The following is a 113,838-nucleotide window of genomic DNA, read 5'->3' as shown; positions in this document are numbered from 1 at the left end:
TGGATAACGTAAAGCTTTACTGCACCCCCATCGTCAACCTGTTCAAGCATGACGCCCAGCCGATTCGCCTGGATGGCAAACAGGACGAGTATCCGTTGCTGCCGGCCAATTACGACCTGGAGCACTGCTCGGTCTATTCGGTCGAGAGCGTCATTGGCTGGCGCCCCGGCGGCCTGGGGTATCAGGCCTACGTACCGTTCGAGTCGTTTGAGCACGATTGCAGTTTCGACGTCCCTGACAGCCGTCCGTACTACAGCGTCCGGCAACGTCCTTCGTTGTTCAATAGCGGCCTCGATACCCGCCTGGCCTTTGGTCTGCAACACGCCCGGCCCTATGAAACGCTGTCGATCGAACTGACGTGCACCAACCAGGACCTGCCACGCCAACTCAAGCCCGGGGACATCGATCAACCCGGTGAAAAAACCCCGGAATCGCTGGGCTTCCGCAATATCGGCCCCGTTACGCCAAGCTTCGCGCCGCCACTCAATGGCGATTTCCTGTGGAAGTTGATCAGCAACATGTCACTCAACTACCTGTCGCTGGCGGACGTCAATGCACTCAAGGTGATCCTCGAAAGCTACGATTTTCCGCGTTACCACGACGAGCGAACCGAGAAGGTCAGCCAGCGCTTGCTCGACAGCCTCAAGTCAATCCGGCACCAGCCGGTCGATCGGCTGCATCGGGGGCTGCCGGTTCGAGGCTTGCGTACCGAATTGACCGTCGACCCACAAGGTTACATCGGCGAAGGCGATCTATTTGTCTTCGCTTCGGTCCTCAACGAGTTCTTCGCGCTTTATGCCAGCCTCAATTCGTATCACGAGCTACGGGTGAACAGCACACAGGGAGAGGTGTACCAATGGTTACCCCGCATGGGCCAACAGCCGCTTCTATGAGCTTGCTGACACGGGGTATACGCGAATATTCGCTGTTCCAGGCTGTGCTACAGGTCTTGGATCGGCTGCGTGAGGCCCACCCCGGCCTGGATGATGAGGCGCTTTACGATCAACTGGAGTTCCAGGCCAATCCAAGCCTGGGTTTTCCGGCCAGCGATATCGATCGCGTGGAGTTCTTCCAAGAGCATGGAAACCTGCGTGCACGCCTGCGCTTGAATCTTATCTGCCTGGTGGGGGCAGGTTCGCCACTTCCGGCGTTCTATAGCGAGCAAGCCGTGGGGGAAGAGAACGACAATTTGACTCGTCATTTCCTCGACCTGTTCCACCATCGTCTTCAACGACTGATGCTGCCGATCTGGCGCAAGTACCGGTACTGCGCAAGCTTCCAGGGCGGTGCCCGCGACCCGTTTTCCGAGCAACTGTTTGCGCTGATCGGGCTGGGTGGCGAAGAAATTCGCAAGGCCAGCCAGCTGAACTGGAAGCGCCTGTTGCCGTATCTGGGCCTGTTGAGCCTGCGTGCTCACTCGGCGGCGCTGATCGAAGCCGTGCTGCGTTATTACTTCAAGCACGCCGAATTGATCCTGGAGCAATGCGTCGAGCGCCGTGTAGAGATCCTCGACGAGCAGCGCAATCGACTGGGAAGCGCCAATAGCCTGTTGAGCGAAGACTTGGTGCTGGGTCAGCGGGTGCGCGACCGCAGCGGCAAATTCCGTATTCATATCCGCGAGCTGGATTGGCAACGCTTCCACGAATTCCTGCCCATCGGCACCGGGTATCGACCGCTGTGCTCATTGGTGCGATTCACCCTGCGCGACCCTATCGAATATGACATTCGCCTGGTACTGCGCCAGCAGGAAATACGCGCCCTGCGCATTGGCGAGCAGAACCGTTGTCGCCTGGGATGGACCAGTTGGCTGGGGCACGAACGCGCGGACGGCGTGGTGATCCTCGGCAGTAAAACTCACTAGGAATGGATGACATGAACGAGGCAGATCTTCAGCAACTCGACGAACCGGCGGCATGTGCACGTGATGCCCAGCGGCGAGGCCAGCGTGGCGTGGGCGTTCACCCGAGATGAGTGCAATGTTCGAGGGTGTTCCGCAACCGCTTGCCTATGCCCAGGCACTTCTAATGCAGTTCTCCAGCCTTTCGCGCCTGGAAGACGGGCCTGCGCTGGTGGGAAGTTTCATCCAGGGTGCTGCTCGACTCAGCGGGTGTGAACTCGTCCAGTTGTATTTGCTCGATGCCACCCGTACTCATCTGGAGCTGAACACCGAATGCCTGGAAGGTCATGTGCAGTTCCGTGATCGCGCGGACCTTCCTTCCCGCTACAACGATGAGCCACTTCTGCAATTTGTGCTGCGCCAGAACCGCGTCGTATGCCTCGATACGTTGAGCGACAGCCTCCATGCAACCGGATTTCTGCCGGACCGGGCGACAGCGTGGCAATCCATGCTCGGCCTACCCCTCGTCAGCCCCCAAGGGACCGCCGAAGGTTTATTGCTGTGTGCCAGCGACCAGCGCCTCGACCTCCAGGGGTTTGCGCAATCCCTGGGCCATCTCGGAACGTTTGCGCTCGGCCAACTGCGCCTGTTGCAGCGCCTGCACCGGCCTGTCGACGCGCCCCCATCCATCAACCCGAGCCTGCCAAGCGCCAACGACTACGGCCTGATCGGCAAGAGTGCCGCGATGCGCAAGACCTGCTCGATGATCAGCAAGGTCGTGCACAGCCCATTCACCATTTTGTTGCGGGGTGAGACCGGCACCGGCAAGGAGGTGGTGGCCCGCGCCATCCATGACGCCAGCCAGCGCCGGACCAAGGCGCTTGTCGTGCAGAACTGCGCAGCGGTGCCGGAGAACCTGTTGGAAAGTGAGCTTTTCGGTTATCGCAAGGGCGCTTTTACCGGAGCCGATCGTGACCGTGCCGGGCTGTTCGACGCCGCCAACGGGGGCACGTTGTTGCTCGATGAAATCGGCGACATGCCACTGTCCCTCCAGGCAAAGCTGCTGCGGGTGTTGCAGGAAGGTGAAATTCGCCCATTGGGCGCCAATGAAACCCACAACGTCGACGTGCGGATCATTGCCGCGACCCATCGCGACCTGAAGCAACTGATGAAGGAGGGCAAGTTTCGCGAGGACTTGTATTACCGGCTGGCGCAGTTTCCGATCCAGTTGCCTTCACTGCGACAGCGCGACGGGGACGTCATCGAGCTGGCGCGGCATTTCGCCGACAAGGCCTGTGCGCTTTTGCGGCGCGATCCGCTGAGCTGGTCGGATGCGGCGCTTGATCATCTGGCTGCCTACGGTTTCCCGGGAAACGTACGCGAGCTCAAAAGTGTCGTGGAAAGGGCCGTGTTGTTGTGCGAAGGCAGCGAGTTGCTCGTCGAGCACTTCGGATTGCGCATCGAGAGCCCAGTCGAACGCGGCCGCGTAAGCCTGCGAGAACGCATGAAGCAGATCGAACGAAATCTTTTGATCGATGGCTTGCGCGAATCTGGCGGCAATAAGGCCCGCACCGCCCGCGAACTGGGCCTGCCGCTGCGCACACTGCTCTACCGACTTGAACGCCTGAACATCCAGCGCAGTGATTTCGATGACTGACCCCACCCCTGTCTCGACGTATTTCTTGCCGCGTCGCCCATTCGCCTCTGGAGCCATTTCCATGCCTGTTTTTTCCTGGCCCGCAGTCCTGTTGTCCTGCGTCGTGTCATGCAGCCTGGTCGGTTGCAATGGCAATTACAAATTCAACGACAGCGGTTATCGCCCGCTGGGAGATCCGCAGGCGATCACCCGTGGCAAATGACCCCCAGGAGCGTTGATAGATGGAACTTGTTTTCGAGATGCCGGACCCCGGGCAGTCGGGCGCCGTGCGGCAATGCCGGAAAGTGTTCGGCCCGGCGGGCGGTGCCATCGGGCGAGGCGAGGACTGCGACTGGATCATTCCCGATCGCCAGCGCCTGGTGTCCAAGCGCCATGCAGTGGTGAGCTTTCGCGAGGGCGCGTTTTACCTGACCGATATCAGTGCCAACGGTACGATCGATCGCGACAGCGGCCTGGCCCTGCCCAAAGGCCAGCCGACGCGGATCAGGGATGCGAGCGCCTACCTCATGGGCGGGATCGAGGTCCTGGCGCATCTGGTCGGCGGACCTGCGCGCAGCATTGCCGAAGCAGACCACCCGATGTCGGGTGAACGCCTTATCCCCGACGATGCCTTTCTGGATCTGGACCCACTCAAAGCCCTGGATCAACAGGAACGCGCCTGCCTGGACATTGATCGGCTGATAGAGCCTGCCGCCCGAACACGCACAGGCTTCGCAAGCCTGGACCATGCCCTTCTCGCTGGGGAAAACCTGTTGTTGCCGGAGCTGGCCGAGGCCGGTACCGCGTTCAAGCGATCCCCCGCCACCCAACACCCCGATGAAGGCTTCTGGGCGCGCTTCGGCGGCGCGTTGGGCGTGGAACTCGATGACCTGGACCCGGCAGCCCGCGAATCCCTGGCGCTCACAGCTGCGCGATGGTTCAAGCAAACGGCCCAGGCTTATGAAGAACAGGCTCGCCTGATTCTCCCTCCATCTATCGATCGCCACGGATGACGACCATGCCTCGTTTCACAGTGCTTTTTTTCAAGCCCCTTGTAGCTTTCCTCATGACGCTTGGGTTGAGCGGTTGCGCCGCCTGGTCGCCATTCTCGACGATGACCAAACTCCATCTCACGCTGGCCGCGAGTGACCAGCTCAATCCCGATCTCCATGGGCGGCCGTCGCCTGTGGTGGTGCGCCTGTTTGAACTCAGGCACCCGGTTGCATTCGAGAACGCAGACTTCTTCAGCCTCTATGAGCGCGCGAAGGACACCCTGTCGACGGATCTGGTGGCCAGTGAAGAATTGGAATTGCGTCCGGGTGACAGCGTCGAGCTCAGGCTGGGGCTTACCGGCGATGGCCGTTACCTGGGCATGCTCGCGGCGTACCGGGACCTGCCGCACACGCGATGGCGCTACACCTTGGCGGTTGCTCCGGCGCAGTTGACCGAAGCGAGCCTGACCCTCACACAGGACGGGATTGCCAGGGGCAAGGTGGATGACCGATGAATCACGATAAAGTCATCTGGCAGGAAGGTATGCTCCTGCGCCCGCAACACTTGCAACACAACGACCGTTATTTCGATCACCAGTTGAAGGTCCGTACCCGCCTGTTGAGCCGTTATGCGTGGGGATTCCTGGGCCTGGAAATTGATCTGCAGTTTCTTAACATGGGTCAATTGGTGGTCAGCCACGCCAGTGGGATCCTGCCCGATGGCAGCCTGTTCGAACTGGGCGGTAACGCCGAGCCACTGGCCCTGGAAATACCCTCCAACACGCGCAATACGCCGATCTACCTTGCCTTGCCCTTGGTGACGGGCAATCACGTCGAGTCCCGTCGCCCGGAGCAGTACGACGTGCTGGCGCGCTATACCCTCTACGACGCACAAGTGGCCGACTCCAATGCTGGAGAAGTCGGTACGAGCCAAGTCAGCTGTGGCCGTCCGGACCTGCGTTTGTTGTTGGGAGACCAACAGAGTGATGACGCGTTCGTGAAGCTCAAGCTGTGTGAGGTACTCGATACCACGGCCGACGGTGTCATCAGGCTCGATCCGGGCTTCGTGCCGACCTTCCTCCAGGCCGCTTCATCCCCCTACCTGCTGTCTTGCCTGAAGGAGGTCCTCGGCATGCTCGCCCATCGGGGCGACAGCCTCGCCGAGCGAATAGGCGCCAATGGCAAAGCGGGCGGCGCCCAAGTGGGTGATTTCATGATGCTGCAACTGATCAACCGCAGCGAACTGTTGCTACGCCATTACCTGGATCTGGAGCAAGTGCACCCGGAAGCACTGTATCGGACGTTGCTGGCGCTGCTGGGCGACCTGGCGACATTTTCCAGCGACAGCAAACGCCCTGCGCTCAATAACCGCTATCAACACAGCAACCAGGGTGGGTGCTTTCGAAGCCTGATGCAGGCGATCCGCCAGGCGTTGTCGATGGTGCTCGAACAGCATGCAATCGAATTGCAGATGCAGGCGCGTCAATACGGAATCACGGTGTCGCCGGTGCAGGATCTTTCGCTGCTGGACTCGGCCTCGTTCGTACTGGCGGCAAGCGCCAACTGCGACAGCGACGAGTTGCGTCAGCGATTGCCTTCGCACCTCAAGGTCGGTTCGGTGGAGCGCATCCGCCAGCTGGTCAACCTGCATCTGCCAGGCATCAAGCTCCGCCCCCTGCCTGTAGCGCCACGGCAGATTGCGTTCCACGTCAACAAAACCTATTTCATCCTCGAACCCAGCACCGAAGACCTGGCGCAACTGAAACGCTCTGCCGGTTTTGCATTCCATGTCTCCGGTGATTTTTCCGAGCTTGAACTGAATTTTTGGGCCATCAGGAACTGAACGACATGGATAAGGACCCTCCACAAGACGAAGCGACAGTCTTGCTCGACCATCATGGCCAATGCCCTGCCGCGGGCCCCTTGACCGACGCTGTCGCGCCGCCGCGCATGGAGCAATTGCAGGAGCGAATGATCTATGCGGCGCAGCTGCCGCCGTCCCAGGCCTTCAATGCAAGCCTCAACCCGCTGGTGGCAGCGGCTTGCGAGCTGTTGTCGCAAGTGGTGCGGCTCAAGTACGGCCAGGAGCGCGGGGACTTGTTGGCGCTCAAGCGGGAACTGTGCCTGGAGCTGGAGCGGTTCGAGGCCCGTGCCTTGCAGGCGAACGTCGAGAGCACGCAGCTGATCGCCGCCCGCTACGTACTTTGCACGGTGATTGACGAGGCGGTGGTCACCACGCCGTGGGGACAGGGGAGCGACTGGTCAAAGCTGAGCCTGCTCAGCACCTTTCATAACGAAACGTTCGGAGGTGAAAAAGTCTTCCAATTGATCGATCGCTTGTCGAAGAACCCCGTCAAGCACCTGCCCATGCTCGAGCTGATGTACTTGTGCCTGTCCCTCGGTTTTGAGGGCAAATATCGGGTTCAAGCCCGTGGAGTGCTTGAGTTGGAAGGCTTGCGCGACGCCTTGTACCGGCTCATTCGCCAGGTGCGCGGCGACGTCCCTCGGCAATTGTCGCCTCACTGGGAGGGCGTAGGCGCCACGCGTCGTCGTCCAGTGCGCATCGTTCCGGCCTGGGCGGTGGCGGGCTTTACGGTGTTCTGCCTGGGCGTGATGTACGCGAGCTTCGCCTGGGTGCTGGACGAGCAGCGCCGAAGCGTACTGCAACCTTACCAACCGCTGGAGCAGGTCATCGCCCAGCAACTGCCTTGAACAGGGAAGTGTCATGAAACTGCTTTTGCGAAAAGTCGATGCCTGGGTTCGTCAGCGCTGGGCCTGGTCGCTGCTGCTGGTGCTCTGTGCATCACTGCTGGTGTGGTGGGTCGGGCCCTTGCTGGCCGTCAACGACTACAAGTTCTGGGCAAGTCCCACCGCCAGGCTGCTGAGCGTCAGCGCGCTCCTGCTGGGGTGGGGCCTGGGCATGGTGTTCGCCAATGGGCGTGCCGGTTCGCCTGCGACTGTCCAGGAAAACGACACCGATCAACCCGGTGGCCCGCACCGGACGCGGCTCGATCAAGAACAACGCGAAGTCCGTACGCGCTTCAAGGCGGCAATGAGAACGCTAAAGACCGCAAGCTCTTGCCCTGGCCAAGGAAAACGCCGGCGCAACGACCTGCCGTGGTACTTGTTGATAGGGCCACCCGCCAGCGGCAAGACCCACCTCCTGGAAGGCTCGGGCCTGGAGTTTCTGCACAAGTGCGAGCGTACGCCGCTCGACGATCACTCGGGCACCCGGTATTGCGAGTGGTACTTCACCGAACACGCGGTGTTGGTCGACACCGCCGGGCGCTTCCTGACCCAGAGAGACGGCGATATCGACAGCCATGCATGGGGCGTACTCCTTGAATTACTGAGAAAGCGTCGCCGTGGTCGTCCACTGAGCGGTGTACTGTTGACTGTTCCAACCGAGCTCCTGCTGCTGGGCAGCGAGGGGGAAATAGCCGCTCTGGCTCGCCAGGCCCAGGGCCGTCTGCAGGAATTGAAACAACGGCTGCACATCGATGTGCCGATTTACCTGGTGTTGAGCAAAGCGGACTGCGTGCCTGGATTCAATGAGTTTTTCGATTCGTTGACTCGCGAGGAACGCGACCAGGTGCTTGGCGCCAGTTTCAGTCGAGACCCGCGCGCCAGCGCTGTGAGTGAATGGCGCGCCCACTTCGAAGCCCTGCTGCAGAGGCTCAACAGCCAAGTCATCCTGCGCATGCACCAGGAGCGCGATACCCGCCGCCGTAGCCACATTCTTGATTTCCCACATCAGCTGGAACAGCTCGGCGCCAACCTGTGCCTATTGGTCGAGCAAGCATTCGCCGGGAGCGATCGTACCCTGCGTGGCTTCTATTTAACCTGCGCACCGCAACCAGGCCTGGCCATGAAGCCAAGCGTCGGACAAGGCAGTGCCGGGGCTCATACCAACAGTCCCTTTGGCGAGGCCCCTCGGTTCATTCATCACCTGGTCAGCCGGGTCATATTTCCGGAGGCTGACCTGGCCGACCTCGACCAGCGTGAGCGTCGCCTCATCAATTGGGGGCAGCGCACGGTGTACCTTGCGGGATTGGCGATCCTTGGCCTGTTCGGACTGCTGTGGGCGAACGGTTTCTCAACCAATCATGAACGCCTGGAACACTTGCGCACACTGGCGCAGCGCTGGAATCAGCAGCAATCGGCTCCTGTCAAAGGCGACGATTGGATCACGATGCTGCAGTCACTCGATGTCCGCTTCGAGGCCACCCAGGTTTTTCCACCGTTAACGGCGGTGCCCTGGTATGAACGTGTGGGTTTGTATCAGGGAAGGGCCAGTCATGCCGTCGTGACCGACGCGTATGTGCGGGATTTGCAGACGCAACTGTTGCCGAGGATTGCGCTGCGATTGGAAGAGCACATCCGCGACAACTGGAACGACCGTGAGCAATTGCTCAGCAGCCTGCGCGCCTACCTGATGCTCAACAGGCGCGAGCATCGCGATACCGAATGGCTCAAGGACCGGCTGGGCAAGGATGGGTCCCTTCGCCATGCAGGCAACACCGCACTTCAGGAGGGCCTGAACAGCCATTTTGCGCGCCTATTGGAGCAGCCCTTCGTCTTCCCCTTGGACGAGACGCTGGTGGCGCAAGCCAGGGAGGCCCTGCGCAGCGAGTCCATGGCTGTCGTCGTTTACAGGATGCTGTACGAACGGGCCAGCCATCTGCCGCATTACCGGTTAAGCCATCATCTGGGTGCCCAGGGGGCGTCGTTCACCGGCACCGATCATGTGATTCCCGGCCTCTACACCCGCCAGGGTTTCGAGCGGTATTTTTCGGTTCAAGGCACGATCCTGGTCAGCGAGCTGTTGCGAGACAACTGGGTGCTGGGTGATGGCGAAGGCCTGAGCAACATGGACATGCGTCGCCTGATGGCCGAGCTGGAACAGCTGTACTTTCGCGACTACGCCAACCACTGGAGCGAAGCGCTTGGTCGGGTGATGTTGCAACCGGTGACCGGAATCGCGGAGGGGGCCGAGCAACTTGCAGGGCTGGCTTCGGCGCATTCACCCATCCTGCAACTGCTGGTTCAGGTGCGCGAGCACACGCGGATCCAGAGCGTTTCCGAGCGACTCGACGACGCAGCGCCAACATCCGGGAAAAGCGGTTCCATTGGAAAACTCGTCGTGATGGCTGGAAAAGGGGCTGATGCCCTGGCCGAAAATCCACCGGACACCGCGCGAAGAGCCTTGCAACGACGTTTCGACCCGCTGCATCGGCTGCTGGACGCGGACAACGGTCCTACAGCTGATCTGAACCAGGCCTTGCGGGCCCTCGATGATCTGCAATTGCAACTGGCGAGCCTGGCTCGGGCCGGTGCCCCGGAGCACGCCGCGTTCGAGCTGGCCCGAGGCCGCATGGGCGGTCAACGCGATGCGTTGAGCCACCTGCGAAGTGCGTCAGGCCGGCTGCCGCGCCCGGTCAGCGCGTGGTTCAGCGGGCTGGCCGACGACAGTTGGCGCTTGGTGCTCAATGATTCGTACCGCTATCTGAACCAACGCTACCAGAACGAGCTGTACAGCTTTTACGGCAAGGCGATCAACAAACGCTACCCCTTCAGCGCCCACAGCGTCAGTGACGTCGCGCTCGAGGACTTCCGGGCGTTTTTCAGGAATGAGGGCCTTGTCGATCAATTCTTCGAGCGCTACCTGCGGCCCTTCGTCAGCGGTACGCCGGGGCACTACAAGCTGCGCAGTGTCGATGGGCAAAGTTTGCCGATGTCCGAGGCCTACCTCGACCAGATGACGACGGCGCACACCATTCGCCGAAGTTTTTTTGCCCATGACCCGGCCACGCCGCAGGTGCAGTTCACGCTTGAGCCCTACACCCTCGACCCTACGGTGAGCCGTTCTGAATTCCGCTTTGGCGACAAGACGCTTGAATACCGCCATGGACCGATCCTGCCCATGGCCTTCAGCTGGCCAAGCGATGCACAGGCCGGCCGAGCCGCCCTGGTGCTGGAGAAGATGACCGGGCGCGGCGTGGGAATCGAAAAAAATACCGGCCCCTGGTCTCTGTTTCGCCTGTTCGACCTGATGCCGAGCGAGTACCTGAGCGGGCGCGCCGTCACTGTGCTCAAGGCCGATCTGGGCGGGTTGCGCGCCAACTACCTGCTGACAAGCCAGCGCGCACCGAACCCATTCGATATGGAAGCGTTGCGGACATTTCGAATGCCGGTGCAACTCTGATGCCGGTCGACGGCCCTTGGCGCAGTGCCGCGCGCACGGATATCGGTAAGGTCCGGGCGCGTAACGAGGATGCTTTTCTCGAAAGTCCGCGACACGGGTTATGGGCCGTTGCCGATGGAATGGGTGGCTACCGGGGCGGAGACATTGCCAGTCAGTTGATTGTCGCCAACCTGGCGGCGTTACCGATGCGCCAGGACCTCTACGAGCGTGCAAGCGCGGTGCGCCGGTGCTTGCGCTGGAGCAATCGGCGGTTGAGCCAGGAGCTGACGGTCACCGAGGGTCATCCGGGTATTACGGGTAGCACGGTCGTGGTGCTGCTATTGGAAGGCAATCGGGGCATCTGCATCTGGGCCGGCGACAGCCGCTGCTACCTGTGGCGCGGTCGCCGGTTGTATCAATTGTCCAAGGACCACTCCCTGCAACAACACCTCATCGACACGCGCCGCATCAGCCGCGCCGAGGCCTGTGCGCATCCTGCGGGCAAGGCACTGACCCGCGCGGTCGGCGCCGAGCTGGAGCTGAAGTTGGAGGTGCTGGAATTGGCGGTGTATCCCGGCGATACGTTCTTGCTGTGCAGTGACGGCCTGTACCAAGGCCTTGGCGGGGAGGCCATGGGCAGCGCGTTGGGGTTGGCTTCGCCGCGCCTGGCGCTGGAGCGCTTGTTCGACGGCGCATTGCGCGGCCCCGCGGGGGATAACCTCACGGCGGTGGTGGTTCGTCGGTGAGTGTCGAGGGTCGCCAACCCACCTATTTCGCCTTTGTCGATGCGCCGCTCGTGGCATCCACCGGACGCAAGGCCCGTGAAGCACCGCAGGTGCTTGCCGGGCGCTTTCGCCTGGAGCGTCTGCTGGGAGCGGGCGGCATGGGACTCGTGTATCGCGCCCGGGATCTGCTGCACGAACAATTCGGTGACCCCGAGCCCTACATTGCACTGAAGATGCTCAGTGAGCCCTTCAGCACATCGCCCGACGCCAGCGCGCTGCTGTACAGCGAATTTGCCCTGACCCGGCATTTGCACCATCCGAACGTGCTGCGCCCGTTCAGTTTTGAAGTGGATGCAACCCACCGGCAGGCCTTCATCACCATGGAGCTGATGCGCGGCCAGACCCTCGACCAACTGCTCTGCGAGCACCCGCGAGGCATGTCCTGGCAGGCGCTGCAAGTGATCGCCGTGCCCCTGCTCGATGCCTTGGCGTATGCCCACGGTCGAGGCGTGCTGCACGGTGACGTAAAGCCCAGCAACGTCATGCGCGGGGAAGAACAGGTGCGTCTGTTCGATTTCGGTTTGGGCCAGGCCGAACAGGGCCCGCTGAAGCGCCTGGCCAACCTCGATCGCAAACGCCTCAACGCCTGGACACCCGCCTATGCCGCGCCGGAACTGCTGGAAGGCTCGGCCCTGTCGGCGGCTGCCGACATCTATGGCGCGGCTTGCCTGTTGTATGAACTGGCCAGCGGCACCCATCCCTTTCGCCGCTTGCCCTCGACCCAGGCTCGCGCTGCGCGATTGGAACGACAGCTCAAGGCGCCGCGCAACCTGCCCAGGCGCTGTTGGTCGGCATTGCGTCTGGCCCTGGCATTCGATCCGGGGCGACGGGGTATCAGCGCGGCTCAATTGCGGGACGTGTTCAGCAGGGGGGCGTCCTGGTGGTGAGCGGGGCGACCTGCGCTCTGTGATCGCTATCGCGAGCCTGCTCGCTGCAAATGCCCTACAACGCCAACTGTCGGCGCAACTCCGCCAGCACGGGCGCGGTGTCGGGGCGCACGCCACGCCACAGGTAGAAAGCTTCACCAGCCTGTTCGGCCAGCATGCCCAAGCCATCCATCGCCACCGCTGCGCCGTGTTCGCTGGCCCACCGGCAGAACGAGGTGGGTGCCTTGCTGTACATCATGTCGTAGCAAAACGTCTTGCCTGGTTCGATCAAGCTTCCGGCGATCGGCGGTACATCCCCTGACAGGCTCGCCGACGTGGCGTTGATGATCAGGTCCACCGGTTCCCGCAGCCAGTCGAAGCCACTGGCGGACACCGGGCCCAGGTCGGCGAACGACTCGGCCAGCCGCTCAGCCTTTTCTACCGTGCGATTGGCGATGATCACCGAGGCCGGCGCTTCGGCCAGCAACGGCTCCAGGGCACCGCGCACCGCGCCGCCGGCCCCCAGCAACAGGATGCGCTTGCCCTTGAGGCTGAACCCGGCGTTGACGGTCAAGTCCCGCACCAGCCCGGCACCGTCGGTGTTGTCCCCCAACAAGCGGCCATCGGCCAGCTTGCTCAACGTGTTGACGGCCCCGGCGCGCTGCGCCCGTTCGGTGAGGCTGTCGGCCAGGCGAAAGGCGTCTTCCTTGAACGGAACGGTGACATTGGCCCCACGGCCTTCGCGGAAAAACGCCCGCGCGCACGCGGAAAAATCCTCCAGGGGCGCCAGCAGCGTGGTGTAGTCCAATACCTGGCCGGTCTGTTCGGCGAACAAACGGTGAATCAGCGGCGACTTGCTGTGGCCGATCGGGTTACCCATTACAACGTAGCGGTCCATGAGCGTTCCTCGTTCAGGCTGTTGCCAGCCAATCGCGATCCTGCAGGAAATAGTCGGTCAGGCGGGCCTCTTCGCTGCCCGGTTCCGCTTTCCAGTCGTAGCCCCAGCGCACTTGCGGTGGCAAGGACATCAGGATCGACTCGGTCCGTCCGCCCGATTGCAGCCCGAACAGGGTGCCGCGGTCGTAGACCAGGTTGAATTCCACATAGCGTCCGCGGCGGTATTCCTGGAATTCGCGCTGCTTGGCGGTGAACGCATCGTGCTTGCGGCGGCGCATGATCGGCAGGTAGGCGTCGATGTAGGCATCGCCGATGGCCCGCATGAAGGCGAAGCTGGTGTCGAAATCCCATTCGTTCAGGTCGTCGAAGAACAGGCCGCCGATGCCCCGCGGCTCGTTGCGATGCTTGAGGTGGAAATAGCTGTCGCACCAGGCCTTGTAGCGCGGATACACCTGCGGGCCGAACGGTGCGCAGGCCCGCTCGGCAATGCGGTGCCAGTGCACGCAATCTTCTTCCACGCCGTAGTAGGGGGTCAGGTCGAAGCCGCCGCCGAACCACCAGACCGGCTCTTCGCCTTCCTTTTCCGCGATGAAAAAGCGCACGTTGGCGTGGGACGTCGGCACGTGGGGGTTGTGCGGATGCATCACCAGCGACACGCCCAGGGCCTCGAAACCGCGCCCGGCCAGTTCCGGCCGGTGGGCGCTGGCCGACGGTGGGAGACCGCTGCCAAAGACGTGGGAAAAGTTGACGCCGCCTTTTTCGATCACCGTGCCGTTTTCGATCACCCGGGTGCGACCGCCACCGCCGGCCGGCCGGGACCAGGCGTCTTCGACGAAGCGAGTGCCACCGTCCTCGGTTTCCAGGGCGGCGCAGATACGGTCTTGCAGGTCGAGCAGGTAGGCTTTCACGGCCTCGGTGCGAGTGGACATGACATCACCTTGATCAGGGCTACGCTACGCGGCGTAACGTGCCGGCGGCAAAAAGGGCGCACAGGATACCACCGCGCTTGCCCACGCCACAGTTGACGAAGGTCAAGCTTAGGAGTCCGATAGCAGGCTTGGTAAAAAGTCCCGCGACAAGGAGAAAGTGAAGATGGCCAAACGCATCCAGTTCCGTTCCCATGGCGGCCCCGAAGTGCTCGAGTACCTGGACTACCAGCCCGCCGAGCCGGGCCCGCAGCAGGTACGTGTCAGCAACAAGGCGATCGGTTTGAATTTCATCGACACCTACTACCGCAGCGGCCTGTATCCGCCACCGGCGCTGCCTTCGGGCCTTGGCGCCGAAGGGGCGGGCGTGGTCGAGGCGATCGGGCCTGGCGTCACGCGGTTCAAAGTCGGTGACCGGGTGGCGTACGGCAGCGGTCCGCTGGGCGCCTACAGCGATGTGCATGTATTGCCCGAGGCCAACCTGGTGCACCTGCCGGAATCCATCAGCTTCGAACAGGCGGCCGGGGTGATGCTCAAGGGCCTGACCGTGCAGTACTTGCTGCGCCAGACCTATGAACTCAAGGGCGGCGAAACCATCCTGTTCCATGCGGCCGCCGGCGGCGTGGGTTCCCTGGCCTGCCAATGGGCCAAGGCCCTGGGCGTTAAGCTGATCGGCACTGTCAGTTCAGCCGAGAAAGCCGCCGTCGCCAAAGCCCACGGCGCTTGGGAAACCATCGACTACAGCAAGGAAAACGTCGCACAACGCGTGCTGGAATTGACTGACGGCAAGAAGGTGCCCGTGGTGTACGACGGCGTCGGCAAGGACACCTGGCTGACCTCCCTGGACTGCGTGGCCCCTCGCGGCTTGCTGGTGAGCTTCGGCAATGCTTCCGGCGCGGTGGACGGCGTGAACCTGGGGATCCTTTCGGCCAAGGGCTCGCTGTATGTCACCCGCCCGACCCTGGCGACCTACGCCAACAACGCACAAAACCTGCAACGCATGGCCGACGAGCTGTTCGGCATGATCAGCAGCGGCAAGCTCACGGTGGACATTAACCAGCGCTACCCACTGGCGGAAGCGGCCAAGGCCCAGGCCGAGCTGTCGGCGCGACGCACGACCGGGTCGACCATACTTCTGCCCTAAGCAGAGTAAGACCTGTGGGAGCGGGCTTGCCCGCGAAAGCGGCGGGTCAGCTTGCATCGATGTTGGATGTGCTGGCGTCTTCGCGGGCAAGCCCGCTCCCACACTCGTTTTGCGTCGAACATGGCATTCATGTTCGCGCTCAGTCCGGCCGCACCACCTTGCCGGTGGCCAGGTCGCGGATCACGCTGGGGTTCTTGCGCCCGCCCAGGTTGCCACCCAGCACCAGGTCGACCTGGCCGCGGAAATACTGCTCGACACGAATCCGCGTGCGCGCCGCCGGGCGGCCCTGGGGGTTGGCCGAGGTGGACACCAACGGCCCGACCAGGGAACACAGGTCGCGCACGGTGGGGTGATCGCTGACCCGTAGCGCGACGGTGTCGTGCACACCGGTGATCCATTCCGGCAGCAAGTTCTGGTGCGGCACCAGCCAGGTATTGGGGCCTGGCCAGGTGCTGGCCATGCGGTCCATCCACGTTTCAGGGAAGTCTTCGAAGAGGAAATCGAACTGGTGGATGTTGTCCGCCACCAGGATCAGGCCTTTGTCGGGCAGACGCGACTTGATCGCCAGCAGGCGCTCCACCGCTTCTTCGTTCCACGGGTCGCACCCCAGGCCCCAGACCGCTTCGGTTGGATAGGCAATCACCGCCCCGGCGCGAATTTCTCGCGCGGCTTGTTGCACACGCCAACTGTTGACCATGAAAGATTCTCCGCAACACAAGATAAGGCTGTGCGCAGTTTACCGATCTTCCCCATAAAACCTAGCGGGCAAACCAGCGCCCGCTGTCGCAGATGGCGCGGCCCTCCATTTCCAGCTCTGTCAACGCCGCCAACACCTTGGACAGGCCCCAGCCACTGGCATCGGCCAGCGCCTCGCTGGTCAGCGGCGCGGCATGGAGCAGACGCAACAGCGGATGGGTCACCGGTGCGGGTTCCGCCCCCAAGGGCAACCGCTGCCAACCGCGTAACGCTTCGAGGATGTGCTCGACCGTCTCGACCAACGCGGCACCGTCACGGATCAGCTGGTGGCAGCCACGTGCGCCAGGGTGGTGGATCGAGCCAGGGATCGCGTAGACCTCGCGGCCCTGTTCCGCTGCCAGGCGCGCGGTGATCAGCGATCCGCTGGCGACGCTGGCCTCCACCACCAGCACGCCGAGGGACAAGCCGCTGATGATCCGGTTGCGCCGCGGAAAGTTGCTGGCATGGGGCGGGGCGTCCAGTGGAAACTCCGACACCACGGCGCTGCCCTGTTCGATCATCGCCTCCGCCAGGCGGCGATTGCGCTGTGGATAAAAATTTTCCAGGCCGGTGCCCAGCACGCCCACGGTACGCCCGCCAACCTCCAGTGCCGCCTGATGCGCCGCCGCGTCGATGCCCAGGGCCAGGCCACTGGTGATGACAAAACCGGCCCCGGCCAGGCTTCGGGAAAACGCCGCCGCAGTGTCCATTCCCGGTCGCGAAGCCCGGCGGCTGCCGACCATCGCCAACTGCGGTTTTTCCAGTATCGAGGCGTCGCCGGCGACGAACAGCAGCGGCGGCGCGTCGCTGATCTGTGCCAGCAGGGCCGGGTAGTCGGCTTGGTCCCACATCAGCAAATGCTGGCCCGGACGCTCTAGCCAGGCCAACGCGTGGGCGGCGCCATCGCGCACTTCAGGGTTGCGCCGGGCTTCGGCACACGCCACGGGCAGGCCCAGCGCGCGCCAGGCACTGGCCGGCGCGCTGAGGGCTTTGGACGCCGAGCCAAAGGCTTGCAGCAGGGTCATGAAACGTTTGGGTCCCAGCTCCGGCAAGCGGTGCAGGCGTAGCCGGGCCTCCAGTTCCGCTGGGGAAACCGGAGCAGGTTCAGGCAATGACATCGGATCATCCTTGATCGTATTAAGCCCCGCGCAAACTGGAACAAGCTGTGGATAACTCTGTTGGTAACTTGTGAGACACGTTATGGGTTACGGACCTTGTCGAGCACCGCCAACGACCGCGAGGCGTACAGCACCAGGCCATAGCTGAGCTTGTCGTAGGTGCGGAATACCATCAGCAGGCCGGCCTGTTCGTCGGGGATTTTCACCGGTTGACCGGTGATACGGTCGCGCACGGTTTCGCCGGTCTTCATCACGGCCAGCACGTTGCCCTCGACGAGCCCGTCGCGACGGCCCTTGTTCAGGGTCACCACATCCAGCGCGCCGATCTGGGTGACGCCCCGGGGCACGTCGAGGATGACCCCGTTGACGGGCGATTTCGGTGCGCTGGGCATGAAGGTCGAGTTGATCGAGCGGCCCTCGCCGCTGAACAGGCGGTCACCCAGGCGCACTTCCTGGGTGGTGCGCTGAAGCACGAGGGTGGTGACGTCGCCCTCGCTGGCCACCACCTCGCCGCCACCGATGTCATCGGCGTTGATGCCCAGGAATGCCTTGGTCTCGGGGTCGGTGTAGACCTTGCCCTGGCGGAAGATGCCATACGCCGTCTCGTTCGGGTCGAAGGTGCCGCGGGCGAAGACCCGGTCGCCGGCGCCGCTGAGGACCCGTTCGGCATTGCCGGCGACGATGTAGGGCGCCTTGTCGAAGTCCTCGACCCGATCGACGATGCGGTTGCTCAGCAGGAAACTGTTGATGGCTTGCAGGGGAATGCTCGGGATGGCATCGGCCACCGGCGAGCTGCGCACCCGCGGCGACAGCTTGATGGTGCCCCGCGAAGCGCCGCGGCTGAGGGTCAGGCGCGGCTGGCCGTCGACGTAGATCAGCGACAGCGTGTCGCCAGGATAGATCAGGTTGGGGTTCTCGACCTGGGGATTGGCCTGCCAGAGCTCTGGCCACTGCCACGGCTCGCGCAGGTATTTGCCGGAAATGTCCCACAGCGTGTCCCCCGCCACCACCGTGTATTGCTGGGGAAAACCTTCCCTAAGTTGCACTTGCCCGTGCGCGATACCGGCCGAGGCCAGGAGCAGCAGGGCGAGTAGTGATTTCCTCATGCAGTGAATCCCTTTATTATGTGCGTTCGCGTAAAACGCCAGAGCCCCCGTGGCTCGTTCCGTCAGGCGCCTGCTTCAAGCGGCAGCGTTCAGGAACAACGTTTTACAACGGTAGCCTGCATCCCAAGACACGCCAGGCCAGCCACCCGACTTTACCTCACACGTGCATTTATCAAGCTTATGGCCATTCTGAACATTCTCGAATTCCCGGACCCGCGCCTGCGCACTATCGCCAAACCGGTGGCCGTAGTGGACGACGAAGTGCGTCAGTTGGTCGATGACATGTTTGAAACAATGTATGAGGCGCCCGGCATCGGCCTCGCCGCGACCCAGGTCAACGTGCACAAGCGTATCGTCGTGATGGACCTCTCCGAAGACCGTAGCGAGCCACGGGTGTTCATCAACCCCGAGTTCGAGACCCTGACCGACGAGATGGAGCAATACCAGGAAGGCTGCCTCTCGGTGCCGGGTTTCTACGAGAACGTCGATCGCCCGCAGAAGGTCAAGATCAAGGCCCTGGACCGCGACGGCCAACCCTACGAGCTGATCGCCGAAGGCTTGCTGGCGGTGTGCATCCAGCACGAGTGTGACCACCTCAACGGCAAGTTGTTCGTCGATTACCTGTCGACCCTCAAGCGCGACCGGATCAAGAAAAAACTGGAAAAACTTCATCGCCAGAATGCTTGATGCCCTCCTTCAAAGGCTTGCCACGGCAAGCCTTTTTCTTTATGCGACTGCTTTGTAACCGAGAGCCTCCCATGACTGAGCCACTGCGCATCGTCTTTGCCGGCACCCCCGAATTTGCCGCCGAACACCTCAAGGCCCTGCTGGCCAGCCCGCATGAAATCGTCGCGGTCTACACCCAGCCGGATCGCCCGGCCGGTCGCGGGCAGAAACTGATGCCCAGCCCGGTCAAGCAGTTGGCCGTGGAGAACGGCATCCAGGTCTTGCAGCCGCCGACCCTGCGCGACGGGCAAGCCCAGGCCGAACTGGCCGCGCTCAAGCCCGACCTGATGGTGGTGGTCGCCTACGGCCTGATCCTGCCCCAAGTGGTGCTGGACATCCCGCGCCTGGGTTGCATCAACAGCCATGCGTCGCTGCTGCCGCGCTGGCGCGGAGCCGCGCCGATCCAGCGCGCCGTGGAGGCAGGTGACGCAGAAAGTGGCGTGACCGTGATGCGCATGGAAGCCGGCCTGGACACCGGGCCGATGCTGCTCAAGGCCAGCACCCCCATCAGCGCCGAAGACACCGGCGGCAGCCTGCACGACCGCCTCGCGCTGATCGGCCCGCCGGCCGTGGTCCAGGCCATTGCCGGCCTGGCCGCCGGCACGCTGGAAGGCGAGGTGCAGGACGACAGCCTGGCCACCTACGCGCACAAACTGAACAAGGACGAAGCTCGCATCGACTGGAGCCGCCCAGCCGTCGAGCTGGAGCGCCTGGTGCGCGCCTTCAACCCTTGGCCGATCTGCCACAGCACCTTGAACGGCGAAGCCCTGAAGGTGCTGGCGGCCAGTTACGCCGAAGGGAAGGGCGCACCGGGTGAGATCCTCAGTGCCAGCAAGGACGGCCTCATCGTAGCCTGCGGCGAGCAGGCGCTGTGCCTGACGCGCCTGCAATTGCCCGGAGGCAAGGCATTGAATTTCAGCGACCTGTTCAACAGCCGCCGTGAGAAATTTGCCGTCGGCACGGTCCTGGGCCAAGCGGCGGACGCCTCATGAACCCGCGCCTGGCCGCCGCCAAGGCGCTCGCCGCCGTGCTCAGCGGGAAAGCTTCGCTCAACAGTTCCCTGCCGACCCAGTTGGACAAGGTCGAAGAACGTGACCGCGGCTTCACCCAGGACCTGGCCTTCGGCACCGCCCGCTGGCAGCCGCGGCTGTCGGCCCTGGCGGCCAAGCTGTTGCAGAAACCGTTCAAGGGTGCCGACGTGGACGTCGAGGCGCTGTTGCTGGTGGGCCTGTATCAACTGCTCTACAGCCGCGTTCCCGCCCACGCCGCCATCGGCGAAACCGTGGGCTGCGCCGACAAGCTGAAAAAGCCCTGGGCCAAGGCCCTGCTCAATGCCGTGTTGCGCCGCGCCCAACGGGAAAGCGAAACCCTGCTGGCCGAGCTGGAGCATGACCCGGTGGTGCGCACCGCTCACCCGCGCTGGTTACAGAAATCCCTCAAAGCGTTCTGGCCCGAGCAATGGGAAGCCATCTGCGCCGCCAACAATGCTCACCCGCCGATGATCCTGCGGGTCAACCGCCGTCACCATACCCGCGATGCCTACCTGGCGTTGCTGGGCGAGGCGGGCATCCCGGCCATCCCGTGCCAGTACAGCCGCGACGGCATCGTCCTGGAAACCCCGGGCGATGTGCGCACCCTGCCGGGCTTCTCCGAGGGCTGGATCAGCGTCCAGGACGAAGCCGCCCAACTGGCCGCCGACCTGCTGGAGCTGGCGCCCGGTCAACGGGTGCTCGACGCCTGCTGTGCGCCGGGCGGCAAGACCTGCCATATCCTCGAGGCCGAGCCGAAGCTGGCCGGCGTGGTGGCCGTCGACCTGGAAGCCAAGCGCCTGGTGCGGGTGAAGGAAAACCTCGAGCGCCTGGGCCTGGCCGCCCAACTCATTGCCGCCGATGGGCGCGACACCGGCGCCTGGTGGGACGGCAAGCCGTTCCAGCGCATCCTGCTGGACGCGCCGTGCTCGGCCACCGGAGTGATCCGCCGCCACCCGGACATCAAGCTCACCCGCCAGGCGGACGACATCGCCGCCCTGGCGTCGCTGCAAGGCGAACTGCTCGATGCCCTGTGGCCAACCCTCGACGTCGGCGGCATCCTGCTGTACGCCACCTGCTCGACGTTGCCGACCGAGAACACCGAAGTGATCGACGCCTTCCTCGCCCGCACCTCGGGCGCCCGGGAGCTGGACATTGCCACCCAGGCCGGCCTGAAGCAGCCCCACGGCCGCCAGTTGCTGGCCCAGGAGGGCGGTCACGACGGGTTCTACTACGCCAAGCTGATCAAGATCGCCGCCGCGCGCGGTTAAGACCGATTCGAAAGGAGTGAGCGGATGAAAATCATCATCCTCGGCGCAGGGCAGGTCGGCGGTTCGCTGGCGGAACACTTGGCCAGCGAGGCCAATGACATCACCGTGGTGGACACCGACGGCGAGCGCCTGCGGGACCTGGGCGACCGCCTCGACATCCGCACGGTGCAGGGCCGCGGTTCGTTGCCGACGGTATTGCGCCAGGCCGGTGCCGACGATGCCGACATGCTCGTGGCCGTCACCAACAGCGATGAAACCAACATGGTCGCCTGCCAGGTCGCCCACACCTTGTTCCACACCCCGACCAAGATCGCCCGGGTGCGCGAAGCGGCCTACCTGACCCGCGCCGACCTGTTCGACAACGAGGCGATCCCGGTGGATGTGCTGATCAGCCCCGAGCAGGTGGTGACCAACTACATCAAGCGCCTGATCGAGCACCCGGGGGCGCTGCAGGTGATCGACTTCGCCGAAGGCAAGGCGCAACTGGTGGCGGTGAAGGCCTACTATGGCGGCCCGCTGGTGGGCCAGCAATTGCGCCAGTTGCGCGAGCACATGCCGAATGTGGAGACACGGGTGGCGGCGATCTTCCGCCGCGACCGGCCGATCCTGCCCCAGGGCGACACGGTGATCGAAGCGGACGACGAGGTGTTCTTCATCGCGGCCAAGGCGAATATTCGCGCGGTGATGAGCGAAATGCGCCGCCTCGACGAGCGCAACAAGCGCATCGTGATCGCCGGCGGCGGGCAGATCGGCGAGCGCCTGGCCGAGGCCATCGAGAGCCGATACCAGGTCAAGATCATCGAGATGAGCCCGGCCCGCTGCCGCTACCTGTCGGACACCCTCGACAGCACCGTGGTGCTGCAGGGCAGTGCGTCGGATCGCGACCTGCTGCTGGAAGAGAACATCGCCGAAGCCGACATCTTCCTGGCACTGACCAACGACGACGAAGCCAACATCATGTCGTCCCTGTTGGCCAAGCGCCTGGGGGCGAAGAAGGTGATGACCATCATCAACAACCCGGCCTATGTCGACCTGATCCAGGGCGGCGACATCGACATTGCCATCAGCCCGCAGTTGGCGACCATCGGCACTTTGCTGGCGCACGTGCGGCGCGGCGACATCGTCAGCGTGCACTCCCTGCGCCGGGGCGCGGCCGAAGCCATCGAGGCGATCGCCCATGGCGATGCCAAGTCCAGCAAAGTGATCGGCAAGGCCATCCGCGACATCGGCCTGCCGCCGGGCACCACCATTGGCGCCATCATCCGTGACGAAGAAGTGCTGATCGCCCATGACGATCTGTGCATCCAGACCGGCGACCATGTGATCCTGTTCCTGGTGGACAAGAAACACATTCGCGATGTGGAGAAGCTGTTCCATGTGGGGTTGAGCTTTTTCTGATCCCGCATGGGTAATGACAGGATTGTCCCTCTTCGCGGGCAGGCTCGCTCCCACAGAGATCTCCATCGAGTGTGGGAGCGAGCCTGCTCGCGATAACCCTCTCACATTCAATAGGCCAGCCACTGGAACAGCCAAAAAGGACATGCCCCATGCTCGAATCCCTGGAAAAAATGCTCGCCAAGGGTGTGGATAACCCGCTGCTGCGCTTCGGCCTTGGCAAAGGCTACCTGGACCTCGGCGAGTTTTCCCGTGCCGCCGGGCACCTGCAACGCTGCGTCGAGCTCGACCCCCGGTACTCGGCCGCCTGGAAGCTGTTGGGCAAGGCGCATCAGGGCCAGGGCGACTTCGCGGCGGCGCGCAAGGCTTGGGAACAGGGGCTGGACGCCGCCCGGGGCCATGGCGACAAGCAGGCCGAGAAGGAAATGACCGTGTTCCTCAAGAAGCTCGATCGCCAGCCCTGACCGCTGGCGCGGTTCGCCCTACAGCGAGGCCAGGCACCCCGCCAGGTCATTGCCGAGTTTTTCCAGCAATTGCTCATACCCTTGCGCCGTTGCCGGGGTGTAGCCACCCAGCGCGTCCAGTTCCGCCAGCTTCACCGGCAGCCCGGCCACCAGGGTTTCGGCCAGGCGCGGGCGCAGGGGCGGCTCGCTGAAGACGCACGTCTTGCCCACCGCCTGCAAGCGCGAGCGCATGGCCGCCACGTGCTGCGCGCCGGGCTGGACCTCGGCCGCCACGGCGAACACCCCGGCGTGCTTGAGGCCATAGTGGTCTTCGAAATAGTCGAACGCTTCGTGGAAGACGAAATACGGCTTGCCCGCGACCCCGGCCAAACGGGCCTTGAGGCGCGTGTCCAGCGCGTCGAGACGTTGGTTGAAACCGGCGAGGTTGCTTTGGTAACGGGCCGCGTTGGCTGGATCGGCCGCGCTGAGGTCAGCGGCCATTTTTGCGGCGATCACCCGGGCATTGAGTGGCGAAAGCCACAAATGGGCGTCGATCGTGCCAGGGCGATGATCATGGTCGTGCTCATCGCCGTCTTCGTCGGTATGGGAATGGCTGTCCTCGGCGAAATGCCGCAGCTTGAGCCCGGGCAGGTCTTGCAGCGCAACGGAAGGCAGCGTACGACCGTTCAACACCCGCGGCAGGAAACCTTCCATGTCGGGGCCAATCCAGTAGAGCAGGTCCACCGATTGCACCTTGCGCACATCGGACGGCCGCAGTGCGTAGTGATGGGGCGAAGCGCCCGGCGGCAACAGCACCTCGGGCACGCCCACGCCGTCCTGCACGGCAGCGGCAATCAACTGCAACGGCTTGATGCTGGTGAGGACCTTGACCTCGGCCTGGGCCGGGGCGATCAGCAGGGCACTGGCGAAAAAAGCGACAAAGAGCAAAAAAAATCGGGACACGATGACCACTCGAAGAGGCGAGAACGGGTAACATAATAACGTCTCTCACTGAACTCGTCGCTGCCCATGCCTATTACACCCCTTGCCAGTCGTCCCCACGATCACTCCCATTGCGTGCACAGCGCGCTGTCCGAGGCCGATGCCCTCTGCGCGCGCCAGGGGTTGCGCCTGACGGCGTTGCGTCGCCGGGTGCTGGAGTTGGTCTGGCAAAGCCACAAGCCTCTGGGCGCCTACGACATCCTGGCGGTGCTCAGTGAACAGGACGGCCGCCGCGCCGCCCCGCCCACCGTTTATCGGGCGCTGGATTTCCTGCTGGAGAACGGCCTGGTGCACCGCATTTCCTCGCTGAACGCGTTCGTCGGCTGCAACCACCCGGAGCACGCCCACCAGGGCCAGTTCCTGATCTGCCGCGAATGCCACGCCGCCATCGAGCTGGAGCAGAAGTCCATCAGCGATGCGATCATCGCCAGCGCCCGGGACGTAGGCTTCGTGGTCGACACCCAGACCGTCGAAGTGGTCGGCCTCTGCTCCGGTTGCCAGGGGGCCTGATGAGCAACGCGTTGATCCGCCTCGAACAGGTGGCCGTGAAATTCGCCGGGCAGAACGTGCTGGATGACATCCACCTGAGCGTCGAGCCCGGGCAGATCGTGACCCTGATCGGCCCCAACGGCGCCGGCAAGACGACCCTGGTGCGCGCCGTGCTGGGCTTGCTCAAGCCCGACAGCGGCAGCGTCTGGCGCAAGCCGAAGCTGCGGATCGGCTACATGCCGCAGAAACTCCACGTCGATCCGACGTTGCCGTTGTCGGTCCTGCGTTTCCTGCGCCTGGTGCCCGGCGTGGACCGCGAGCGCGCCTTGGCGGCGCTCGCCGAAGTCGGCGCCGAACAGGTCATCGACAGCCCGGTGCAAAGCGTGTCCGGCGGCGAGATGCAACGGGTGCTGCTGGCCCGGGCGCTGTTGCGCGAACCGGAGCTGCTGGTACTCGACGAGCCGGTCCAGGGGGTCGACGTGGCAGGGCAGGCCGAGCTGTACAGCCTGATCACCCGCCTGCGCGACCGCCACGGTTGCGGCGTGCTGATGGTGTCCCATGACCTGCACCTGGTGATGAGCACCACCGACCAGGTGGTCTGCCTCAATCGCCACGTCTGCTGCTCCGGCCACCCCGAGCAGGTCAGCGGCGACCCGGCTTTCGTCGAGCTGTTCGGAAAGAACGCACAAAGCCTGGCGATTTATCACCACCACCATGACCACGCCCACGACCTGCACGGCTCGGTGGTGATTGGCGCCCCGGTTACCCCCCATGTCCATGGAGATGGCTGCAAGCATGGCTGATTTTCTGTTGTACGCCCTGCTTGCAGGCCTGGCCCTCGCGCTAGTGGCCGGGCCCCTGGGCTCATTCGTGGTCTGGCGGCGCATGGCCTATTTTGGCGACACCTTGTCCCACGCGGCGTTGCTCGGCGTGGCCTTGGGCTTTCTACTGGACGTCAGCCCGGCAGTGGCGGTGACCGTTGGCTGCCTGCTGCTGGCGGTGGTGCTGGTGACCCTGCAACAGCGCCAGCCCCTGGCGTCCGACACGCTGCTGGGCATCCTGGCGCCGAGCACCTTGTCCCTCGGGCTGGTGGTCCTGAGCTTCATGCACGATGTGCGCATCGACCTGATGGCCTATCTGTTCGGCGACCTGCTGGCCATCAGTCCGACGGACCTGTCGTGGATCCTGGGGGGCAGCGCGGCGGTGCTGGCGCTGCTGGTTGGGCTCTGGCGACCGTTGCTGGCCGTCACCGTGCACGAGGAACTGGCCCGGGTCGAAGGCCTGCCCGTGACCGGGTTGCGCCTGGCGCTGATGCTGCTGATTGCGGTGGTCATCGCCGTGGCCATGAAGATCGTCGGTGTGTTGCTGATCACTTCATTGCTGATCATTCCGGCGGCTGCGGCACAACGTCACGCCCGCTCCCCGGAGCAGATGGCCCTGGGCGCGAGCCTGCTGGGCATGCTCGCGGTCTGCGGCGGGCTGGCCCTTTCCTGGTTCAAGGACACCCCGGCCGGCCCGTCGATCGTGGTCAGCGCGGCGGCGTTGTTTCTGCTGAGTTTTGTCCTGCCCCGTCGAGGGGTGTAGACTTGCTCGCTTTTTGCGCAAATAGAGAGTCGCAGGAATGAAGCCGTTCGCCTCCCGTTATCTGCTCCTTGTCGCATTTTCAGTGCTGCTGGGTGCCTGCCAGAGTACGCCACCGGTCACCGAGGCCCCCGATACCCGGGGCCCGGCCATCGCGCAGCTGGAACAAAGCCTGGCCGCCAATGAACTGGCCACCGCTGAAGATCAATTGGCCGCCTTGCAGGCCCAATCGCCGGAAGACGCGTCGCTGGAACCCTTCCAGCGCCAGTTGGCCGAGGCCTATCTGCGCCGTAGCCAGATCGACCTGCAAAAAGGTGACGTCAACGCTGCCACCACCGCCCTGAGCCGTGCCCGTGCCTTGATGCCCAAGGCGCCAGCGCTGACCGGCGAGGTCAACAGCGCGATTGCCGAAGCGCGCAAGGCCGACCTGGACAAAGCGGAGGCTGCCCTCAAGGCCGCCGAAGCCAAGCCGGTCGCCAAGTTGATCGACCCCAGCGCGCCAAGCACCACCATTGCGCTCAACATCGCCGATATCCAGCAAATGCGTCGGCAATTGGATGCTATCGCTGCGGATGTGGTGAATTACCAGTGCGATGTCAGCATCCAGGCGCCGCGCACCGAGGATTATCCCTGGTTGGCGAACTTGCTGACCAAGCGGGTCAAGAAACTCGACCCGGGGTTTGACTTGAAGCTGCGCAAGCAGATCCTGCGCAGCGTGCCGGCGCAGGTGGTCCTGACGCCTCGAAAACCCTAAAAGCATCGCGGGCAAGCCTTGCTCCCACAGGTCAATGTGTTCCCCTGAAAGCTGGCCTGTGAGAGCTGACCTGTGGGAGCTGGCTTGTGGGAGCAAGGCTTGCCCGCGATAGCGTCCTATCTAGCAACCAATCTTTTTCAGATACCGCTCAAGCCGGAACCCCCTTGGCCTTGGCCTCCCGTCCCCAAACCCGGTGCTGGGCAATGGCGGCAAAAAACCGCGGAAAATTGCTCGCATCCACATCCTCGATCAACCCCGCATCGACCCCCAGCTTCAATTCCACCAGCAACTGCCGGGCCTCGCCATGAAGCGCAATGGCCTTCAGGTGCTTGTAGGCCTCCAGCACGTAATGCAATGCCACGCCGTCCCGACTCAAGGCCTTGATCGATTCCGCCCCACCCGGAACGAACACCGCGTCAAAGGCAATCGACGGCATCCCTTCCATGGAGGCATCCACCGGCAGCGTTTGCCCGTCGGCGGTGGTGACCGGCGCGGAGGTCGGCCCCAATACCTTGGCGTGGGCGCCCTCGGCTTTCAGTGCCTGCTTCAGCGCATCGATGATTGCGCCATCGACACCGTCGGCCACCAGCACCGCGACCTTGCGGGTCTTGATGTCCCCGGAGAGCAGGTTCGCCTGGCTCAAGGCCGGGGATTTCTCCAGCGAAGGCGTCGGGACGTCCACGGTGCCAGCGGTGGGCGCCGGCAAGCCCAGGTTCTTCGCCACTCGCCCGGCCAGTTCCAGGTCGATGTTGGCCAGGATCTCGTTGACCTGCCGCGCCCGGATGAACTCGCGCTCCACCTTGCCCAGCTCGAAGCTGTAGGCGGCGATGATGTGCTCCTGTTCGTGGGGGCTCATGCTCTTGTAGAACAGCCGCGCCTGGGAGAAGTGGTCGCTGAACGAATCGCTGCGCTGGCGGATCTTGTGGGCATCGATGCGCTCCGGATAGCTTTCGAAGCCACCGTCCTGCGGGCCGGGCGGGGTTTCCTTCGGCCAGCCGCCGTCGATGGAGTTCGGCTCGTAGGAGGCGCGCCCCTTGTCGATGGTGGTGCGGTGCATGGCGTCACGCTGACCGTTGTGCACCGGGGTGATCGCCCGGTTGATCGGCAGCTCGTGAAAGTTCGGCCCGCCCAGTCGGCTGATTTGCGTGTCGGTGTAGGAAAACAGCCGGCCTTGCAGCAAAGGGTCGTTGGAAAAGTCGATGCCCGGCACGATGTGCCCAGGGCAGAACGCAACCTGTTCCACTTCGGCGAAGAAGTTATCCGGGTTGCGGTTCAGCACCATCTTGCCCAGTGGCGTAATGGGCACGAGTTCTTCCGGGATGATCTTGGTGGGGTCGAGCAGGTCGAAATCGAACTTGTGCTCGTCCTCCTCGGCAACGATTTGCACGCCGAATTCCCACTCGGGGTAGTCGCCCATCTCGATCGCTTCCCACAGGTCGCGACGGTGGTAGTCGGTGTCTTTACCGGCCAGCTTCTGGGCTTCGTCCCACACCAGGGAACAGGTGCCGACCTTGGGCCGCCAGTGGAACTTGACGAAGCTGCTGCGGCCTTCGGCGTTGATCATGCGGAAGGTGTGCACGCCGAAGCCCTGCATGCTGCGCAGGCTTTTCGGAATGGCCCGGTCGGACATCGCCCAAATCACCATGTGGGCCGATTCCGGCACCAGCGAGACGAAATCCCAGAAGGTGTCGTGGGCCGAGCCCCCGGTAGGGATTTCGTTGTGCGGCTCGGGTTTTACCGCATGGACGAAGTCCGGAAACTTGATCGCGTCCTGGATGAAGAACACCGGCATGTTGTTGCCCACCAGGTCGAAGTTGCCTTCGTCGGTGAAGAACTTCACCGCAAAGCCACGCACGTCCCGCACCGTGTCACCGGAACCCCGTGGGCCCTGTACGGTGGAAAAGCGCACGAACACCGGTGTTTTCTTGCTCGGGTCCTGTAGGAAACCGGCTTTGGTCAGTGCCGAATGCGCTTCATAGCACTGGAAGTAACCGTGGGCACCGGTGCCGCGGGCATGGACGATACGCTCCGGAATGCGCTCATGGTCAAAATGCGTGATTTTTTCACGCATGATGAAATCTTCCAGCAACGACGGCCCGCGGGCTCCGACGCGCAAGGTGTTCTGGTTGTCGGCGATCTTCACGCCCTGATTGGTGCGCAACGCCTGTTCGGTGGCGTCGGAGCGAAAGGCTTCCAGGCTGTCGAGCTTGGCGTTGGTATTACCGCGATCCAGGGTGTCGGTCCCGGCCAATTGGCTCTTGTCGACCGGGGGGTTGTTGGTGCTCATCAGGCGTCACTCCTCTTTGCGATCTGTGGCTGCTTTAGCAGTGACCCACACCGTCAAGCGGTGTTCCTTTTTTGTGCCTTTGATCGTGTTATTGCCAAATGACTGGTCGGATCGCAAATAAATGCTAAGAACCTCTATACGGACAGGCTAAAATGCGCGCCCGGCTAACCGCTGATCCCATTCCAACGCGCCCCACAAGGTTCGCTACGTGATCGAGTTTCAAAACGTCCATAAAACCTACCGGGTGTCCGGTAAGGATATTCCCGCCCTGCATCCGACCAATCTGGCGATTGAGAACGGTCAGGTCTTCGGCCTGATTGGCCATTCCGGTGCGGGAAAAAGTACCCTGCTTCGCCTGATCAATCGCCTGGAAGACGCCAGCGGCGGCAAGATCATCGTCGACGGCGAAGAAGTCACCGCGCTGGACGCCAACGGCCTGCGCCGCTTCCGCCAACAGGTCGGGATGATCTTCCAGCACTTCAACCTGCTGGCGTCCAAGACCGTAGCCGACAACGTGGCGCTGCCGCTGACGCTGGCGGGCGAACTGTCCCGCAGCGACATCGACGTCCGCGTCGCCGAATTGCTCGCCCGCGTTGGCTTGTCCGACCACGCCCGCAAGTACCCGGCGCAATTGTCCGGCGGCCAGAAACAGCGCGTCGGCATCGCCCGCGCCCTGGCGACCAAGCCCAAGATCCTGCTGTGCGACGAGGCCACCAGCGCCCTCGACCCGCAAACCACCGCCTCGGTGCTGCAACTGCTGGCCGAGATCAACCGCGAACTGAAGCTCACCATCGTGCTGATCACCCATGAAATGGACGTGATCCGCCGCGTTTGCGACCAGGTGGCGGTGATGGATGCCGGTGTGATCGTCGAGCAAGGCCCGGTGGCCGAGGTGTTCCTGCACCCCAAGCATCCGACCACCAAGCGTTTCGTCCAGGAAGACGAGCAAATCGACGAAAGCGAACAGCGCGACGACTTTGCCCATGTCCCAGGGCGCATCGTGCGGCTGACCTTCCAGGGCGATTCCACCTACGCGCCATTGCTCGGCACCGTCGCCCGGGAAACCGGCGTGGACTACAGCATCCTGGCCGGCCGCATCGACCGCATCAAAGACACCCCCTACGGGCAACTGACCCTCGCCATCACCGGCGGTGACATGGAAGCGGCCTTCGCCCGCTTCACCGCCGCCGACGTCCACATGGAGGTCCTGCGCTGATGGATTTTTTTGCAAACATCGACTGGCTGGAAATCTGGCTGGCCACCGGCGACACCTTCCTGATGCTGTTCGGCTCGTTGCTGTTCACCGTCCTGCTGGGCCTGCCCCTGGGCGTGCTGCTGTTCCTGTGCAGCCCGCGCCAGTTGCTCGAAGCCCGCGGCGTGTACGCGCTGCTGTCGCTGGTCGTCAACATCCTGCGTTCGCTGCCGTTCATCATCCTGTTGATCGTGATGATCCCGTTCACGGTGTTGATCACCGGCACCTCCCTCGGCGTGGCCGGCGCGATCCCGCCGCTGGTGGTCGGCGCCACACCGTTCTTCGCCCGCCTGGTGGAAACCGCCCTGCGTGAAGTCGACCGCGGCATCATCGAAGCGACCCAGGCCATGGGCGCAACCACGCGGCAAATCATCGTCAACGCCTTGCTGCCAGAAGCCCGCCCGGGCATCTTTGCAGCGATTACGGTGACAGCGATTACGCTGGTGTCCTACACGGCAATGGCCGGTGTCGTCGGCGCCGGCGGCCTGGGCGACCTGGCGATCCGCTTCGGTTACCAACGCTTCCAGACCGACGTCATGGTGGTCACGGTGGTGTTGCTGCTGGTGCTGGTGCAAGTGCTGCAAACCGTGGGCGACAAACTGGTTGTGCATTTTTCTAGAAAATAAGGGCCTCGCGCCAACAAACCATGAGCCAGCCATTCGCTGGCAGGCGCCGAGAACGGGCGCCGCAAGCGGACACTCACAAGGAGTTAGCTGAATGAAAAGACTACTGGTTGCCTTCGCTGCCGTTGCAGCTTTTTCCGCCCACGCCGCCGATCCCGTGGTCCTGACCGTGGCCGCCACACCGGTGCCCCACGCGCAAATCCTCGAATTCGTCAAACCCGCGCTGGCCAAGGAAGGCGTGGACCTCCAGGTCAAGGTCTTCACCGACTACATCCAGCCCAACGTGCAAGTGGCGGAAAAACGCCTGGACGCCAACTTCTTCCAACACCAGCCGTACCTGGATGAATTCAACAAAGCCAAGGGCACCCACCTGGTGAGCGTGGCCGGCGTGCACCTGGAACCCCTGGGCGCGTACTCCAGCAAGTACAAGACGCTTGCAGAAGTCCCCGGCGGTGCCAACGTGGTCATCCCCAACGACGCCACCAACGGCGGCCGTGCACTGTTGCTGCTGGCGAAGAACGGCGTGATCAAGCTGAAGGACGCGAACAACATCCTGTCGACCACCAAGGACATCGTCGAGAACCCCAAGGACCTGAAATTCCGCGAACTGGAAGCCGCGACCATTCCACGGGTACTGACCCAGGTGGATCTGGCGCTGATCAATACCAACTATGCGTTGGAAGCCAAGTTGGATCCTTCCAAGGATGCACTGGTGATTGAAGGCAGCGACTCGCCTTATGTGAACATCCTGGTGGCGCGTGAGGATGACAAGGACAGTGAGGCGATGAAGGAGCTGGTGGCGGCGCTGCATAGCCCGGAGGTTAAGGCTTTTATTCTTGAGAAGTACAAAGGGGCGGTATTGCCGGCGTTTTGAGCTGATTAGGTGGTAAAAACGGGGCTGCGTGGGAATGCAGGCCCGTTTTTTTTTGCTCGTCACGATAAGCTGTTCTATAGATTAAAAGTAATCTATCCAGCTTTCAGCTACGGGAACACTGTCCATTTGAGACAAGAGCTTAAACGGTGTTCATGGACGAGGCCGGTGTTGCACAATGCGCGCCACAATGGCAATCTGACACCATCAATTCTTGCCTCAGTCGCTGAGGCGGCATTCAAGGATGAACTATGATCGTCGGATTGCTGGTTAGAAACTTTAAAACCTACCAAGCGATTAATTACGTTAAACTTTCAAATGGTAAATATTTCAGCGCCTTAGTTGGCGAGAACGGTGCTGGCAAAAGCTCTGTTCTAGAAGCATTAAATAGCTTCTTTAATGGTGCCGATTGGAACTATCATCATTCGCTAACCAAAGGTTATACAGAGCGGGAACCGTTTATATGTCCAATATTTTTAATAAAGAAAGATATTCTTCCCAGTCTGGGTGAGTACCAGTGGTTTGTAGAAAAAGTAAGCGAACTAACATGGTCAGCAAACGTCAGCGATTTCAATCCCGCTCACAAAGCCCACGCAGAATTATTCTGCGCACATAGAGAAGCATTAACGGGGGAGGGCTACAATAGCAGCAGCTATTACCTGATTCCATTCGGAATAAAAAAAGATCAGAAATATGCTATTCCGACTGTTTTTTTCTCTATGTTTGAAACGCTACCTGCCTATAACTCATTAATAAAAAACTATATTAGCTCGGGTGGAGCCATAACACTCCTGCATCAAAGAATCGTAGAATGCTACAAGTATATATATTTACCTGCCGACATTGACTTTAAAGAATACACCAAAATCGAAGGCAAGACTATTCAAGCCTTATTAGGGCAAAAACTGGATACTATTGTTAGGGGCTTTATTAAACGAGAAGATGTTCGAACAATCAATGTGCAACTTAATGAGTTCCTCGGCTCCATATCAGAAAAATTAGGTATATATGAATATAGAAAGCCCGCACAGAAGCAAAATCTTGTTAATCAGTCTCATCTGACTGAAAAAGTCATCGAAGCATTTTTTGAATCTAAAGTTCTCAATCGAAAAGACGGCAGAGAGCGCACACCGGTTAGTGACCTAAGTTCCGGTGAAAAGCGTCAAGCACTCGTTGATGTCGCTAAAGCATTTCTGTTGGCAAATGCCGCACCAACTCATCAGCAAATAATATTAGCGGTCGACGAGCCTGAGTTATCGTTGCATGTATCGTCTTGCTTTGACCAGTTTGAAAAACTAAGAGAAATTGCTGAATCAAAAATTCAGGTACTCATTACTACCCATTGGTATGGGTTTATGCCTATCATTTCCAACGGAGTTGCTGTCTACTGCCCTAAAAGTGACCAAGCGCCTCTTCTGTTCGATTTACGATGCTTTAGAGAGGAAATCAAAAAGTTAAAAACAGATACCAAAGGGGAGCTCCCTATCGAGCTGGAGTTAAAGGGTATCAATGATTTAGTTCAATCTATTATTGCATCAATTACAAGCTCTGATTATAAATGGCTCATTTGCGAAGGCTCTGCGGACAGCATATATCTAAATCATTACATAAAAAATCCTAAACTATTCGTTGTTCCAGTCGGCGGCTCTCCAACGGTAAAAAAAATCTTCAACTATCTATACCTCGCTCTTGAGGATTCTAGGGATGACGTAAGAGGGAAAGTTTTCTGCTTAATCGATACCGACAAAAAATTTGAGTCTTTTGACGGCAAGGAATTTTTGGCGGGAATACAAATACGCAGATTGAAAAACAACGAAGACAGCTGTCGCACGGAACTATTAAAGACCAGCGACAATAATGCATCGCCCTCGACGGTGATAGAAGACACATTGAATGCTAGGAGCTTTATTTCCGCTATTGAAAGCTTTAAGTCACATGAAATTTATGGACCATTAATAGCACGACTTTCGATACCATTGTCCTCGGAAAATGACGAATGGCCTTCTAGCCTTTCGCTGAATCTAAATTTTACGGACCGTAAAGCGATGGAGCAGCTATTTGAGACGGAAGGATTTAAAGTCAAGTTTGCACTTAGATATGTTGAGTTAGATACTCTATCGAAGAAGCCAGAATGGGTGACCGCCATTGAAACATTTCTTTTGCCTCCTAAGCCTAAGGCCGTAAAAACCGTCCGCCGAGTTGCAAGGGGCTCAGGAGGAAACTAAGTAATCAGCCTTGGCTAGAGGTGTTGTTTAGCCGTAGCGACAAATGGAAGCGGCACGAGCAAATATTACGACTGTAACAGTTGAAAGGGAACTTCATGAGAAGCATTAATATTTTATCTTTGACACAAGCAAGTATCTCTTTAGCAGTAGAGAGCTTTAGTGAGTTCTTAAAATTTCATGGCATCGCGATAAAAAAAGCAGAGATTGAAGATTTAAAAGCTCTCGTGAAAGTTCTGTATGCCGCAACGGACAACATAGGTATTTTTGACACATTTTATGTTGGCTATAAAATATCACAGATAGGTAAAGAGTTTGACTTGTTGCGATTCGGCACAAAAGACATTATCAACATAGAATTAAAAAAAACTTGCACAGAAATAAAAATAAAAAATCAATTACACAGAAATAAATATTATCTGAACTATCTTAAAAGACAAGTATACAGTTTTACCTTTGTTTCGGACGTTGAGACGCTATATTTTATTGCTAGCGACGGAAGCTTAGAGGAAATTGAGCCCTCATTTCTAACCGGGCTATTAACTAGTCAAACGATTGATCGCACAGAAGTCATCGATAATTTATTTACTCCATCAGACTACTTAGTATCACCTTTCAATTCAACGCATAAATTTCTCAACGGTGAATATTTTTTGACCCACCAACAGGAAGATATAAAAAACCAAATCATACAATCCTTGGACCTAGCAAGGGCAGCTACGTTTACTTCTGTTACAGGTAGTGCAGGCACTGGAAAAACCTTATTAATATATGATATCGCCAAAGAACTAATGGCAAACAAAAAGAAATCCTTGATTATTCATTGCGGACAGCTAAACGACGGACAGATAGAACTAAACAATCATGGCTGGAAAATAATCCCAATAAACAATTATGCCAATATAGAATTATCCACTTATAGTTTAATAATTATCGATGAGGCTCAGCGCATCTACCCTAAGCAATTAAAAGATATAACGGATAAGATTATAGCTTTCGGTGGAAAATGCATATTTTCATATGATAAAGTCCAGACTCTGGCGAGTTGGGAAGAAGCAAGAAATATAGATAAGCAAATAAACTCCATTCAAGCAATCTCTACCTACAAACTGTCGGAAAAAATAAGAACAAACAAAGAAATTGCCGCAGTTATAAAAATGCTATTCAACAACAAAAGACAATTAAACTTGTCGAGCATATTCAATATTGAGCTAAACTATTTCAAAAATCTAGATGATGCAAAAAACTACCTAGGGACATTAAGCGAAGCTCAATGGGAAATTATCAAATTTACCCCATCACAATATAACAATGAGCATCATGAAAAATACTCTGAGTCAGCTAAAAAGACCTCACACCAAGTAATTGGACAAGAATTCGATAACGTAGCTGTAATGATCGATCAGTATTTTTCTTACAACGCAGGTGGTGACTTAGTTTATAGAGGAAGAGCATACTATGACCCCACTAAAATGCTATTTCAAAACATAACTCGCACCAGAAAAAAATTAAACTTAGTAATCTTAGATAATGAAGAATTATTGAATAGATGCGTCTCTATTTTACAGTAATTTTCTGCAAACTTAATTAGAGCCAACTGCATATCCGTGGATAAACCCGACGCATAGTGTCGGGTTTATCATGGCAGCCGTTCTACCTACTGCCCAGATCAAAATTATCCAATGCCCGGACCGCCAACAACGAACTCAACTCAATCAATTGCTGAATACCAAGGGCAACGTGCCGTCGTGGGCCTTCCAGATCAAAAGCCAGGTCGCTGACCATTGCGTCGGCTGAGGCCAGAATTTCGGTGAGGTTGGCGAGTAGGCATTCGTTGTCGGCGGTTTTTGCGACGATGAAGAGTTGCCCTGGTTGGGAGGCGTCTTCTGATTTTTCAGGTTTTGGTAGCAGGTAGTAATCCAAGACGCGATTGGTGGCTTCGTCGTGTTTCTTGGTTTTGGATTTGGTTTGCGAGGAAGCTTGGTCCGCCTCTGGCGGGTTCGGTGTAGGTTTGAACATATGCTGATTACTCCATGGTTAAGTCGCAACCTCTTCCCTACTAAAAGAAGGGTGGCGGCTGTACGCAGGTTAGTAGACCGGGGAGATCAGCATTGCCGGCGCGCCGAAGCGCCCTGCGCACAGCCACCATCAAGCACAGGATAGGAACCTGCTCGGATGGAGAGCTCATGCATCTTACTGACACAACCGCGGGCTACTAAACCCGACCACTGATGGGCAGTGGCAGGAAAACGATAGAGCCCAGGAGCAAGGCGCACAAGCGGGCGGATTCTGGCGCAGTTGTAGGTAAAGGCGCAAGGTTGGGTAGCCTGGCGGACGGTTCGCGGCGGGAGGATAAACAGGGCTTGGTTTGAACCTGTAAATTGGGGATAGGCGGGTTTACGGTTCGGGTTTGAGGTGGCTGCCGCAGCCTTTGTCTGTAAGAGTTTTCCGGAGTGAGTGGGGCTGCTTTGCAGCCCAGCGGAAGCAAGCTCCCTCGTCACGAATGTTTGACTGGCTTGGGGGTGTTTGGGGATGCTGGGCAGACTTCTTTCTCTCCGAATGCACTCATGAATTCATTACGCGAAGACAATCGAAAGCGCTTGATTCGACTCATCGAGCAGATCCCTGTCAATGAGAACCCCGAGGGCTGGACGCATGTGGCTTCGATAGCCGTCGGCGGGCTGCTATCGGTCGGGTTTTCGCAAAAAGGTCCCTACTTGTTGGTGGTCTCAAGTTCGGGTCGGAGTGTGGTGCATTGCGACACGGGGCAGAAGATTGAGCGCGACTACGAGGAATATGCGGGCTTGAGCGAACTCGGGCTGCATGGCCGGGGCATTGGCGTGATCGCCGATGAGGTCATTGCGTTGTGCGGCATCCATGGTGGCGGCCTGCCGACCTGTAACGTCGCCGGGGAAGGGCTAGAGCTGGTGTCCCCGGATTGGCCCGAGAACATACTCATCCTGAGCAAACCCTACAAGCATGCGCTGATTGAGGGGCACCAGGCGGATTGCACGGTGATCTACACGGACCACGTGAGGGCGTTCGGATTCTCCTGGTGCGGCAACTACATCGTTGCGGCGTGCGGCAGTGATCTCGATCTCTGGTCGAGAAATGCCAGGCTGTAGCGACTGGCCGTCGCGGTTGATGGGGGGCCATGAAAAACAGGAGCGATCCCCAGGATCCGCTTCATTGTTCAACGACCCTCATGATAAATTCCCCGCCGCAACCTCTAATCAATAGAGGGCATTCAGGGAGAGAAGTGAGTGATCAAGTCTTTGTTGGTTGGGACGTTGTTGGCAATGGCATCCGCCTCGGCATTTGCGATGAGTTGCGATAACCCTAGGAACGCCTATGACAGGACCTATTGCGCTTCGCTGAAAATGGTTCAGTCGGATCAGGAAATCAACGAACAGTACAAGAAGACGATGAGTGCCCTGAACCCGGATCAGAAGAAAAAGGTGAAAGCCGCTCAGATCCAGTGGATCAAGAATCGTGACAGCGCCTGTTCCAACGACGGCCTGCTCTACCTGGACTGCGCCAACGAGAAGACCGAGGCGCGTATCGTCATACTCAAGGCTGTCGAGCGCGAGTGCCGCGCTGCCGGTTGTGACGACGCCAAGTTGTCGCAGGTCGAGTAAACCGTAGGCTCATGGGTTGGGGCTGCTTGCAGCCCAGCGGGAGCAAGCTCCCTCGCCACGGGTTGTGGTTTGAGCTTTGGGGTTGCTGTGCAACCCGGCGGGGATGAATCCCCTCGCCACAATTGACCTCGTTGGGCTCGCTGTTGCTGGAAGGGGCAGGTGACGTCTGCACTTGCCCCTTTTTCATGCCAGGCATTCACAGCCTTACGCAGCGCCACCCTCGACCATGGCACGCCATGTCTGCACGCTGGGTCGCTCCTGCATCCTGGCGTGCCAGCCGCGCAATGCTGCACATTCCTCCGGAACGGGGAGTTGCACCAGCGAGGCGAAGATCATCCCGCCCAGCACGGCAATGTCAGCCATCGAAAACGCGCCGCCCGCCACGAAGGGTTGGTCTTTGAGCAGGTTGTCGAAGTAACGCATGCCGCGGATCGCCTTGTCGCGCATCCGGTTTCCCCATTCCGCGTTCTGATACAGCTCGACCTCCGGGCCGAGGCCCGGCGTCGCGTGGTGGAAGTAGGTACTGACGGCATCGAGGAATTCGAGCTCGGCCCGTTTGGTCATCATGTGGATGGTGCCTTGTTCGAGAGGCGTCTTGCCCGTCAGGGTCGGGGCACCGTCCAAACCGTCCAGGTACTGGGTAATCGCCGTGCACTCGGCGAGGCGCGTCCCATCGTCCAGCTCCAGCACGGGCAACGTTCCGGAGTAGTTGATGGCCAGGAACTCGGGCTTCTTGTGCTCGCCGGCCCAGAGATTGATCGAGACGAACTCGACGTAGGGCAGCAAGCCCTTTTCCGCCAGCGCGATGCGCACCCGGGCGGGGTAGGGGCCGTTGAACCAATCGTAGATTTTCAGCTTGGGGGCCTGTGGATAAGTGTCCGTGCTGGGCTGTGGAGAAGTCATGTTCGAATGCCTGCCTGTCAGTTGGTAGGCAAAGACTGAACCGGATTACCGACGTCGTCAATCCCCTACCTGACAATTGGCAGGTATCCTTTCTGCGCGTAGAATCCGGACGCTCGATGAACTTGAATCCCGAAGCGAGGGGGCAACGTGAACGAAAATGCTCGAGAGGCCATATTGGCGGCGGCGAAGTCCGCAGCCCAATTGCACGGTTACAGCGGGATCAATTTCCGCAGCATTGCCGACGAAGTCGGGATCAAGAACGCCAGCATCTACTATCACTTCCCGAGCAAGGCCGGCCTGGGCGCTGCGGTCGCGCAGCGCTACTGGCAGGATGTGTCGCGGGCGCTGGACGCGATACGGGCCGACAACGCCGACCCACAGCGGTGCTTGCAGCGCTACCCGTCCATTTTTCGCACCTCCCTCCAGAACGGCAACAGACTGTGCCTGTCCAGCTTCATGGCGGCCGAATACCAGGACCTGCCCGAAGAGGTGATGCGCGAGGTCAAGGCGTTCGCGGACGTCAACGTGGCGTGGCTGGCCCAGGTATTGGCCGACGCCGGAGTCGGCGGCTCGCAGGCCTGTGAGCGTCGAGCGCTGGCCATCTACACCGCCGTCGCGGGTGCTCAGTTGATCGCCCGGACCCGGATGGACATCGGCCTGTTCGACGACCTGATAGCCAGCTACCAGGAAACGGGATTGATCCCAGCCTGACTGCCCGCGTCCCTCGCCCCGGGTCGTTTTGCAACGGTGCGATCGGCACAACGACCCGCGCGTAATTGAGTTGTTCGGGTTGCTGGCGAGGTGCCACAATCGTTCTTTTCTTGCGTCAGGCTCAGGTGACTCACATGGATAGCCTAGGATCTCGGAGTGGCCAGGATCTGTTAATCGCCGAGCAGGTGCAGACTGATCGCTTGCAGCAGCTGTTTCGCCAGTCGGTTTCCGCGGTGTTCGGCAGCTACCTTGCTGCGATCATGCTGTGTGGGCTGGGCTGGGATTGCTTTGACCACGACGCCGTCCTCGGGTGGCTGGCCCTGTTGACCGGGTCGACGCTGCTGCGCATTTCCATGTTCGTCGTCTACTTTCGCAGTGACAAAAGCGAGCGCACGCCGCAACGCTGGGAGCGCCGGTATTGGATCACGCTGGTGTTGTCCGCGAGCATCTGGGGCGGCGGGGCACTGGTGGTGATGCCGGCCGACGATCTTCTGTCCCAGGCACTGGTCATGCTCTTTACGGTGGGGATGACCGTCAGTGCGGTGTCGTGTTATTCGGCCTATCGCAACATGACCTTGGTTTCCATCGGCCTGGTCCTACTGCCAAGCACTGCCTGGCTGCTGTTCCAACCCTCGCGGATCCAGGTTGGCCTGGCGCTGTCGATCCTGGTGTTCGCGGCCTTCGCGGCCCGGGCGACGCGAAAAATGGCCAAGGCCCTGGAGACCGCTTTCCGACTCAGCCGCGAAATGGAACAGGCCAACAGCATCTCGACCCATGCGGCCCAGACCGATGAGCTGACGGGCCTGAAGAGTCGGCGGGCTTTCTTCGAGCACGCCCAAGCGCTTTACAACCAATGCCGAGCCGACCGCTCCGGGCTGTGCGCGGTGATGCTGGACATGGATCATTTCAAGCACATCAACGACACCTACGGCCATCAGGTCGGGGACCAGGTCTTGCGGCAAATGGGCCAAGTCATCAGTTCGTCGTTTCGCGCGACGGACATCCACGGTCGACTCGGCGGCGAAGAGTTCGCCATTTTGCTCCCGAACACCTCCCTGGACGCCGCCATCAAGATTGCGGAAGAACTCGTGCTGACGATTGCCGAGCTGATGGTCGAGCCGGTTCACCGCATAACGGCCAGCCTCGGCGTGGCCTCGACGGAGGCGGGCCACAAGGACCTCCATAGCTTGATGAACAATGCGGATAAGGCCCTGTATCGAGCGAAGGCGTTGGGGCGTAACCAGGTGGCGGTCGCTCAGTAGGCGGTCGCCGTCGGACACCACCCCGCCGCTGCACCTTGGCTACCCTCTTGGCCATCGCCGCTTCTGAAAAATAAATTCCCTTTCTAATCAAATAGTTAATTCATTTCGGAAAATTTTTCGAAAATATAACTTGCGCGCAAACTATTTGAGCGATAACTTTATCGCAACTGGTTATCGCACAAACATTTAGCGAAGACCTGAACACCTACCCCATCAAGCAAGCGAGGCAATCATGAACGTTCTCTATACCGCAGTTGCAACCTCCACCGGTGGCCGTGATGGCCGTGCCGTTTCCAGCGACAAAATCCTCGACGTGAAACTGGCCACCCCCAAGGCCCTGGGCGGCGCCGGCGGTGAGGCCACCAACCCTGAGCAACTGTTCGCAGCCGGTTACTCGGCTTGCTTCATCGGCGCACTGAAGTTCGTCGCCAGCCAGAGCAAACGCAGCATCCCTGCCGATGCCTCGATCACCGCCCACGTTGGCATCGGCCAGATCCCTGGCGGTTTCGGCCTGGACATCGACCTGCACATCAACCTGCCGGGCCTGGACCAAGCCGATGCCCAAGCGCTGGTCGACGCAGCCCACCAGGTCTGCCCGTACTCCAACGCGACCCGCGGCAACGTCGACGTCCGTTTGCACGTCACCGTCTAACTCAATCATCGGCTAATCAATAAAAGGATCAGGACATGAACACTTTCAGCAAAACGCTCATTGGCTCGCTTCTGGCACTGTCGCTTGGCAATGCGTTCGCAACTTCTTTGGCTCAACCCACGGTCGCCGAGGGCGGTTCGGACCGGTTGATCGAACAACGGGTCGCCGAAGGGGGCTCGGATCGGTTGATTGAAAACCGCGTGGCCGAGGGGGGCTCGGACCGGTTGATCGAGAACCGCGTGGCCGAAGGGGGTTCTGATCGGTTGATTGAAAACCGCGTGGCTGAAGGGGGTTCGGACCGGTTGATCGAGAACCGCGTGGCTGAAGGGGGTTCGGACCGGTTGATCGAGAACCGCGTGGCCGAAGGGGGTTCTGATCGGTTGATTGAAAACCGCGTGGCTGAAGGGGGCTCGGACCGGCTGCTGGGCAACAGGACGGCCTGATCACATCCCCCTCACCGCCCTGAAGCCCCATTCGGAATAACCAGATGTCGCTTCCAGAAAAAACGCCGCTTGCCTCGAAGGAGCAAGCGGCGTTTTGTCGTGGGGTCAAAGGCTAGTGGCCTGTACGGTTGATTCGGGTACTCAATTCTGGCGCCGAGTTGAGTACCCGAATCAGCCACACAGGCCACTAGATGATGCTGTCGACCACGCCCCCATCAACCCGCAGCGCCGCGCCGGTGGTGGCCGAGGCCTGCTCGGAGCTGGCGTAGATGATCATGTTGGCCACCTCCTCGACCCGCGCCGCGCGCTGGATGATCGAGGTGCTGCGGTGCTGATTGACGAAATCCGCCGCCACTTTCTCCAAGCTTTCCCCGGTGCGCTCGACATCGCCCTGAAGCATCTGGGCAACGCCTTCGGACAGGGTCGGCCCGGGCAACACCGAATTCACCGTCACACCGGTGCCGGCGAGGCGCTTGGCCAGGCCGCGAGCGATGGAAAGCTGGGCGGTCTTGGTGAAGCCGTAGTGGATCATGTCGGCGGGAATGTTCACGCCGGATTCCGACGAAACAAACACAATCCGCCCCCAACCGCGCTCGACCATGCCCTGGGCGTAGGCCCGGGAAACCCGCACGCCCGACATCACATTGGTTTCGAAGAAGCGCTGCCATTCGCTGTCCGGCGTTTCGAAGAAATCTTCCAACTTGAAAATGCCCAGGTTGTTGATGACCACATCGAAGCGCGGGTACTTGGCGACCAACGCCCGGCAGCCTGCCTCGTTACTGAGGTCGCCAACGAAGCCTTCGGCTTTGGAAGCAAGGCTGCCCAAGCGCTGCAAAGCGTCCTTCACGCTGCCGTCGCTGCGACCGTTGAGAACCACATGGGCGCCGGCTTCCAGAAAGCCTTTGGCTGTGGCGAAACCGATGCCGCTGGTGGAACCGGTGACTAATACGTAACGGCCGGTGAAATCGATTTTCATGGGAGGGACTCCTTGATTAATGAATCAGCGGGACTGGGCGATATTCTGTAGAGCGATAGTTTCGACGGGCTTCGCGGTAACTTTTCGAATATGCGGAATCATTATTCGCCTGTTGCCCGCGATATCGCAGGCACTAATCATGGACACGATTGAGGCTTTGCGCCTCCCTCGGCTCCTTATTCGTCTCTGGAAATCAATCCGTACTTTTCCCGATAGCTGCTGCCAGGAGGCCAATCCATGTTCCTGAACCGTTGGGGCTACACATTTTTAGCGTATCTGCTGCCTCAATTGTGCATGGCCACCACGTTGCACATAGACCCCCGTGGTGAAAACCTCTATCAACAGGCTGTTCCATACCTGCTACAGGCGAACAATAAGTTCGAGGCCGTGACAGCCGACACGCCTACTGCAAGCACAGAGGAGAAGGAGCGTTCCTTGGCCTTGGCGGCGGAAGGGGGTTCTCTGCTCAAGCCAGCGATTGCTCTGCTTGAACAAGCAGCGGCCCTTGATCATCCCATTGCTCAATATCGTCTCGGGCTGCTCTATGTGCTGCTATATCCGAACGAAGTGATCAAGGAGAAGGCTTGCCCTTTGTTTGAGCGAAGTCTGGCCCAAGGCTTTGCGCCGCCGGCACTGAATATTTCATATTGGTGCCTGGCATTTACCGACACGCCCGAATATCAGAAAGCGCTGCAGGCTATAGAGGCAAGCATGCCTCTCTACGAAAAATACTTTCCACAACCGGCCGTCAGGCTTGAGTGCAGGCCTGAAGAACCTGTAGGCCTTGCCATGCAATGGGGCGGCAGTCGCGACTACCAGGCGGAAATCTATCGGCTACAGGGCGAGAGCAATCGTGCGCAGCGCGCGGAATATTTCCAAAAGGCGATTGATGTTAACGACTGCTACAAGGCCAAAAGGCGCATGGCAATCATGAGCGCTCGTTGACCGATGGATGAGTTTATCTGGACGATTGATAGGGCTGCTGCGCAGCCCAGCGGGAGCAAGCTCCCTGGCCACTGGGGTGCGGGTCAGTGAGTTGGGCGGCAGCCGTAAGGGCGCTATCGCGAGCAAGCTCGCTCCCACAGGCATTGAGGATGGAGGCAATACCTGTAAACACATCCGAAAAAACTGTGGGAGCTGAGCTTGCTCGCGATAGCGGTGGGTCTGCTTGCATCGATGTTGAGTGTGCCGCCGTCATCGCGAACAAGCTCGGCTCCCACAGGGGTTCTACACCCAGGCAACAGGCTTTCAGTACCACCGCGCCTCGCCCGGCGGGCGTTTCTTGAAGCGCTTCATGCTCCACATGTATTGGCTGGGGTAGGCCCGCACGTAGCGTTCCACCACCTGGCTCATGGCGGCGCAGGCGGTTTCGGTGTCGGTGCTGTACATGGCCTCGGGCGCGGCTTCGAGGATGACTTTGTAGCCGGAGCCGTCCGGCAGGCGCAGGGCGTGGAGGAAGACGCCCACGGCCTTGCCGCCGGCGAGCATGTTCGGCACGAACTTGCTGGTCAGGGCCTGGGTGGCGAAGAAGGGCACGAAGATGCCAGCGGATTCGGCCGGTTCCGGGTCGGCGGGGATGCCCACCTGGCCGCCCTTGCGCACTTCCTTGATGACGCTGAGGATGCCTTCCTTGGTGGAGGCGGCGACCTTGTTGCCCAGTTGCACCCGCTGCTTCTGCAGCAGTTCATCCACCGCCTTGAGCTTGGGCGGGCGGTAGAAAATGATCGGTTTGCACTGGCTGCAATAGAAGTGATTGAGCACTTCCCAGTTGCCCAGGTGGCTGGTGATGCCGACCACGCCTTTGCCGGAGGCCAGGGCTTCTTTCAGCACCTCCAGGCCCTCGACTTCGCGCACCAGCTCGATGGAGCGCTGGGCTGGCCAGATCCAGGCGCAGGCGCTTTCGGTCAGGGATTTGCCGATGTCCTTGAGGCTCTGGCCCACCAGGCGTTCGCGCGCGGCCGGGTCCATCTCGGGGAAGCACTTGGCGAGGTTGATCCGCACCACGTCGCGGGAGCGGTTGGGCAGTTTCCACATCAGCCAGCCGATGGCCGACCCCACCGCTTGCACCGCCCGCCAGGGCAGCAGCGCAAACAACCGCAGAGCGCCGACCAGCAAGGCGCCTTTCAACTTATCCACAGGTCACTCCTGAATTCATGGGCCGTGTCGCGAGCCGGCTATTCTAACCGCCGTTTGCCAGCTCGGCGTAGCGGTCGCAGTCCTGGGTGTGGTCCATGACCATGCCCGAGGCCTGCATCAAGGCGTAGCAAATGGTCGGTCCGACGAAGGTGAAGCCGGCTTTTTTCAAGCCCTTGCTCATCGCCACGGCCTCGGGGGTAATGGCCGGGACTTCGGCGCGGTCCTTGAAATGATTGATGATGGGTTTGTCGCCGACGAACGACCAGAGAAACGCCACCGGGTCTTCCAGGGCCAGCCAGGCCTGGGCATTGCGCCGGGCGGCCTTGAGCTTGAGGCGGTTGCGGATGATCCCGGGATCCTGCATCAGGTCCTCGATCTCGGCGTCGCTCATCTGCGCCACCCGCTGTACATCGAAGTTGTACAGCACCTCGCGATAATGCGCGCGCTTGCGCAGCACGGTGATCCAGGAGAGCCCGGCCTGGAACCCTTCGAGCAAAAGCAACTCGAACAAACCCTGCGCATCGCGCAGCGGCGTCCCCCACTCCTGATCGTGATAGGCCATGTACAACGGATCGTCAGAACACCAAAAGCAGCGTGGCATAAGGCTCCAGGGGGCGTGCGCACGAACGAATCGGGTATACTCCCGCTCTTTAAATCGCAGCCCAAGAAACAGGTGAATTTCGTGAGCCAGCCTACGCCAGCCGTGCGTACCTTCCAAGACTTGATCCTCGCCCTCCAGCAATACTGGGCCGAGCAAGGTTGCGTGGTACTTCAGCCCTACGATATGGAAGTAGGCGCCGGCACTTTCCACACTGCCACGTTTCTGCGTGCCATCGGCCCGGAAACCTGGAACGCCGCCTATGTGCAGCCCAGCCGCCGCCCGACTGACGGCCGCTACGGCGAAAACCCGAACCGCCTGCAGCATTACTACCAGTTCCAGGTGGTCCTGAAGCCGAACCCGGAAAATTTCCAGGAGCTGTACCTGGGCTCCCTCAAGCACGTGGGCCTCGACCCGCTGGTGCATGACATCCGTTTCGTCGAAGACAACTGGGAATCGCCGACCCTCGGCGCCTGGGGCCTGGGCTGGGAAGTCTGGCTCAACGGCATGGAAGTGACCCAGTTCACCTACTTCCAGCAAGCGGGCGGCATCGAGTGCTACCCGGTCACCGGCGAGATCACCTATGGCCTGGAACGCCTGGCGATGTACCTGCAAGGCGTGGATTCGGTCTACGACCTGGTCTGGGCCGACGGCCCGTTCGGCAAGGTGACCTATGGCGACGTGTTCCACCAGAACGAAGTGGAGCAGTCGACCTACAACTTCGAACACGCCAACGTCGACAAGCTGTTCGAACTGTTCGATTTCTATGAAAGCGAAGCCAAGCGCCTGATCGAACTGGACCAGCCGCTGCCGTTGCCGAGCTACGAAATGGTGTTGAAGGCGTCCCATACCTTCAACCTGCTGGACGCACGCCGGGCGATTTCCGTGACTGCGCGCCAGCAATACATCCTGCGTGTGCGCACCCTGGCGCGTTCCGTCGCGCAAGCCTACCTGCTGGCCCGTGCCAAGCTGGGCTTCCCGATGGCGACCCCGGACCTGCGTGATGAAGTGTTGGCTAAGCTGGAGGCTGCACAATGAGTGCTCAAGATTTCCTGGTTGAATTGGGCACCGAAGAACTGCCACCCAAAGCCCTGAACACCCTGGCCGATGCGTTCCTGGCCGGTATCGACAAGGGCCTGCAAGCCGCCGGCCTGAGCTACGAAGCCAAGCACGTCTACGCCGCGCCGCGCCGCCTGGCCGTGTTGATCACCGCCCTGGCGACCCAACAGCCGGACCGCAGCATCAACCTCGACGGCCCGCCACGCCAGGCCGCGTTCGATGCCGACGGCAACCCGACCCAGGCCGCCCTGGGCTTCGCCAAGAAGTGCGGCGTGGACCTGAGCGAAATCGACCAGAGCGGCCCGAAGCTGCGCTACAGCCAGAGCATCAAGGGCAAGCCGACCGCCAGCCTGTTGCCGACCATCGTCGAAGACTCCCTCAATGACTTGCCGATTCCCAAGCGCATGCGCTGGGCCGCGCGCAAGGAAGAGTTCGTGCGCCCGACCCAATGGCTGGTGATGCTGCTGGGTGACCAGGTCATCGATTGCACGATCCTGGCCCAGAAGGCCGGTCGCGACTCCCGCGGCCACCGCTTCCACCATCCACAGAGCGTGCGCATCACCTCGCCGGCCAACTACCTGGCCGACCTGCGCGCCGCCTACGTGCTGGCCGACGCCAACGAGCGTCGCGAACTGATCAGCAAGCGCACCGAAGAGCTGGCCACCCGCCAGGAAGGCACCGCCATCGTGCCGCCGAGCCTGCTGGATGAAGTGACCGCGCTGGTGGAATGGCCGGTGCCGCTGGTGTGCTCGTTCGAGGAACGTTTCCTGGAAGTGCCGCAGGAAGCGCTGATCACCACCATGCAGGACAACCAGAAGTACTTCTGCCTGCTGGACGCCGAAGGCAAGTTGCTGCCGCGCTTCATCACGGTCGCCAACATCGAGAGCAAGGACCCGGCACAGATCATCGCCGGCAACGAGAAAGTCGTTCGCCCGCGCCTGACCGACGCCGAGTTCTTCTTCAAGCAAGACAAGAAACAACCGCTGGAAAGCTTCAACGAGCGCCTGCGCAACGTGGTCTTCCAGGAAAAACTCGGCAGCGTCTACGACAAGGCCGAGCGCGTGTCGAAGCTGGCGGCGTTCATTGCCCCGCGCATCGGCGGCGACGCCCAGCGCGCAGCCCGCGCCGGCATCCTGTCCAAGTGCGACCTGTCCACCGAGATGGTCGGTGAGTTCCCGGAGATGCAAGGCATCGCCGGTTACTACTATGCCCTCAACGACGGCGAACCACAGGACGTGGCCCTGGCCCTGAACGAGCAGTACATGCCCCGCGGTGCCGGCGCTGAATTGCCGAGCACCCTGACCGGTGCGGCCGTGGCAATCGCCGACAAGCTCGACACCCTGGTCGGCATCTTCGGCATCGGCATGCTACCCACCGGCAGCAAGGACCCGTATGCCCTGCGTCGTGCGGCGCTGGGCGTGTTGCGGATCCTGATCGACAAGCAATTGGACCTGGACCTGAACGACGCCGTGGCCTTCGCCGTCAACGCGTTCGGCAGCAAGGTCAAGGCCGCCGGCTTGGCCGATGCGGTGCTGGAATTCATCTTCGACCGCCTGCGCGCGCGCTACGAAGACGAAGGCGTCGATGTCGCCACCTACCTGTCGGTACGCGCCCTGAAGCCGGGCTCGGCCCTGGACTTCGACCAGCGCGTGCAAGCGGTGCAGGCGTTCCGCAAGTTGCCGGAAGCGGCAGCATTGGCGGCGGTGAACAAGCGCGTGTCCAACCTCCTGGGCAAGGCCGAAGGCAGCATCGCGGCCACCGTCGAGGCCAAGTACTTCGACAACGCCAACGAGTTCTCCCTGTATTCGGCGATCCAGCAGGCTGACCAGGCGGTCCAGCCGATGGCGGCGGCACGCCAGTACAGCGAAACCCTGGCGCGCCTGGCGGCACTGCGCGAACCGGTGGATGCGTTTTTCGAGGCAGTGATGGTCAATGCCGAAGACGCCAATGTGCGGGCCAACCGCTACGCGCTGCTGGCGCGCCTGCGTGGCCTGTTCCTGGGCGTTGCCGACATTTCGTTGCTGGGGTAAACCTTGAAACTGCTGATTCTCGATCGGGACGGGGTGATCAATCATGACTCCGACGCTTACATCAAATCGGTGCAGGAGTGGTTGCCGCTCCCCGGCTCGATCGAAGCCATCGCGCAGTTGAGCAAGGCCGGCTGGACGGTCGCGGTCGCCACCAACCAGTCGGGCATCGCCCGCGGCTACTACGACCTCGCCGTCCTGGAGGCCATGCACGAGCGCTTGCGCGCATTGGTGGCCGAGCAGGGCGGGGAGGTCGGGCTGATCGTCTATTGCCCTCACGGCCCGGACGAAGGTTGCGATTGCCGCAAGCCCAAGCCGGGCATGCTGAAGGCCATTGCCGAGCATTATGCGACGCCGCTGGCGGGCGTGTGGTTCGTCGGCGACAGCCTCGGTGACCTGGAGGCAGCCAAGGCCGTCGATTGTCAGCCAGTTTTGGTAAAGACCGGGAAAGGCGAGAAGACTCTGGGCAAGACCCTACCGGTGGGCACCTTGATTTTTGACGACCTGGCGGCGGTTGCCGCTGAACTTATCCACAATTAGGGCTCCCTCGACATCCTGACAAGGAATGTCCGGGAAGCGCTTGAACAGGCGGGCATTGCCCGCAACGGTAACCGTCGCCATGTCGATATTGCAGGCCATCAGAACCTTTCTCTTTTACCTGCTGCTGGGCACCAGTTCCTTGCTGTGGTGCACCTTGAGTTTTTTTATCGCGCCTTTCCTGCCATTCAAGGCGCGCTACCGCTTCATCAACGTGTACTGGTGCCGTTGCGCACTGTGGCTGAGCAAAGTGTTCCTGGGCATTCGCTACGAAGTGAAGGGTGCCGAGAACGTGCCTGACCGGCCCTGCGTGATCCAGTCCAACCACCAGAGCACCTGGGAAACCTTCTTCCTGTCGGCGTATTTCGAGCCCTTGAGCCAGGTGCTCAAGCGTGAGCTGCTGTTCGTGCCGTTTTTCGGCTGGGCCATGGCGATGCTGCGACCGATTGCCATCGACCGCGACAACCCCAAGGCCGCGCTCAAGCAAGTGGCGCAAAAGGGCGACGAACTACTCAAGGACAACGTCTGGGTGTTGATCTTTCCGGAAGGCACCCGCGTCCCCTATGGCACTGTCGGCAAGTTTTCCCGCAGCGGTTCCGCCTTGGCGGTGAACGCCGACCTGCCGGTGCTGCCGATTGCACACAATGCCGGCAAATTCTGGCCCAAGGCGGGCTGGGTTCGGACGCCAGGCGTCATCACCGTGGTCATCGGTGCGCCGATGTATGCCGAAGGCACCGGGCCTCGCGCGATAGCCAACTTGAACGACCGGGTCCAGGCCTGGAACGAACAGACCCAACGGGAAATGGGCTCGCTGCCTTCCACCCCCGCAGCACCGGCGGCCACGGACAAGATCGCTGTCTGATTTCTGTGGATAACCTGTGTACCGTTTTTTTGAAATTCGTCGCTTTTATTGTTTAAGTCTTTGTTTTTAATACATATTTCATAAACACATAAAACCCGTCGGTAGGTGCATAAGTTTTTTATAGATCGAAACGATCGTAGCCTCGGCTGCGATCTCTCAATCCTCCAGCAGGGGGAAACCGAGGCTGAACGTCGTGCCTTGGCCCACCACGCTGCGACATTCGATTTTCCCACCGTGGCGATCCACCACCGCCTTGACCATCGACAACCCCAAGCCAACCCCATCCACGCCGTGCGCTGAGGAAAACCGTCGATACTGGCTGAACAGATCCGGTAGCTCCTGGGCGCCGATGCCTTTGCCCTGATCCACCATCTCGCAGGTCAAGTGCCCCTGGTTGCAGTGGACGCGCAGAGTGATGCGGGTGTCGGGCGCGCTGTACTTGATGGCGTTTTCCAACAGGTTGAACAGCGCCCGCGTCAGCAAGGCCTGGTCGGCCCGCACCATGGCGTCTTCATCCTCCATCTCGTGGACCAGTTGAATGCGCTTGGCCTGGGCCAGCGGCAAGGCCTGGTCGACCACATCCAACACCAGCATGGCGAACAGCGTCGGTTGGAATTGGTAGGCTTCGGACTCGGCCTTGGCCAGTTGCACGAAGCCGTCCGTCAGCTCCAGGGCGCGGCGCACCTGCCGCTCGATTTGGTCGAACAGCGGTGTGTTCTCGCCCAGTTGATGCCGTTGGACATCGAGCAACGCCAGGATGGCCGAATGCGGCGCACGCAGGTCATGGGAGAGGAAACGCAGCATGACGCCGCGCTGCTCCTCGGCTTCACGTTCCACGCTGAGGTCCGTGAGGCTGAGCAACCAACCAATCGGCGCATCGCCATCGACCGGCAGCAACGCAGCCCTTTCCAGGCGCAAGCTGCGCTCGCGGACATCGCGAAACTCCAGCAACGGTAATGTGGATAACCGATGGCGCGCGCCGTGCTCGAGGCCCGGATAACCCAGCTCGGCGAGATGCTCCAGCACATCGCCACCCGCCAGGCCGTGACCGAACAGATCGCGGGCCTTGCGGTTGCCGAGCAGCAGTTTGCCTTGGGGGTCGCTGATCATCGTCGCCACCGGCAGGTACTCGAGGCCGTCGGCAATGAAGCGGCGCGTGTCGCGGGTTCGGCTCAGCGCCTGTTCCAAGGCCATGATCTGGCCCTGCAAACGGTCGCTGCCGGCGTAGGGCGCGCGACGCCGTTCGGGGAATACCTTGGGTTCCGAATCCAGGCGCGCCAGCTCCCAGCCGAAATAGGCCAGTACCACGCTCAGGCGCCGCCAGTTCCAGATCAGATAACCCAACAGGATGCCCAACACACTGGCCATCGGCGACCACCACCAACCGCGCACAGCCAATACCGCACTGGTCAACAGCGCCAGGCTCATGCCCCCCACCGTCGCCCACAACGCCAGGCGCGGGCGCCACAACAGCAAGCCCAGTACCCCCGCCACCAGGCCAACCGAAAGCAGGGCGGCGAAGGGCTCGTTGCGCAGCGACTGGCCGCTGAAGGACACCAAGGCGGTAAGGGGCAGCAGCAACAAACTTATCCACAGCCATTCGCGCATCAACTGGCGAAACAGACGCTGGACCTGGGTGGGCTCTCGACTTTCACGGCGCCGATGATGGCTCATGGGCGACCTGTCCAAACACAACGGCTGGGGATATCTTGCATGGCTACCTGTCAGACCCAAGGCGGGAAAGCCCGTGACTATAGCGGACTCGATGGGTGACGCGCTGCTGCCTTTCCCTGCGTGCCGAGAGTGGTTATTGTCTTGCAGCCAGCGACAGGGCCGGCTGGTCCTGCTGCCGAGCCCCTGATGATGTCCGCTACCCGAAATCAAGGAATCGCGCCCCATGCGTGTCGCCATACTGGATGACGAACCGGCCGAACTGCGCCGGGTGGAACAGACACTGCAACAAATCCCCGGCAGGGGCGAGCAGGCGTGGGCCCTGCACAGCTTCAAGCGCGGCGAAGACCTGCTGCGGCAACTGCGCCGGGAAACCTTCGACCTGTTGATCCTGGACTGGCAAGTGCCCGACCTCAGCGGGCTGTCGCTGCTGCGCTGGACCCGCGAGCACATGGACTCGCCCCCGGCGGCGATCATGCTCACCAGCCGCGACGGCGAGCACGACATCGTCCAGGCGCTCAACGCCGGGGCCGACGATTACGTGAGCAAGCCCTTCAGGCCCAATGAACTCAAGGCCAGGGTCACCGCCGTGCTGCGCCGGCATAATCTGCAACGGGTGCCCGCCAGCGAGGTGCTGGTGTTCAATGACCTGGCGTTCGATGACGCCGAACTCACCGTCACCCGCGCCGGCATCCCCATCAGCCTGACCGAGCGGGAATTCCGCCTGGCTCGCTGCCTGTTCGTCAACCTGGGCCGTCCATTGTCCCGGGAATATTTCTACGAGCGTTTCTGGACCCACGAGGAAATGACCTCGTCCCGCCCACTCGATACCCACATCTACCGCCTGCGCAACAAGCTCGGGCTGACGGCCGACCGCGGCTGGCAGCTGCTGACGATCTATGGGTATGGCTATCGGTTGGAGAGCGTGACGGCGGGAAGCGAAGCGTCGGTGGCGAGTTAGGGATCAGTTCAGGACATCATGGCGAGGGAGCTTGCTCCCTCGCCACGATAAGTATCACCCGATCGTCTGTACCAGGCTTCCTGCTTTTGCGCCCCGACGGCGCTGCAGCAGCAGGCCGCAAGCCACCACCAGCAGGCTCAGCAGGCCGGTGGCGAGGATCTCCACGCGATGGGCCTCCTGGAACAGCATGATGGTCAGGGCGCCGATGATGAAAACGATCACCGCGTAGGTCAGCCCAGGGAACAACCACATGCTGAAGTCGATTTTTTCACCGCGAGCGCTGCGCTGCTTGCGCATGCGCAATTGCGAAAACGCGATCACCAGGTACACCAGCAAGGCGATGGCACCTGAGCTGGCCAACAGGAACTCGAAGACCGCCGCCGGTGCCACGTAGTTGGCGAACACCGCCAGGAAGGCGGCTGCCGTCGACAACATGACCGCCCAGTAAGGCGTGCCACTCTGGTTGGTGCGCTTGGCGACGGCCGGTGCATCACCGCGCTTGCCCAGGGAGAACATCATCCGCGAAGCGGTATACAGCGCCGAGTTCAGGCAACTGGTCACTGCCACCAGGACCACGATATCGACGATCAGCTTGGCATTCGCAATGCCCATGCGCTCCAGCACGGTCTGGTAGGAACCCACGCTGGCCAACGACGGATCGTTCCAGGGCACCAGGGCAACGACGATGAAGATGGACACCAGGTAGAACAGGCCGATCCGCCAGATCACCGAGTTGGTCGCCTTGGAGATCTGCTGCCCAGGGTTCTTCGATTCAGCGGCGGCGATGGTCACGATCTCGGTGCCCATGAACGAGAACATGGTCGTCAGGATCGCGCCCAGTACCGCGCCCATGCCATTGGGCAAAAAGCCCTGGGTATCGAACAGATGGGAAACGCCGCTCACCTGGCTGGTGGGCAGCCAGCCAAGGATCGCCAGGATCCCCAGACCGACAAAACCCACGATCGCCACGACCTTGATCAAGGCGAACCAGAACTCGAACTCCCCATAATTCTTCACGCTGAACAGGTTGGTGACCGTCAGCAGCAGGGTAATGACCAGGGTGAAGACCCAGATGGCCACGTTCGGGAACCAGGCATGCAGGATGGTCGCGGCGGCGTTGGCCTCCAATGGAATCACCAGGACCCAGAACCACCAGTAGAGCCAACCGATGGTGAAACCGGCCCAATGACCGATCGCGCGGTCGGCATAAGTCGAGAAAGACCCGGTGTCCGGCGACGCCACGGCCATTTCCCCCAGCATACGCATCACCAACACCACCAGGGCACCGGCGGCGGCATAGGCCAGCAGCACGGCCGGCCCGGCCGCTGCAATCGCATGCCCGGAGCCGACGAAAAGACCGGCGCCAATCACGCCGGCAATGGACAGCATCGTCACATGCCGTGGTTTGAGCCCTTGCTCCAGAGTATCGGAAGTTTGCGTACCGCTCATTGAGACTACCTTTGGTATTTAGATTTGTTCGATCCACCTCAACCCATCGTTTTTGTAAAAATAAAAAAACGATGTGTAAGTTATTTAAGACGCAAGAATTGCGCCAGTATTTACTCCGCTCCCGTATTACGGGCACTTGCGCCGCTTCGCAAGTCATTGAGCATCAAGGCTTTTGTGTCACGTGTTACTGGGCTACCCGTTTTTCGACCGGTAGGTCGGGGTAGGCACGCGCTGAATGGCGAACATAAAAAAAGGGCCAACGCATGTGCGCTGGCCCTTTTTTGGTGCGAGTTGCGGCGATTGGATCAGAAATCCAGGTTGGACACCGCCAGTGCGTTGCTCTCGATGAAGTCACGACGTGGCTCGACCGCATCACCCATCAGGGTGTTGAAGATCTGGTCCGCGCCAATGGCGTCTTCGATGGTCACTTTCAGCATGCGGCGCGAGCCCGGGTCCATGGTGGTTTCCCACAGCTGATCCGGGTTCATTTCACCCAGCCCTTTGTATCGCTGGATGGTGTGGCGCTTGGTGCTTTCGGCCATCAACCACTCGAGGGCTTCCTTGAACTCGGTCACCGACTTCTTGCGCTCGCCGCGCTGGATGTAGGCGCCTTCGTCCAGCAGGGTGCTCAGTTGCGCGCCCAGGGAAACGACGGTCTTGTAGTCGTTGCTGCCGAAGAAGTCGCGGTTGAAGGTCACGTAGTTCGACAGGCCGTGGGAGATCAGTTCGACCTCCGGCAGCCAGACGTTACGCTCGCGGTCTTCGCGCAGGCTGGCCTTGTAGACCAGGCCGGACTTCTCGACGGTGCGCAGGCGCGCTTCGTACTGGGCCAGCCAGTCCTGCATCGCGGCGTGATCGGACAGCTGCTCCAGGCTGACGGCCGGCAGGTAGATGAAATGCTCGGTCAGCTCCTGTGGGTACAGGCGCGACAGGCGCTTGAGGGTCTTCATCACCAGGCGGAAATCGTTGACCAGGCGTTCGAGGGCTTCACCGGAAATCCCCGGCGCGTCTTCGTTCAGGTGCAGGCTCGCGTCTTCCAGGGCCGACTGCGTCATGTACTCTTCCATGGCGTCGTCGTCCTTGATGTACTGCTCCTGCTTGCCTTTCTTGACCTTGTACAGCGGCGGCTGTGCGATGTAGATGTAGCCGCGCTCGATCAGCTCCGGCAACTGACGGAAGAAGAAGGTCAGCAGCAGGGTACGGATGTGCGAACCGTCGACGTCGGCGTCGGTCATGATGATGATGTTGTGATAGCGCAGCTTGTCGATGTTGTACTCTTCGCGACCGATGCCGCAGCCCAGCGCAGTGATCAAGGTGCCGACTTCCTGGGAGGAAATCATCTTGTCGAAGCGCGCTTTCTCGACGTTCAGGATCTTGCCCTTGAGCGGCAGGATGGCCTGGGTGCGACGGTTGCGTCCCTGCTTGGCGGAGCCGCCAGCAGAGTCACCTTCCACGAGGTACAGTTCGGACAGGGCAGGGTCCTTTTCCTGGCAGTCCGCCAGTTTGCCCGGCAGGCCTGCGATGTCCAGCGCGCCCTTGCGGCGGGTCATCTCACGGGCCTTGCGCGCCGCTTCACGGGCACGGGCGGCGTCGATCATCTTGCCGACCACCAGCTTGGCTTCGTTCGGGTTCTCCAGCAGGAAGTCGGAGAAGTACTTGCCCATTTCCTGCTCGACCGCGGTCTTCACTTCGGAAGACACCAGCTTGTCCTTGGTCTGGGAACTGAACTTCGGATCCGGCACCTTCACCGAAATGATCGCCGTCAGGCCTTCGCGGGCATCGTCACCGGTGGTGGCGACTTTATGCTTCTTCGCCAGGCCTTCCTGTTCGATGTAGTTGTTCAGGTTACGCGTCAGCGCCGAACGGAAGCCCACCAGGTGGGTGCCGCCGTCGCGCTGGGGAATGTTGTTGGTGAAGCACAACAGGTTCTCGTTGAAGCTGTCGTTCCACTGCAGGGCGATCTCCACGCCGATGCCGTCTTCGCGCTGGATGTTGAAGTGGAACACCTGGTTGACCGCGGTCTTGTTGGTGTTCAGGTATTCAACGAATGCACGCAAACCACCTTCGTACTTGAACAGCTCTTCCTTGCCGCTGCGCTCGTCCTTGAGGACGATGCCGACGCCGGAGTTGAGGAAGGACAGCTCACGAATCCGCTTGGCCAGGATGTCCCAGCTGAAGTGGATGTTCTTGAAGGTCTCGCTGGAAGCCTTGAAGTGGATCTGGGTGCCAGTGGTTTCGCTGTCGCCAACGATCGCCATTGGAGCTTGTGGTACGCCGTGGACGTAGGTCTGTTCCCAGATCTTGCCGCTGCGGCGCACGGTGAGCACCAGCTCTTCGGACAGGGCGTTCACGACCGACACGCCTACGCCGTGGAGGCCGCCGGAGACCTTGTAGGAGTTATCGTCGAATTTACCGCCGGCGTGGAGGACGGTCATGATGACCTCGGCGGCGGAAACGCCTTCCTCCTTGTGCACGTCTACCGGGATGCCACGACCGTTGTCGCGAACGGTGATGGACTCATCCGGGTGAATGGTGATGCTGATGTCGTCGCAGTAACCGGCGAGGGCTTCGTCGATGGAGTTGTCGACCACCTCGAACACCATGTGGTGCAGGCCGCTACCGTCATCGGTGTCGCCAATGTACATACCGGGACGTTTGCGTACGGCATCCAGGCCTTTCAGCACTTTAATGCTCGTTGAGTCGTACGTATTTTCTTCGCTCAATGCCTTCACTCCCGATGGTCGTGGGTCTGGGTGATACGGCCCTGTTCCACGTGGAACAGGGCGACTGGCGTTTCCGTCTGCCAGCCTTCCCTCAATAATTCGTGGTCTACACAGGTGATGAACACCTGGCAGCGTAAGTCTTCCAGCAAGCGGCAAAGCGCGCGACGGTGGGCTTCGTCCAGTTCGGACGGCAAGTCATCCACCAGATAAATACACTGACCGCGGCGGGCCTGGCTGACCAGATGCCCCTGGGCGATCCGCAAGGCGCACACCACCAACTTCTGCTGACCCCGGGACAAGATGTCCGCGGCATTGTGTGCGCCCAATCGGAGACGCAAGTCAGCCCGTTGTGGTCCGGCCTGGGTATGGCCCATCTGCTGGTCACGTTGCAGCGAGCCAGCCAGCACGGCACTCAATTCCCGGTCCTTGTCCCAGCCTCGGTAATAGCTGAGCGTCAGGCCCTCGAGCTCAACCAGTTCGCTCAAGGTCTGCTCAAAGACCGGTTTCAAGGCTTTGATGTAAGCGCGGCGATATTCATCTATTTCAGCGCTGGCCTGGCACAGTTCCCTGTCCCAAACCGCTTGCGAAACGGCGTCAAGTGTACCATGCCGCAGCCAAGAGTTTCGCTGGCGCAGCGCCTTCTGCAGGCGTTGCCAAGTCGCCATGAAGCGCGGTTCCACGTGGAACACCCCCCAATCGAGAAACTGCCGGCGAATCTTCGGCGCGCCCTCCAGCAGGCGGAAGCTGTCCGGGTTGATCAGCTGCAATGGCAGGATCTCCGCCAGTTGCGCAGCGCTACGGGCGTTCTGCCCATCGATCCGAATCTGGAACTCACCCTGCCGGTCCCGCGAAATGCCCAGGGCGCTGTGGCCCCCCTCGGCCAGTTCCACCTGCCCAAACACCGTACACGCCAGTTGATCGTATTGGATGACCGGTAACAGGCGGGTGCTGCGAAACGAACGGGCAAGCCCCAGCAGGTGCACGGCTTCCAGGACGCTGGTTTTGCCGCTGCCGTTGGCGCCGTAAAGGATATTGATTCGGGGGGAGGGGGAGAAGGTCACCGGGTGCAGATTGCGCACCGCGGTGACCGAGACGCGACTTAAGGACATCTAGCTTCTGCTGGGCATGATTACAGACGCATCGGCATGACAACGTAAGCCGAATCGTCGTTGTCGGACTCTTGCACCAGCGCGCTGCTGTTGGAGTCGGACAGGATCAGGCGCACCTGCTCGGTGGTCATCACACCCAGCACGTCCAGCAGGTAGCTGACGTTGAAGCCGATTTCCAGGGAGCCGCCGTTGTAGTCCACGCCCACTTCTTCTTCGGCTTCTTCCTGCTCCGGGTTGTTGGCCTGGATCTTCAGCTGACCATTGGCCAGTTGCAGGCGAATGCCACGATATTTCTCGTTGGAGAGGATCGCCGTACGGCTGAAGGCTTCACGCAGCGCCTGGCGATCGCCCAGTACCAGCTTGTCCCCCCCCTTGGGCAGCACGCGCTCGTAGTCAGGGAACTTGCCGTCCACCAGCTTCGAGGTGAAGGTGAACTCGCCGGTGGTGGCACGGATGTGGTGCTGGCCCAATACGATGCTGACGTTGCCGTCCGGCTCGGTCAGCAGGCGCGCCAGTTCCAGGATACCCTTGCGAGGCACGATCACCTGGTGACGATCCGGTTGACCGATATCCGCCTGCATCGAGCACATCGCCAGGCGATGGCCATCGGTGGCTACGGCGCGGATAACGCCGGCGGACACTTCCAGCAGCATGCCGTTGAGGTAGTAGCGCACGTCCTGCTGGGCCATGGCGAAGCTGGTGCGCTCGATCAGGCGACGCAGCTTGCTTTGTTCGAGGCTGCAGGTCAGCGAGCCCGGGCCTTCTTCCACCGTCGGGAAATCGTTGGCTGGCAAGGTCGACAGGGTGAAACGACTGCGACCGGCCTTGACCACGAGCTTCTGCTCATCGACCTTGATGTCGATCAGGGCGTCGTTGGGCAGGCTCTTGCAGATGTCCATCAGCTTGCGCGCCGGCACGGTGATGGAGCCCGGATCGGCCGGCTCTTCAAGTTGCACACGACCCACCAGCTCGACTTCCAGGTCGGTACCGGTCAGCGACAGCTGCTGGCCTTCGACAACCAACAGCACGTTGGAAAGTACCGGCAAGGTCTGGCGGCGTTCGACGACGCCGGCGACCAGTTGCAGGGGTTTCAACAGGGCTTCGCGTTGAATGGTGAAATGCATGGTCTAGTCCCTTGCCTTAATAAGCTGCGCTGGTCATCAAGTGGTCAGTGTACGCAGCAGGTTCTTGTAGTCCTCGCGGATGTCCGCGTCGGATTCCTTAAGTTCGTTGATCTTGCGGCAGGCGTGCAGCACGGTGGTATGGTCGCGCCCGCCAAACACATCGCCGATTTCCGGCAGGCTGTGGTTGGTCAGTTCCTTGGACAACGCCATGGCCACCTGGCGCGGACGAGCCACCGAACGCGAACGGCGCTTGGACAGCAGGTCGGAAATCTTGATCTTGTAGTATTCAGCCACCGTGCGCTGAATGTTATCCACAGAGACCAGCTTGTCCTGCAATGCCAGCAGGTCCTTAAGGGATTCGCGAATCAGCTCGATGGTGATGTCGCGGCCCATGAAGTGGGAATGGGCGATCACCCGCTTGAGGGCGCCTTCCAGTTCCCGTACGTTCGAGCGGATCCGCTGGGCGATGAAGAAGGCTGCGTCGTGAGGCAGCTCGACCTTGGCCTGGTCGGCTTTCTTCATCAGGATCGCGACGCGGGTCTCCAGCTCGGGAGGCTCGACGGCAACCGTCAGGCCCCAGCCGAAACGCGACTTGAGGCGTTCTTCCAGGCCTTCGATTTCCTTCGGGTAGCGGTCACTGGTGAGAATGACCTGCTGGCCCCCTTCAAGCAATGCGTTGAAGGTGTGGAAAAACTCTTCCTGGGACCGTTCCTTGCGGGCGAAGAACTGGATGTCGTCGATCAGCAACGCGTCCACCGAGCGGTAGAACCGCTTGAACTCGTTGATCGCGTTCAACTGCAACGCCTTGACCATGTCGGCCACGAAACGCTCGGAATGCAGGTACACGACCTTGGCATTCGGGTTCTTCTTTAATAGATGGTTGCCCACCGCATGCATCAAGTGGGTCTTACCCAGACCCACGCCGCCGTAGAGGAAGAGCGGGTTGTAGCCGTGCTTGGGGTTGTCCGCCACTTGCCAGGCGGCCGCCCGGGCCAGTTGGTTGGACTTGCCTTCGACGAAGTTCTCGAAGGTGAAGGTCCGGTTCAGGTAGCTGGTGTGCTTGAGCGCACCTTCGACCTGGACGTTACGCTGCTCGGCGCGTACCGGGGCCTGCTGCGAGCTGGCGCCGGCCATGGGGTCGAAGCTGTCCCGGGATGGCTCTTCGCTGACTTCAGCCACTTTCTGCGCATTGCGTTTGCTCGGGGCTGGCGCGGGGGCCGGGGCGGCATGGTTGACTGGCGCCACGGCGGCCTGGGCCTGGGAGGCTGCCGCCGCCAGCGGCGCATTGGGGGCCGCACGGGGGGCCGAACTGCGTTTGCTGCCTATTAACAAGGACAACGCAGGTGCCAGGCCATTGCCATGCTCATCGAGCAGTTCGAGGACCCGGCCCAGGTACTTTTCGTTGACCCAGTCGAGAACGAAACGGTTCGGCGCGTAGACACGCAACTCGTCGCCTTCGGCTTCGACCTGTAGTGGACGGATCCAAGTGTTGAATTGTTGGGCAGGCAGCTCATCGCGCAAAAGCTCCACGCATTGCTGCCAAAGTTCCACTGACACGGACATCCCCTAAGTTGAAAGCCGGTGAGGCAAAAACAAGCGGCCATTGTAGCGGTCAGGCGCGCACTTATCCACATGCAGGTTGCTGTTCGCCCATGATTTATCAATGCCTTAACAGCAGGAAAGGCGACCGGCGGTCAGTGGATAAGCTCTGTGGATAACCAGCCATGAGGTCGTGGGACAAGTGGGGGTTGAAGTCGGTGGATAAGCCAGCTGTGGATAACTACCCCTTCCACACACAGCTTATCCGACAGCGCAGCACAGCCTGAACACCGGTTTCCCGTGTAGTTGTCATTCCCTGTACATGGCGTGCTAAAAGGCCTTGGGCGGGTTATCCACAGATGAAGGCGGTCCTAGCTTTTACAAGCTTTACAGAAAAGCTTTAAATAATTCCCTTCTTTATTTTTATGTATGGCAGCGAAGGATCACGCCCCTGAACCACTGGAGATCTATTTAAAGGAAACGTTGGTTGGAAATTGACCTAGAGGCTTGCTTTCTCTAGAATCCCCGGTCTCTTAAAACGGGGGCCATTCCGGCCCGTTGTGGACGAACCAGGTAACACGACATGAAACGTACTTTCCAACCAAGCACTATCAAACGCGCTCGTACCCACGGTTTCCGTGCTCGCATGGCTACCAAGAACGGTCGTGCCGTCCTGTCGCGTCGTCGCGCCAAAGGTCGTGCGCGTCTGGCAGTTTGATAATCCGGCACTGGAGGTGAGTCAGGACTTCAGTCGGGAAAAGCGTCTGCTTACCCCCCGGCATTTCAAGGCAGTCTTTGACTCCCCTACCGGCAAGGTTCCGGGGAAGAATCTCCTGCTCCTTGCGCGCGGCAACGATCTCGATCACCCCCGACTTGGGCTGGTTATCGGGAAAAAGAGCGTCAAGCTCTCCGTTCAGCGCAATCGCCTCAAACGTCTGATGCGCGAATCGTTCCGCCTGAACCAGGATTCACTGGTCGGATGGGACATTGTTATCGTCGCGCGCAAAGGTTTGGGTGACGTAGAAAACCCCGAATTGATTCAGCATTTCGGCAAGCTCTGGAAGCGCCTGGCCCGTAACAAGCCGGTACCAGCAGCCGACACCGAAACTGTAGGGGTAGACAGTCCAGATGCGTAAACTGGCACTCGTTCCGATCCAGTTTTACCGCTACGCCATTAGTCCCTTGATGGCCAACCACTGTCGTTTCTACCCCAGTTGTTCCTGCTACGCGTATGAAGCCATAGAAAATCATGGCCTTCTGCGCGGTGGCTGGCTGACCTTTCGTCGTTTAGGTCGCTGTCATCCGTGGAATCCCGGCGGTTATGACCCGGTTCCGCCTATCCCTACCTCCCGTTCTTCTTCGATGGCCGAGTAATCATGGATATCAAACGCACGATCCTGATCGTCGCCCTGGCAATCGTGTCCTACGTCATGGTCCTTAAATGGAACCAGGACTATGGCCAGGCTGCCCTGCCGACTCAGAATGTTGCAGCCAGCAATACCGCACCGAGCCTGCCGGATGCTCCTGTTGGCAACACCGCTGCCAGCAATGACGACATCCCGCGCGCGGCAAGCGATGCCAGCGCACCTGCCGAAGCCCCGGTGGCTGCCAGCAAGGATCTCATCCAGGTCAAGACGGACGTGCTCGAGCTGGCAATCGACCCACAGGGTGGTGACATCGCCCAGTTGAAGTTGCCGCTGTATCCCCGTCGCCAGGACCACCCGGAAATTCCGTTCCAGTTGTTCGACAACGGCAACGAGCGGACCTACCTGGCCCAGAGCGGCCTGATCGGCAGCAATGGCCCGGATGCAAACCCGGCCGGTCGCCCGATCTACGCTGCCGAGAAGAAGACCTATCAACTGGCTGACGGCCAGGACCAATTGGTCGTGGACCTGAAGTTCAGCAAGGATGGCGTCAACTACATCAAGCGTTTCACCCTGAAACGTGGCCTGTACGACGTGACCGTCTCCTACCTGATCGACAACCAGAGCGCCCAGCCATGGTCCGGCGCGATGTTCGCGCAGCTCAAGCGTGACGCCAGTTCCGATCCTTCCTCCAGCACCGCCACCGGCACCGCGACCTACCTGGGCGCCGCCCTGTGGACAAGTTCGGAGCCATACAAGAAAGTGTCCATGAAGGACATGGACAAGGCGCAGCTCAAGGAAACCGTCCAGGGCGGTTGGGTTGCCTGGCTGCAGCACTACTTCGTGACCGCGTGGATCCCGCAGAAGGGCGAAAGCAACGTCGTCCAGACGCGCAAGGACAGCAAAGGCAACTACATCATCGGCTACACCGGCCCAGCCCTGACCGCTGCGCCAGGTGCCAAGGCCGAAACCAGCGCCATCCTGTACGCCGGCCCGAAGAGCCAGGCGGTGTTGAAACAGTTGTCCCCAGGCCTGGAATTGACCGTGGACTACGGTTTCCTGTGGTTCATTGCCCAGCCGATCTTCTGGCTGCTGCAACATATCCACAGCATCGTCGGTAACTGGGGCTGGTCGATCATCTTCCTGACCATGTTGATCAAGGGGCTTTTCTTCCCCTTGTCGGCTGCCAGCTACAAATCCATGGCTCGCATGCGTGCAGTGGCGCCGAAACTGGCGGCACTGAAAGAACAGCATGGCGATGACCGGCAGAAAATGTCCCAGGCCATGATGGAGCTGTACAAGAAAGAGAAGATCAACCCGCTGGGTGGATGCTTGCCGATTCTCGTGCAGATGCCGGTGTTCCTGTCGCTGTACTGGGTACTGCTCGAAAGCGTGGAAATGCGTCAGGCGCCGTTCATGCTGTGGATTACCGACCTGTCGATCAAGGACCCGTTCTTCATCCTGCCGATCATCATGGGCGCGACCATGTTCATCCAGCAGCAGTTGAACCCGACTCCTCCGGATCCGATGCAGGCGAAGGTCATGAAAATGATGCCAATCATCTTCACCTTCTTCTTCCTGTGGTTCCCGGCCGGTCTTGTGCTGTACTGGGTTGTGAACAACGTGTTGTCGATCACCCAGCAGTGGTACATCACGCGTAAGATCGAAGCGGCGACGAAAAAAGCCGAGGCGTAACTTGCTCTGTGGATAACCACACTAAACGCCCCCCAGTGGGGCGTTTTGCTATCTGCCACTTTTGTCTGGATTCCGGTTTATGAGCGCACCGCGTGAAACCATCGCTGCCGTTGCCACCGCCCAAGGCCGTGGCGGTGTCGGCATCGTCCGTATTTCAGGACCGTTGGCCAGCACCGCGGCCAAGGCAATCAGTGGGCGTGAGCTCAAGCCGCGGTTTGCGCACTACGGTCCGTTCTTCAGTGAAGACCAGCAGGTGCTGGATGAAGGCCTGGCCCTGTATTTCCCGGGTCCGAATTCGTTCACCGGCGAAGATGTGCTGGAACTGCAAGGTCACGGCGGCCCGATCGTGCTGGACATGCTGCTCAAGCGTTGCCTGGAGCTGGGCTGTCGCTTGGCCCGCCCGGGCGAATTCAGCGAGCGCGCCTTCCTCAACGACAAACTCGACCTGGCCCAGGCCGAAGCCATTGCCGACCTGATCGAGGCCAGTTCCGCACAGGCCGCGCGCAATGCATTGCGTTCCTTGCAGGGCGCCTTCTCCCAACGTGTGCATAACCTGACCGAGCAGTTGATCGGCCTGCGCATCTACGTCGAGGCGGCGATCGACTTTCCGGAAGAGGAAATCGATTTCCTCGCCGACGGCCATGTGCTGGCGATGCTCGACAAGGTTCGCGATGAGTTATCCACAGTACTGCGCGAAGCCGGGCAGGGCGCCTTGTTGCGCGACGGCATGACCGTGGTGATCGCCGGTCGCCCAAACGCAGGCAAATCCAGCCTGTTGAACGCCCTGGCCGGCCGTGAGGCGGCGATTGTCACGGACATCGCCGGCACCACTCGGGACATCCTGCGCGAACATATCCACATCGACGGCATGCCCCTGCATGTGGTGGATACCGCAGGGCTGCGCGATACCGACGACCAGGTGGAAAAGATCGGCGTCGAGCGGGCACTGAAGGCCATCGGCGAAGCGGATCGCGTGTTGTTGGTGGTAGATGCCACTGCGCCGGAAGCGGACGATCCGTTTGCCTTGTGGCCTGAGTTCCTGGAAGTGCGACCGGACCCGGCGAAAGTCACGCTGATCCGCAACAAGGCCGACCTGACGGGGGAAGCGATCGCACTGGAAGTCAGCGAGGATGGCCACGTGACCATCAGCCTGAGCGCGAAATCGGCAGGGGACGGCCTTGAGCTGCTTCGCGAACACCTCAAGGCCTGCATGGGCTACGAGCAAACCTCGGAAAGCAGCTTCAGCGCCCGGCGCCGGCATCTGGAAGCCTTGCGCCACGCCAGCGCCGCCCTGGAGCACGGTCGCTCCCAACTGACCCTGGCCGGTGCCGGTGAACTGCTCGCCGAGGATTTGCGCCAGGCCCAGCATTCGCTGGGGGAAATCACCGGGGCTTTCAGTTCCGACGACCTATTGGGGCGGATCTTTTCCAGCTTTTGCATCGGCAAATGAAAAAGGGCTGTGGACAATTTATCCACAGCCCCTTTTTTTAACCTACCAGTTGTACGAAACGGTGCCCAGTAGCGTCCGGTCTTCGCCCCAGTAGCAACGTCCCGCATCGTTGCAGCCCGACACATACTCCTTGTCGAACAGGTTCTTGGCGTTCAGGTCGACACTCCAATGCGTATCCACCTGGTAGCCGATGGCAGCGTCCACCAAGGTGACGTCGCCAGCATCGAGCTTTCCGTACAAGGTGGGCGAGGTGTAGGCGAATGCACTGTCGAAATAGCGCACACCGCCTGCCACATACAAACCTTTCAGGTCGCTTTCCAGGAAACGATATTTGGCCCAGAAAGACGCCTGATTACGAGGCACGCCAGTCATCTGGTGCCCTTTTACCAGGGAAGTCGCCGCATCCTCGGTCACCCGGGCGTCGGTGTAGGTGTAGGACGCCGTGACATTCAGGGCCGGCGTCAGGTTGCTGTTGAGCTCCAGTTCCACGCCTTTGGCACGGCTTTCACCCACCTGGCGATAGGTGGACGTGGTGGCATCGAAGTAGGTGTCGTCCTTCTTGCGCAAGTCGTAGAGGGAAGCGGTAAAAGCGCTATCCCAGCCAATGGGCTCGTACTTGAGGCCGATTTCGTACTGGCTGCTGGTGATCGGTTCAAGCGGGGTACCGGCATTGGAAATCTGCTGCACGGGTACGAAGGCCGTGGAGTAGCTGACATAGGGCGTCATGCCGTTGTCGAACTGGTACATCAGCCCACCCTGATAGGTGAACTTCTTGTCCTTCGAGCTGATATTCCCGGCGCTGGCGACCTTGTCGCGAAAATCGCTGTCGATCCAATCCTGGCGACCGCCCAGCAGGAACAACCAGTGGTCATACTTGCTCTGCAGCTGTGTATAAACCCCTTTCATCTGCTGTTCGAGCAACGTGTTCTGCACCGCGATCGGCGTTTTCGGATCGCCTGTGTATACCGGGTCATAGATATCCACAGGGCCGACGAAACCAGCATTCCAATCCTGATTGAAAGAGGTCCGGTCATAGCTGGCACCAAACAGCAGGGTATTTTCCAGGCCGCCGACCTTGAACTTGCCTTCCAGCTGGTTATCCAGGGAATACACCATTGATTTGTTGAACCGGTCATAGGCAGTGACGTTCACCCGGCGCCCAAAACCGCCATTGTTCAAATTGCCCGGCCAGGTTTCGTGGCGGGTGATGCGCGACTGCAGGTAGCGCGAGTTCTGGCGCAGCTGCCAGTCGTCGTTAAAGCGATGGCTGTATTCGTAGCCGGTGCTCCAGGTTTCCCGCTCGAAGGTGTTCCAGTCCGGATCGCCGAGCATGGCGTCCTTGTCCAATTGGCCGTTCGGGTTGCTCAGCAGCGTCCCGGCGGCCGGTAGCCCGAGCTCCATGTTGGTGTGATCTTTCTGATAGCTGGCCAGCAGGGTCAGCGTGTTGAAATCATCGAAATTCAGGGTCAACGACGGCGCTATATAGAGACGGTCATCCGGAACATGGTCGGTTTGGGTATCGGCATTACGGCCCAACATCACGATTCGACCGAGGATGTTGTCGTTGTCGGCAAGGGGCCCGGAAACATCCACACCGATCTGGCGCCGGTTGTGGGTCCCATAGCCCAGTTGCACCTCACCCTGGGGCACAGCGGTCGGGCGCTTGCTGACCAGATTGACCAGGCCCCCCGGCGCATTCTCACCGTACAGCAGCGATGAAGGCCCCCGGAACACCTCGACGCGCTCCAGGCCATAGGGTTCGGAGCTGGTGTCATAGCGGTTGCCTTGCACCCGCAAGCCATCGCGGAGCAGGCCATAGCCGTAGTCCGTGGCGTTGAAGCCGCGAATGTAGAACAGGTCGCCGGCCAGGCTGTCGCCCGCCGCGAACGGTGGGGCAAAGATGCCCGGGACGTAACCCAGGACTTCGGTCAGGGTCTGGGATTTCTGGTCTTTCATGCGCTGGCCGGTCACCACGGACACCGAGCGCGGCGTTTCAGACAACGGTGTGCTGGTTTTCGTACCGATCCGACTGTTTTGCGCCTTGTAGCCCACGTCGGCGGCGTAATCCAGGTCCATGGGGTTGGCCGCCTGTGCATTGATGCTCGTGGGGGCCAGTTCCATGGATTGCTCTGTCGGCAGTACGTACAAGGTGTAGCTGCCGGGTGCCTGCGCCACGGCCTGGAGCCCCGAGCCCTGCAACAACTGCACGAATCCCTGCTCGACCGAGTAATCACCGCTCAACCCCGGGCTGTGTCGCTGGCCGGTTTGTTGTGGAGAGAACGAAAGAATGACATTGGCCTTGGCGGCGAACTGGCTCAGGACGCTATCCAGCGAGCCGGACGCAATGGCGTAATGCTGTGTGGCGGTATTGGCGAAGGCGTTGGAGGCTACCAGCAGACCGCTCGCGGCAGTGGTCATCAATAGGCTGTAGGCGATGCAATGCGGGAAAAAACGTTGGCGGAATGTAGGAAGACGCATGTGTGGATAAGCCCTGGAGGTGATCGCAATTACCTGAAGGGCCGTTTCAGCGCAAAAAAAGATAACCCTGTCGTGTGATTTATTTCTCCGCTTCCCGGATCAGGCCTGGTCAACCCGCGTGATCGACACCCAATAGCGGGTGAAGTAGCGGACCTGGATGGGCAGCGCTGCCTGGAGGTTGGCCAGCACGGCATCCGTGGCATCCAGGCGCAACGTACCGGACACCCGCAACGACCGGGCGCGCTCCTGACAGTGCAGGACACCGGGTCGATATCGGCCCAGTTCTTCGATGACGTCCCCCAAGGGCGCATCGAGGACGATGAGCTGGCCGTTTACCCAGGCCGCTTGCAAGGCGGAATAAGCATGGACAGCGCCCATGCCCTGGCCGTTGAAGTCCGCCTGCTCGCCGGCGCTGAGGATGCCGGCGCCGCCCAGGGATCCATCCGGGGCCACCCTCACCCGATCTTCCAGCACGCCCACTCGGGTCCGGCCCGCCAATTGGCGTACGGTGAATCGCGTGCCCAGCGCCTCGATACGGCCATCGCCTGTCTCGACAAAAAAGGGTCGTGCGTCCTTGAGCTTGCCGGTCTGGACCAGGATTTCGCCGCTGAACAGCCGGATCAGGCGCCGGTGAGCATCGAACGACACGTCGATGGCGGTCTCGGTATTGAGATGGACCCGGCTTCCATCCGCCAGGTCGATGATGCGGCGCTGTCCCACGGCCGTCTTGTAGTCGGCCCAGAACGAGGCCAATGGCCTGTGTTCCTGGAGGTTCCATCCCACATAACCGGTGCCGCCCAGTAGCAACAGCAGCTTGAGCACTTGGCGCCGATGCTGCCCGGTGCCCCATGCGCGACGCGAAAGGTCCGGGGGCAGCGCACCCAGGTGCCGCTGCAGTTGTTCGATCTGGTGCCACGCGGCCTGGTGGGCGGGATCGCTGTCGAGCCAGTCCTGCCAAGCCTTGTGTTCGGCATGGGAGGGCGGCTGGTCCTGGAACTGCACGTACCAACTAGCGGCTCGTTCAACCGTTTTGCGATCTGGACGGGCAGGCATCAGTGTTCGGCCATGACCAGTGCGCATTCGGTGAGGGCGCGCACCATGTGCTTTTTCACGGTCGTCAGGGACACCTTCAGGTTCACGGCGATCTGTTGATAAGTCAGCCCGTCGATCTGCGACAACATGAAGATCCGTTGAGTGCGTGCGCCCAGGCCCGCCAAGGCTTTATCCACAGCGACGAGGGTCTCGATGACCAGTGCCTTGTCTTCTTCGCTGATCGCCGTGGCTTCAGGTCGCGTTGCCAGGGATTCCAGGTAGGCCGCTTCGATGGCGTTTCTTCTATAGCGATCAATCACCAGGCCCCGGGCCACCGTGGCCAGGTAATCCCGCGGTTCGCGGATCTGCGCGCCATGGCGGGCACCAAGGAGGCGCACGAAGGTGTCATGGGCGACGTCCGCAGCATCGCAGGCGTTATGCAACTTGCCCTTGAGCCACCCGTACAGCCACGAGTGATGTTGCTCGTAGATTTGCTCGATCGCCGCATTGTGGGAAGACGGGGGCATAGGACAGGGGTCGCTAATGATAATGGCTATTATTAGCTTCTGTTACGACTTCTCACAATAGCCCTATGGCGCCCGCCCCAAGCTTTTCACTGGCAATCCCTTTTCCACAGACGGTCGAAAGACCGAATGAGCCCTGTGAATAACTGGTCTTGAGGTCCGTTGATAAACCGCCTCCAAAGCTGAAGATAACCGCCTCTGTGGATAACCACCTGATCCATCCACAGGCTTACACCGGTTATCCCAACCCCTCATGGCGACCTGGGCACAGGGTTTTGAATCTCTGTACATCAGGATAATTAAGGCTTTCAGAGGTTTATCCACAGATAGGGCGGTGCCTAAGAATAAACATAAAAACAAAGATTTTATAAATTTCTTTCTTTTTAATTTTTTTAACCGCGAGTTCTCCACAGCTGGTTAAATTTTGTGCAAAGGGTTCTTTAGAAAGGGCGAAGTCCCTATACTTGCCGACCTGGCTCGAAAAACGCCCATGGGCCAGAGTCGACAACCTAATTTCCGAATTACCTGAATTAAGCAGGCACGAGGTGCGTGGTGGATTTCCCTTCCCGTTTTGAAGTGATCGTCATCGGCGGCGGTCATGCCGGTACCGAGGCAGCACTGGCCTCAGCACGCATGGGGGCCAAGACCCTGCTGCTGACGCATAACGTGGAAACCCTCGGTGCCATGAGCTGCAACCCTGCCATTGGTGGCATTGGCAAAAGCCATCTGGTCAAGGAAATCGACGCCCTCGGCGGCGCGATGGCCATGGCCACCGATAAAGGCGGTATCCAGTTTCGTGTATTGAACAGCCGCAAGGGCCCCGCGGTCCGCGCCACGCGTGCCCAGGCCGACCGCGTCCTGTACAAGGCCGCCGTGCGTGAAATCCTCGAGAACCAGCCGAACCTGTGGATATTTCAGCAAGCGGCCGATGACCTGATCGTCGAACAGGACCAGGTACGCGGTGTCGTGACCCAGATGGGCCTGCGGTTCTTCGCCGAATCGGTCGTGTTGACCACCGGGACCTTTCTCGGCGGACTTATCCACATCGGCATGCAGAATTATTCCGGAGGGCGCGCCGGCGATCCGCCGTCCATCGCCCTGGCCCAGCGCCTGCGTGAGCTGCCCCTGCGGGTGGGACGCCTGAAAACCGGGACGCCCCCACGCATCGACGGCCGGTCCGTGGATTTTTCGGTGATGACCGAGCAACCGGGCGATACGCCGATTCCGGTGATGTCGTTCATGGGGTCGAAAGAACAACACCCGCGGCAGGTGAGTTGCTGGATCACCCACACCAATGCCCGGACCCACGAGATCATTGCCGCCAACCTGGATCGTTCGCCGATGTATTCCGGCGTGATCGAAGGCATCGGCCCGCGCTATTGCCCGTCGATCGAGGACAAGATCCATCGGTTCGCCGACAAGGAAAGCCACCAGGTCTTCATCGAGCCCGAAGGCCTGACCACCCACGAGCTGTACCCGAACGGGATTTCCACGTCGCTGCCGTTCGATGTGCAATTGCAGATCGTGCAATCGATTCGCGGCATGGAAAACGCCCACATCGTTCGCCCGGGCTACGCCATCGAATACGATTACTTCGATCCGCGTGACCTGAAGTACAGCCTGGAAACCAAAGTCATCGGCGGATTGTTCTTTGCCGGGCAGATCAACGGCACCACCGGTTACGAAGAAGCCGGCGCCCAAGGTTTGCTGGCCGGCGCCAACGCCGCGTTGCGTGCCCAGGGCAAGGACAGCTGGTGCCCGCGTCGTGATGAAGCGTACATCGGGGTGCTGGTGGACGACCTGATTACCCTGGGCACCCAGGAACCGTACCGGATGTTCACTTCCCGGGCCGAATATCGCCTGATCCTGCGCGAGGACAACGCCGACCTGCGCCTGACCGAGAAAGGTCGTGAGCTGGGCTTGGTCGATGATGTGCGCTGGGCCGCGTTCTGCCAGAAACGCGAAGGCATCGAGCTGGAAGAACAACGCCTGAAAAGCACCTGGGTTCGTCCCGGCACCGAACAGGGCGATGCCATTGCGGCGAAATTCGGCACACCGCTGACCCACGAGTACAACTTGCTCAACCTGCTGAGCCGTCCGGAGATCGATTACGCCGGGCTGGTGGAGGTGACCGGCCAGGGCGCTGAGGATCCACAGGTGGCCGAACAGGTCGAGATCAGGACCAAATACGCCGGCTATATCGACCGCCAGCAGGACGAAATCGCCCGTCTGCGTGCCAGCGAAGACACCAAACTGCCTGTGGATATCGATTACACGAGCATTTCCGGCCTGTCGAAGGAGATCCAGAGCAAGCTCGGTGCGACCCGTCCGGAAACCCTGGGCCAGGCCTCGCGCATCCCCGGCGTGACCCCGGCGGCCATTTCCCTGTTGATGATTCATTTGAAAAAACGCGGCGCGGGCCGCCAGTTGGAGCAAAGCGCTTGAGTTCGATGGTCACCTCGCAACACGCCGAAGAGTTATCCACAGGTGCCCGGCAGCTTGGCGTCAGCCTGACCGAAGCCCAGCACGCCCAGTTGCTGGGCTACCTGGCGCTGTTGATCAAGTGGAACAAGGCCTACAACCTGACCGCCGTGCGCGATCCGGATGAAATGGTCTCGCGCCATCTGCTCGACAGCCTCAGCGTCATGTCCTTCATCGAAAACGGTCGTTGGCTGGATGTCGGCAGCGGCGGCGGCATGCCGGGCATTCCGCTGGCGATCCTGTTTCCCGACTCGCAAGTGACCTGCCTGGACAGCAACGGCAAGAAAACCCGCTTCCTGACCCAGGTCAAACTCGAACTCAAGCTGGATAACCTGCAAGTTATCCACAGTCGCGTCGAGGCGTTCCAGCCTGCGGAGCCGTTCAACGGGATCATTTCCCGGGCGTTCAGCAGCATGGAGAACTTCAGCAACTGGACGCGCCACCTGGGCGACGCCAATACGCGCTGGCTGGCAATGAAGGGCGTTCATCCGGCCGATGAGCTGGTAGCATTGCCGGCAGACTTCCACCTCGATAGCGAACACGCCCTGGCCGTACCCGGTTGCCAAGGCCAACGCCATCTGCTGATACTGCGCCGCACGGCATGATTGGGAACACAAGCAAGAATGGCTAAGGTATTCGCGATAGCGAACCAGAAAGGTGGCGTGGGCAAGACCACCACCTGCATCAACCTCGCAGCATCCCTGGTCGCGACCAAGCGCCGGGTGCTGCTGATCGATCTCGATCCACAGGGCAACGCCACCATGGGTAGCGGTGTGGATAAACATGGCCTGGAAAACTCCATCTACGACGTACTGATCGGTGAATGCGACCTGGGCCAGGCCATGCACTTTTCCGAGCACGGCGGTTACCAGCTGCTGCCGGCCAACCGCGACCTGACGGCGGCCGAAGTGGTCCTGCTGGAAATGCAGATGAAGGAGAGCCGCCTGCGCAGCGCGCTGGCGCCGATCCGGGAGAACTACGACTACATCCTGATCGACTGCCCGCCGTCGCTGTCGATGCTGACGCTCAACGCCCTGGTGGCGGCCGATGGGGTCATTATCCCCATGCAGTGCGAATACTTCGCCTTGGAAGGGTTGAGCGACCTTGTGGATAACATCAAGCGCATCGCCGAGCTGCTGAACCCCGAGCTGAAGGTCGAAGGCCTGCTGCGGACCATGTACGACCCGCGCCTGAGCCTGATGAACGATGTCTCGGCCCAGCTCAAGGAACACTTCGGCGAGCAGCTCTACGACACCGTCATCCCGCGTAACATCCGCCTGGCCGAAGCGCCGAGCTACGGCATGCCGGCGCTGGCCTACGACAAACAATCCCGTGGTGCGCTGGCCTACCTGGCCCTGGCCGGCGAGATGGTTCGCCGCCAGCGCCGCAACCCACGCACCGCTGCAGCCCAGCCAACTTAAGGAACCCCCATGGCCGTCAAGAAACGAGGTCTCGGACGTGGACTGGATGCACTGCTCAGCGGTCCCACGGTCAGTTCGCTGGAAGAACAGGCCGTGCAGGCGGATCAGCGCGAGTTGCAACACTTGCCGCTGGACCTGATCCAGCGCGGCAAATACCAGCCGCGCCGGGACATGGACCCGCAGGCGCTGGAAGAACTGGCCCAGTCGATCAAGAGCCAGGGCGTGATGCAGCCGATCGTGGTGCGCCCGATCGCCAATGGCCGTTTCGAGATCATCGCCGGTGAGCGCCGCTGGCGCGCCAGCCAGCAGGCCGGCCAGGAGACCATTCCGGCCATGGTCCGCGACGTGCCCGATGAAGCCGCCATCGCCATGGCGCTGATCGAGAACATCCAGCGTGAAGACCTCAACCCGGTCGAAGAAGCGGTGGCCTTGCAGCGCCTGCAACAGGAATTCCAGTTGACCCAGCAACAGGTGGCCGAGGCGGTGGGCAAGTCCCGCGTGACCGTGGCCAACCTGCTGCGCCTGATCGCATTGCCTGAGGTCATCAAGACCATGTTGTCCCACGGCGATCTGGAGATGGGGCATGCCCGGGCATTGCTCGGTTTGCCGGAAAATCAACAGGTTGAAGGGGCGCGACACGTTGTCGCACGGGGTCTGACCGTGCGCCAGACCGAGGCCCTCGTCCGCCAGTGGCTCAGCGGCAAGCCGGCCGCTGTCGAGCCCCCCAAACCCGACCCGGATATCGCCCGCCTCGAACAGCGCCTGGCCGAGCGCCTGGGCTCTGCGGTGCAGATTCGCCACGGCAAGAAGGGCAAGGGGCAGTTGGTGATTGGCTACAACTCCCTCGATGAGCTGCAAGGTGTCCTTGCACACATTCGCTGAAACAATTGCCTTTGTAGCGCGCAGTCGGAAATCACTACCCGGCAGTTGAATAGGGGCAGAACCGCCCCTATACTCTGCGCGCATTTTGTCGGCACAAATTATGCCAAGTTATTGAATCATGGCGGCCGACTCTTGGAGAGCAAAAGCGATGGAAACCCGCACGCCAAACCGCTTGCCGTTCCATCGTCTGGCAGTTTTCCCGGTATTGATGACCCAGTTTGTCGTTGTACTGATCGCCACATTGGCGCTCTGGCAATGCAAAGGTGTCGTCGCCGGATACTCGGGTCTTTGCGGAGGCCTGATAGCCTTGCTCCCCAATATTTACTTTGCTCACAGGGCCTTTCGGTTTTCCGGCGCCCGAGCAGCCCAGGCTATCGTCCGGTCTTTTTATGCCGGCGAAGCGGGGAAACTGATTTTGACGGCAGTGCTGTTTGCATTGACGTTCGCAGGTGTGAAGCCATTGGCGCCGCTGGCTGTATTCGGCGTCTTCGTGCTGACCCAACTGGTCAGCTGGTTCGCTCCCCTGCTGATGAGAACAAGACTTTCGAGACCTTAGGGCGTTTGAGGCAACCATGGCAGAGACAACCGCTTCGGGCTATATCCAGCACCACTTGCAGAACCTGACCTTCGGTCAGCTACCCAACGGCGGCTGGGGCTTTGCCCACTCCGCTGCAGAAGCCAAGGAAATGGGCTTCTGGGCTTTCCACGTCGATACCCTCGGCTGGTCGGTCGCATTGGGCCTGATCTTCGTTTTCCTTTTCCGCATGGCGGCAAAGAAGGCGACTTCCGGACAGCCTGGTGCACTGCAGAACTTCGTTGAAGTACTGGTCGAATTCGTCGATGGCAGCGTGAAGGACAGCTTCCATGGCCGTAGCCCGGTGATCGCACCGCTGGCACTGACCATCTTCGTCTGGGTGTTCCTGATGAACGCCGTCGACCTGGTACCGGTCGACTGGATTCCTCAACTGGCCATCCTGATCTCCGGCGACCACCACATCCCGTTCCGCGCCGTGTCGACCACCGACCCGAACGCAACCCTGGGCATGGCGTTCTCGGTTTTCGCACTGATCATTTTCTACAGCATCAAGGTCAAGGGCATCGGCGGCTTCATCGGCGAACTGACCCTGCACCCGTTCGGCAGCAAGAACATCCTGGTTCAAGCCCTGCTGATCCCGGTGAACTTCCTCCTGGAATTCGTGACCCTGATCGCCAAGCCGATTTCCCTGGCACTGCGTCTGTTCGGCAACATGTACGCCGGCGAACTGGTGTTCATCCTGATCGCCGTGATGTTCGGCAGCGGCCTGTTGTGGCTCAGCGGCCTGGGCGTCGTCCTGCAGTGGGCGTGGGCTGTGTTCCACATCCTGATCATCACCCTGCAGGCCTTCATCTTCATGATGCTGACCATCGTCTACCTGTCGATGGCGCACGAAGAAAACCATTAAGGCCAGTCTCGACTAGTCTGATGTCCTTCCCGGTCAAACGGGAAGGAGCCCGAACCGGGCTGAAACGATTTGTTTTACCGCTTTAATCTAAAAAACCTAAACCATACGACGTAAAAGTCGGGAGGAAAGATGGAAACTGTAGTTGGTCTAACCGCTATCGCTGTTGCACTGTTGATCGGCCTGGGCGCACTGGGTACCGCAATTGGTTTCGGCCTGCTGGGCGGCAAGTTCCTGGAAGGCGCTGCGCGTCAGCCAGAAATGGTTCCAATGCTGCAAGTCAAAATGTTCATCGTGGCCGGTCTGCTCGACGCCGTGACCATGATCGGTGTTGGTATCGCTCTGTTCTTCACCTTTGCGAACCCGTTCGTTGGTCAGATCGCTGGCTAATTACTCGGAGTCTTCGAGTAGTTTGATGTGATGGACAACGTAACTGCGAGGTGTTGGCGTGAACATTAATGCGACCCTGATTGGCCAGTCCGTTGCGTTCCTGATTTTTGTACTGTTCTGCATGAAGTTCGTATGGCCTCCGGTCATTGCGGCATTGCACGAACGTCAAAAGAAGATCGCTGATGGTCTGGACGCTGCCAGCCGTGCAGCTCGCGACCTGGAGTTGGCCCATGAGAAAGTGGGTCAGCAACTGCGCGAAGCGAAAGCTCAGGCAGCTGAAATCATCGAGCAAGCCAAGAAACGCGGTACCCAGATTGTCGACGAAGCCCGTGAACAGGCTCGCGTCGAAGCTGACCGTGTGAAGGCTCAGGCTCAAGCCGAGATCGAACAGGAACTCAACAGTGTCAAAGACGCGCTGCGTGCCCAAGTGGGTAGCCTGGCCGTTGGCGGTGCTTCGAAGATCCTGGGTGCCACAATCGATCAAAACGCGCACGCAGAGCTGGTTAACCAACTGGCTGCTGAAATCTAAGCGAGGGCGATCATGGCAGAACTGACCACGTTGGCCCGACCTTACGCTAAGGCGGCCTTCGAGCACGCTCAGGCCCACCAGCAACTGGCCAATTGGTCAGCCATGCTCGGCCTGGCTGCAGCGGTGTCGCAAGACGACACCATGCAGCGCGTGCTCAAGGCCCCGCGACTGACGAGCGCAGAAAAGGCCGCCACGTTCATTGACGTGTGCGGCGACAAGTTCGATGCCAAGGCACAGAATTTCATTCACGTCGTTGCCGAAAACGACCGTCTCCCGCTTCTGCCGGAGATCGCCGCTCTTTTCGACCTGTACAAGGCCGAGCAGGAGAAGTCGGTAGACGTGGAAGTGACCAGTGCTTTTGCATTGAACCAAGAACAGCAAGACAAACTCGCCAAGGTTCTCAGTGCACGACTCAACCGGGAAGTGCGCCTGCAAGTCGAGGAAGACAAGTCCCTGATTGGGGGCGTTGTCATCCGCGCCGGCGACCTGGTTATCGATGGCTCGATTCGCGGCAAAATCGCGAAACTTGCCGAAGCATTGAAATCTTGAGTTTGAAGGGGCAGCAGAGCAATGCAGCAACTCAATCCTTCCGAAATAAGTGAAATTATCAAGGGCCGCATCGAAAAGCTCGATGTGACCTCCCAAGCCCGTAACGAAGGCACTGTCGTCAGCGTATCTGACGGCATCGTGCGGATTCACGGTCTGGCCGACGTCATGTACGGCGAAATGATCGAGTTTCCGGGCGGCGTCTACGGTATGGCCCTCAACCTGGAGCAAGACTCTGTAGGTGCCGTGGTACTGGGCGCCTACACGACTCTGGCTGAAGGCATGAGCGCCAAGTGCACCGGCCGCATCCTCGAAGTTCCGGTAGGCAAGGAACTGCTGGGTCGCGTGGTCGACGCACTGGGTAACCCTGTTGACGGCAAAGGTCCACTGGGCAACACCGAGACCGACGCGGTCGAGAAAGTTGCTCCAGGCGTGATCTGGCGTAAGTCGGTAGACCAGCCTGTACAGACTGGCTACAAGGCTGTCGATGCCATGATCCCTGTCGGCCGTGGCCAGCGTGAGCTGATCATCGGTGACCGTCAGATCGGTAAGACTGCCCTGGCGATCGACGCGATCATCAACCAGAAAAACAGCGGCATCTTCTGCGTCTACGTGGCAATCGGTCAGAAGCAATCGACCATCGCCAACGTGGTTCGCAAGCTGGAAGAAAACGGCGCCCTGGCCAACACCATCATCGTGGCGGCCAGTGCTTCGGAATCGGCCGCACTGCAATTCCTGGCACCGTACTCCGGTTGCACCATGGGCGAATACTTCCGCGACCGCGGTGAAGACGCGCTGATCGTCTATGACGATCTGTCCAAGCAGGCAGTGGCTTACCGCCAGATCTCCCTGCTGCTGCGCCGTCCACCAGGCCGTGAAGCCTACCCAGGCGACGTGTTCTATCTCCACTCCCGCCTGCTGGAGCGCGCATCCCGCGTTTCGGAAGAGTACGTAGAGAAGTTCACCAACGGCGCAGTGACTGGCAAGACCGGTTCCCTGACCGCCCTGCCGATCATCGAAACCCAGGCTGGCGACGTTTCCGCGTTCGTTCCGACCAACGTGATCTCCATCACCGACGGTCAGATCTTCCTGGAATCGGCCATGTTCAACTCGGGCATCCGTCCTGCTGTGAACGCCGGTGTTTCGGTATCCCGTGTAGGTGGTGCCGCTCAGACCAAGATCATCAAGAAGCTGTCCGGTGGTATCCGTACCGCCCTGGCCCAGTACCGTGAACTGGCGGCATTCGCCCAGTTCGCTTCTGACCTGGACGAAGCGACCCGCAAGCAACTTGAGCATGGTCAGCGCGTTACCGAGCTGATGAAGCAGAAGCAATACGCACCGATGTCGATCGCTGACATGGCGCTGTCGCTGTATGCCGCTGAGCGTGGGTTCCTGACCGACATTGAAATCGCCAAGATCGGCAGCTTCGAACAAGCGCTGATTGCTTTCTTCAACCGCGATCACGCCGATTTGATGGCCAAGATCAACGTGAAGGGTGACTTCAATGACGAAATCGACGCTGGCCTGAAGGCTGGTATCGAGAAGTTCAAGGCCACCCAAACCTGGTAAGCCGCAGCGGGAGCCGCAAGGCTCCCGCTTGCTAACCTGATAGGTGTTACATGGCAGGCGCAAAAGAGATTCGCAGTAAGATTGCGAGCATCAAAAGCACGCAAAAGATTACCAGCGCCATGGAAAAAGTGGCGGTCAGCAAAATGCGCAAGGCACAAATGCGCATGGCTGCTAGCCGTCCTTATGCGGAGCGCATCCGCCAGGTGATTGGTCATCTGGCCAACGCCAACCCGGAATACCGCCACCCGTTCATGATCGACCGCGCCGTCAAGCGCGTCGGTTACGTCGTGGTGAGCAGTGACCGTGGTCTGTGCGGTGGCTTGAACACCAACCTGTTCAAGGCCCTGGTCAAGGACATGGCGGTAAACCGCGAACAAGGCGTCGAGATCGATCTGTGCGTGGTCGGTAGCAAGGGTGCGGCTTTCTTCCGCAACTTCGGCGGCAACGTCGTCGCAGCTATCAGCCACCTGGGTGAAGAGCCGTCGATCAATGACCTGATCGGCAGCGTCAAGGTGATGCTGGATGCTTACCTGGAAGGCCGGATCGACCGCCTGTCCGTGGTATCCAACAAGTTCATCAACACCATGACGCAACAGCCGACCGTGGAGCAGTTGATTCCACTGGTGGCGACCCCGGAACAGGAACTCAAGCACCACTGGGACTATCTCTACGAACCGGATGCCAAGGAGCTGCTCGACGGCTTGATGGTCCGCTACGTGGAGTCGCAGGTCTACCAGGCGGTGGTCGAGAACAACGCAGCTGAACAAGCCGCGCGGATGATCGCGATGAAGAACGCTACCGACAACGCCGGTGATTTGATCAGCGATTTGCAGCTGATCTACAACAAGGCGCGTCAGGCTGCGATCACCCAAGAGATCTCGGAAATCGTCGGCGGCGCTGCCGCGGTTTAACGGTTCAAATATTCAGAGGATCCAGCTATGAGTAGCGGACGTATCGTTCAAATCATCGGCGCCGTTATCGACGTGGAATTCCCACGCGACAGCGTACCGAGCATCTACGACGCCTTGAAGGTTCAAGGCGCCGAAACCACCCTGGAAGTCCAGCAGCAGCTGGGCGACGGCGTGGTTCGTACCATTGCGATGGGCTCCACCGAAGGCTTGAAGCGCGGTCTGGACGTCAACAACACTGGCGCAGCCATCTCCGTACCGGTCGGTAAAGCGACCCTGGGCCGGATCATGGACGTACTGGGCAACCCGATCGACGAAGCTGGCCCGATCGGTGAAGAAGAGCGCTGGGGCATCCACCGTCCTGCGCCATCCTTCGCTGAACAAGCTGGTGGCAACGACCTGCTGGAAACCGGCATCAAGGTTATCGACCTGGTCTGCCCGTTCGCCAAGGGCGGTAAAGTCGGTCTGTTCGGTGGTGCCGGTGTGGGCAAGACCGTAAACATGATGGAACTGATCCGTAACATCGCCATCGAGCACAGCGGTTATTCCGTGTTCGCCGGTGTGGGTGAGCGTACTCGTGAGGGTAACGACTTCTACCACGAGATGAAGGATTCCAACGTTCTGGACAAAGTGGCACTGGTCTACGGCCAGATGAACGAGCCGCCGGGAAACCGTCTGCGCGTAGCCCTGACCGGCCTGACCATGGCCGAGAAGTTCCGTGACGAAGGTAACGACGTTCTGCTGTTCGTCGACAACATCTACCGTTACACCCTGGCCGGTACCGAAGTGTCCGCACTGCTGGGCCGTATGCCTTCGGCAGTAGGCTACCAGCCGACCCTGGCTGAAGAGATGGGCGTGCTGCAAGAGCGCATCACTTCGACCAAGCAAGGCTCGATCACCTCGATCCAGGCGGTATACGTACCAGCGGACGACTTGACCGACCCGTCGCCAGCGACCACCTTCGCCCACTTGGACGCCACCGTCGTTCTGTCCCGTGACATCGCTTCCCTGGGTATCTACCCAGCGGTAGACCCACTGGACTCGACCTCCCGCCAGCTGGATCCGAACGTGATCGGCACCGAGCACTACGAGACCGCTCGTGGCGTTCAGTACGTGCTGCAGCGCTACAAAGAGCTGAAGGACATCATCGCGATCCTGGGTATGGACGAGCTGTCGGAAACCGACAAGCAGTTGGTAGCCCGTGCTCGTAAGATCCAGCGCTTCTTGTCGCAGCCGTTCTTCGTGGCTGAAGTCTTCACCGGTGCCTCGGGTAAATACGTTTCCCTGAAAGACACCATTGCTGGCTTCAAAGGCATCCTCAACGGTGACTACGACCACCTGCCAGAACAAGCGTTCTACATGGTCGGCGGCATCGAAGAAGCGATCGAGAAAGCCAAGAAACTGTAATCCCGGCGCCCGGCAACGGGCGCTAATTTAGGTTGAGGCAATCAGATGGCTATGACAGTCCATTGCGATATCGTCAGTGCGGAAGGGGAAATCTTCTCCGGTCTGGTCGAGTTTGTGGTTGCGCACGGTGAGCTGGGGGATCTTGGTATCGCCCTGGGTCACGCACCGCTGATCACCAGCTTGAAGCCAGGTCCGATTACTCTGACCAAGCAGGGCGGGGAACGGGAGGTGTTCTACATCTCCGGTGGTTTCCTCGAGGTCCAGCCGAACATGGTCAAGGTCCTTGCCGACACCGTGCAACGTGCTGCCGACCTGGACGAAGCCTCCGCTCAGGAAGCCGTCAAGGCTGCCGAGAAGGCCCTGCACGAAAAAGGCGCAGACTTCGACTACGGTTCTGCTGCTGCACGTCTGGCCGAGGCCGCAGCCCAGCTGCGTACCGTCCAGCAGATCCGCAAGAAGTTCGGCGGCTAAGCCGTCCGCTTCATGCGTGATTGATTAAAAAGGGTAGCCTCGGCTACCCTTTTTTCTTTTCGCGACCCGGGTCATCAGGTCGCAATCGTTGACCCTCCAGGATTGGTAGCCCGTCATGTCTCTCGAAATCGTTATCCTCGCGGCCGGTCAAGGCACCCGCATGCGCTCGGCGCTGCCCAAGGTACTGCACCCGGTGGCGGGGCGCTCCATGCTTGGCCATGTTATCCACAGCGCTCGGCAACTTGATCCACAGCGCATCCACGTCGTGATCGGCCACGGCGCCGATGCCGTTCGTGAACGCCTGGCCGCCGATGACCTGAATTTCGTCTTGCAGGACAAGCAACTGGGTACCGGCCACGCCGTCGCCCAGGCCGTGCCGTTCATCACCGCCGATACCGTGCTGATCCTCTACGGCGATGTCCCGTTGATCGAAGTCGAGACCTTGCAGCGCCTGCTTACCCATGTCGCTCCACGGCAATTGGGCCTGTTGACCGTCGAGCTGGATGACCCCACGGGGTACGGGCGCATCGTGCGCAACGCCGACGGACAGGTCACCGCCATCGTCGAGCAGAAGGACGCTAACCAAGCCCAGCGCGCCATCACCGAGGGCAACACCGGGATCCTGGCCGTGCCGGCTGAACGCCTGGGCGACTGGATGAGCCGCCTGTCGAACAACAATGCCCAGGGCGAGTACTACCTGACGGACGTGATCGCCATGGCGGTCGCGGACGGGCTGGTGGTGGCCACCGAACAACCGCTGGATGCCATGGAAGTGCAGGGCGCCAACGACCGTCGGCAACTGGCCGAGCTGGAGCGTCATTATCAACTGCGCGCCGCGCGCCGCTTGATGGCCCAGGGCGTGACCCTGCGCGATCCGGCTCGTTTCGACGTGCGCGGCGACGTCAGCGTGGGCCGCGATGTGGTCATCGACATCAACGTTATCCTGGAAGGCAACGTCGTGATCGAAGACGACGTGGTCATCGGCCCGAACTGCGTGATCAAGGACAGCACCTTGCGCAAAGGCGTGGTGATCAAGGCCAACAGTCACCTGGACGGCGCGGTGATGGGCGAGGGCAGCGACGCCGGTCCGTTTGCGCGCCTGCGCCCGGGCAGCGTCCTGGAAGCCCGCGCCCATGTGGGTAACTTCGTCGAGCTCAAGAACGCCCACCTGGGCGAAGGTGCCAAGGCCGGTCACCTGACCTACCTGGGCGACGCCGAGGTCGGCGCCCGCACCAACATTGGCGCCGGCACCATCACCTGTAACTACGATGGCGCGAACAAGTGGAAAACCGTGCTGGGCGAGGATGTGTTCATCGGCTCCAACAACTCGCTGGTGGCACCTGTGGATATCTCCCACGGTGCAACCACCGCCGCGGGCTCGACCATCACCCAGAATGTGGATAACGCGCAGTTGGCGGTCGGACGGGCTCGCCAGCGCAATATCGACAACTGGAAGCGCCCGGAAAAAATCAAGAAGCCTTAAAAGTTATCCACAATCCCTGTGGGAGCGAGCTTGCTCGCGATAGCGGTCTATCAGGTAAAACAATACTGCCTGACCTGGCCCCTTCGCGAGCAAGCCCGCTCCCACTTTCGTTTGTGATTTCTGAATTTTTCTTCTCCCACCTTGACGGCATCCCTCCGATAGGTTTTGATTGCTTACGTTTTCTTTCGAATCGAAACTTATCCCGCCATGTCGAAACGCAACACGCCACAGCGACGCCACAATATCCTCGCCTTGCTCCAGGAGCAGGGCGAGGTCAGTGTGGATGAGCTGGCCAGACGCTTCGAAACCTCGGAGGTTACGATTCGCAAGGATCTCGCCGCCCTGGAGACCAATGGCCTGCTGTTGCGCCGTTACGGTGGCGCGGTGCCGATGCCGCAGGAGCTGGTGGCCGACAATGGGAAAACCGTTTCCAGCTACAAGCAGGCGATTGCTCGGGCTGCCGTGAAGCGGATCCGCGAACATGCGCGAATCATCATCGACAGCGGTAGCACCACGGCGGCAATGATCCCTCACCTCGGCCAACAGCCGGGGCTGGTGGTGATGACCAACTCCCTGCACGTCGCCAGGGCGCTGAACGAGCTGGAACACGAGCCGGTGCTGTTGATGACCGGGGGCACCTGGGACCCGCATTCCGAGTCATTCCAGGGCCAGGTCGCCGAGCAGGTGCTGCGTTCCTACGACTTCGACCAGTTGTTCATCGGTGCCGATGGCATCGATTTGCTCCGTGGCACCACCACCTTCAACGAACTGCTGGGCCTGAGCCGTGTGATGGCTGAGGTTGCCCGCGAAGTGATCGTGATGGTGGAGGCCGACAAGATCGGCCGCAAGATCCCCAACCTGGAACTGCCGTGGAGCAGCGTCCATACCCTCATTACCGATGATCGCCTGCCCGTAGAGGCCCGCGATCAGATCCAGGCCCGCGGCATCCAGGTGATCTGCGCGTCTGTCAGCCAGGAGAAATAGCATGTGTGGAATTGTCGGCGCCGTTGCTGAACGCAACATCACTGCAATTTTGATCGAAGGCCTCAAGCGCCTGGAATACCGCGGCTACGACAGCGCCGGCGTGGCGGTCTTCACCCACGACGAAAGGCTCGAGCGGATGCGCCGTCCGGGCAAGGTCAGCGAACTGGAGCAGGCGCTGGACGCCGAGCCGCTGATCGGTCGCCTCGGCATCGCGCACACCCGTTGGGCCACCCACGGCGCGCCATGCGAGCGTAACGCCCATCCGCATTTCTCCGGCGACCTGGCGGTGGTGCACAACGGCATCATCGAAAACCACGAGGCCCTGCGTGAGCAGCTCAAGGCCCTCGGCTATGTGTTCACCTCGGACACCGACACCGAAGTCATCGCCCACCTGCTCAACCACAAGCTCAAGGACCTGCCGGACCTGACCGCCGCCCTCAAGGCAACCGTCAAGGAACTGCACGGTGCCTATGGCCTGGCGGTGATCAGCGCGAAGCAACCGGATCGCCTGGTGGCGGCCCGCAGCGGCAGCCCATTGGTGATCGGCCTGGGCCTGGGGGAAAACTTCCTGGCGTCCGATCAGTTGGCCCTGCGCCAGGTGACCGACCGTTTCATGTACCTGGAAGAGGGCGACATCGCCGAGATCCGTCGCGAGAGCGTGCAGATCTGGAACATTGAGGGCGCTGCCGTCGAACGTGAAACCGTCCAGTATCGCGATGGCGCCGAAGCCGCCGACAAGGGCGAGTTCCGCCACTTCATGCTCAAGGAAATCCACGAGCAACCGGCCGTGGTGCAACGCACTCTGGAAGGGCGCATGAGCCAGACCCAGGTGCTGGTCCAGGCCTTCGGTCCACAGGCGGCCGAGCTGTTCGCCAAGGTTCGCAACGTACAGATCGTCGCTTGCGGCACCAGTTATCACGCCGGCATGGTCGCCCGTTACTGGCTGGAGGAGTTGGCCGGCATTCCATGCCAGGTCGAAGTGGCCAGCGAGTTCCGCTACCGCAAGGTGGTGGTGCAACCCGATTCGCTGTTCGTCACCATCTCCCAGTCCGGCGAAACCGCCGACACCCTGGCTGCCCTGCGCAACGCCAAGGAACTGGGCTTCCTCGCCAGCCTGGCGATCTGCAACGTGGGCATCAGCTCCCTGGTGCGTGAATCCGACCTGACCCTGCTGACCCAGGCCGGTCGCGAAATCGGCGTGGCGTCAACCAAGGCCTTCACCACCCAATTGGTCGGTCTGTTGCTGTTGACCCTGTCGCTGGGTCAGGTGCGCGGCACGTTGGCCGAGGGGGTCGAAGCCAAGCTGGTGGAAGAACTGCGCCGCCTGCCGGCCCGCCTGGGCGAGGCCCTGGCCATGGACAGCACCGTGGAAAAAATCGCCGAGCTGTTCGCCGAGAAAAACCACACCCTGTTCCTGGGCCGTGGCGCGCAATTCCCCGTGGCGATGGAGGGTGCCCTGAAGCTCAAGGAAATCTCCTACATCCACGCCGAAGCCTACCCGGCCGGTGAACTCAAGCACGGCCCGCTGGCCCTGGTGGACAACGACATGCCGGTGGTCACCGTGGCGCCGAACAACGAGCTGCTGGAAAAGCTCAAGTCCAACCTGCAGGAAGTACGCGCCCGTGGCGGCCAGTTGATCGTCTTCGCCGACGAAAAGGCCGGCATGACCAACGGCGAAGGCACCCACGTGGTGCACATGCCGCACATCCACGACATCCTCTCACCGATCCTCTACACCCTCCCGCTGCAACTGCTGTCGTACTACGTGGCCGTGCTCAAGGGCACGGACGTGGACCAGCCGCGCAATCTGGCGAAGTCTGTGACGGTGGAGTGAGTCGTCCGCCAAGAATCAGACTTCTTGGCGACCCTACGTAATCAATCTGTTCGGGTTTAGCGCTGCTAAACCCGATCATTCCTCCAAGCCGTATCGTTCCCTACGCATGGCTGGCACCTGAAGGTATTTCTCGATTTCTCTCGAAAAAATGAAAAATACTTTCATATTTTCTTCTAGGAAGGGGCGCTCCTACGTTGAGGCGTTTCAGCGAAAGAACATATTTCTACATCGCCAGCTATCTGCTGACGACGTCAGACAAACCATCGAGCGATTTCAGGGCGTCGTCAGGAAATGGCCCAAGGTCGCGCGCTATTTGGGAATTTCCGCTAACGAGCAAGAACGGATAGCACCCGCATTTGCGCTTGCCCGCTAAGCGCTACTCCAGAAAGCACCTATCAAAGAGGTAAACGCTTCCCGGCTTGAGGTTTTCCAGCGTGCGCTGCGGGCGGCCGCCGTCGCCGCTTTTCTTGCGACCGGTTTCTTGCAGGTAGCCTGCCTCGGTCATCTTCAGCAGGCGCTGGCGCATGCTGGTCTTGAGCACCGGGCGTTCGAGCACCACGGAGAAGATGCCCACGGCTTCCGGCGCACTGAACTCGTTGCCGAGGAACATCAGCGGCAGGCTGCTGTAGAGGGCTTTGGACAACAGCCGTTCCTGTACGGCGGCCACCAGGCTGTTGTGATCGAAGGGCAGTTTTATCGACGCATCCGCAACGTCCTTGAGCGGGAAGAAACCCTGGTGTTCGGCCAGCTCCACCGCATCACTGGCAATCGCCAGGTAGAACGTCGACGACGACCAGCAACGCGGATCGCGGAAGGCATCGCCGACGGTGCCGACCTGCTCGATCCAGGCCAGTGGCATGCCCACCTTGTTCGAGTGGCGCAGGCGCTCCACGGCGTCGTTCAGCGTGAGATCCTCGACCCCGCCATTGACCACGATCCCGGGCAGCGCCCAATGGCCGGCGAACGGTTCGGCTTCCCTGCGGTTCAGCAGGATCTCGATGGCCTGGGCTTGCCGATTGAAGCGCAGCACGCAGAGGTCGATGGTGTGCAGGTAATCGCGCGCGGGGGCTGGGCTATTCGGCATGTCGGTTTCCGTAGGTCGCATAAAGGTCATAGTTTAACGGGTCCATGCCGGGTGCCATCCAGTGGCTGGGCAACGGTTCGCCCAACGCCAGGCGTTCGCGAAGCAACGTGCTGCGCACGTGGAGCGTTTCCTCCACGCGGAGGATGGAAAAACGCTCCAGCAGTGCCTGGCCGCGATAGAAGTTCGGCAGTTGGTCTGCCACGTCCTCGCCCACCACCAGGGCGATCCGCTTGCCGTCCAGCGCCAGGCTGTCGGCGAGGTGGGCGAGCAGGGTGTAGCTGTAGATGGCGCCTTCGACGCCACGGGCCACGATCTGCTCCACGCGGCTGGCGCGTACTTCGGCGTGGCACAGCGGCTGGATGTTCTCGACGATCGCTTCCAGCCAGTCCAGGCGAACCTCATAGTCGACCATTCGCTTGCCGCAAGGGTGCCTGTAGCTGGGCGCTACCAGCACGCGCCTCGCCTGGCGGGAGGCTTCGATCATCACGTGGGCATGGCCGGCATGCGGGGGATTGAAGGCACCGCCATACAGCGCAATCTCGAACATGATTTATCCTCATTTGGTACGTGACGTGTACTCTAGCATCAAAAATCTTTAACGGCACATTCACGTTTTCCCTAATTATCTGGATAAGATCGGGAAAAATATTTTGCAAACGAGGCTTGTCGTGAAAGTACATGATGTGTACTGTAGCGACCATGAAGAGGAGAGACCCAGCATGAACAGCCTGACCCGGAAAACCGCTTCCTTCGATGTCGACGCGCAAAAGAGCTTTACCCCGCTGTGCCCTGATGAGCTGCCGGTCCCCGGCGGCGATCAGATCGGCGGTGAGTTGAACTTCATCGCGACCCTGGCCAGCCTGCGCATCGGCAGCAAGGACGCCCACACGCCCCAGGCGCCCTGGGTGGTTGCCGAGCCCGCGCAGATGCTCAAGCCGACCGGGCTTGTGCACGCCGACGTGACCTGGGTCAGCCACTGTGTACCCGGCACCGAAGGGTTCACCTTGCTGGACGAATTGCCGACGCCCTACGACTACGACTATTTCGTCTGGAAAGGCGTCGAGCCGGACCTGCACCCGTACGGCGCCTGCTACCACGACCTGCACGGCAAGCTCTCCACCGGGGTGATCGAGTACCTGAAGGGCCAACGGGTCGAGCAGGTCATCGTGGGTGGGCTGGCGCTGGATTTCTGCGTCAAGACCACCGCGCTGCAACTGGCTGCCGCCGGCTTCAGGGTGGTCATCCACCTGCCGGCCTGCCGTGCCATCAGCGAGGAGGGCGCCCTCCAGGCCGTGCGGGACATGCGGCAAGCGGGCATCGCGGTGGCCGCGACTCGCGAAGAAACCATTCAACTGGCAAGTGTGTAAGGAAGCCCCATGGACAGCGCATTCGATTCGAGCACCGGCACCATCCAGAGCCTTCTGGATACGGACTACTACACCTTCACCATGATGCAGGCGGTCTTGCACCAGCACCCCAACGTGGAAGTGGAATACCAGTTCATCGTGCGTTCCAGGGAGCGGCTCGGCCACCTGATCCCGCAGATCCGGGACGAGCTGGAGAAACTGGCCGGGCTGCAACTGCGCGAGGGTGAGCAGCGATTCCTGTTCAACAAGCGTTTTCGCGAGTACCTGACAGCGGACTTCGAACAGTTCCTCGGGCTGTTTCGCTTCAACCTGCGCTACATCCATGTGTCGGAAGTCGATGGCCAGCTCAATATCCGCGTTCGTGGCCCGATGCTGCACTGCATCATGTTCGAGCAGCCAGTGCTGGCCATGGTCAGCGAGTTGCGCAACCGCGAGAAATACCCCGATGTCGAACTGGCCGACGTCACCCGCAAGCTGTACCAGAAGTTCGAGTGGTTGGAGAAGAACGCCAGCCGCGAAGAGCTCGCCGAGTTTCGTGTGTCGGATTTTTCCACCCGCCGCCGGTTATCGTTCAGGGCCCAGCGTGAAGTGGTGAATGTCATGCGCAGCGATTTCCCCGGGGTCTTTGTCGGCACCAGCAACGCGCACCTGGCCTATGAATTCGACCTTCCCCTGATCGGCACGATGGCCCACCAATGGCTGATGGTGCACCAGCAACTGGGACGGTTGCGCGAGAGTCAGAACGCTGCGTTGGAGAACTGGGTGCGCGAGTACCGTGGCCGCCTGGGGATCGCCCTCACGGACTGCATCAGCACCGATTTCTTCCTCAAGGATTTCGACCTGTACTTCGCCAAGCTCTACGACGGCCTGCGCCAGGATTCCGGTGACCCCATCGCCTGGGCCGACAAGGTGCTGGGACGTTATCAGGAACTGGGCGTCGATCCGCACACCAAGGACCTGATGTTTTCCGACGGCCTGAATTTCGAAAAATGCCTGCCGATCCTGCGGCACGTCCGTGGCAAGGCCAAGTTCGGCTTTGGCATGGGCACCAGCCTGGCGTGCGATGTGGACGGTGTCGAACCGCTGAGCATCGTCATGAAGCTGGTGCGGGTCCACGGCGAGCCGGTCGTGAAGTTCTCCGACGATCCGGTGAAGAACGTCTGTGAAGACGTTTCGTTCCTGCGGTACGCCGCCCAAGTGTTCAACGTCAACCTGATCAACCCACAACTGGGAGCCTGACATGACTTCGCTTCAGCAAGAGACCATTGCCCGGGAACTGGGCATCGATCGCCAACTCAAACCAGGCGGCGAAGCGGCCGAGATTGCCCGTCGCGTCGAGTTCATCAAGCAGGTTCTGCGCGAGTCGGGTTGCAAGGCCCTGGTGCTGGGCATCAGCGGCGGCGTCGATTCGCTCACGGCCGGCCTGCTCTGCCAGTTGGCGGTGAAGCAATTGCGCGATGAAGGCCATGAAGCGCGCTTCATCGCCGTCCGCCTGCCCTACAAGACCCAGGCCGACGAACACGACGCCCAGGCGGCCCTGGACTTCATTCGGCCGGATGTGCTCACCACGTGCAACATCGCCGCATGCGTGGACGGGCTGATGGGTCAGATCGCCATCGACGGCTTGCAGCCCTCGGCGGCACTCATGGACTTCGCCAAGGGCAATGCCAAGGCCCGGGCGCGGATGCTGGCACAGTACGCCATTGCCAACCTGAGCCAGGGCCTGGTGGTGGGCACCGATCACGGTGCGGAAGCGGTGATGGGCTTTTTCACCAAGTACGGCGACGGCGCGTGCGACCTGGCGCCATTGTCCGGGCTGACGAAGACCCAGGTACGTGGGTTGGCCGATGCCCTGGGCGCCCCCGCGCACCTGGTGCGCAAGGCGCCGACCGCCGACCTGGAAGACTTGGCCCCCGGCAAGTTGGATGAAGACGCGTATGGTTGCCGTTACGAGGACATCGATGCGTACCTGATGGGCGAAACGGTATCGCCCGAGGCGCAGCGGATCATCGAGCGCGCCTATGCCAATACGGCCCACAAACGCGCGTTGCCCCGGGTTCCGGCCGTTCCGTGAGCGGCGCCGAGGCAGCGCGGACAGGTGTTCAATGGGACACGGATCCCGAATGGAGCAAATGAATGACCCAGGCAACCCCCATAAAGGATCGCGTACGGATCAAGCAGGTCGAGATCCTCTCGGACAACTGGTACGTATTGCGCAAGACCACCTACGATTACTTCGGACGCAATGGCCAGTGGCAGGAGTTGGCGCGCGAGACCTATGACCGTGGCAACGGCGCCACCATCCTGCTGTACAGCAAGGCCAAGCAGACCGTGGTCCTGACCCGGCAATTCCGCTTCCCGGCCTTCGTCAACGGCCACGATGACCTGCTGATCGAAACCTGTGCCGGCCTGCTCGACAACGACGACCCGCACACCTGCATCCGCAAGGAAACCCAGGAGGAAACCGGCTACGTCATCCAGGACGTGCGCAAGGTCTTCGAAGCCTTCATGAGCCCGGGGTCGGTAACCGAACGGCTGCATTTTTTCGTCGGCGAGTATTTCGACGAGGACAAGCAGCACGAGGGCGGCGGCCTGGAGGAAGAGGGCGAGGAGATCGAGGTGCTGGAGATGTCGCTCGACCAGGCCCTGGGCATGATCGAGACGGGGGAGATCTGCGACGCCAAGACCATCATGCTGTTGCAGTACGCGAAGCTGCATCGCTTGCTGGATTGACCCGGCCCTATCAGGCCCCGTGGCGCGCAGCCCGGACCAGGGCTGCGCGTTGTCTGTTCAGCTGGATTGGACGTCGCTGTCGTCCTGCCCGTCGTCCAGGTATTGCGGTTGCTCCGGCTGGCCCGGCAGTTCGGTCACGACGCTGAAGTCGCTGATCTCGATGGCGCCCACCCCATGGCCGAGCAGGTGGAAGGAAAAGGCCTTGCGCTGGTGCGGGTTGTCGAAACTGATGTCCATTACCAGCGGCTGCTCCGGGGTCACCGCCACGTCGGTCGGCAGGTCCATGGCGACGTCCTGCTCGAACTCCTTGGCCTTCAGGGAAATGTAGGCGGCATGGTCTGCCTCCAAGGCGCGGATGGTCAGGCTGACACGGGTCTGGGAACCCTTGGGCATCTCCAGGTACTGGGCGCCGATCAGGTTGTCGGTCCAGTCGTTGGACACCTGGGCCGGCAGCGGGATCTTTTCCGCGCTGCCGAACTGATAGCGCTGGTTGAGGGGCGTGGGCAGCAGGGTCTGGCCCAGGGCAGTGGCCCGGGCACTGATCAGCCGCGCGCGCTGGCCGCTGTATTGCCCGCCGTAGAGGGCCCGGTCGGCGATGAAGCCGGGGCTGGCGTAGTACCGGCAACGCTGCAGGAAATCACACTCGGTGAACGTGCCGTTGCCGTCGTGATGGCGCAGCTTGCCGTTGGTGAAGGACATGATTTCCCGGCCCGTCGTGTAGTCCCTGAGCATCGAACGGCCGGACAATGCCGGGGGCACCGCGAAGCCGAAGTAATCGAGGATCGATGCGGTCAAGTCCACATGGCCGTAGACCCCCGATTTGATCCTCGGCAACGGCTCCGGCGCCAGCATCAGGTTGAAGCCCCAGGAGGACGCCAGGCGCACATCGTCGATGCCATGGGATTCATCCGAGGTAATCACCACCAGGGTGTTGTCCAGCACGCCCTGGCGCTCCAGGCCGGCCAGGAAGCCGTCCAGGGCGTCGTCCAGGTAACCGACCGCGGCCTGCTTGGCAGAGTCGTAGCGTTGCAGGTAATCATCCGGTGCGGAGTAGGGCTGGTGCGTGCCGACGGTGAGCAGGGTGAGCATCCACGGTCGGTCGGCCTGTTGCAGTTGCCCGACATAGTCCAGCGCCCCCTCGAAGAAGGTCTTGTCGTCCTTGCCCCAGGGGAATTCCAGGTAGGCGGGCTGGGTGAACCATTCCACGCCCAGCGCCGTGTCGAAGCCGATGTGCGGCATGATCCGGTCCTTGGCCATGAACCGCAGCCCCGCGGCTTGCAGGAAGTGGGTGGAGAAACCGTTCTGGCGCAGTTGGGCGGGCAGGCAGGCCTGGTTGCGCTGGGTCTGGTTGAGCATTTCGACGCCCTTGGGCGTGCCGTCGTCGAGTTTGTCGTAGTCGCCACACAACATGGCGTACAGGCCCCGGATGGTCTGGTGGCTATGCAGGACGTAGTCGGGGGTGTTCATGCCGCGTTCGGCCCAGGCGCTGAGGTGCGGCATCAGGTTGTCTTGATAGGCGCTGTTCAGTGCCTCGCGGTTGGCCCTCACGTAGGCCCCGGGAATGCCTTCCAGGGCGATGACCAGCACGTTGCGCGCGCGTCCCGGCGCGGCCAGCAAGGGCTGACCGTCGAGGTCCAGCCGGGTGAGCCCGGCCATGGGCGGGGCGGGATCCGGTGCATTGCCCTCGAGCCATTGCTGGGCGCGTTCCTGGCCGTCGGCGATCGCGGCGGTGGCCAATTGGTGGGGCAGGTTGAACAGGTTCCATTGGTCCGCCTCGCTGGGCCGCCAGGATTGCACTGCGCCGTGGACCAGCAGCACCAGCAGCGGCAACACCCACGTGTGGCGCGGCAAGCGCGGAGCCGTACGCGCGTGACCGAGCCATTGCACCAGCAGCCAGAACCCCAGCGCCGCTCCTTGGGTCGCGGCCAGCCACGGGTGGGCGAAGCCGCCGCTGGTGGAGTTCTCGACGAATTGCGGGTCGACCAGGTAATGCAGGTCCGAAGGGTTGGGCATGCGCCCGACGGCGCTGACCAGTTCGATGCTGGCCAGCGTCAACGCGCTCCAGGCCAGCAGTACGGGGAGCGCCAGCCACACAGGGCGACGGTGGAGCAAGGCGATCAGCAAGCCGCCGACGCCCAGGTCCGAAAGATAGCCCAGCGGGTCGGACCAGCCGAGCGCCAGGCGCAGGCCCATTGGGGTCAGCAGCACGCAGCCGATCAAGGCGAGAAGGGGCGCATGGGGATGGGACAAGCGGGGGTAGGAGATTTTCACGACAGCGGGCCTTTGGGTTGAAGCCATCCATTGAACAGTAAACAGGCGGGAGGGAGCCGGCTGGCGTTGGCGTTGTGTTGATCCGGCGCCATAGGGAGCCGGCTCGCTCCCACAGGGTTTTCCTTCGTCATCAAATTGTCACACGGCGCGATGGTACCAAGCCTGCCGGCCAACGACCGGCCCAATGTCCCGGTGTCCGGCTGCGCTACGCTGTGGTTCACTGGCCCGGGCCTCTACACTCGCCGCGTAGCGCGGTTTGGGGCTGGCTGGAAAACTTGTATCAGGATTTCTCATCGGGGGACGGGATGGACAGGTTTCAGGAAATGCAGGTGTTTGTCGCCGTGGCGCTGGAGTCAGGGTTTTCCGCAGCCTCGCGCCGGCTCGGCCTGTCGGCGGCCAGTGTCACCCGTGCGGTGGCGGCGTTGGAGCAGCGCATCGGCACGCCGCTGTTGGTACGCACCACCCGCAATGTCTACCTGAGCGAAGCGGGCCTGCGCTTCCTGGAAGACTGCCGGCGGATCCTGAACGATCTGCAGGAAGCCGAAGATTCGGCGGCGGGGAGTCACGTCCAGCCTCGCGGGCAACTGACGATCACCGCGCCGGTGTTGTTCGGCCAGTCGTTCGTCACGCCGTTGCTGGTCGATTACCTGCAACAGTTTCCCGAGGTCTGCATCAACGCCTTGCTGCTGGATCGCAACGTCAACATGGTCGAGGAGGGCATCGACGTTGCGGTGCGCATCGGTGAGTTGCCGGACAGCAACCAGCACGCCGTCCGCGTGGGCGAGGTGCGACGGGTGGTGTGCGGTTCGCCGGATTTTTTCGCCCGCCATGGTCGTCCCGGGCACCCAGACGAGCTGGAGCGGATGCCGGTCGTGTCGTCCTCGGCCATCAACCAGAACCGCAGCTGGACCTTCGTCGATGCCGACCAGCCGTTGGTCGTCCGGCTGGCGCCGCGACTGGTGGTGACGGCCAACCAGGCCGCGATCAATGCGGCGTGCCTGGGCCTGGGGATGACCCGGGTCCTGTCTTACCAGGTCGCCGACCTTGTGGCGGCCGGTGAGTTGGAGATTGTCCTGGCTGATTTCGAACTGCCCCCGCTGCCGATCCATGTGGTGTACCAGGGCGGGCGCAACGCGCCGGCGCGGGTGCGCAGTTTTGTCGACTTCACCGTCAGTGCATTGCGCCAACGCCCAGCCTTGGGCGGCTGAGGCATTATTTCCACAGCTGAAATAATGGATTGCGTTTGCGGGTGATTCCCTGGTTTTCGATTGAAGCGCAGGATGACCCCATCGACGCCGTTCCGATGATGGCGTCCACCTCAGCGGAGTCGACCATGAAACCCATCAAGCACTACCACTTCCCGCTTTCCGGCCATTCCCACCGCGTTCAACTGATGTTGTCGTTGCTTGAGCTGCCCGTCGAGGTGGTGTTCGTCGATCTGGCCAAGGGAGCGCACAAGAAGCCCGAATTCCTCGCGATCAACTCGTTTGGCCAGGTGCCGGTCATCGACGATGACGGTGTGGTGCTGGCGGACTCCAACGCCATCCTGGTGTACCTGGCGCACAAGTACGGCCAGGGCCGCTGGATGCCGACCGACCCGATTGGCGCCGCGCGGGTACAGCGCTGGCTGTCGGCGGCGGCTGGCCCGATCCATGCCGGGCCGGCCACGGCACGGTTGATCACGGTGTTCGGTGCGGCCTACAACGCCGAGGACGTGATTGCCCGTTCCCACAACCTGCTCAAGGTCGTGGACCAGGAACTGGGCCAGAGCCCCTATCTGGCCGGGGACGCCCCGACCGTCGCCGACATCGCCGGCTACACCTACATCGCCCATGCGCCGGAAGGCAACGTGTCGCTGGAGGATTATCCCAACGTGCGGGCGTGGCTGGCGCGGATCGAGGCGTTGCCCGGGTTCGTGGGCATGCCGCGTACGGTTGTCGGGTTGCAAAAGCATCCCTGAAGCGGAACCCGATGGCGAGGTGGGGTTATCTTCACTGTGGGAGCAAGGCTTGCCCGCGATGAAGGCACTGCGGTCTTTCAAAGATCGAGGCGTCTGTTTCGCGAGCAAGCTTTGCTCCCACACAGCAGAGATAGATCCTCCACCACAGCGAATGCATCGTTCCAGTAGTAGGCCTATGCATAAGAAAGCGCCTTTTCCTCCAGCAGTTCCTCATATAGCCGCACCCACTTGCGGCCCATCTCTTCAGACGTGAACAACTGTCGGTAACGGGTTTCGGCCCTGGCCCCCATTGCCTGGGCTTGTGCCGGGTTTTCCCAGAGGGTGCGCATTGCCTCGCGAAAAGCTTCGGGGTTGCTCGGGGGCACCACCAGACCGGTTTCCTGGTGGACATTGATGTAGCTGGTGCCGGTGCCGATTTCACTGGAGATCATCGGCTTGCCGAACATCGCGCCTTCGAGCAGGGAGATACCGAAGGCTTCGGAGCGCAGGTGCGAGGGGAACACGATGGCATAGCTCAGTTCCAGCAGCGCGACTTTGTCCTCGTCCCCCAGGCGCCCGAGAAAATGCAGGTTGCGCAGGCCCAACGCCGCAGCCTGGGCATGCAGCGCTTTTTCCAGCGGGCCGGCCCCCATGATCACCACGGGATAATCCACGCCCTTGAGGGCGTCTAGCAGGATGTGCAGGCCCTTGTAATAGCGCATCACCCCGACGAACAGGAAGAAGCGCTCGCCCAGCCTGGCCCTCCAGCCTGCCATGCGTCCGGCATCAGGTTGTGGATAACTGCTCTTGTTGAGGCCATAGGTGATGACCCGGGTTTTGTCCGGGTAGTCCTTGAGCACGTCGCTGGTATGCACGTAGTTCGGCGACGCCGCGACGATGCGGTCGGCGCCGTCCAGGAAACGTTGCATCAGCGGCTTGTAGAGCTTGAGCAGGTGGCGCTGGCGGACGATGTCGGAGTGGTAGGTGACGACATAGGGTTTTTTCACGGCGCTGAAGAAATGCACCAGGTCCATGAACGGCCAGGGGAAGTGGTAATTGATCACGTCCGCTTCAGCGGCGAGTTCGCGAAATTTCTTGAAGACACTGTAGGAAAAACCGGTGGAAGCCAGTTGGAAATCCAGTCGGGCCTGATGAACGTCATGTTGTCGGATCCGGATGGGCTCGGGGGCGGGCTCCCTGCTCAGGGACAGCACGGTGTTGTTGATGCCGAGCCGGTCGGTGCTGTCGCACAGTTGGAAAATGACCTGTTCGATGCCACCCATGGATTCAGGCAGATAGGTTTTGTAAAAGTGCAGGACTCGCATTCAACCTCCCAGGACCTGGCGATACGCGCCCGCGGTCACCTTGGCGCAGCGCTCCCAGGAAAACAGCGCCGCTTGTTGCAATCCCGCTGTCCGGCAGGCTTGCCAGTGCTGCCGGTCTTCCATCAACCGGAGCATGGCTTCGCGCACACCCTGGTGGTCGTCCGGTTCGCAATAGTTGCCGGCCGGCCCGGCCACCTCGGGCATCGCCGAGCAGCGGGTGGTAATCACCGGGGTACCACTGGCCATCGCCTCGAGCACTGGCAAGCCAAAGCCCTCGTAGAGGGAAGGGAAGATCAGTGCGCGTGCACCGGCCAGCAGTTGGGCGACCTGCTCGTCCGGCAGGTACCCGGTCAGACAAACATGCCCGTCAGCCAGGGCCTTGCGCAACTCTTCGTTGAGCTGCGCCTGTTGCCATCCGCCCATTCCTACAATCAGCAGAGGAAAGGCCTGACGGATAGACTCGGGCAATCCGGCGTGAGCGCGAAGGGCCAGTGACAGGTTCTTGCGGGGCTCCAGGGTGCCGACACAGAGAAAATACCGACCCGCTTCCACGCCATGGGCCTTGAGCACTTCGTCGAGGGCTTCGGGCTCGCGCGGATGGAAACGCGTCGCTGCCCCCAGCGGCGCGACTCGCAGGCGTTCGGCAGGCAGGCCGAAGTGCCGTTGGGCTTCATCGGCGGTGAACTGCGACACGGTCATGATCAGTTGCGACTGTTCCACCGCCCGCGCCAACCGTCGTTCGATTTCTTTCAGGCGCGCCGCCGGTTGCGTCTCGGGGTAGCGCAGGTGGGCGAAGTCATGCAGGGTCATCACGGTCGGACCGTCGAAGGACAACGGCCACACGCTGGGTTCGTGATACAGGTCGATGGCCTGGGAGCGGCCCCGATCGAAGCGTTTCTGTTCCAGCCAGCGCCGTGCCTGATAGGCGCCCGGCACCTGCCGCAGCCAGGGGCTCAGGCGCGAATAGCCCGGCATGGCCGCCTCAGGCAACCGCGGGCTCCAGCCCCAGCCGTGGAACAACGACAATTGCACGTCCGGCTCCCGGGCCAGGGCGGTGGCCAGCTCCGCCACGTAGTGGCCGATGCCGGTGCGTGGCGCCTGGAGGATCCGGGCGTTGAGGGCTATCCGCATACGGCTTCCCGGTCCGGGGCCTTGGCCCCGACGTGCTGCCCGATGCGCTCCACCAGTTGCTCGCTGGCCTGGCGCCAGCTCAGCCATTGCCATTGGTCGAGGGGTCGCCTGGCCGGGAACTGCCCGCTGCGTTCCAGGCCGGTGACCAGGTCCGCCAGGCTTTGCGGGTCGCCAAGGTCGAAATAGGCCATGAACTCGCCACCGATTTCGCGGAACACCTCGATGTCGCTGCCCATGGCCGGTAAACCGCGCTGCATGGCCTCCACCAAGGGCAGGCCGAAACCCTCCACGTGGGACGGGAACACGAGCGCCGTGGCGTGTCGGTAGGCGTGCTCCAGGCTTTGGTCCGAGAGGCTGTTGAACATGAACAGGCGCTTGCCCAGTTGCGGGTGGCGCTCGATGCGCTCGATCAGCGCCTCGCATTTCCAGCCGATTTTCCCGACGATGCATAACCGCGCCCCTGAACCGGCCGCCCAGGCGCGCTCGAAGGCATCGAGCAGGTAGGTGTGGTTTTTCCGTGGTTCGATGGTGCTGACCATCAGGAACACGGGTTCGGGCTGCTTGAACATCTGCAGCAGACCCCGATCGATGGCGCGGTTCGGATCGGCCAGGTCCAGCTCGCTGCCCAGGTAGAAATAGTCGAACCAGCGCGCGCTGACCTGCTGTTCGCCCACGCGCCGGACCATTTCCTGGCGAACCTGGTCGCGGATGGTGCTGGAGATGGTGATGTAGCCGTCGGCGGTCCGGGCGATCCAGTCGAACCAGTGGTTGAACACCTTGACCAGCCCGGCATCGCAGAACTGGGGGTGGGTCAGCGGGATCAGGTCGTAGATGACCGACACGATGCCCACGCCTTCGCGCTTGAGCTGTTCGGCCAGGGGGAAGATGTCCGAATGCCAGGAGGAATCGAGCAACACCAGTTGATCGCCGGGCCGGTGCTCCAGCGGCACACAACGCTGTGGCAGTTCCGTGCCCTTGAGGGCGCGGTCGAGCAAGCGGATCGGAATGCTCAGGCAGCCGAAGGCGAACAGTCGACAGCCTACATACAGGAGCCGATGCGCCCATACCGATCGTTTGAAGGGCCACTGCCGTGCCAACGTCCGGTGCCAGAACCAGAACCGGTTGGCCATTTGCTCCCAGCGGATGCGCAGGCTGGCCAGGTCCAATTTTTTCGTCGACAGCGGCGCCAGGCTTTTCACTTCGTACAGCTTGCCTTGCACCATGACCACGGGAATGCATTCACGCTCGCCATCGCGGGCCGGCAGCTCGCGGATGACATTGCGCACCACTCGCTGGATGCCCGAATTGACTTCCGGGTGCTCGAACACATAGGTGCATTCCACCAGCAGGCGGGTCATGGCAACTCCTTTTGCTTGTGCGCCAACGCTTCGACGGCCGGTTGGCCCGAGCGCTGGATGCTGGTCCGGGCCTGGAGCCAGGAGCAGCCGACGAAGTCTTCCTGGCGGTTATTGATCACGTGGAACACCAACCCGTAGTCGCGCCATTCGAAATTGCGGTCCAGGTGCGAATCCAGCCGCGACAGGCTCAGCGCGACGGAGTAGTTCCCCTTGCCCAGGCGCATGTCGAAAGCGAAGCGGAAGGTGATCTGTTCGCCGGCCTTGAGGTCGGTCACGGCCTTGTCCTGGCGGTGGGTGTTGATCCCGTACATGGGTTGGCCGAGGCGATCCTTGATCAGAAAGCCCAGCACCAGGCGCTCGATGTCCTGGCGAATCTCGACCCGGACCTGCAGCACCATCGGCTGGCCGATCTCGGCCACTTCGACCGGCTGGCCCTGGCTATCGAGCAGTTGCACATCGAGGATGCCGGCCTCGCCGGTGCCGGAAATGGTCCGCACCTGGCCGTTGGCGAGCATTTCCTGGCGCACCACCTGGCCTTCGCGCTGGGCCAGCATGGCGTTGTAGTAGTCCATCACTTCTTCGGGCTTGCCGTGCATGGCCATGCGCCCGTGTTCGAGCAGGATGGCGCTGTCGCAGATCGACTGGATCGCCGAGCGGTCATGGGACACGATCAGCAGCGTGGTGCCGGCCTTGCGGAAGTTGCGGATGCGCTCGAAGCTCTTGTGCTGGAAATAGGCATCGCCCACCGACAGCGCCTCGTCGACGATCAGGATGTCCGGGCGCCGGGCCGTCGCGACGCTGAAGGCCAGGCGCATCTGCATGCCGCTGGAATAGGTGCGCACCGGTTGATCGATGGCCTCGCCGATTTCGGCGAACCCTTCGATCTCGGGCATCAGTGCCTGGATCTCCTCGACCTGCATGCCCAGCAACTGGCCGGCCATGAATGCGTTCTGGCGGCCGGTGAAGTCCGGGTGGAAGCCCATGCCCAGCTCCAGCAACGCGGCGACGCGGCCGCGCAGCTGTACCTGGCCGCAGGTGGGCTGGGTGGTGCCGGTGATCATCTTCAGCAACGTGCTTTTACCGGCCCCATTGACCCCGACGATGCCGACGGCCTCGCCGGGCTGGATCTCGAAGTCCACCCCTTGCAGGATCCAGTGCAACTGATGGCGCTGGCGCGAGAAGGGGACCAGCCATTCGAACAGCCGGCTCCAGCGATTCGGATAGTGCTTGTAGGCCTTGCCCAGGCCACTGACGCGTAGATGTCCCATCAGAGTTCGTCCACCATTTCACCGCCGCGCGTACGAAACAGGCGCAAGCCGGTGGCGCACAACAGCAGGCCGACGACCAGCAACGGCAGCAGCGAACCCCAGTCCGGCCACTGGTTGTAGAGGAACAGGTTCTGGTAGCTCTGCATCAGGGCGGTCATGGGGTTGAGGGCCAGCCAGGGCTGGACCGACGGCGGCAGGATGGTGATCGGGTAGACAATCGGCGTGAGCCAGAACCAGAACTGCAGGCAGATGCCGAACAGTTGCCCGACATCACGGAAAAACACGTTGAGAATCCCCAGGAGCATGCCCAGCCCCGCGGCAAACATCACCTGCAGGGCCAGCAACGGTATCAGCGCCAGCAAGCTCAGGCCTGGCCAGCGCCCGGTGATCAGCAGGAACCCGAGGAACAGCCCGAGGATGATCGCGAAGTTGATCCCGGCGTTGAACAGCACGATCACCGGGAGGCAGATCCGGGGGAAGCTGATTTTCTTCAACAGATTGGCGTTTTCCAGGAACATGCCCTGGCTGCGGGTGGTGATCTCGGCGAAGAACCCCCAGGTCAGCAACCCCGCGCAGAGGTAAACGCTGTAGGCCATGCCATCTTCCACCCCCGGCAGGCGGGCGCGCATGATGTGGGAAAAAATCACCGTGTAGACCAGGATCATCGACAACGGATTGAGCACCGTCCACAGCGCGCCGAACAGCGAGTTGCGATAGCGCGCCTGGAACTCGCGCTTGACGCTGCCCAGGACGAAGCCGCGGTAGCTCCACAGGGTGCGTTGCAGGGTCAGTAACATCAGCCGGCCCTGCCGTAGTGATCCTCGAAGCGCACGATGTCATCTTCTCCCAGGTATTCGCCGCTCTGCACTTCGATGATGACCAGGTCGATGACGCCGGGGTTTTCCAGGCGATGCTTGTGGCCGGCGGGAATGAAGGTCGATTCGTTCTTGGCCACCAGGTGCGAACCGGAGCCGTTGTTGGTGACCTTGGCCATGCCTTCGACCACCACCCAGTGTTCGTTGCGGTGATGGTGCATCTGCAGCGACAGCGACGCGCCCGGCTTGACCACGATGCGCTTGATCTTGAAGCGCGGGCCTTCCTCGAGCACGGTGTAGCTGCCCCAGGGCCGGCTGACGGTTCGGTGCAGGCGATAGGCTTCGTGGGCCTTGTCCTTGAGCTGCCGGGCCACACGCCGCACATCCTGGGCGCGGTCGGCATGGGCCACCAGCACGGCGTCGGCGGTGTCGATGATGATCAGGTCTTCCACGCCCAGGGCGGCCACCAACCGCCCGTCGCTCTGGACGAAGTTGCGCTGGCTGTCCATGAACAGGGCCTCGCCCGTGGCGCGATTGTCCTGCGCATCGGCCGGTACCAGGCCGGCGACGGCGGTCCAGGAACCGATGTCGCTCCAATCGAAGGCCGCCGGGATCACCACCACGTTGGCGGAGCGCTCCATGAGGGCGTAGTCGATGGAGATGTCCGGCATGGTGGCGAACTGTTCGGCGGACAATTCGTGTTGCACGCACCCCGAGGTCTCCACGGCCGTGCTCGCGGCGATGCAGGCGCGGGCCTGCTCCAGCAGCTCGGGGGCGTGGGTGTGCAACTCCGCCAGCAGGGTCTTGGCCGAAAAGCAGAACATGCCCGAATTCCACAGGAACCGGCCGCTTTCCAGGTAGTGGGTGGCGGTCTGCAAGTCGGGCTTTTCGACGAAGCGCATGACCTTGGCGGCGCCCCGGGTGTCCAGCGGTTTGCCCCGTTCGATGTAGCCGAAGCCGGTCTCCGGGGTGGTCGGCAGTACGCCGAAGGTCACCAGGTGGCCGCGCTTGGCCAGCTCCACCGCGTGTTCCACGGACGCCTTGAAGGCGGCCTCGTTCTGGATCAGGTGGTCGGCGGGCATCACCACCAGGATCGCCTCGTCACCGTGCAGGGCCTGCACGGCGAGGGCGGCGGCGGCGATCGCCGGTGCGGTGTTGCGGCCCGTCGGTTCAAGGACGAAATGACCGCGATGACGCTCCAGGTGGGCGTTCTGGTAATGGTCGCGGCTCTGGAAGTAATACTCGCGATTGGTGACGGTGACGATGTCGCCCCGGCCATCGAACAATCCCGCGGCGCGGCGGTAGGTCTTGCCCAGCAACGACTGGCCGTCGGGCAAGGCCATGAAGGGTTTCGGATGGCCCTCGCGGGACACCGGCCACAACCTCGTCCCGGCACCGCCGGAGAGAATCACGGGAATGAGCATGGCCTACTCCTTGGCGACGCGTTTCATGTCCGCATCCATCATCATGCGGATCAGGGTGTCGAGGTCGGTCCTGGGCTTCCAGCCCAGCACTCTCTGGGCCTTGGCCGGGTTGCCGAGCAACACTTCGACTTCGGCCGGACGGAAAAATGCCGGGTCGATCTTCACGAAGTCCCGGTAGTCCAGGTCGACGTGCTCGAAGGCGATCCTGCACATTTCCCGCACGGTGGTGGTCACGCCGGTGGCCACCACGTAGTCGTCCGGCTTGTCTTGCTGCAGCATCAGCCACATGGCCTCGACGTAGTCGCCGGCGAAGCCCCAGTCACGCTTGGCGTCGATATTGCCCAGGCGCAGCTCCTGCTGCTTGCCCTGCTTGATGCGGGCCGCGGCGTCGGTGACCTTGCGGGTCACGAACTCGATACCGCGCAGGGGCGATTCGTGGTTGAAGAGGATCCCGCTGCTGGCGTGCAGGCCGAAGCTCTCACGGTAGTTGACGGTGATCCAGTGGCCGTACAGCTTCGCCACGCCATAGGGGCTGCGGGGGTAGAACGGCGTGTGTTCATCCTGTTGCTCGGCCTGGATCAGGCCGAACATCTCGCTGGTGGAGGCCTGGTAGAAACGGGTATGGGGGCTGAACTGGCGAATGGCTTCGAGCAGGTGGGTCACCCCCAGCCCGTCGACGATACCGGTGGTCACCGGCTGGTCCCAGGAGGCCGCGACGAAACTTTGCGCGGCGAGGTTGTACACCTCGTCCGGCGCCGACTTGATCACGGCCCGCTGCACCGAGCAGGCATCGGCCATGTCGCCGTCCAGGTAAACGATGTCCTGTTCGATGCCGGTCTCGCGCAGTCGCCAGCGCGAATCGCTGCTTCGCCGTGCCACCAGCCCGTGGACCCTGTAACCCTTGTCGAGCAGCAACTTGGCCAGATACGCGCCATCCTGGCCGGTGATCCCTGTGATCAATGCACTTTTCATTCTTCTCGTACCCGTCCCTCCCAGTCGGACAGGATCGCCCGCAGGGATTGTTGTGTTGTTGTTTCAGGCGTCCATCCAGTGGCCTGGTGCAGCTTGGCGGGGCTGCCACAGACCCGACGCTGTTCTGCACGGCGCATGCGCGCGGGGTCCTGGATCAGTTGCACGTCGATTTGGGCGATGTCGGCCAATTGCTCAATGAGGCTGCGGATGCTCTGCTCGCGCCCCGAGCAGATGTTGTAGACCTGCCCGGGCACGCCGCTGTCGAGCAAGGCCAGGTAGGCCGAGATCACATCGCCGACGTCGAGGAAGTCGCGGGTCACGTCGATGTCGCCGACTTGCAGCCGGGCCGGTTGCAGCCCCTGCTTGATCCGGCTGATCTGGCGGGCGGCGCTGGCGATGACGAAGCTGTCCTTCTGGCCGGGGCCGATGTGATTGAACGGCCGGGCCACCAGCACCGGCCAGCCTTCGCTCATGCCCCACTGCAAGCTCAGCAGCTCGGCCGACAATTTGCTCACGGCGTAAGGGTTGCGCGGGGCGGCGGCTTGCAGCTCGCTGATGGGCAACTGGTTTTCGCTGACCTGGCCATACACGTCGCCGGAGCTGACATACAGGAACGTCCCGGTGAACCCCCGGGCCTTGAGGGCCTGGAGAAGATTCAAGGTGCCCAGCAGGTTGATCTGCAGGGTGCGCGCCGGGTCACGAAAGGCTTCGGGGACGAACGTCTGTCCCGCCAGGTGGATCACCGCGTCGGGGATCTCGGGCCAGAGGCCTTCCAGGGTCTTGCTGTCGGTCAGGTCGTAACGGGCGGCCACGGGCATGACGTGCCAGGCCGAATCGGGGGCGTCCAGGCGTAATTTGATATGACGTCCCACGAAACCGCTGAGGCCCGTGACGAACAGACGTTTTTTCAAGCACCAACCCCCTTTGATGGATGCTTCGTTCCTGGGCGAATCGAGTAGGAAATCTCCGTAAGATCGGGGAAACGTCCTTTAACAATCGGCCAAGAGAAGCGTTTGTTGTAGTTGTTTGGTATCAATTTGTGCCAATTTCTCGGCAATTTCAACAACGCAAACCGTGACCGGTCAGTTCTCGTATTTATAGCGGGTTTATTCGCGCCGGGCGGTTCACGAACCCTTGGCGGATGTGTTTAGAATGCCCCTCGACACCCCTTGCGGTGCAGGTTCGCAGATCGAACCGCCGGGCGAGGGTCACTAAAAACAAGAACGACACGGGTAGCGAGGGTCTCGAAGAACACGGCATCGGCCGGTTCGCTGCGAGGCTCGACCGTCATGAAAAGAGGTAGCCAGGAGGGCGACCTCCCTTTGGGGTGCCATGAACTTCATTCTTTACTCGGACGTAAACGACCACTCCATCAGCCAGAGCCTCGGCCGCCCGGAGTACAGCTACTACTTCGTGCTCAAGGCCTATCGTCCCGTGCTTGAAAGCCTGGGGACGGTGCACGTGGTGGCCTCGGTCGCCGAGGTCGACCCGCTGTATCGGGCCCTGCACGAGGCCGGGCAGGATTGCCTGTTCCTTTCCTTTTCACCCCCGCACAAGGCGCCCGTCGACCTGCTTTGCCCGATGGTCTGCGTCGTTGCCTGGGAGTTCGATTCGATCCCGGCCGAGCATTGGGATGACGACCTTCGGCATGACTGGAGCCGCACGCTGGCGCGCCATGGCCGGGTGATTACCTTGTCCAGCCACACGGCCGCGGCCGTTCGTCGGACGCTGGGCGAAGACTTTCCGGTGCTGGTCCTGCCGACGCCGCTGTGGGAGCGTTTCGCAGCGGTTCGCGAGCAGTACCCGAGCACGCCCGTGAACCCAGGCAGCACCTTGCAGATCAAGGGCTGCATCATCGACAGCCAGGTCCTCGGGCTGTCGGCCGATGGCTTGATCGCACCGATTACCGAAGCAGACGATGCGCCGCTGCCCGAGCCGCCGGTGGTCGAGCCCGAGCCGCTGGTGCAAGTGCCGGCCATTGAACCACCGCCCCTGACATGGCGCCGCCGGGCATTCATCTCCCGTCATTACCTGCGCGAAGTCTTGCGTATCTTCACCCACAGGCGCGAGCAGGGGCCGGTGTGGCAGCTCAAGCACAACCTGCTTTGCTGGTATCGCGAAGCGGCCCGTGACCTGGTGCCGGTGCCGGTCCGCGTTGCGATCAACCGGATCCTGAGGGGGCCGCCCGGGCCACCGGTGCCCGTGGCAGAGGAGCCGGTGCCTGAGCCGATACCCGCGCCGCCACCCCCGGAGCACCCCCAGGCCCTGCTGCCGGACATTAGCCAGACCGTTGAGACCCACGTCAGCGGCGTGGTGTATGCCAGCGTGTTCAATCCCGATGACGGCCGCAAGAACTGGCATCACCTGATCACCGCCTTCTGCTGGGCCCTGCGCGATGCCGAGGACGCGACGCTGGTGCTGAAGATGACCCAGAACGACCTGTCGACCTACTACGTGGAGTTGCTGACGCTGCTGTCCCAGTTGTCGCCGTTCAGTTGCCGCGTGGTGGTGATGCACGGTTACCTGGAGGACGAGCAGTTCGCCCGCTTGTACGGCGCGGCGAGCTTCTACGTCAACGCTTCGCGCTGCGAAGGCTTGTGCCTGCCGCTGATGGAGTTCATGTCCTGTGGGCGTCCAGCCATCGCGCCGGATCACACGGCGATGCGCGACTACATCGACCCGGGGGTCGCCTTTGTCGTCGAGTCCAGCCGCGAACCCACCATCTGGCCGGAAGATTCACGCATCTTGTATCGCACCCTGCGCCATCGACCCGACTGGGGTTCGTTGAAACTCGCCTACCAGCAGAGCTACGCCATGGCGCGCAATGACCCGCAGGCCTACCAGGCCATGGCCGTTGCCGCCAACGAGCGGATGCGTCGCTATTGCGGCTTCGCCCCGGTGCGCCAACGCCTGGTGGATTTCCTGGCGGTGGCCGATGACGACGCCAGGCTGCCGCTCGCGGTGCAGGCGGGAGGCGCGGCATGCTGATCATCATTTATTCGGAAACCAACCAGAGCAACATCCTGGAGAACCTCGGCAAGCCCGAGTACAGCTATTACTTCGTGCTCAAGGAGTTCCGCCCGGTGCTGGAGCGGTTGGGGCGAGTGATCGAAGTGACCCGGCCGGACGAGGAAGTCGATGCGCTGTACGCCGATTGCCTGCTTCGCGGCGAAGACTGCGTGTTCCTGTCGTTTTCACCGCCCCATCGCACCGCAGCCCACTATGCCTGCCCGACGGTGCCGGTGTTCGCCTGGGAATTCAGCACCATCCCCACCGAGAGTTGGCAGGGTGAACCCCGCCACGATTGGCGGGTGGTGCTGGGGGCGACCGGCATGGCGATCACCCATTCCAGCTTCACCGTCAACGCCGTGCGCGAGGTGATGGGCGCGGATTACCCGATCGCCGCCATCGCGGCCCCGGTGTGGGACCGTTTTGCCGCACGTGGCGCGGTGCTGGCCCAGCGGCCGACGGTCGATCACATGCGCCTGCAACTGCGGGGCTTGTTGATCGACAGCCGGACCACCGACCTGCGGCCCTATGGCCCGCCGGCCCATCAGACCGGAACCCCGCTGGTGCTGGACGGCCCGCCCCGGGACTGCGAGTTGTTGCTGGACGGGGTGATCTACACCTCGGTGTTCAACCCCTACGACGGTCGCAAGAACTGGAAGGACATGATCAGCGCCTTCTGCACCACGTTCCGCGACGTTGCCGATGCGACCCTCGTGCTCAAGCTGACCCATCACGACGTCACCGCGGCGCTGACCGACATGCTGCACCATGTGTACAAGAACCAGTCGTACCGCTGCCGCATCGTGCTGATCCACGGCTACCTGGCCGACGCTGACTACGAGCGGCTGGTGGAAGCCACCCGGTATGTGGTCAACAGTTCCTACGGCGAAGGGCAGTGCCTGCCGTTGATGGAGTTCATGTCCTGCGGGCGGCCCGCGATCGCGCCGCTGAACACGGCGATGGCCGACTACATCGATCACGACAACGCCTTCGTCGTGAAGTCGACCGAAGAACTGACCGCCTGGCCCCATGATCCGCGTGCCGCCTACCGGACCCTGCGCTACGTCACCGATTGGGATTCGCTGTGCTCGGCCTTTCGCGCCAGCTATGACGTGGCCCGCAATGACCCCGAGCGTTATCGCCGGATGTCGGCCCACGCCGTGCGCAGCCTGGAAACATTTTGCAGCCAAGCCAACGCCGAACAGCGTTTGGCGGCATTTTTACAACAGGCTGCGCAGCGGCAGCGGAGCGCAGGGCAGCCATGATCCAGCGCATGCTTGCCTGGCTCAGGCCGCCGGTCGAAGCCCCGTCGCCACCTCCACAGGCCGTTTCGCCCCGTGATGCGGGCCTGTACGACGCGATGCTCGATGGCTGGTTTCGCCCCGAAACCGGCGAGTTGCTCCAGGGCTTCCCCATCGGGGCCGGCGACACCTTGCTGGATGTGGGCTGCGGCGAAGGCGTGGCGACGCTGTTCGCGATGCGCCAGGGGGCGTCGGTGATCTTTACCGACAGCGAGCAGGACAAGGTGCGCGAGCTGGCGCGACAGGTCGAGGCGCAAGCGACTGCGCCATTCCTCGGGCTGGTCAGCAACAGCTTGCCATTACCCCTGGCCGACGGCTGTGCGAACAAGATCGTGTGCATGGAAGTGCTCGAACACATCGAGCAGCCGGAGCCGTTCATGGCTGAGTTGGTGCGCATGGGCCGGCCGGGGGCGCAGTACCTGCTCAGCGTACCGGCCCCGGTGGGCGAGCAGTTGCAGCGGGGGATCGCGCCGGCCGCCTATTTCCAGGCGCCCAACCATGTCCAGGTGTTCAGCGCCGAACGCTTTGCCGCGTTGGTGGAAGACGCTGGCCTGGTGATCGAGCACCGCCAGGCCAGCGGATTCTTCTGGGTCATGGGCATGATTTTCTTCTGGGCCAGCGAGCAGGCAGCGGGCCGCCACCTCGAAGGGGCCGTGCGTGATCGTATCCAGGCGCCGTACCCCGCGCTGATGGAACGCTGGGCGGGCGTCTGGCAGGGCTTGCTGGCACAGCCCGATGGCCTGGCGATCAAGCAGGTGCTGGACCGGTTCATGCCCAAGAGCCAGGTCATCATCGCCCGCAAGCCAGATCTTTTGCCGGGGAGTGCCACATGAGCAGCAAGCGGATCATGGACATCGAGTTGCTGCGCGCCGTCGCGGTGATGGGCGTGCTGTTTCACCACTTGCAGGGCATGCCGTTTCCCGGCGGATGGCCGCGCCTGGCGGCCCTGGCCGACAGCTTCCAATTGTGGTGGGGGGTGGACCTGTTCTTTGCAATCTCGGGGTTCGTCATCGGTCGCAGCCTGATTCCACAGTTGCGCCGCTGCGAGGGGCCCCGGCAATTCTGGGCCGCCACCCGGGACTTCTGGATCCGCCGGGCCTTTCGCCTGCTGCCGTCGGCCTGGCTCTGGCTGCTGTTGATCCTGCTGGCGACATTTTTCCTGAACCGTTCCGGCGCCTTCGGCAGCGTGCAGGCCAACCTGCAAGCGACCCTGGCCGGTTTCCTGCAATTTGCCAACTTGCGTTTTGCCGACGCGTTCATGCGTTACGAATATGGGGCTAGCTTCGTGTACTGGACGCTCTCGCTGGAGGAGCAGTTCTATCTGGTGTTGCCGCTGTTGGTGTTCGTCTCGCGCCGGTACCTGGTCTGGGTCCTGCTGGCGGTCGTAGTGGTGCAGTTCTTCACCTGGCGGGCGCTGTGGCTGTCGGTGATCCGTACCGATGCCCTCGCGCTTGGCGTGTTGTTGTCGATCTGGAGCCTGCAACCCAGCTACTGGCGCTTCGAACCCAAAGGGTTGCGCTGGCCCGGCTTGGGTGTGCTGCTGATCGTGGGCCTGGGCGGCGTGATGGCCTGGGTGGCGACCGAGCATTTCAATCTGTCGTTCTACCGTCTAGGGGTCATCGCGGTGTGCAGTGCCGTGCTGGTGTGGGTGGCTTCCTACGACCGGGATTACCTGCTGCCCCGCAGCCGGCTGAAAACCGCGCTGACCTGGGTGGGCAGCCGTTCCTACGGCATCTATCTGATCCATATCCCGGTGTTCTTCCTGCTGCGTGAACTTTGGTTTCGCTTCGCCCCGTTGGGTTCGCCGGACCCGGCCAGCCATCCGTGGCTGGCCCTGGCCTGCGCCTTGCTGCTGATCGGGTTGTTGAGCGAACTCAATTACCGGCTGGTCGAAATGCCCATGCGTAACCGCGGTGCGCGCCTGGTCGACCGCCTGTCCACCGCCCGAACCGTCCTGCCTGCCTCTGGAGCCCCGTCATGCTGAGCCTTTTGAAGAAACTCACCACGGGCACACCCGCGCCCGCGGCGCCTGCGGCCGACAAGGTCGACCCGTACATGCTCGGGCTGCACGATGCGATGCTCAGTGGCTGGTTCAACCAGCAGACGGGCGAGCTGTTCACGGGCTTTCCCGTCACCGCCGAGGACACCCTGCTGGATGTCGGCTGTGGTGATGGCGGCAATGTGCATTTCTGCGCGATGCGCGGGGCGAAGATCATCATCGCCGACATCGACGCCGCCAAGGTGGAGGCCACCCGCCAGCGCCTGGGTGACACGCCCGCGCGTGGCATCGAGTGCCATGTGACCGACTGCAACCCGTTGCCCATCGCCGACGCCACGGCCACGCGGGTGGTCTCCACCGAAGTCATCGAGCACGTTGACGACCCGGCGCAGTTCCTCGCCGAACTGGTACGGGTCGGCCAGCCCGGCGCCTTGTACCTGTTGAGCGTGCCGCACCCCAGCTCCGAAGACCTGCAGAAAGACATCGCCGCGCCGGAGTATTTCCAGAAGCCCAACCACATTCGCATCATCAGTGAAGCGCAATTCAAGGCGATGGTCAGCGAGGCCGGGCTGGAGGTGTTGAGCCACAGCCAATACGGTTTCTACTGGTCGTTATGGATGTTGTTGTTCTGGGAGGCCAAGGTCGATTTCAGCAACGCCGATCATCCGCTGCTCAACCATTGGGCCGACACTTGGCAGGCGGTGCTGAATTCGCCCCGGGGGGCGCAGATCAAGCAGGCGCTGGACGCGGTGGTGGCCAAGAGTCAGGTGATCATTGCGCGCAAGCCTTGATGGCGCCAAACCCTGTAGGTAGGTTTAGGCGCGCTCCCACAACCCCTGTACGTGTCTTTTCCGGACCGATAAGGCTTCATGATTTCTCTTTTCCGGTTCTCCCTGGCCCTCGGCGTGTTGCTCCTGGGTGGCTGCGACCAGTCCCCGCGCCCGGCTCTCGACCAACAGCTGTATATCTGGCAACGCCAATGGACGCCCGCCCACGCGCCGGCGCTGAGTCAAAGCCGAGGCGACTTTTCCACCCTGCGGGTGCTGGCGTTGCAGGCGTTTCCCGGGGCCGGTTGGAGCCGGGCGCGGATCGACCCGGCCTTGCTCAAGGCGGACGGCCGTCCGTTGATCGCGGTGATTCGCCTGGACGGCCAGCTCAAATCCCTGGACCAGGACGATGTGATCGCGCAGATCCAGCAGGTGCTCAGTGACTGGCAGGCCCAGGGACTCGCGCCCGTGGGGGTGGAGATCGACCACGACGCCGGCAATGCACGGCTGCCGGCCTACGGGCAATTCCTTGGCCGATTGCGGCACCGTTTGCCCGCCAGCCTGCGGTTGAGCATCACTGCGCTGCCGGCCTGGCTCGACAGCCCTTCGCTGGCGGGTGTGTTGGAAGCGGTGGAGAGCAGCGTGCTGCAGGTTCATGCGGTGAGCGATCCGCGCCAAGGACTGTTCGACCCGGACCAGGCGCGGCGCTGGGCCGAGCGCTGGAGTGCCGTCACCACGCGCCCGTTCTACCTGGCCCTGCCGGCCTACGGCGTGGCCTTGCTCAGCGGCGAAAGCGGTGCGCCGGTGGTGGAAAGCGAGGTGCCGATCGACCGTGGCGGTGAGTGGCGCGAGTTGTTGGCCGACCCCCAACAAGTCGCCGGGCTGGCGGCCGGCCTGCGCTCCGACCCACCGAAACACCTGGCCGGGTTAATCTGGTTCCGCCTGCCGCTGGCGGGCGATCGTCGCGCCTGGAGCCTGACCACGCTGGGGGCCGTCGCTCGGGGCGATGCCCTGGACAGCCGACTGGCCGTGCAACTGGCGGAGCGGGGCGGCCTGTACGATATCGCGCTGGTCAACCAGGGCAATCTCGACAGCCCCTGGCCCCAGCGCCTGACGTTGGCGGCGGAGGGGTGTGACGGCGTCGATGCCTTGGCCGGTTACACGTTGCAACAAAGTCCGGGACTGCTTACCTTCACCCGCATTCGGGAAGGCCGCTTGGCCGCCGGTGCCCAGCGTGCGATTGGCTGGGCACGCTGCACAAAAATGGATCAAGGAGGTTTCAATGTTTACCCGTAAGTGGCCCCGTCGCCTGCTGTGCCTGAGCCTCAGCTTGCCGTTGGGCCAGGCGCTGGCTTGCGGGCCGGAGTTCCCCATGCGCCTGTTGGATAACCGCGCCCAGTCACTGGCCGAATTGCCTGAAGGCAGCTTTCGCTTCGAGGTCAGCCGTCTCGGCCAGGCGATTGCCGGGCTCCAGCCGGCCACGGAGGCGACCCGCAACCCGGATTACAGCTATGACGACGTGTCTTCCTACGTTGAACAGCGCAACCAGGCCGAACGGATTGGCCTGACACCACCGCAACAAGCGGTGGTCGAGCGCCTGCGGGCGCTCAGCGATGTCGAACAGATCGCCAGCGAAGCCGCGAACCTGCCAGCCGAGCTGCGGTTATACGCCATTGGCGCGGCGGCGTTCGGCGCCGGCGAACATCAACGCGCGGCCGAGGCGTTCCAGCAATTGTTGGCGTTGCCGGCTGACCAGCGCTCCCTGCGCAGCACTTGGGCGGCGTACTCCCTGGGACGCGCCTTGTTCGCCCTGAGCACCGAAGCGGGCAGCGGCGAACCGGCCGTCTTGCAAGACCAGGCCCGGGCGGCCTTCCGCCAGGCCCGGGAGATGAGCGTTGCCGGCTTCAGCGATCCGCTGGAACTGGGTATCGCCAGCCTGGGTGAAGAGGCCCGGGTGGCCTACACCGCTGGCGACTGGGAGAGTGCCATCGGGTTGTATGCGAGCCAGTCCTTGCAAGGTTCGCCAGTGGGCTACAGCTCCTTGTTGCAATTGGCAGGCGATCTTTACGTGCAGCCGGACGAGCAACTGGCGGCGTTGCTCAAGGGCCGCGGGGTGCAGCGCCTGGCTGCCGCGTACCTGCTCAGCCGCGTCGGCTGGTGGGACGGCGAGGAACCCTCGGGTGAGATGCGCTTGGTCAAACTGCTGCAAGCCAACGCCCGGGACAACCTGGAAGATGCCGACCGTTTGGCCGCGGTGAGTTACCAGCACGGCGATTACGCCAGCGCCAAGGCCTTTGTGGAGAAGGCCACCGACACCGGGCTGGCCTGGTGGGTGCGGGCCAAGCTCGCGCTGCGCGACGGCGACAAGGTGGCTGCGGCGTCGGCCTATGCCAAAGCGGCCCAGGCCTTTCCGAAGGACGAATCGTGGGGTAACCGCCGGACGCCGGATTGGGACTACGAAACCGTGCAGCCCAAGTGCCGGGTCGAAGGTGAAAGCGCAATCCTTGCCTTGCAGCGCGGCGATTACCTGCAAGCCTTCGACCAGCTCTACCGCGGCCAGGGCAATTACTGGTACGACGCCGCCGCCGTCGCCGAACGGGTGCTGACGGTGGATGAGCTCAAGCAGTACGTCGACGGGCAAGTCCCGGCGCCGCCGGCATTGAGCCAACAGGATCGCGACAACTACGTGCCCTTGCCGGTCGCCGCCAGCCTGCGCAACCTGCTGGGACGACGCTTGTTGCGCGAAGGGCGCTACGACGAAGCACCCGCGTATTTCGACAATGCCGATCTCCAGGACAAGGCCCGGGCCTACGGACAGGCGCGCCAGGACGCGGAGTCCAAATGGTGGCCGACCCGGCAGGCCGAGGCTTACTACAATGCCTCCAGAATCGCGCGCCAATGGGGCATGGAGCTGCTCGGGTACGAGATGGCGCCGGATTACGCCAGTCTTGGCGGCAGCTACAGCCTGGAGCCCGTGGAGCTGAAAGTCGGGCCGCTGGTGGCCGAGGGCGAGGTGCAGCGCCAGCAAGCCAGCGCCGCGCAACCGGACGTGCGCTACCACTATCGCTTTGTCGCCACGGCGCTGGCGAGCCAGGCGGCCGATCACCTGCCCCATACCAGCCAGGCGTTCGCGGCGGTGTTGTGCAAGGCGGTCGGCTACAACTCGAGCCTCGAAGAGCAGAGTGCGCTGTACCAGCGCTACGTGAAGGACGGTCCGTACGTGGAGTGGGCGGCGAATTTCGGCTACCAATGCCCGGAGCCGGAATTCCACAACGCCAACAAGCGCTACGTCACCCAGGCCCTGGAGCCGATCCGTTCGGCACTGCGCCCGTACAAGCGTTGGCTGCAAGTGGGCGGCGCGGTGCTGGTGGTGGCGGCGGTGCTGGGCTTGGTCCGTCGGCGTCGACGCGCCCGGCCAGCCTGACCGAACCCCCCTTGTGGGGGGGGGGGGGGGGGGGGGGGGGGGGGGTGGGTGGGGGGGGGGGGGGGGGGGGGGGGGGGGGGGGGGGGGGGGGGGGGGGGGGGGGGGGGGGGGGTGGGGGGGGGGGGGGGGGGGGGGGGGGGGGGGGGGGGGGGGGGGGGGGGGGGGGGGGGGGGGGGGGGGGGGGGGGGGGGGGGGGGGGGGGGGGGGGGGGGGG

The 113,838-nt window shown here is 61.4% G+C and carries 104 protein-coding genes (1 of these 104 only partly in view); 72 read left to right on the top strand and 32 right to left on the bottom strand.

Annotation, left to right across the window (positions count from 1 at the left end; all coding sequences use genetic code 11):
• The 11 genes from tssF to Q6A48_RS06985 form a co-directional block, all read left to right on the top strand.
• Positions 1-893: the 3' end of a type VI secretion system baseplate subunit TssF gene (gene tssF / locus Q6A48_RS07035; protein WP_304552923.1), read on the top strand. Its footprint begins 895 nt before the window's first position; the window shows 893 of its 1,788 coding nt (coding positions 896-1,788); its start codon lies off the left edge, out of view; its stop codon occupies positions 891-893.
• The gene (gene tssG, locus Q6A48_RS07030; protein WP_304552922.1) at positions 857-1,861 is read left to right on the top strand and encodes a type VI secretion system baseplate subunit TssG; all 1,005 of its coding nucleotides are present in this window, start codon (positions 857-859) and stop codon (positions 1,859-1,861) included. Before tssF ends, tssG begins: the two co-directional genes overlap by 37 nt.
• A gap of 115 nt (positions 1,862-1,976) precedes the next feature.
• Entirely contained in the window at positions 1,977-3,494 is a 1,518-nt protein-coding gene (locus Q6A48_RS07025) for a sigma-54 interaction domain-containing protein (protein WP_304552920.1), read from the top strand.
• A 61-nt stretch (positions 3,495-3,555) separates the two neighbouring features.
• Positions 3,556-3,696, top strand: a complete 141-nt coding sequence (locus Q6A48_RS07020; RefSeq protein ID WP_304552919.1) for a type VI secretion protein — start codon at positions 3,556-3,558, stop codon at positions 3,694-3,696.
• 19 nt (positions 3,697-3,715) lie between these two features.
• Entirely contained in the window at positions 3,716-4,486 is a 771-nt protein-coding gene (gene tagH / locus Q6A48_RS07015; protein WP_304552917.1) for a type VI secretion system-associated FHA domain protein TagH, read from the top strand.
• A gap of 5 nt (positions 4,487-4,491) precedes the next feature.
• Positions 4,492-4,980 (top strand): type VI secretion system lipoprotein TssJ, encoded by a 489-nt coding sequence (gene tssJ, locus Q6A48_RS07010; protein ID WP_304552916.1) that lies wholly within the window; start codon positions 4,492-4,494, stop codon positions 4,978-4,980.
• A complete protein-coding gene (tssK, locus tag Q6A48_RS07005) occupies positions 4,977-6,308 on the top strand; it encodes a type VI secretion system baseplate subunit TssK (protein ID WP_304552915.1) in 1,332 nt (443 codons plus the stop codon). Before tssJ ends, tssK begins: the two co-directional genes overlap by 4 nt.
• 5 nt (positions 6,309-6,313) lie before the next feature.
• Positions 6,314-7,177: a type IVB secretion system protein IcmH/DotU gene (icmH, locus tag Q6A48_RS07000; RefSeq protein ID WP_304552914.1), complete on the top strand. Its 864-nt coding sequence runs from the start codon at positions 6,314-6,316 to the stop codon at positions 7,175-7,177.
• Positions 7,178-7,190: 13 nt separating this feature from the next.
• Positions 7,191-10,670, top strand: coding sequence for a type VI secretion system membrane subunit TssM (gene tssM / locus Q6A48_RS06995; RefSeq protein WP_304552913.1), 3,480 nt, complete (start codon positions 7,191-7,193; stop codon positions 10,668-10,670).
• Entirely contained in the window at positions 10,670-11,395 is a 726-nt protein-coding gene (locus Q6A48_RS06990; protein ID WP_304552910.1) for a PP2C family protein-serine/threonine phosphatase, read from the top strand. The genes tssM and Q6A48_RS06990 overlap by 1 nt, the downstream gene beginning before the upstream one ends.
• The gene (locus Q6A48_RS06985; protein WP_369811670.1) at positions 11,392-12,321 is read left to right on the top strand and encodes a serine/threonine-protein kinase; all 930 of its coding nucleotides are present in this window, start codon (positions 11,392-11,394) and stop codon (positions 12,319-12,321) included. Before Q6A48_RS06990 ends, Q6A48_RS06985 begins: the two co-directional genes overlap by 4 nt.
• Before the next feature lie 55 nt (positions 12,322-12,376).
• On the opposite strand, the gene aroE is transcribed toward Q6A48_RS06985, so the two are convergent.
• Both aroE and hemF read right to left on the bottom strand, forming a co-directional pair.
• Positions 12,377-13,198: a shikimate dehydrogenase gene (gene aroE / locus Q6A48_RS06980; protein ID WP_304552908.1), complete on the bottom strand. Its 822-nt coding sequence runs from the start codon at positions 13,196-13,198 to the stop codon at positions 12,377-12,379.
• 13 nt (positions 13,199-13,211) lie between these two features.
• Positions 13,212-14,126: an oxygen-dependent coproporphyrinogen oxidase gene (hemF, locus tag Q6A48_RS06975; RefSeq protein WP_304552907.1), complete on the bottom strand. Its 915-nt coding sequence runs from the start codon at positions 14,124-14,126 to the stop codon at positions 13,212-13,214.
• A gap of 163 nt (positions 14,127-14,289) precedes the next feature.
• Between hemF and Q6A48_RS06970 the strand changes: the two genes are divergently transcribed.
• Positions 14,290-15,267 carry an NADPH:quinone reductase gene (locus Q6A48_RS06970; protein WP_304552905.1) on the top strand — a complete coding sequence of 326 codons (978 nt, stop codon included), beginning with the start codon at positions 14,290-14,292 and terminating at the stop codon, positions 15,265-15,267.
• A gap of 139 nt (positions 15,268-15,406) precedes the next feature.
• Here Q6A48_RS06970 and tsaC read toward each other — a convergent pair whose 3' ends face one another.
• From tsaC to Q6A48_RS06955, 3 genes are all read right to left on the bottom strand, one after another.
• Complete coding sequence (gene tsaC, locus Q6A48_RS06965) at positions 15,407-15,964, bottom strand: L-threonylcarbamoyladenylate synthase type 1 TsaC (protein WP_304552903.1); 558 nt, start codon at positions 15,962-15,964, stop codon at positions 15,407-15,409.
• Positions 15,965-16,025: 61 nt separating this feature from the next.
• Complete coding sequence (gene dprA / locus Q6A48_RS06960) at positions 16,026-17,120, bottom strand: DNA-processing protein DprA (protein ID WP_304552902.1); 1,095 nt, start codon at positions 17,118-17,120, stop codon at positions 16,026-16,028.
• An 80-nt stretch (positions 17,121-17,200) separates the two neighbouring features.
• Positions 17,201-18,226: a LysM peptidoglycan-binding domain-containing protein gene (locus Q6A48_RS06955; RefSeq protein WP_304552900.1), complete on the bottom strand. Its 1,026-nt coding sequence runs from the start codon at positions 18,224-18,226 to the stop codon at positions 17,201-17,203.
• Between the two features lie 180 nt (positions 18,227-18,406).
• On the opposite strand from Q6A48_RS06955, the gene def reads away from it, so the two are divergent.
• The 5 genes from def to Q6A48_RS06930 all read left to right on the top strand — a co-directional run bounded on the left by def (position 18,407) and on the right by Q6A48_RS06930 (position 23,110).
• Positions 18,407-18,913 carry a peptide deformylase gene (def, locus tag Q6A48_RS06950; RefSeq protein ID WP_042731214.1) on the top strand — a complete coding sequence of 169 codons (507 nt, stop codon included), beginning with the start codon at positions 18,407-18,409 and terminating at the stop codon, positions 18,911-18,913.
• Between the two features lie 71 nt (positions 18,914-18,984).
• Positions 18,985-19,944: a methionyl-tRNA formyltransferase gene (gene fmt / locus Q6A48_RS06945; protein ID WP_304552896.1), complete on the top strand. Its 960-nt coding sequence runs from the start codon at positions 18,985-18,987 to the stop codon at positions 19,942-19,944.
• Entirely contained in the window at positions 19,941-21,251 is a 1,311-nt protein-coding gene (gene rsmB, locus Q6A48_RS06940; protein WP_304552894.1) for a 16S rRNA (cytosine(967)-C(5))-methyltransferase RsmB, read from the top strand. The genes fmt and rsmB overlap by 4 nt, the downstream gene beginning before the upstream one ends.
• A gap of 24 nt (positions 21,252-21,275) precedes the next feature.
• Positions 21,276-22,649, top strand: coding sequence for a Trk system potassium transporter TrkA (trkA, locus tag Q6A48_RS06935; protein WP_304552892.1), 1,374 nt, complete (start codon positions 21,276-21,278; stop codon positions 22,647-22,649).
• A 149-nt stretch (positions 22,650-22,798) separates the two neighbouring features.
• On the top strand, positions 22,799-23,110 hold the full coding sequence (locus Q6A48_RS06930) for a tetratricopeptide repeat protein (protein WP_304552890.1): 312 nt from the start codon (positions 22,799-22,801) through the stop codon (positions 23,108-23,110).
• A gap of 18 nt (positions 23,111-23,128) precedes the next feature.
• Here Q6A48_RS06930 and Q6A48_RS06925 read toward each other — a convergent pair whose 3' ends face one another.
• Positions 23,129-24,052 (bottom strand): zinc ABC transporter substrate-binding protein, encoded by a 924-nt coding sequence (locus Q6A48_RS06925; RefSeq protein WP_304552889.1) that lies wholly within the window; start codon positions 24,050-24,052, stop codon positions 23,129-23,131.
• Positions 24,053-24,118: 66 nt separating this feature from the next.
• Here Q6A48_RS06925 and zur point away from each other — a divergent pair, with 66 nt between their 5' ends.
• From zur to Q6A48_RS06905, 4 genes are read left to right on the top strand one after another with little or no spacing between them, the layout of a single operon-like run.
• Complete coding sequence (gene zur / locus Q6A48_RS06920) at positions 24,119-24,601, top strand: zinc uptake transcriptional repressor Zur (RefSeq protein ID WP_304552887.1); 483 nt, start codon at positions 24,119-24,121, stop codon at positions 24,599-24,601.
• A complete protein-coding gene (gene znuC, locus Q6A48_RS06915; protein WP_304552885.1) occupies positions 24,601-25,383 on the top strand; it encodes a zinc ABC transporter ATP-binding protein ZnuC in 783 nt (260 codons plus the stop codon). Before zur ends, znuC begins: the two co-directional genes overlap by 1 nt.
• Complete coding sequence (gene znuB / locus Q6A48_RS06910; RefSeq protein WP_304552883.1) at positions 25,376-26,164, top strand: zinc ABC transporter permease subunit ZnuB; 789 nt, start codon at positions 25,376-25,378, stop codon at positions 26,162-26,164. The genes znuC and znuB overlap by 8 nt, the downstream gene beginning before the upstream one ends.
• 37 nt (positions 26,165-26,201) lie before the next feature.
• Positions 26,202-26,915: a PA5502 family lipoprotein gene (locus Q6A48_RS06905; RefSeq protein ID WP_304552882.1), complete on the top strand. Its 714-nt coding sequence runs from the start codon at positions 26,202-26,204 to the stop codon at positions 26,913-26,915.
• Between the two features lie 148 nt (positions 26,916-27,063).
• On the opposite strand, the gene katE is transcribed toward Q6A48_RS06905, so the two are convergent.
• Positions 27,064-29,202 carry a catalase HPII gene (gene katE, locus Q6A48_RS06900; protein WP_304552881.1) on the bottom strand — a complete coding sequence of 713 codons (2,139 nt, stop codon included), beginning with the start codon at positions 29,200-29,202 and terminating at the stop codon, positions 27,064-27,066.
• 208 nt (positions 29,203-29,410) lie between these two features.
• On the opposite strand from katE, the gene Q6A48_RS06895 reads away from it, so the two are divergent.
• The 5 genes from Q6A48_RS06895 (at position 29,411) to Q6A48_RS06875 (ending at position 35,741) form a co-directional block, all read left to right on the top strand.
• A complete protein-coding gene (locus Q6A48_RS06895; RefSeq protein WP_304552880.1) occupies positions 29,411-30,418 on the top strand; it encodes a methionine ABC transporter ATP-binding protein in 1,008 nt (335 codons plus the stop codon).
• Complete coding sequence (locus Q6A48_RS06890) at positions 30,418-31,080, top strand: methionine ABC transporter permease (RefSeq protein WP_304552878.1); 663 nt, start codon at positions 30,418-30,420, stop codon at positions 31,078-31,080. The genes Q6A48_RS06895 and Q6A48_RS06890 overlap by 1 nt, the downstream gene beginning before the upstream one ends.
• 91 nt (positions 31,081-31,171) lie before the next feature.
• Entirely contained in the window at positions 31,172-31,951 is a 780-nt protein-coding gene (locus Q6A48_RS06885) for a MetQ/NlpA family ABC transporter substrate-binding protein (protein WP_304552876.1), read from the top strand.
• Between the two features lie 248 nt (positions 31,952-32,199).
• Positions 32,200-34,173, top strand: coding sequence for an AAA family ATPase (locus Q6A48_RS06880; RefSeq protein WP_304552875.1), 1,974 nt, complete (start codon positions 32,200-32,202; stop codon positions 34,171-34,173).
• Positions 34,174-34,268: 95 nt separating this feature from the next.
• Positions 34,269-35,741, top strand: a complete 1,473-nt coding sequence (locus Q6A48_RS06875; RefSeq protein ID WP_304552874.1) for an ATP-binding protein — start codon at positions 34,269-34,271, stop codon at positions 35,739-35,741.
• An 82-nt stretch (positions 35,742-35,823) separates the two neighbouring features.
• Here the strand turns inward: Q6A48_RS06875 and Q6A48_RS06870 are convergent, their stop codons facing one another.
• The gene (locus Q6A48_RS06870) at positions 35,824-36,189 is read right to left on the bottom strand and encodes a DUF6124 family protein (protein WP_304552873.1); all 366 of its coding nucleotides are present in this window, start codon (positions 36,187-36,189) and stop codon (positions 35,824-35,826) included.
• A 548-nt stretch (positions 36,190-36,737) separates the two neighbouring features.
• Here Q6A48_RS06870 and Q6A48_RS06865 point away from each other — a divergent pair.
• Both Q6A48_RS06865 and Q6A48_RS06860 read left to right on the top strand, forming a co-directional pair.
• Positions 36,738-37,295, top strand: a complete 558-nt coding sequence (locus Q6A48_RS06865; RefSeq protein ID WP_304552872.1) for a hypothetical protein — start codon at positions 36,738-36,740, stop codon at positions 37,293-37,295.
• Between the two features lie 138 nt (positions 37,296-37,433).
• Positions 37,434-37,808 (top strand): lysozyme inhibitor LprI family protein, encoded by a 375-nt coding sequence (locus Q6A48_RS06860; RefSeq protein WP_304552871.1) that lies wholly within the window; start codon positions 37,434-37,436, stop codon positions 37,806-37,808.
• A gap of 204 nt (positions 37,809-38,012) precedes the next feature.
• Here the strand turns inward: Q6A48_RS06860 and Q6A48_RS06855 are convergent, their stop codons facing one another.
• The gene (locus Q6A48_RS06855; RefSeq protein WP_369811671.1) at positions 38,013-38,663 is read right to left on the bottom strand and encodes a glutathione S-transferase; all 651 of its coding nucleotides are present in this window, start codon (positions 38,661-38,663) and stop codon (positions 38,013-38,015) included.
• A gap of 195 nt (positions 38,664-38,858) precedes the next feature.
• Here Q6A48_RS06855 and Q6A48_RS06850 point away from each other — a divergent pair, with 195 nt between their 5' ends.
• From Q6A48_RS06850 to Q6A48_RS06835, 4 genes are all read left to right on the top strand, one after another.
• Entirely contained in the window at positions 38,859-39,422 is a 564-nt protein-coding gene (locus tag Q6A48_RS06850) for a TetR/AcrR family transcriptional regulator (protein ID WP_304552869.1), read from the top strand.
• A 134-nt stretch (positions 39,423-39,556) separates the two neighbouring features.
• The gene (locus tag Q6A48_RS06845) at positions 39,557-40,684 is read left to right on the top strand and encodes a GGDEF domain-containing protein (protein WP_304552868.1); all 1,128 of its coding nucleotides are present in this window, start codon (positions 39,557-39,559) and stop codon (positions 40,682-40,684) included.
• Between the two features lie 232 nt (positions 40,685-40,916).
• A complete protein-coding gene (locus tag Q6A48_RS06840) occupies positions 40,917-41,336 on the top strand; it encodes an organic hydroperoxide resistance protein (protein ID WP_003196182.1) in 420 nt (139 codons plus the stop codon).
• Between the two features lie 35 nt (positions 41,337-41,371).
• Complete coding sequence (locus Q6A48_RS06835) at positions 41,372-41,779, top strand: hypothetical protein (protein ID WP_304552867.1); 408 nt, start codon at positions 41,372-41,374, stop codon at positions 41,777-41,779.
• A gap of 187 nt (positions 41,780-41,966) precedes the next feature.
• Here Q6A48_RS06835 and Q6A48_RS06830 read toward each other — a convergent pair whose 3' ends face one another.
• On the bottom strand, positions 41,967-42,755 hold the full coding sequence (locus tag Q6A48_RS06830; protein ID WP_304552866.1) for an SDR family NAD(P)-dependent oxidoreductase: 789 nt from the start codon (positions 42,753-42,755) through the stop codon (positions 41,967-41,969).
• Positions 42,756-42,992: 237 nt separating this feature from the next.
• Here Q6A48_RS06830 and Q6A48_RS06825 point away from each other — a divergent pair, with 237 nt between their 5' ends.
• A complete protein-coding gene (locus tag Q6A48_RS06825; RefSeq protein WP_304552865.1) occupies positions 42,993-43,700 on the top strand; it encodes an SEL1-like repeat protein in 708 nt (235 codons plus the stop codon).
• Between the two features lie 303 nt (positions 43,701-44,003).
• On the opposite strand, the gene Q6A48_RS06820 is transcribed toward Q6A48_RS06825, so the two are convergent.
• Positions 44,004-44,891 carry a lysophospholipid acyltransferase gene (locus Q6A48_RS06820; RefSeq protein ID WP_304552864.1) on the bottom strand — a complete coding sequence of 296 codons (888 nt, stop codon included), beginning with the start codon at positions 44,889-44,891 and terminating at the stop codon, positions 44,004-44,006.
• A gap of 43 nt (positions 44,892-44,934) precedes the next feature.
• Complete coding sequence (gene tag, locus Q6A48_RS06815) at positions 44,935-45,492, bottom strand: DNA-3-methyladenine glycosylase I (RefSeq protein WP_304552863.1); 558 nt, start codon at positions 45,490-45,492, stop codon at positions 44,935-44,937.
• Between the two features lie 81 nt (positions 45,493-45,573).
• Between tag and glyQ the strand changes: the two genes are divergently transcribed.
• From glyQ to Q6A48_RS06795, 4 genes are all read left to right on the top strand, one after another.
• Positions 45,574-46,527: a glycine--tRNA ligase subunit alpha gene (gene glyQ / locus Q6A48_RS06810; RefSeq protein WP_022641565.1), complete on the top strand. Its 954-nt coding sequence runs from the start codon at positions 45,574-45,576 to the stop codon at positions 46,525-46,527.
• Positions 46,524-48,578, top strand: a complete 2,055-nt coding sequence (gene glyS, locus Q6A48_RS06805; RefSeq protein ID WP_304552862.1) for a glycine--tRNA ligase subunit beta — start codon at positions 46,524-46,526, stop codon at positions 48,576-48,578. Before glyQ ends, glyS begins: the two co-directional genes overlap by 4 nt.
• A 3-nt stretch (positions 48,579-48,581) precedes the next feature.
• On the top strand, positions 48,582-49,115 hold the full coding sequence (gmhB, locus tag Q6A48_RS06800; protein ID WP_042727821.1) for a D-glycero-beta-D-manno-heptose 1,7-bisphosphate 7-phosphatase: 534 nt from the start codon (positions 48,582-48,584) through the stop codon (positions 49,113-49,115).
• A gap of 79 nt (positions 49,116-49,194) precedes the next feature.
• Positions 49,195-49,974, top strand: coding sequence for a lysophospholipid acyltransferase family protein (locus Q6A48_RS06795; protein WP_304552861.1), 780 nt, complete (start codon positions 49,195-49,197; stop codon positions 49,972-49,974).
• Positions 49,975-50,130: 156 nt separating this feature from the next.
• Here the strand turns inward: Q6A48_RS06795 and Q6A48_RS06790 are convergent, their stop codons facing one another.
• Positions 50,131-51,648 (bottom strand): sensor histidine kinase, encoded by a 1,518-nt coding sequence (locus tag Q6A48_RS06790; RefSeq protein ID WP_304552860.1) that lies wholly within the window; start codon positions 51,646-51,648, stop codon positions 50,131-50,133.
• Positions 51,649-51,871: 223 nt separating this feature from the next.
• Between Q6A48_RS06790 and Q6A48_RS06785 the strand changes: the two genes are divergently transcribed.
• Positions 51,872-52,606 carry a response regulator transcription factor gene (locus tag Q6A48_RS06785; protein ID WP_304552859.1) on the top strand — a complete coding sequence of 245 codons (735 nt, stop codon included), beginning with the start codon at positions 51,872-51,874 and terminating at the stop codon, positions 52,604-52,606.
• Between the two features lie 54 nt (positions 52,607-52,660).
• Here the strand turns inward: Q6A48_RS06785 and gabP are convergent, their stop codons facing one another.
• The 5 genes from gabP to dnaA form a co-directional block, all read right to left on the bottom strand.
• A complete protein-coding gene (gabP, locus tag Q6A48_RS06780; RefSeq protein ID WP_304552858.1) occupies positions 52,661-54,055 on the bottom strand; it encodes a GABA permease in 1,395 nt (464 codons plus the stop codon).
• 305 nt (positions 54,056-54,360) lie between these two features.
• Positions 54,361-56,778, bottom strand: a complete 2,418-nt coding sequence (gene gyrB / locus Q6A48_RS06775) for a DNA topoisomerase (ATP-hydrolyzing) subunit B (RefSeq protein WP_304552857.1) — start codon at positions 56,776-56,778, stop codon at positions 54,361-54,363.
• Between the two features lie 5 nt (positions 56,779-56,783).
• The gene (gene recF, locus Q6A48_RS06770; RefSeq protein WP_030139022.1) at positions 56,784-57,887 is read right to left on the bottom strand and encodes a DNA replication/repair protein RecF; all 1,104 of its coding nucleotides are present in this window, start codon (positions 57,885-57,887) and stop codon (positions 56,784-56,786) included.
• Positions 57,888-57,907: 20 nt separating this feature from the next.
• Positions 57,908-59,011, bottom strand: coding sequence for a DNA polymerase III subunit beta (gene dnaN / locus Q6A48_RS06765; RefSeq protein ID WP_304552856.1), 1,104 nt, complete (start codon positions 59,009-59,011; stop codon positions 57,908-57,910).
• A 36-nt stretch (positions 59,012-59,047) separates the two neighbouring features.
• Entirely contained in the window at positions 59,048-60,568 is a 1,521-nt protein-coding gene (gene dnaA / locus Q6A48_RS06760) for a chromosomal replication initiator protein DnaA (RefSeq protein ID WP_304552855.1), read from the bottom strand.
• Positions 60,569-61,133: 565 nt separating this feature from the next.
• Between dnaA and rpmH the strand changes: the two genes are divergently transcribed.
• The 5 genes from rpmH (at position 61,134) to mnmE (ending at position 65,059) form a co-directional block, all read left to right on the top strand.
• Complete coding sequence (gene rpmH / locus Q6A48_RS06755; protein WP_003213577.1) at positions 61,134-61,268, top strand: 50S ribosomal protein L34; 135 nt, start codon at positions 61,134-61,136, stop codon at positions 61,266-61,268.
• Between the two features lie 16 nt (positions 61,269-61,284).
• On the top strand, positions 61,285-61,686 hold the full coding sequence (gene rnpA, locus Q6A48_RS06750) for a ribonuclease P protein component (protein ID WP_304553074.1): 402 nt from the start codon (positions 61,285-61,287) through the stop codon (positions 61,684-61,686).
• Positions 61,679-61,924 (top strand): membrane protein insertion efficiency factor YidD, encoded by a 246-nt coding sequence (yidD, locus tag Q6A48_RS06745; protein WP_080921994.1) that lies wholly within the window; start codon positions 61,679-61,681, stop codon positions 61,922-61,924. Before rnpA ends, yidD begins: the two co-directional genes overlap by 8 nt.
• 2 nt (positions 61,925-61,926) lie before the next feature.
• Positions 61,927-63,609 (top strand): membrane protein insertase YidC, encoded by a 1,683-nt coding sequence (gene yidC, locus Q6A48_RS06740; RefSeq protein WP_304552852.1) that lies wholly within the window; start codon positions 61,927-61,929, stop codon positions 63,607-63,609.
• Positions 63,610-63,688: 79 nt separating this feature from the next.
• A complete protein-coding gene (gene mnmE / locus Q6A48_RS06735; protein ID WP_304552850.1) occupies positions 63,689-65,059 on the top strand; it encodes a tRNA uridine-5-carboxymethylaminomethyl(34) synthesis GTPase MnmE in 1,371 nt (456 codons plus the stop codon).
• Between the two features lie 42 nt (positions 65,060-65,101).
• On the opposite strand, the gene Q6A48_RS06730 is transcribed toward mnmE, so the two are convergent.
• From Q6A48_RS06730 to Q6A48_RS06720, 3 genes are all read right to left on the bottom strand, one after another.
• Positions 65,102-67,537 carry a TonB-dependent siderophore receptor gene (locus Q6A48_RS06730; RefSeq protein WP_304552848.1) on the bottom strand — a complete coding sequence of 812 codons (2,436 nt, stop codon included), beginning with the start codon at positions 67,535-67,537 and terminating at the stop codon, positions 65,102-65,104.
• A 99-nt stretch (positions 67,538-67,636) separates the two neighbouring features.
• Positions 67,637-68,590 carry a FecR domain-containing protein gene (locus Q6A48_RS06725; protein WP_304552847.1) on the bottom strand — a complete coding sequence of 318 codons (954 nt, stop codon included), beginning with the start codon at positions 68,588-68,590 and terminating at the stop codon, positions 67,637-67,639.
• Positions 68,590-69,096: a sigma-70 family RNA polymerase sigma factor gene (locus Q6A48_RS06720; protein ID WP_304552846.1), complete on the bottom strand. Its 507-nt coding sequence runs from the start codon at positions 69,094-69,096 to the stop codon at positions 68,590-68,592. The genes Q6A48_RS06725 and Q6A48_RS06720 overlap by 1 nt, the downstream gene beginning before the upstream one ends.
• Positions 69,097-69,645: 549 nt before the next feature.
• Between Q6A48_RS06720 and mnmG the strand changes: the two genes are divergently transcribed.
• From mnmG to glmS, 16 genes are all read left to right on the top strand, one after another.
• Entirely contained in the window at positions 69,646-71,538 is a 1,893-nt protein-coding gene (gene mnmG, locus Q6A48_RS06715; protein ID WP_304552845.1) for a tRNA uridine-5-carboxymethylaminomethyl(34) synthesis enzyme MnmG, read from the top strand.
• Positions 71,539-71,543: 5 nt separating this feature from the next.
• Positions 71,544-72,179 carry a 16S rRNA (guanine(527)-N(7))-methyltransferase RsmG gene (gene rsmG / locus Q6A48_RS06710; protein WP_304553071.1) on the top strand — a complete coding sequence of 212 codons (636 nt, stop codon included), beginning with the start codon at positions 71,544-71,546 and terminating at the stop codon, positions 72,177-72,179.
• A gap of 18 nt (positions 72,180-72,197) precedes the next feature.
• Complete coding sequence (locus Q6A48_RS06705) at positions 72,198-72,995, top strand: ParA family protein (RefSeq protein ID WP_003187199.1); 798 nt, start codon at positions 72,198-72,200, stop codon at positions 72,993-72,995.
• A 9-nt stretch (positions 72,996-73,004) separates the two neighbouring features.
• On the top strand, positions 73,005-73,877 hold the full coding sequence (locus Q6A48_RS06700) for a ParB/RepB/Spo0J family partition protein (protein ID WP_304552844.1): 873 nt from the start codon (positions 73,005-73,007) through the stop codon (positions 73,875-73,877).
• Positions 73,878-74,025: 148 nt separating this feature from the next.
• Complete coding sequence (locus Q6A48_RS06695; RefSeq protein WP_042727807.1) at positions 74,026-74,433, top strand: F0F1 ATP synthase subunit I; 408 nt, start codon at positions 74,026-74,028, stop codon at positions 74,431-74,433.
• A gap of 16 nt (positions 74,434-74,449) precedes the next feature.
• On the top strand, positions 74,450-75,319 hold the full coding sequence (gene atpB / locus Q6A48_RS06690; protein ID WP_024777786.1) for a F0F1 ATP synthase subunit A: 870 nt from the start codon (positions 74,450-74,452) through the stop codon (positions 75,317-75,319).
• A 129-nt stretch (positions 75,320-75,448) separates the two neighbouring features.
• On the top strand, positions 75,449-75,706 hold the full coding sequence (gene atpE / locus Q6A48_RS06685) for a F0F1 ATP synthase subunit C (protein ID WP_003097235.1): 258 nt from the start codon (positions 75,449-75,451) through the stop codon (positions 75,704-75,706).
• A gap of 58 nt (positions 75,707-75,764) precedes the next feature.
• Positions 75,765-76,235 carry a F0F1 ATP synthase subunit B gene (locus Q6A48_RS06680; protein ID WP_030139033.1) on the top strand — a complete coding sequence of 157 codons (471 nt, stop codon included), beginning with the start codon at positions 75,765-75,767 and terminating at the stop codon, positions 76,233-76,235.
• 12 nt (positions 76,236-76,247) lie between these two features.
• Positions 76,248-76,784 carry a F0F1 ATP synthase subunit delta gene (locus Q6A48_RS06675; RefSeq protein ID WP_003187192.1) on the top strand — a complete coding sequence of 179 codons (537 nt, stop codon included), beginning with the start codon at positions 76,248-76,250 and terminating at the stop codon, positions 76,782-76,784.
• 21 nt (positions 76,785-76,805) lie between these two features.
• Positions 76,806-78,350: a F0F1 ATP synthase subunit alpha gene (atpA, locus tag Q6A48_RS06670; protein ID WP_304552842.1), complete on the top strand. Its 1,545-nt coding sequence runs from the start codon at positions 76,806-76,808 to the stop codon at positions 78,348-78,350.
• Positions 78,351-78,400: 50 nt separating this feature from the next.
• Positions 78,401-79,261 carry a F0F1 ATP synthase subunit gamma gene (gene atpG / locus Q6A48_RS06665; protein ID WP_030139034.1) on the top strand — a complete coding sequence of 287 codons (861 nt, stop codon included), beginning with the start codon at positions 78,401-78,403 and terminating at the stop codon, positions 79,259-79,261.
• 27 nt (positions 79,262-79,288) lie between these two features.
• Positions 79,289-80,665 (top strand): F0F1 ATP synthase subunit beta, encoded by a 1,377-nt coding sequence (gene atpD, locus Q6A48_RS06660; RefSeq protein WP_042727805.1) that lies wholly within the window; start codon positions 79,289-79,291, stop codon positions 80,663-80,665.
• A gap of 45 nt (positions 80,666-80,710) precedes the next feature.
• Positions 80,711-81,136: a F0F1 ATP synthase subunit epsilon gene (locus Q6A48_RS06655; RefSeq protein ID WP_039593182.1), complete on the top strand. Its 426-nt coding sequence runs from the start codon at positions 80,711-80,713 to the stop codon at positions 81,134-81,136.
• A gap of 115 nt (positions 81,137-81,251) precedes the next feature.
• A complete protein-coding gene (gene glmU, locus Q6A48_RS06650) occupies positions 81,252-82,619 on the top strand; it encodes a bifunctional UDP-N-acetylglucosamine diphosphorylase/glucosamine-1-phosphate N-acetyltransferase GlmU (RefSeq protein WP_304552837.1) in 1,368 nt (455 codons plus the stop codon).
• Between the two features lie 207 nt (positions 82,620-82,826).
• Complete coding sequence (locus tag Q6A48_RS06645) at positions 82,827-83,603, top strand: DeoR/GlpR family DNA-binding transcription regulator (RefSeq protein WP_304552835.1); 777 nt, start codon at positions 82,827-82,829, stop codon at positions 83,601-83,603.
• Between the two features lies 1 nt (position 83,604).
• Complete coding sequence (gene glmS / locus Q6A48_RS06640; RefSeq protein ID WP_304552833.1) at positions 83,605-85,437, top strand: glutamine--fructose-6-phosphate transaminase (isomerizing); 1,833 nt, start codon at positions 83,605-83,607, stop codon at positions 85,435-85,437.
• Between the two features lie 376 nt (positions 85,438-85,813).
• On the opposite strand, the gene Q6A48_RS06635 is transcribed toward glmS, so the two are convergent.
• Both Q6A48_RS06635 and Q6A48_RS06630 read right to left on the bottom strand, forming a co-directional pair.
• The gene (locus Q6A48_RS06635; protein ID WP_304552832.1) at positions 85,814-86,521 is read right to left on the bottom strand and encodes an NUDIX hydrolase; all 708 of its coding nucleotides are present in this window, start codon (positions 86,519-86,521) and stop codon (positions 85,814-85,816) included.
• Complete coding sequence (locus Q6A48_RS06630) at positions 86,511-87,068, bottom strand: adenylyltransferase/cytidyltransferase family protein (RefSeq protein ID WP_304552830.1); 558 nt, start codon at positions 87,066-87,068, stop codon at positions 86,511-86,513. Before Q6A48_RS06630 ends, Q6A48_RS06635 begins: the two co-directional genes overlap by 11 nt.
• A gap of 172 nt (positions 87,069-87,240) precedes the next feature.
• Here Q6A48_RS06630 and Q6A48_RS06625 point away from each other — a divergent pair, with 172 nt between their 5' ends.
• The 4 genes from Q6A48_RS06625 (at position 87,241) to nudK (ending at position 90,621) form a co-directional block, all read left to right on the top strand.
• Complete coding sequence (locus Q6A48_RS06625; RefSeq protein WP_304552828.1) at positions 87,241-87,888, top strand: isochorismatase family protein; 648 nt, start codon at positions 87,241-87,243, stop codon at positions 87,886-87,888.
• Between the two features lie 9 nt (positions 87,889-87,897).
• On the top strand, positions 87,898-89,127 hold the full coding sequence (gene pncB, locus Q6A48_RS06620; protein ID WP_304552825.1) for a nicotinate phosphoribosyltransferase: 1,230 nt from the start codon (positions 87,898-87,900) through the stop codon (positions 89,125-89,127).
• A gap of 1 nt (position 89,128) precedes the next feature.
• Positions 89,129-89,962, top strand: coding sequence for an NAD(+) synthase (gene nadE / locus Q6A48_RS06615; protein ID WP_304552822.1), 834 nt, complete (start codon positions 89,129-89,131; stop codon positions 89,960-89,962).
• Positions 89,963-90,024: 62 nt separating this feature from the next.
• Positions 90,025-90,621 carry a GDP-mannose pyrophosphatase NudK gene (nudK, locus tag Q6A48_RS06610; RefSeq protein WP_304552820.1) on the top strand — a complete coding sequence of 199 codons (597 nt, stop codon included), beginning with the start codon at positions 90,025-90,027 and terminating at the stop codon, positions 90,619-90,621.
• Between the two features lie 57 nt (positions 90,622-90,678).
• Here nudK and Q6A48_RS06605 read toward each other — a convergent pair whose 3' ends face one another.
• Entirely contained in the window at positions 90,679-92,919 is a 2,241-nt protein-coding gene (locus tag Q6A48_RS06605) for an LTA synthase family protein (protein WP_304552818.1), read from the bottom strand.
• Positions 92,920-93,197: 278 nt separating this feature from the next.
• On the opposite strand from Q6A48_RS06605, the gene Q6A48_RS06600 reads away from it, so the two are divergent.
• Positions 93,198-94,100, top strand: a complete 903-nt coding sequence (locus Q6A48_RS06600; RefSeq protein WP_304552817.1) for a LysR family transcriptional regulator — start codon at positions 93,198-93,200, stop codon at positions 94,098-94,100.
• Between the two features lie 125 nt (positions 94,101-94,225).
• Complete coding sequence (locus tag Q6A48_RS06595; RefSeq protein ID WP_304552816.1) at positions 94,226-94,852, top strand: glutathione S-transferase family protein; 627 nt, start codon at positions 94,226-94,228, stop codon at positions 94,850-94,852.
• 173 nt (positions 94,853-95,025) lie between these two features.
• On the opposite strand, the gene Q6A48_RS06590 is transcribed toward Q6A48_RS06595, so the two are convergent.
• Genes Q6A48_RS06590 through Q6A48_RS06555 form a run of 8 tightly spaced genes read right to left on the bottom strand, consistent with a single transcriptional unit; the run spans position 95,026 to position 104,035 of the window.
• Positions 95,026-96,156, bottom strand: a complete 1,131-nt coding sequence (locus tag Q6A48_RS06590; RefSeq protein ID WP_304552815.1) for a glycosyltransferase family 4 protein — start codon at positions 96,154-96,156, stop codon at positions 95,026-95,028.
• A complete protein-coding gene (locus Q6A48_RS06585) occupies positions 96,157-97,287 on the bottom strand; it encodes a glycosyltransferase family 4 protein (protein ID WP_304552813.1) in 1,131 nt (376 codons plus the stop codon).
• Positions 97,278-98,645 carry a glycosyltransferase family 4 protein gene (locus tag Q6A48_RS06580; RefSeq protein WP_304552812.1) on the bottom strand — a complete coding sequence of 456 codons (1,368 nt, stop codon included), beginning with the start codon at positions 98,643-98,645 and terminating at the stop codon, positions 97,278-97,280. The genes Q6A48_RS06585 and Q6A48_RS06580 overlap by 10 nt, the downstream gene beginning before the upstream one ends.
• Complete coding sequence (locus tag Q6A48_RS06575) at positions 98,642-99,913, bottom strand: ABC transporter ATP-binding protein (RefSeq protein ID WP_304552811.1); 1,272 nt, start codon at positions 99,911-99,913, stop codon at positions 98,642-98,644. Before Q6A48_RS06575 ends, Q6A48_RS06580 begins: the two co-directional genes overlap by 4 nt.
• Positions 99,913-100,710, bottom strand: a complete 798-nt coding sequence (locus tag Q6A48_RS06570; RefSeq protein ID WP_304552810.1) for an ABC transporter permease — start codon at positions 100,708-100,710, stop codon at positions 99,913-99,915. Before Q6A48_RS06570 ends, Q6A48_RS06575 begins: the two co-directional genes overlap by 1 nt.
• Complete coding sequence (locus tag Q6A48_RS06565) at positions 100,710-102,152, bottom strand: mannose-1-phosphate guanylyltransferase/mannose-6-phosphate isomerase (protein ID WP_304552808.1); 1,443 nt, start codon at positions 102,150-102,152, stop codon at positions 100,710-100,712. The genes Q6A48_RS06570 and Q6A48_RS06565 overlap by 1 nt, the downstream gene beginning before the upstream one ends.
• Positions 102,153-102,155: 3 nt before the next feature.
• Complete coding sequence (gene gmd / locus Q6A48_RS06560) at positions 102,156-103,124, bottom strand: GDP-mannose 4,6-dehydratase (protein ID WP_042731396.1); 969 nt, start codon at positions 103,122-103,124, stop codon at positions 102,156-102,158.
• Positions 103,121-104,035 carry a GDP-mannose 4,6-dehydratase gene (locus Q6A48_RS06555; RefSeq protein ID WP_304552806.1) on the bottom strand — a complete coding sequence of 305 codons (915 nt, stop codon included), beginning with the start codon at positions 104,033-104,035 and terminating at the stop codon, positions 103,121-103,123. The genes gmd and Q6A48_RS06555 overlap by 4 nt, the downstream gene beginning before the upstream one ends.
• 421 nt (positions 104,036-104,456) lie before the next feature.
• Here Q6A48_RS06555 and Q6A48_RS06550 point away from each other — a divergent pair, with 421 nt between their 5' ends.
• The 7 genes from Q6A48_RS06550 to Q6A48_RS06520 all read left to right on the top strand — a co-directional run bounded on the left by Q6A48_RS06550 (position 104,457) and on the right by Q6A48_RS06520 (position 113,624).
• Positions 104,457-106,112, top strand: coding sequence for a glycosyltransferase (locus tag Q6A48_RS06550; protein WP_304552805.1), 1,656 nt, complete (start codon positions 104,457-104,459; stop codon positions 106,110-106,112).
• A complete protein-coding gene (locus Q6A48_RS06545; RefSeq protein WP_304552804.1) occupies positions 106,106-107,398 on the top strand; it encodes a glycosyltransferase in 1,293 nt (430 codons plus the stop codon). The genes Q6A48_RS06550 and Q6A48_RS06545 overlap by 7 nt, the downstream gene beginning before the upstream one ends.
• A gap of 8 nt (positions 107,399-107,406) precedes the next feature.
• On the top strand, positions 107,407-108,267 hold the full coding sequence (locus Q6A48_RS06540) for a class I SAM-dependent methyltransferase (RefSeq protein ID WP_304552803.1): 861 nt from the start codon (positions 107,407-107,409) through the stop codon (positions 108,265-108,267).
• Positions 108,264-109,418 carry an acyltransferase family protein gene (locus Q6A48_RS06535; protein WP_304552802.1) on the top strand — a complete coding sequence of 385 codons (1,155 nt, stop codon included), beginning with the start codon at positions 108,264-108,266 and terminating at the stop codon, positions 109,416-109,418. Before Q6A48_RS06540 ends, Q6A48_RS06535 begins: the two co-directional genes overlap by 4 nt.
• Entirely contained in the window at positions 109,412-110,224 is an 813-nt protein-coding gene (locus Q6A48_RS06530) for a class I SAM-dependent methyltransferase (RefSeq protein ID WP_304552800.1), read from the top strand. Before Q6A48_RS06535 ends, Q6A48_RS06530 begins: the two co-directional genes overlap by 7 nt.
• Before the next feature lie 78 nt (positions 110,225-110,302).
• Positions 110,303-111,496 carry a DUF3142 domain-containing protein gene (locus Q6A48_RS06525; RefSeq protein ID WP_304552798.1) on the top strand — a complete coding sequence of 398 codons (1,194 nt, stop codon included), beginning with the start codon at positions 110,303-110,305 and terminating at the stop codon, positions 111,494-111,496.
• A complete protein-coding gene (locus Q6A48_RS06520) occupies positions 111,483-113,624 on the top strand; it encodes a hypothetical protein (RefSeq protein ID WP_304552796.1) in 2,142 nt (713 codons plus the stop codon). Before Q6A48_RS06525 ends, Q6A48_RS06520 begins: the two co-directional genes overlap by 14 nt.
• Positions 113,625-113,838: the final 214 nt, after the last annotated feature.

This window comes from Pseudomonas citrullilanati (assembly GCF_030580855.1).
GTDB lineage: Bacteria > Pseudomonadota > Gammaproteobacteria > Pseudomonadales > Pseudomonadaceae > Aquipseudomonas > Aquipseudomonas citrulli.
Note: the sequence above shows the minus strand (reverse complement) of the source record. Positions and strands in the feature narration are given on the sequence as shown.

What these genes read in the sequence shown, in the direction of transcription:
- Q6A48_RS06865 (WP_304552872.1), top strand. Translation starts at nt 36,738, where the DNA reads ATGAATTCATTACGCGAAGACAATCGAAAGCGCTTGATTCGACTCATC.
- Q6A48_RS06880 (WP_304552875.1), top strand. Translation starts at nt 32,200, where the DNA reads ATGATCGTCGGATTGCTGGTTAGAAACTTTAAAACCTACCAAGCGATT.
- Q6A48_RS06625 (WP_304552828.1), top strand. Translation starts at nt 87,241, where the DNA reads ATGAACAGCCTGACCCGGAAAACCGCTTCCTTCGATGTCGACGCGCAA.
- Q6A48_RS06875 (WP_304552874.1), top strand. Translation starts at nt 34,269, where the DNA reads ATGAGAAGCATTAATATTTTATCTTTGACACAAGCAAGTATCTCTTTA.
- glmU (WP_304552837.1), top strand. Translation starts at nt 81,252, where the DNA reads ATGTCTCTCGAAATCGTTATCCTCGCGGCCGGTCAAGGCACCCGCATG.
- recF (WP_030139022.1), bottom strand. Translation starts at nt 57,887, where the DNA reads ATGTCCTTAAGTCGCGTCTCGGTCACCGCGGTGCGCAATCTGCACCCG.
- Q6A48_RS06970 (WP_304552905.1), top strand. Translation starts at nt 14,290, where the DNA reads ATGGCCAAACGCATCCAGTTCCGTTCCCATGGCGGCCCCGAAGTGCTC.
- Q6A48_RS06535 (WP_304552802.1), top strand. Translation starts at nt 108,264, where the DNA reads ATGAGCAGCAAGCGGATCATGGACATCGAGTTGCTGCGCGCCGTCGCG.
- Q6A48_RS06565 (WP_304552808.1), bottom strand. Translation starts at nt 102,152, where the DNA reads ATGCTCATTCCCGTGATTCTCTCCGGCGGTGCCGGGACGAGGTTGTGG.
- tag (WP_304552863.1), bottom strand. Translation starts at nt 45,492, where the DNA reads ATGCCACGCTGCTTTTGGTGTTCTGACGATCCGTTGTACATGGCCTAT.
- Q6A48_RS06705 (WP_003187199.1), top strand. Translation starts at nt 72,198, where the DNA reads ATGGCTAAGGTATTCGCGATAGCGAACCAGAAAGGTGGCGTGGGCAAG.
- Q6A48_RS06890 (WP_304552878.1), top strand. Translation starts at nt 30,418, where the DNA reads ATGGATTTTTTTGCAAACATCGACTGGCTGGAAATCTGGCTGGCCACC.
- dprA (WP_304552902.1), bottom strand. Translation starts at nt 17,120, where the DNA reads ATGTCATTGCCTGAACCTGCTCCGGTTTCCCCAGCGGAACTGGAGGCC.
- Q6A48_RS06725 (WP_304552847.1), bottom strand. Translation starts at nt 68,590, where the DNA reads ATGCCTGCCCGTCCAGATCGCAAAACGGTTGAACGAGCCGCTAGTTGG.
- Q6A48_RS06655 (WP_039593182.1), top strand. Translation starts at nt 80,711, where the DNA reads ATGGCTATGACAGTCCATTGCGATATCGTCAGTGCGGAAGGGGAAATC.
- Q6A48_RS06825 (WP_304552865.1), top strand. Translation starts at nt 42,993, where the DNA reads ATGTTCCTGAACCGTTGGGGCTACACATTTTTAGCGTATCTGCTGCCT.
- Q6A48_RS06885 (WP_304552876.1), top strand. Translation starts at nt 31,172, where the DNA reads ATGAAAAGACTACTGGTTGCCTTCGCTGCCGTTGCAGCTTTTTCCGCC.
- tsaC (WP_304552903.1), bottom strand. Translation starts at nt 15,964, where the DNA reads ATGGTCAACAGTTGGCGTGTGCAACAAGCCGCGCGAGAAATTCGCGCC.
- Q6A48_RS06570 (WP_304552810.1), bottom strand. Translation starts at nt 100,710, where the DNA reads ATGTTACTGACCCTGCAACGCACCCTGTGGAGCTACCGCGGCTTCGTC.
- znuC (WP_304552885.1), top strand. Translation starts at nt 24,601, where the DNA reads ATGAGCAACGCGTTGATCCGCCTCGAACAGGTGGCCGTGAAATTCGCC.
- nadE (WP_304552822.1), top strand. Translation starts at nt 89,129, where the DNA reads ATGACTTCGCTTCAGCAAGAGACCATTGCCCGGGAACTGGGCATCGAT.
- dnaN (WP_304552856.1), bottom strand. Translation starts at nt 59,011, where the DNA reads ATGCATTTCACCATTCAACGCGAAGCCCTGTTGAAACCCCTGCAACTG.
- rpmH (WP_003213577.1), top strand. Translation starts at nt 61,134, where the DNA reads ATGAAACGTACTTTCCAACCAAGCACTATCAAACGCGCTCGTACCCAC.
- zur (WP_304552887.1), top strand. Translation starts at nt 24,119, where the DNA reads ATGCCTATTACACCCCTTGCCAGTCGTCCCCACGATCACTCCCATTGC.
- Q6A48_RS06840 (WP_003196182.1), top strand. Translation starts at nt 40,917, where the DNA reads ATGAACGTTCTCTATACCGCAGTTGCAACCTCCACCGGTGGCCGTGAT.
- tssK (WP_304552915.1), top strand. Translation starts at nt 4,977, where the DNA reads ATGAATCACGATAAAGTCATCTGGCAGGAAGGTATGCTCCTGCGCCCG.
- fmt (WP_304552896.1), top strand. Translation starts at nt 18,985, where the DNA reads ATGACTGAGCCACTGCGCATCGTCTTTGCCGGCACCCCCGAATTTGCC.
- aroE (WP_304552908.1), bottom strand. Translation starts at nt 13,198, where the DNA reads ATGGACCGCTACGTTGTAATGGGTAACCCGATCGGCCACAGCAAGTCG.
- icmH (WP_304552914.1), top strand. Translation starts at nt 6,314, where the DNA reads ATGGATAAGGACCCTCCACAAGACGAAGCGACAGTCTTGCTCGACCAT.
- Q6A48_RS06540 (WP_304552803.1), top strand. Translation starts at nt 107,407, where the DNA reads ATGCTTGCCTGGCTCAGGCCGCCGGTCGAAGCCCCGTCGCCACCTCCA.
- rsmG (WP_304553071.1), top strand. Translation starts at nt 71,544, where the DNA reads ATGGTCACCTCGCAACACGCCGAAGAGTTATCCACAGGTGCCCGGCAG.
- rsmB (WP_304552894.1), top strand. Translation starts at nt 19,941, where the DNA reads ATGAACCCGCGCCTGGCCGCCGCCAAGGCGCTCGCCGCCGTGCTCAGC.
- Q6A48_RS06550 (WP_304552805.1), top strand. Translation starts at nt 104,457, where the DNA reads ATGAACTTCATTCTTTACTCGGACGTAAACGACCACTCCATCAGCCAG.
- Q6A48_RS06905 (WP_304552882.1), top strand. Translation starts at nt 26,202, where the DNA reads ATGAAGCCGTTCGCCTCCCGTTATCTGCTCCTTGTCGCATTTTCAGTG.
- Q6A48_RS06795 (WP_304552861.1), top strand. Translation starts at nt 49,195, where the DNA reads ATGTCGATATTGCAGGCCATCAGAACCTTTCTCTTTTACCTGCTGCTG.
- Q6A48_RS06675 (WP_003187192.1), top strand. Translation starts at nt 76,248, where the DNA reads ATGGCAGAACTGACCACGTTGGCCCGACCTTACGCTAAGGCGGCCTTC.
- tssM (WP_304552913.1), top strand. Translation starts at nt 7,191, where the DNA reads ATGAAACTGCTTTTGCGAAAAGTCGATGCCTGGGTTCGTCAGCGCTGG.
- Q6A48_RS06990 (WP_304552910.1), top strand. Translation starts at nt 10,670, where the DNA reads ATGCCGGTCGACGGCCCTTGGCGCAGTGCCGCGCGCACGGATATCGGT.
- Q6A48_RS06785 (WP_304552859.1), top strand. Translation starts at nt 51,872, where the DNA reads ATGCGTGTCGCCATACTGGATGACGAACCGGCCGAACTGCGCCGGGTG.
- tssG (WP_304552922.1), top strand. Translation starts at nt 857, where the DNA reads ATGGTTACCCCGCATGGGCCAACAGCCGCTTCTATGAGCTTGCTGACA.
- Q6A48_RS06525 (WP_304552798.1), top strand. Translation starts at nt 110,303, where the DNA reads ATGATTTCTCTTTTCCGGTTCTCCCTGGCCCTCGGCGTGTTGCTCCTG.
- yidC (WP_304552852.1), top strand. Translation starts at nt 61,927, where the DNA reads ATGGATATCAAACGCACGATCCTGATCGTCGCCCTGGCAATCGTGTCC.
- Q6A48_RS06635 (WP_304552832.1), bottom strand. Translation starts at nt 86,521, where the DNA reads ATGCCGAATAGCCCAGCCCCCGCGCGCGATTACCTGCACACCATCGAC.
- gmd (WP_042731396.1), bottom strand. Translation starts at nt 103,124, where the DNA reads ATGAAAAGTGCATTGATCACAGGGATCACCGGCCAGGATGGCGCGTAT.
- Q6A48_RS07025 (WP_304552920.1), top strand. Translation starts at nt 1,977, where the DNA reads ATGTTCGAGGGTGTTCCGCAACCGCTTGCCTATGCCCAGGCACTTCTA.
- Q6A48_RS06700 (WP_304552844.1), top strand. Translation starts at nt 73,005, where the DNA reads ATGGCCGTCAAGAAACGAGGTCTCGGACGTGGACTGGATGCACTGCTC.
- Q6A48_RS06695 (WP_042727807.1), top strand. Translation starts at nt 74,026, where the DNA reads ATGGAAACCCGCACGCCAAACCGCTTGCCGTTCCATCGTCTGGCAGTT.
- atpB (WP_024777786.1), top strand. Translation starts at nt 74,450, where the DNA reads ATGGCAGAGACAACCGCTTCGGGCTATATCCAGCACCACTTGCAGAAC.
- znuB (WP_304552883.1), top strand. Translation starts at nt 25,376, where the DNA reads ATGGCTGATTTTCTGTTGTACGCCCTGCTTGCAGGCCTGGCCCTCGCG.
- yidD (WP_080921994.1), top strand. Translation starts at nt 61,679, where the DNA reads ATGCGTAAACTGGCACTCGTTCCGATCCAGTTTTACCGCTACGCCATT.
- Q6A48_RS06870 (WP_304552873.1), bottom strand. Translation starts at nt 36,189, where the DNA reads ATGTTCAAACCTACACCGAACCCGCCAGAGGCGGACCAAGCTTCCTCG.
- Q6A48_RS06720 (WP_304552846.1), bottom strand. Translation starts at nt 69,096, where the DNA reads ATGCCCCCGTCTTCCCACAATGCGGCGATCGAGCAAATCTACGAGCAA.
- atpG (WP_030139034.1), top strand. Translation starts at nt 78,401, where the DNA reads ATGGCAGGCGCAAAAGAGATTCGCAGTAAGATTGCGAGCATCAAAAGC.
- Q6A48_RS06580 (WP_304552812.1), bottom strand. Translation starts at nt 98,645, where the DNA reads ATGACCCGCCTGCTGGTGGAATGCACCTATGTGTTCGAGCACCCGGAA.
- Q6A48_RS06530 (WP_304552800.1), top strand. Translation starts at nt 109,412, where the DNA reads ATGCTGAGCCTTTTGAAGAAACTCACCACGGGCACACCCGCGCCCGCG.
- tagH (WP_304552917.1), top strand. Translation starts at nt 3,716, where the DNA reads ATGGAACTTGTTTTCGAGATGCCGGACCCCGGGCAGTCGGGCGCCGTG.
- Q6A48_RS06955 (WP_304552900.1), bottom strand. Translation starts at nt 18,226, where the DNA reads ATGAGGAAATCACTACTCGCCCTGCTGCTCCTGGCCTCGGCCGGTATC.
- Q6A48_RS06520 (WP_304552796.1), top strand. Translation starts at nt 111,483, where the DNA reads ATGTTTACCCGTAAGTGGCCCCGTCGCCTGCTGTGCCTGAGCCTCAGC.
- Q6A48_RS06600 (WP_304552817.1), top strand. Translation starts at nt 93,198, where the DNA reads ATGGACAGGTTTCAGGAAATGCAGGTGTTTGTCGCCGTGGCGCTGGAG.
- Q6A48_RS06585 (WP_304552813.1), bottom strand. Translation starts at nt 97,287, where the DNA reads ATGCGGATAGCCCTCAACGCCCGGATCCTCCAGGCGCCACGCACCGGC.
- atpA (WP_304552842.1), top strand. Translation starts at nt 76,806, where the DNA reads ATGCAGCAACTCAATCCTTCCGAAATAAGTGAAATTATCAAGGGCCGC.
- trkA (WP_304552892.1), top strand. Translation starts at nt 21,276, where the DNA reads ATGAAAATCATCATCCTCGGCGCAGGGCAGGTCGGCGGTTCGCTGGCG.
- atpD (WP_042727805.1), top strand. Translation starts at nt 79,289, where the DNA reads ATGAGTAGCGGACGTATCGTTCAAATCATCGGCGCCGTTATCGACGTG.
- atpE (WP_003097235.1), top strand. Translation starts at nt 75,449, where the DNA reads ATGGAAACTGTAGTTGGTCTAACCGCTATCGCTGTTGCACTGTTGATC.
- Q6A48_RS06790 (WP_304552860.1), bottom strand. Translation starts at nt 51,648, where the DNA reads ATGAGCCATCATCGGCGCCGTGAAAGTCGAGAGCCCACCCAGGTCCAG.
- Q6A48_RS06730 (WP_304552848.1), bottom strand. Translation starts at nt 67,537, where the DNA reads ATGCGTCTTCCTACATTCCGCCAACGTTTTTTCCCGCATTGCATCGCC.
- def (WP_042731214.1), top strand. Translation starts at nt 18,407, where the DNA reads ATGGCCATTCTGAACATTCTCGAATTCCCGGACCCGCGCCTGCGCACT.
- glmS (WP_304552833.1), top strand. Translation starts at nt 83,605, where the DNA reads ATGTGTGGAATTGTCGGCGCCGTTGCTGAACGCAACATCACTGCAATT.
- pncB (WP_304552825.1), top strand. Translation starts at nt 87,898, where the DNA reads ATGGACAGCGCATTCGATTCGAGCACCGGCACCATCCAGAGCCTTCTG.
- tssJ (WP_304552916.1), top strand. Translation starts at nt 4,492, where the DNA reads ATGCCTCGTTTCACAGTGCTTTTTTTCAAGCCCCTTGTAGCTTTCCTC.
- Q6A48_RS06630 (WP_304552830.1), bottom strand. Translation starts at nt 87,068, where the DNA reads ATGTTCGAGATTGCGCTGTATGGCGGTGCCTTCAATCCCCCGCATGCC.
- Q6A48_RS06830 (WP_304552866.1), bottom strand. Translation starts at nt 42,755, where the DNA reads ATGAAAATCGATTTCACCGGCCGTTACGTATTAGTCACCGGTTCCACC.
- Q6A48_RS06545 (WP_304552804.1), top strand. Translation starts at nt 106,106, where the DNA reads ATGCTGATCATCATTTATTCGGAAACCAACCAGAGCAACATCCTGGAG.
- mnmE (WP_304552850.1), top strand. Translation starts at nt 63,689, where the DNA reads ATGAGCGCACCGCGTGAAACCATCGCTGCCGTTGCCACCGCCCAAGGC.
- Q6A48_RS06590 (WP_304552815.1), bottom strand. Translation starts at nt 96,156, where the DNA reads ATGCGAGTCCTGCACTTTTACAAAACCTATCTGCCTGAATCCATGGGT.
- nudK (WP_304552820.1), top strand. Translation starts at nt 90,025, where the DNA reads ATGACCCAGGCAACCCCCATAAAGGATCGCGTACGGATCAAGCAGGTC.
- katE (WP_304552881.1), bottom strand. Translation starts at nt 29,202, where the DNA reads ATGAGCACCAACAACCCCCCGGTCGACAAGAGCCAATTGGCCGGGACC.
- Q6A48_RS06835 (WP_304552867.1), top strand. Translation starts at nt 41,372, where the DNA reads ATGAACACTTTCAGCAAAACGCTCATTGGCTCGCTTCTGGCACTGTCG.
- glyS (WP_304552862.1), top strand. Translation starts at nt 46,524, where the DNA reads ATGAGTGCTCAAGATTTCCTGGTTGAATTGGGCACCGAAGAACTGCCA.
- Q6A48_RS06605 (WP_304552818.1), bottom strand. Translation starts at nt 92,919, where the DNA reads ATGGCTTCAACCCAAAGGCCCGCTGTCGTGAAAATCTCCTACCCCCGC.
- Q6A48_RS06595 (WP_304552816.1), top strand. Translation starts at nt 94,226, where the DNA reads ATGAAACCCATCAAGCACTACCACTTCCCGCTTTCCGGCCATTCCCAC.
- Q6A48_RS06645 (WP_304552835.1), top strand. Translation starts at nt 82,827, where the DNA reads ATGTCGAAACGCAACACGCCACAGCGACGCCACAATATCCTCGCCTTG.
- Q6A48_RS07020 (WP_304552919.1), top strand. Translation starts at nt 3,556, where the DNA reads ATGCCTGTTTTTTCCTGGCCCGCAGTCCTGTTGTCCTGCGTCGTGTCA.
- hemF (WP_304552907.1), bottom strand. Translation starts at nt 14,126, where the DNA reads ATGTCCACTCGCACCGAGGCCGTGAAAGCCTACCTGCTCGACCTGCAA.
- gabP (WP_304552858.1), bottom strand. Translation starts at nt 54,055, where the DNA reads ATGAGCGGTACGCAAACTTCCGATACTCTGGAGCAAGGGCTCAAACCA.
- Q6A48_RS06575 (WP_304552811.1), bottom strand. Translation starts at nt 99,913, where the DNA reads ATGGGACATCTACGCGTCAGTGGCCTGGGCAAGGCCTACAAGCACTAT.
- Q6A48_RS06845 (WP_304552868.1), top strand. Translation starts at nt 39,557, where the DNA reads ATGGATAGCCTAGGATCTCGGAGTGGCCAGGATCTGTTAATCGCCGAG.
- Q6A48_RS06930 (WP_304552890.1), top strand. Translation starts at nt 22,799, where the DNA reads ATGCTCGAATCCCTGGAAAAAATGCTCGCCAAGGGTGTGGATAACCCG.